113 protein-coding genes and 1 pseudogene (1 of these 114 only partly in view) are annotated in these 111,840 nt (G+C 65.2%); 58 read left to right on the top strand and 56 right to left on the bottom strand.

Annotation, left to right across the window (positions count from 1 at the left end):
• Together AC13EK_RS09515 and queF are read right to left on the bottom strand one after the other, a co-directional pair.
• Window positions 1–1,935 carry the 5' portion of a M1 family metallopeptidase gene (locus tag AC13EK_RS09515; protein WP_069335677.1) on the bottom strand. It extends 714 nt beyond the left edge of the window, so 1,935 of the gene's 2,649 nt are visible here — the first part of the coding sequence; the start codon lies at window positions 1,933–1,935; the stop codon falls past the left edge of the window.
• Between the two features lie 251 nt (window positions 1,936–2,186).
• Complete coding sequence (gene queF / locus AC13EK_RS09510) at window positions 2,187–2,639, bottom strand: preQ(1) synthase (protein WP_004210067.1); 453 nt, start codon at window positions 2,637–2,639, stop codon at window positions 2,187–2,189.
• Between the two features lie 109 nt (window positions 2,640–2,748).
• On the opposite strand from queF, the gene AC13EK_RS09505 reads away from it, so the two are divergent.
• From AC13EK_RS09505 to AC13EK_RS09480, 6 genes are all read left to right on the top strand, one after another.
• The gene (locus AC13EK_RS09505; RefSeq protein ID WP_483022180.1) at window positions 2,749–4,032 is read left to right on the top strand and encodes a hypothetical protein; all 1,284 of its coding nucleotides are present in this window, start codon (window positions 2,749–2,751) and stop codon (window positions 4,030–4,032) included.
• 66 nt (window positions 4,033–4,098) lie between these two features.
• Entirely contained in the window at window positions 4,099–4,947 is an 849-nt protein-coding gene (gene sseA / locus AC13EK_RS09500; protein ID WP_069335591.1) for a 3-mercaptopyruvate sulfurtransferase, read from the top strand.
• Window positions 4,944–6,152: a cystathionine beta-lyase gene (metC, locus tag AC13EK_RS09495; RefSeq protein ID WP_069335592.1), complete on the top strand. Its 1,209-nt coding sequence runs from the start codon at window positions 4,944–4,946 to the stop codon at window positions 6,150–6,152. The genes sseA and metC overlap by 4 nt, the downstream gene beginning before the upstream one ends.
• The gene (locus tag AC13EK_RS09490) at window positions 6,149–7,444 is read left to right on the top strand and encodes a mechanosensitive ion channel family protein (protein ID WP_069335593.1); all 1,296 of its coding nucleotides are present in this window, start codon (window positions 6,149–6,151) and stop codon (window positions 7,442–7,444) included. Before metC ends, AC13EK_RS09490 begins: the two co-directional genes overlap by 4 nt.
• A gap of 271 nt (window positions 7,445–7,715) precedes the next feature.
• Window positions 7,716–8,456, top strand: coding sequence for a TorF family putative porin (locus AC13EK_RS09485; RefSeq protein ID WP_069335594.1), 741 nt, complete (start codon window positions 7,716–7,718; stop codon window positions 8,454–8,456).
• Window positions 8,457–8,571: 115 nt separating this feature from the next.
• Window positions 8,572–9,090 (top strand): sterol desaturase family protein, encoded by a 519-nt coding sequence (locus tag AC13EK_RS09480; RefSeq protein WP_037491955.1) that lies wholly within the window; start codon window positions 8,572–8,574, stop codon window positions 9,088–9,090.
• A gap of 531 nt (window positions 9,091–9,621) precedes the next feature.
• On the opposite strand, the gene AC13EK_RS09475 is transcribed toward AC13EK_RS09480, so the two are convergent.
• Window positions 9,622–10,347, bottom strand: a complete 726-nt coding sequence (locus AC13EK_RS09475; RefSeq protein WP_122129943.1) for a class I SAM-dependent methyltransferase — start codon at window positions 10,345–10,347, stop codon at window positions 9,622–9,624.
• The gene (gene prfB, locus AC13EK_RS09470) at window positions 10,347–11,474 is read right to left on the bottom strand and encodes a peptide chain release factor 2 (protein ID WP_004210053.1); all 1,128 of its coding nucleotides are present in this window, start codon (window positions 11,472–11,474) and stop codon (window positions 10,347–10,349) included. The genes AC13EK_RS09475 and prfB overlap by 1 nt, the downstream gene beginning before the upstream one ends.
• Window positions 11,475–11,702: 228 nt before the next feature.
• Between prfB and AC13EK_RS09465 the strand changes: the two genes are divergently transcribed.
• A complete protein-coding gene (locus AC13EK_RS09465; RefSeq protein ID WP_069335599.1) occupies window positions 11,703–12,137 on the top strand; it encodes a hypothetical protein in 435 nt (144 codons plus the stop codon).
• 34 nt (window positions 12,138–12,171) lie between these two features.
• Here the strand turns inward: AC13EK_RS09465 and AC13EK_RS09460 are convergent, their stop codons facing one another.
• Both AC13EK_RS09460 and AC13EK_RS09455 read right to left on the bottom strand, forming a co-directional pair.
• Window positions 12,172–14,706, bottom strand: a complete 2,535-nt coding sequence (locus AC13EK_RS09460) for a penicillin-binding protein 1A (RefSeq protein ID WP_069335595.1) — start codon at window positions 14,704–14,706, stop codon at window positions 12,172–12,174.
• Between the two features lie 136 nt (window positions 14,707–14,842).
• Window positions 14,843–16,123 carry an N-acetylmuramoyl-L-alanine amidase gene (locus AC13EK_RS09455; protein ID WP_069335596.1) on the bottom strand — a complete coding sequence of 427 codons (1,281 nt, stop codon included), beginning with the start codon at window positions 16,121–16,123 and terminating at the stop codon, window positions 14,843–14,845.
• A gap of 519 nt (window positions 16,124–16,642) precedes the next feature.
• On the opposite strand from AC13EK_RS09455, the gene AC13EK_RS09450 reads away from it, so the two are divergent.
• The 9 genes from AC13EK_RS09450 (at window position 16,643) to AC13EK_RS09410 (ending at window position 25,192) form a co-directional block, all read left to right on the top strand.
• Window positions 16,643–19,246, top strand: coding sequence for an Rne/Rng family ribonuclease (locus tag AC13EK_RS09450; RefSeq protein ID WP_234791895.1), 2,604 nt, complete (start codon window positions 16,643–16,645; stop codon window positions 19,244–19,246).
• 149 nt (window positions 19,247–19,395) lie between these two features.
• Window positions 19,396–20,742 carry a M48 family metalloprotease gene (locus AC13EK_RS09445; RefSeq protein ID WP_069335601.1) on the top strand — a complete coding sequence of 449 codons (1,347 nt, stop codon included), beginning with the start codon at window positions 19,396–19,398 and terminating at the stop codon, window positions 20,740–20,742.
• On the top strand, window positions 20,739–21,506 hold the full coding sequence (locus AC13EK_RS09440; RefSeq protein ID WP_170828614.1) for a DsbA family protein: 768 nt from the start codon (window positions 20,739–20,741) through the stop codon (window positions 21,504–21,506). The genes AC13EK_RS09445 and AC13EK_RS09440 overlap by 4 nt, the downstream gene beginning before the upstream one ends.
• Window positions 21,507–21,676: 170 nt before the next feature.
• A complete protein-coding gene (gene rpmH, locus AC13EK_RS09435; RefSeq protein ID WP_004210039.1) occupies window positions 21,677–21,811 on the top strand; it encodes a 50S ribosomal protein L34 in 135 nt (44 codons plus the stop codon).
• A gap of 32 nt (window positions 21,812–21,843) precedes the next feature.
• Window positions 21,844–22,245: a ribonuclease P protein component gene (gene rnpA / locus AC13EK_RS09430; RefSeq protein ID WP_069335598.1), complete on the top strand. Its 402-nt coding sequence runs from the start codon at window positions 21,844–21,846 to the stop codon at window positions 22,243–22,245.
• Complete coding sequence (gene yidD, locus AC13EK_RS09425) at window positions 22,242–22,454, top strand: membrane protein insertion efficiency factor YidD (RefSeq protein WP_004210035.1); 213 nt, start codon at window positions 22,242–22,244, stop codon at window positions 22,452–22,454. The genes rnpA and yidD overlap by 4 nt, the downstream gene beginning before the upstream one ends.
• 35 nt (window positions 22,455–22,489) lie before the next feature.
• Window positions 22,490–24,196, top strand: coding sequence for a membrane protein insertase YidC (yidC, locus tag AC13EK_RS09420; protein ID WP_069335679.1), 1,707 nt, complete (start codon window positions 22,490–22,492; stop codon window positions 24,194–24,196).
• A 41-nt stretch (window positions 24,197–24,237) separates the two neighbouring features.
• Window positions 24,238–24,885, top strand: a complete 648-nt coding sequence (gene yihA, locus AC13EK_RS09415) for a ribosome biogenesis GTP-binding protein YihA/YsxC (protein ID WP_004210031.1) — start codon at window positions 24,238–24,240, stop codon at window positions 24,883–24,885.
• A gap of 4 nt (window positions 24,886–24,889) precedes the next feature.
• Window positions 24,890–25,192 (top strand): alkylphosphonate utilization protein, encoded by a 303-nt coding sequence (locus tag AC13EK_RS09410; RefSeq protein WP_069335680.1) that lies wholly within the window; start codon window positions 24,890–24,892, stop codon window positions 25,190–25,192.
• Window positions 25,193–25,198: 6 nt separating this feature from the next.
• Here the strand turns inward: AC13EK_RS09410 and AC13EK_RS09405 are convergent, their stop codons facing one another.
• On the bottom strand, window positions 25,199–25,750 hold the full coding sequence (locus AC13EK_RS09405; protein WP_069335698.1) for a 2'-5' RNA ligase family protein: 552 nt from the start codon (window positions 25,748–25,750) through the stop codon (window positions 25,199–25,201).
• Between the two features lie 172 nt (window positions 25,751–25,922).
• Between AC13EK_RS09405 and AC13EK_RS09400 the strand changes: the two genes are divergently transcribed.
• A complete protein-coding gene (locus tag AC13EK_RS09400) occupies window positions 25,923–26,300 on the top strand; it encodes a pyridoxamine 5'-phosphate oxidase family protein (RefSeq protein WP_234791913.1) in 378 nt (125 codons plus the stop codon).
• 17 nt (window positions 26,301–26,317) lie between these two features.
• Window positions 26,318–26,695 carry a DoxX family protein gene (locus AC13EK_RS09395; RefSeq protein ID WP_081331584.1) on the top strand — a complete coding sequence of 126 codons (378 nt, stop codon included), beginning with the start codon at window positions 26,318–26,320 and terminating at the stop codon, window positions 26,693–26,695.
• A 3-nt stretch (window positions 26,696–26,698) separates the two neighbouring features.
• Here the strand turns inward: AC13EK_RS09395 and AC13EK_RS09390 are convergent, their stop codons facing one another.
• Window positions 26,699–27,937 (bottom strand): aminotransferase class V-fold PLP-dependent enzyme, encoded by a 1,239-nt coding sequence (locus AC13EK_RS09390; protein WP_069335682.1) that lies wholly within the window; start codon window positions 27,935–27,937, stop codon window positions 26,699–26,701.
• Between the two features lie 151 nt (window positions 27,938–28,088).
• Here AC13EK_RS09390 and AC13EK_RS09385 point away from each other — a divergent pair, with 151 nt between their 5' ends.
• Window positions 28,089–30,137, top strand: coding sequence for a carbon starvation CstA family protein (locus tag AC13EK_RS09385; protein WP_069335683.1), 2,049 nt, complete (start codon window positions 28,089–28,091; stop codon window positions 30,135–30,137).
• The gene (locus AC13EK_RS09380) at window positions 30,134–30,319 is read left to right on the top strand and encodes a YbdD/YjiX family protein (RefSeq protein ID WP_069335684.1); all 186 of its coding nucleotides are present in this window, start codon (window positions 30,134–30,136) and stop codon (window positions 30,317–30,319) included. Before AC13EK_RS09385 ends, AC13EK_RS09380 begins: the two co-directional genes overlap by 4 nt.
• Window positions 30,320–30,333: 14 nt before the next feature.
• Here AC13EK_RS09380 and AC13EK_RS09375 read toward each other — a convergent pair whose 3' ends face one another.
• Together AC13EK_RS09375 and AC13EK_RS09370 are read right to left on the bottom strand one after the other, a co-directional pair.
• A complete protein-coding gene (locus AC13EK_RS09375) occupies window positions 30,334–31,251 on the bottom strand; it encodes an XdhC family protein (RefSeq protein ID WP_069335685.1) in 918 nt (305 codons plus the stop codon).
• A gap of 69 nt (window positions 31,252–31,320) precedes the next feature.
• A complete protein-coding gene (locus AC13EK_RS09370) occupies window positions 31,321–31,989 on the bottom strand; it encodes a S24 family peptidase (protein WP_069335686.1) in 669 nt (222 codons plus the stop codon).
• 116 nt (window positions 31,990–32,105) lie between these two features.
• Here AC13EK_RS09370 and AC13EK_RS09365 point away from each other — a divergent pair, with 116 nt between their 5' ends.
• Entirely contained in the window at window positions 32,106–32,291 is a 186-nt protein-coding gene (locus AC13EK_RS09365; RefSeq protein ID WP_069335687.1) for a hypothetical protein, read from the top strand.
• Window positions 32,288–32,659 carry a hypothetical protein gene (locus tag AC13EK_RS09360; protein WP_069335688.1) on the top strand — a complete coding sequence of 124 codons (372 nt, stop codon included), beginning with the start codon at window positions 32,288–32,290 and terminating at the stop codon, window positions 32,657–32,659. Before AC13EK_RS09365 ends, AC13EK_RS09360 begins: the two co-directional genes overlap by 4 nt.
• A 9-nt stretch (window positions 32,660–32,668) precedes the next feature.
• On the opposite strand, the gene AC13EK_RS09355 is transcribed toward AC13EK_RS09360, so the two are convergent.
• Window positions 32,669–33,499, bottom strand: a complete 831-nt coding sequence (locus AC13EK_RS09355; RefSeq protein WP_375177949.1) for a hypothetical protein — start codon at window positions 33,497–33,499, stop codon at window positions 32,669–32,671.
• Between the two features lie 145 nt (window positions 33,500–33,644).
• Here AC13EK_RS09355 and AC13EK_RS09350 point away from each other — a divergent pair, with 145 nt between their 5' ends.
• Window positions 33,645–33,869, top strand: coding sequence for a hypothetical protein (locus AC13EK_RS09350; RefSeq protein ID WP_237235350.1), 225 nt, complete (start codon window positions 33,645–33,647; stop codon window positions 33,867–33,869).
• On the opposite strand, the gene AC13EK_RS09345 is transcribed toward AC13EK_RS09350, so the two are convergent.
• On the bottom strand, window positions 33,824–35,047 hold the full coding sequence (locus AC13EK_RS09345; RefSeq protein WP_069335689.1) for a TIGR04063 family PEP-CTERM/XrtA system glycosyltransferase: 1,224 nt from the start codon (window positions 35,045–35,047) through the stop codon (window positions 33,824–33,826). The two genes, AC13EK_RS09350 and AC13EK_RS09345, sit on opposite strands and share 46 nt — an antisense overlap.
• A 101-nt stretch (window positions 35,048–35,148) precedes the next feature.
• Here AC13EK_RS09345 and AC13EK_RS09340 point away from each other — a divergent pair, with 101 nt between their 5' ends.
• The 6 genes from AC13EK_RS09340 (at window position 35,149) to AC13EK_RS09315 (ending at window position 40,142) form a co-directional block, all read left to right on the top strand.
• A complete protein-coding gene (locus AC13EK_RS09340) occupies window positions 35,149–35,286 on the top strand; it encodes a hypothetical protein (protein ID WP_004210005.1) in 138 nt (45 codons plus the stop codon).
• On the top strand, window positions 35,279–36,643 hold the full coding sequence (locus tag AC13EK_RS09335) for a putative O-glycosylation ligase, exosortase A system-associated (RefSeq protein WP_037507350.1): 1,365 nt from the start codon (window positions 35,279–35,281) through the stop codon (window positions 36,641–36,643). Before AC13EK_RS09340 ends, AC13EK_RS09335 begins: the two co-directional genes overlap by 8 nt.
• Window positions 36,640–37,353, top strand: coding sequence for a hypothetical protein (locus tag AC13EK_RS09330; RefSeq protein WP_069335690.1), 714 nt, complete (start codon window positions 36,640–36,642; stop codon window positions 37,351–37,353). The genes AC13EK_RS09335 and AC13EK_RS09330 overlap by 4 nt, the downstream gene beginning before the upstream one ends.
• Before the next feature lie 78 nt (window positions 37,354–37,431).
• Complete coding sequence (locus AC13EK_RS09325) at window positions 37,432–38,439, top strand: DNA topoisomerase IB (RefSeq protein WP_010336881.1); 1,008 nt, start codon at window positions 37,432–37,434, stop codon at window positions 38,437–38,439.
• Window positions 38,440–38,471: 32 nt separating this feature from the next.
• The gene (locus AC13EK_RS09320) at window positions 38,472–39,629 is read left to right on the top strand and encodes a mechanosensitive ion channel family protein (RefSeq protein WP_069335691.1); all 1,158 of its coding nucleotides are present in this window, start codon (window positions 38,472–38,474) and stop codon (window positions 39,627–39,629) included.
• 114 nt (window positions 39,630–39,743) lie between these two features.
• Window positions 39,744–40,142, top strand: a complete 399-nt coding sequence (locus tag AC13EK_RS09315; RefSeq protein ID WP_010336879.1) for a hypothetical protein — start codon at window positions 39,744–39,746, stop codon at window positions 40,140–40,142.
• A 387-nt stretch (window positions 40,143–40,529) separates the two neighbouring features.
• Here the strand turns inward: AC13EK_RS09315 and dgcA are convergent, their stop codons facing one another.
• A complete protein-coding gene (gene dgcA / locus AC13EK_RS09310; RefSeq protein ID WP_069335700.1) occupies window positions 40,530–41,504 on the bottom strand; it encodes an N-acetyl-D-Glu racemase DgcA in 975 nt (324 codons plus the stop codon).
• A 103-nt stretch (window positions 41,505–41,607) separates the two neighbouring features.
• Between dgcA and AC13EK_RS09305 the strand changes: the two genes are divergently transcribed.
• Entirely contained in the window at window positions 41,608–42,900 is a 1,293-nt protein-coding gene (locus AC13EK_RS09305) for a class I SAM-dependent methyltransferase (RefSeq protein ID WP_069335692.1), read from the top strand.
• 57 nt (window positions 42,901–42,957) lie between these two features.
• The gene (locus AC13EK_RS09300; RefSeq protein WP_069335693.1) at window positions 42,958–44,745 is read left to right on the top strand and encodes an ABC transporter transmembrane domain-containing protein; all 1,788 of its coding nucleotides are present in this window, start codon (window positions 42,958–42,960) and stop codon (window positions 44,743–44,745) included.
• Window positions 44,746–44,769: 24 nt separating this feature from the next.
• Here the strand turns inward: AC13EK_RS09300 and AC13EK_RS09295 are convergent, their stop codons facing one another.
• The 5 genes from AC13EK_RS09295 to AC13EK_RS09275 form a co-directional block, all read right to left on the bottom strand.
• Window positions 44,770–45,093, bottom strand: coding sequence for a PilZ domain-containing protein (locus AC13EK_RS09295; protein ID WP_026108744.1), 324 nt, complete (start codon window positions 45,091–45,093; stop codon window positions 44,770–44,772).
• A 179-nt stretch (window positions 45,094–45,272) separates the two neighbouring features.
• Window positions 45,273–45,695, bottom strand: a complete 423-nt coding sequence (locus AC13EK_RS09290) for an ExbD/TolR family protein (RefSeq protein ID WP_004209993.1) — start codon at window positions 45,693–45,695, stop codon at window positions 45,273–45,275.
• 24 nt (window positions 45,696–45,719) lie between these two features.
• Complete coding sequence (locus AC13EK_RS09285) at window positions 45,720–46,208, bottom strand: ExbD/TolR family protein (RefSeq protein WP_004209992.1); 489 nt, start codon at window positions 46,206–46,208, stop codon at window positions 45,720–45,722.
• 113 nt (window positions 46,209–46,321) lie between these two features.
• Window positions 46,322–47,077, bottom strand: coding sequence for a MotA/TolQ/ExbB proton channel family protein (locus tag AC13EK_RS09280; RefSeq protein ID WP_004209990.1), 756 nt, complete (start codon window positions 47,075–47,077; stop codon window positions 46,322–46,324).
• 71 nt (window positions 47,078–47,148) lie between these two features.
• Window positions 47,149–47,811 (bottom strand): energy transducer TonB, encoded by a 663-nt coding sequence (locus AC13EK_RS09275; RefSeq protein ID WP_004209989.1) that lies wholly within the window; start codon window positions 47,809–47,811, stop codon window positions 47,149–47,151.
• Between the two features lie 249 nt (window positions 47,812–48,060).
• On the opposite strand from AC13EK_RS09275, the gene AC13EK_RS09270 reads away from it, so the two are divergent.
• Window positions 48,061–48,939, top strand: a complete 879-nt coding sequence (locus AC13EK_RS09270; RefSeq protein WP_069335694.1) for a hypothetical protein — start codon at window positions 48,061–48,063, stop codon at window positions 48,937–48,939.
• Between the two features lie 109 nt (window positions 48,940–49,048).
• Window positions 49,049–50,353, top strand: coding sequence for a homoserine dehydrogenase (locus tag AC13EK_RS09265; protein WP_069335695.1), 1,305 nt, complete (start codon window positions 49,049–49,051; stop codon window positions 50,351–50,353).
• A gap of 20 nt (window positions 50,354–50,373) precedes the next feature.
• On the opposite strand, the gene AC13EK_RS09260 is transcribed toward AC13EK_RS09265, so the two are convergent.
• Window positions 50,374–50,811: a hypothetical protein gene (locus tag AC13EK_RS09260; RefSeq protein ID WP_081331585.1), complete on the bottom strand. Its 438-nt coding sequence runs from the start codon at window positions 50,809–50,811 to the stop codon at window positions 50,374–50,376.
• Between the two features lie 220 nt (window positions 50,812–51,031).
• Between AC13EK_RS09260 and glpX the strand changes: the two genes are divergently transcribed.
• Window positions 51,032–52,015, top strand: coding sequence for a class II fructose-bisphosphatase (gene glpX, locus AC13EK_RS09255; protein ID WP_004209983.1), 984 nt, complete (start codon window positions 51,032–51,034; stop codon window positions 52,013–52,015).
• Window positions 52,016–52,110: 95 nt separating this feature from the next.
• Here glpX and AC13EK_RS09250 read toward each other — a convergent pair whose 3' ends face one another.
• The 9 genes from AC13EK_RS09250 to AC13EK_RS09210 form a co-directional block, all read right to left on the bottom strand.
• Window positions 52,111–52,488 carry a MerC domain-containing protein gene (locus tag AC13EK_RS09250; RefSeq protein WP_004209982.1) on the bottom strand — a complete coding sequence of 126 codons (378 nt, stop codon included), beginning with the start codon at window positions 52,486–52,488 and terminating at the stop codon, window positions 52,111–52,113.
• Between the two features lie 91 nt (window positions 52,489–52,579).
• Window positions 52,580–54,361, bottom strand: a complete 1,782-nt coding sequence (locus tag AC13EK_RS09245; protein WP_069335696.1) for a sensor domain-containing diguanylate cyclase — start codon at window positions 54,359–54,361, stop codon at window positions 52,580–52,582.
• A gap of 129 nt (window positions 54,362–54,490) precedes the next feature.
• Window positions 54,491–55,990 carry a catalase gene (locus AC13EK_RS09240; RefSeq protein ID WP_004209979.1) on the bottom strand — a complete coding sequence of 500 codons (1,500 nt, stop codon included), beginning with the start codon at window positions 55,988–55,990 and terminating at the stop codon, window positions 54,491–54,493.
• Window positions 55,991–56,104: 114 nt separating this feature from the next.
• Window positions 56,105–57,577 (bottom strand): FGGY family carbohydrate kinase, encoded by a 1,473-nt coding sequence (locus tag AC13EK_RS09235; RefSeq protein ID WP_483022169.1) that lies wholly within the window; start codon window positions 57,575–57,577, stop codon window positions 56,105–56,107.
• Window positions 57,574–59,082, bottom strand: coding sequence for a glycerol-3-phosphate dehydrogenase (locus tag AC13EK_RS09230; protein ID WP_277788059.1), 1,509 nt, complete (start codon window positions 59,080–59,082; stop codon window positions 57,574–57,576). The genes AC13EK_RS09235 and AC13EK_RS09230 overlap by 4 nt, the downstream gene beginning before the upstream one ends.
• Before the next feature lie 143 nt (window positions 59,083–59,225).
• Window positions 59,226–59,834: a hypothetical protein gene (locus AC13EK_RS09225; RefSeq protein ID WP_069335703.1), complete on the bottom strand. Its 609-nt coding sequence runs from the start codon at window positions 59,832–59,834 to the stop codon at window positions 59,226–59,228.
• Between the two features lie 143 nt (window positions 59,835–59,977).
• Window positions 59,978–60,349 carry an ATP-dependent Clp protease adapter ClpS gene (gene clpS, locus AC13EK_RS09220; protein ID WP_004209974.1) on the bottom strand — a complete coding sequence of 124 codons (372 nt, stop codon included), beginning with the start codon at window positions 60,347–60,349 and terminating at the stop codon, window positions 59,978–59,980.
• Window positions 60,350–60,526: 177 nt separating this feature from the next.
• Window positions 60,527–61,390: a phasin family protein gene (locus AC13EK_RS09215; protein WP_069335704.1), complete on the bottom strand. Its 864-nt coding sequence runs from the start codon at window positions 61,388–61,390 to the stop codon at window positions 60,527–60,529.
• A 141-nt stretch (window positions 61,391–61,531) separates the two neighbouring features.
• Window positions 61,532–63,271, bottom strand: a complete 1,740-nt coding sequence (locus AC13EK_RS09210) for a PHA/PHB synthase family protein (RefSeq protein WP_069335705.1) — start codon at window positions 63,269–63,271, stop codon at window positions 61,532–61,534.
• Window positions 63,272–63,414: 143 nt separating this feature from the next.
• On the opposite strand from AC13EK_RS09210, the gene AC13EK_RS09205 reads away from it, so the two are divergent.
• From AC13EK_RS09205 to AC13EK_RS09195, 3 genes are all read left to right on the top strand, one after another.
• Window positions 63,415–64,626 carry an LL-diaminopimelate aminotransferase gene (locus AC13EK_RS09205; RefSeq protein WP_004209971.1) on the top strand — a complete coding sequence of 404 codons (1,212 nt, stop codon included), beginning with the start codon at window positions 63,415–63,417 and terminating at the stop codon, window positions 64,624–64,626.
• Between the two features lie 138 nt (window positions 64,627–64,764).
• Window positions 64,765–65,241 (top strand): DUF2721 domain-containing protein, encoded by a 477-nt coding sequence (locus AC13EK_RS09200; RefSeq protein ID WP_037507334.1) that lies wholly within the window; start codon window positions 64,765–64,767, stop codon window positions 65,239–65,241.
• Window positions 65,238–65,789: a (2Fe-2S)-binding protein gene (locus AC13EK_RS09195; protein ID WP_037518613.1), complete on the top strand. Its 552-nt coding sequence runs from the start codon at window positions 65,238–65,240 to the stop codon at window positions 65,787–65,789. Before AC13EK_RS09200 ends, AC13EK_RS09195 begins: the two co-directional genes overlap by 4 nt.
• Before the next feature lie 9 nt (window positions 65,790–65,798).
• Here the strand turns inward: AC13EK_RS09195 and AC13EK_RS09190 are convergent, their stop codons facing one another.
• The 3 genes from AC13EK_RS09190 to AC13EK_RS09180 form a co-directional block, all read right to left on the bottom strand.
• On the bottom strand, window positions 65,799–66,608 hold the full coding sequence (locus tag AC13EK_RS09190) for a DODA-type extradiol aromatic ring-opening family dioxygenase (protein WP_069335706.1): 810 nt from the start codon (window positions 66,606–66,608) through the stop codon (window positions 65,799–65,801).
• A 65-nt stretch (window positions 66,609–66,673) separates the two neighbouring features.
• Window positions 66,674–69,238 (bottom strand): HWE histidine kinase domain-containing protein, encoded by a 2,565-nt coding sequence (locus AC13EK_RS09185; protein ID WP_483022168.1) that lies wholly within the window; start codon window positions 69,236–69,238, stop codon window positions 66,674–66,676.
• Complete coding sequence (locus tag AC13EK_RS09180; protein WP_069335708.1) at window positions 69,231–69,716, bottom strand: biliverdin-producing heme oxygenase; 486 nt, start codon at window positions 69,714–69,716, stop codon at window positions 69,231–69,233. Before AC13EK_RS09180 ends, AC13EK_RS09185 begins: the two co-directional genes overlap by 8 nt.
• 298 nt (window positions 69,717–70,014) lie before the next feature.
• Between AC13EK_RS09180 and AC13EK_RS09175 the strand changes: the two genes are divergently transcribed.
• The 3 genes from AC13EK_RS09175 (at window position 70,015) to AC13EK_RS09165 (ending at window position 72,378) form a co-directional block, all read left to right on the top strand.
• Window positions 70,015–70,956 (top strand): RcnB family protein, encoded by a 942-nt coding sequence (locus AC13EK_RS09175; RefSeq protein ID WP_069335709.1) that lies wholly within the window; start codon window positions 70,015–70,017, stop codon window positions 70,954–70,956.
• 100 nt (window positions 70,957–71,056) lie between these two features.
• Entirely contained in the window at window positions 71,057–71,734 is a 678-nt protein-coding gene (locus AC13EK_RS09170) for a 2OG-Fe(II) oxygenase (protein WP_004209961.1), read from the top strand.
• Window positions 71,735–71,907: 173 nt separating this feature from the next.
• Window positions 71,908–72,378 (top strand): RcnB family protein, encoded by a 471-nt coding sequence (locus tag AC13EK_RS09165; RefSeq protein ID WP_069335710.1) that lies wholly within the window; start codon window positions 71,908–71,910, stop codon window positions 72,376–72,378.
• A 184-nt stretch (window positions 72,379–72,562) separates the two neighbouring features.
• Here the strand turns inward: AC13EK_RS09165 and AC13EK_RS09160 are convergent, their stop codons facing one another.
• Complete coding sequence (locus AC13EK_RS09160; protein ID WP_069335711.1) at window positions 72,563–74,155, bottom strand: lysine--tRNA ligase; 1,593 nt, start codon at window positions 74,153–74,155, stop codon at window positions 72,563–72,565.
• Between the two features lie 131 nt (window positions 74,156–74,286).
• On the opposite strand from AC13EK_RS09160, the gene AC13EK_RS09155 reads away from it, so the two are divergent.
• The 4 genes from AC13EK_RS09155 to AC13EK_RS09140 all read left to right on the top strand — a co-directional run bounded on the left by AC13EK_RS09155 (window position 74,287) and on the right by AC13EK_RS09140 (window position 78,622).
• Entirely contained in the window at window positions 74,287–74,658 is a 372-nt protein-coding gene (locus AC13EK_RS09155; protein WP_069335712.1) for a PilZ domain-containing protein, read from the top strand.
• Window positions 74,659–74,707: 49 nt separating this feature from the next.
• Window positions 74,708–77,461, top strand: coding sequence for an ATP-dependent DNA helicase (locus AC13EK_RS09150; RefSeq protein WP_277788060.1), 2,754 nt, complete (start codon window positions 74,708–74,710; stop codon window positions 77,459–77,461).
• A 91-nt stretch (window positions 77,462–77,552) separates the two neighbouring features.
• The gene (locus AC13EK_RS09145; RefSeq protein ID WP_017499105.1) at window positions 77,553–78,095 is read left to right on the top strand and encodes a SixA phosphatase family protein; all 543 of its coding nucleotides are present in this window, start codon (window positions 77,553–77,555) and stop codon (window positions 78,093–78,095) included.
• A 2-nt stretch (window positions 78,096–78,097) separates the two neighbouring features.
• Window positions 78,098–78,622, top strand: a complete 525-nt coding sequence (locus AC13EK_RS09140; protein ID WP_069335714.1) for a GNAT family N-acetyltransferase — start codon at window positions 78,098–78,100, stop codon at window positions 78,620–78,622.
• 6 nt (window positions 78,623–78,628) lie between these two features.
• Here the strand turns inward: AC13EK_RS09140 and AC13EK_RS09135 are convergent, their stop codons facing one another.
• From AC13EK_RS09135 to rpmF, 5 genes are all read right to left on the bottom strand, one after another.
• On the bottom strand, window positions 78,629–78,973 hold the full coding sequence (locus tag AC13EK_RS09135; RefSeq protein ID WP_010336848.1) for a MerR family transcriptional regulator: 345 nt from the start codon (window positions 78,971–78,973) through the stop codon (window positions 78,629–78,631).
• Window positions 78,974–79,055: 82 nt separating this feature from the next.
• Window positions 79,056–79,352, bottom strand: a complete 297-nt coding sequence (ihfA, locus tag AC13EK_RS09130; RefSeq protein ID WP_004209953.1) for an integration host factor subunit alpha — start codon at window positions 79,350–79,352, stop codon at window positions 79,056–79,058.
• 125 nt (window positions 79,353–79,477) lie between these two features.
• On the bottom strand, window positions 79,478–80,446 hold the full coding sequence (locus AC13EK_RS09125) for a beta-ketoacyl-ACP synthase III (protein ID WP_069335715.1): 969 nt from the start codon (window positions 80,444–80,446) through the stop codon (window positions 79,478–79,480).
• Window positions 80,443–81,468, bottom strand: a complete 1,026-nt coding sequence (gene plsX / locus AC13EK_RS09120) for a phosphate acyltransferase PlsX (protein ID WP_010336845.1) — start codon at window positions 81,466–81,468, stop codon at window positions 80,443–80,445. The genes AC13EK_RS09125 and plsX overlap by 4 nt, the downstream gene beginning before the upstream one ends.
• A gap of 66 nt (window positions 81,469–81,534) precedes the next feature.
• On the bottom strand, window positions 81,535–81,714 hold the full coding sequence (rpmF, locus tag AC13EK_RS09115) for a 50S ribosomal protein L32 (protein ID WP_004209950.1): 180 nt from the start codon (window positions 81,712–81,714) through the stop codon (window positions 81,535–81,537).
• A 206-nt stretch (window positions 81,715–81,920) separates the two neighbouring features.
• Between rpmF and AC13EK_RS09110 the strand changes: the two genes are divergently transcribed.
• A complete protein-coding gene (locus AC13EK_RS09110; protein WP_026108754.1) occupies window positions 81,921–82,349 on the top strand; it encodes an MAPEG family protein in 429 nt (142 codons plus the stop codon).
• Here the strand turns inward: AC13EK_RS09110 and AC13EK_RS09105 are convergent.
• From AC13EK_RS09105 to AC13EK_RS09085, 5 genes are all read right to left on the bottom strand, one after another.
• Window positions 82,346–83,002, bottom strand: a complete 657-nt coding sequence (locus AC13EK_RS09105; protein ID WP_069335719.1) for an MBL fold metallo-hydrolase — start codon at window positions 83,000–83,002, stop codon at window positions 82,346–82,348. The genes AC13EK_RS09110 and AC13EK_RS09105 overlap by 4 nt on opposite strands.
• Before the next feature lie 335 nt (window positions 83,003–83,337).
• Entirely contained in the window at window positions 83,338–83,763 is a 426-nt protein-coding gene (locus AC13EK_RS09100; protein ID WP_004209947.1) for an RrF2 family transcriptional regulator, read from the bottom strand.
• Window positions 83,764–83,857: 94 nt separating this feature from the next.
• On the bottom strand, window positions 83,858–84,904 hold the full coding sequence (locus tag AC13EK_RS09095) for a glycerophosphodiester phosphodiesterase (protein ID WP_069335716.1): 1,047 nt from the start codon (window positions 84,902–84,904) through the stop codon (window positions 83,858–83,860).
• Window positions 84,901–85,257, bottom strand: coding sequence for an ArsC family reductase (locus tag AC13EK_RS09090; RefSeq protein ID WP_004209945.1), 357 nt, complete (start codon window positions 85,255–85,257; stop codon window positions 84,901–84,903). Before AC13EK_RS09090 ends, AC13EK_RS09095 begins: the two co-directional genes overlap by 4 nt.
• Window positions 85,258–85,272: 15 nt before the next feature.
• Window positions 85,273–85,653, bottom strand: a complete 381-nt coding sequence (locus AC13EK_RS09085; protein ID WP_004209940.1) for a RidA family protein — start codon at window positions 85,651–85,653, stop codon at window positions 85,273–85,275.
• 165 nt (window positions 85,654–85,818) lie between these two features.
• On the opposite strand from AC13EK_RS09085, the gene AC13EK_RS09080 reads away from it, so the two are divergent.
• On the top strand, window positions 85,819–86,133 hold the full coding sequence (locus tag AC13EK_RS09080) for a hypothetical protein (protein ID WP_017499116.1): 315 nt from the start codon (window positions 85,819–85,821) through the stop codon (window positions 86,131–86,133).
• Window positions 86,134–86,136: 3 nt separating this feature from the next.
• Here the strand turns inward: AC13EK_RS09080 and AC13EK_RS09075 are convergent, their stop codons facing one another.
• Window positions 86,137–86,553, bottom strand: a complete 417-nt coding sequence (locus AC13EK_RS09075) for a globin domain-containing protein (RefSeq protein WP_069335717.1) — start codon at window positions 86,551–86,553, stop codon at window positions 86,137–86,139.
• Between the two features lie 151 nt (window positions 86,554–86,704).
• Between AC13EK_RS09075 and AC13EK_RS09070 the strand changes: the two genes are divergently transcribed.
• The gene (locus AC13EK_RS09070; protein ID WP_069335718.1) at window positions 86,705–87,313 is read left to right on the top strand and encodes a thermonuclease family protein; all 609 of its coding nucleotides are present in this window, start codon (window positions 86,705–86,707) and stop codon (window positions 87,311–87,313) included.
• Between the two features lie 35 nt (window positions 87,314–87,348).
• On the opposite strand, the gene AC13EK_RS09065 is transcribed toward AC13EK_RS09070, so the two are convergent.
• The 6 genes from AC13EK_RS09065 to AC13EK_RS09040 form a co-directional block, all read right to left on the bottom strand.
• Window positions 87,349–87,990 carry a glycine zipper 2TM domain-containing protein gene (locus tag AC13EK_RS09065; RefSeq protein WP_125988071.1) on the bottom strand — a complete coding sequence of 214 codons (642 nt, stop codon included), beginning with the start codon at window positions 87,988–87,990 and terminating at the stop codon, window positions 87,349–87,351.
• A 275-nt stretch (window positions 87,991–88,265) separates the two neighbouring features.
• Window positions 88,266–88,460: a hypothetical protein gene (locus tag AC13EK_RS09060; protein WP_069337417.1), complete on the bottom strand. Its 195-nt coding sequence runs from the start codon at window positions 88,458–88,460 to the stop codon at window positions 88,266–88,268.
• A gap of 54 nt (window positions 88,461–88,514) precedes the next feature.
• Window positions 88,515–88,769 (bottom strand): hypothetical protein, encoded by a 255-nt coding sequence (locus AC13EK_RS09055; RefSeq protein ID WP_004209932.1) that lies wholly within the window; start codon window positions 88,767–88,769, stop codon window positions 88,515–88,517.
• Between the two features lie 241 nt (window positions 88,770–89,010).
• Window positions 89,011–90,063: a ribonucleotide-diphosphate reductase subunit beta gene (locus AC13EK_RS09050; RefSeq protein ID WP_004209931.1), complete on the bottom strand. Its 1,053-nt coding sequence runs from the start codon at window positions 90,061–90,063 to the stop codon at window positions 89,011–89,013.
• 63 nt (window positions 90,064–90,126) lie between these two features.
• Window positions 90,127–90,495 carry an endonuclease domain-containing protein gene (locus AC13EK_RS09045; RefSeq protein ID WP_069337418.1) on the bottom strand — a complete coding sequence of 123 codons (369 nt, stop codon included), beginning with the start codon at window positions 90,493–90,495 and terminating at the stop codon, window positions 90,127–90,129.
• Between the two features lie 61 nt (window positions 90,496–90,556).
• Window positions 90,557–92,443 carry a ribonucleoside-diphosphate reductase subunit alpha gene (locus AC13EK_RS09040; protein ID WP_010336832.1) on the bottom strand — a complete coding sequence of 629 codons (1,887 nt, stop codon included), beginning with the start codon at window positions 92,441–92,443 and terminating at the stop codon, window positions 90,557–90,559.
• A 618-nt stretch (window positions 92,444–93,061) separates the two neighbouring features.
• On the opposite strand from AC13EK_RS09040, the gene AC13EK_RS09035 reads away from it, so the two are divergent.
• From AC13EK_RS09035 to AC13EK_RS09025, 3 genes are all read left to right on the top strand, one after another.
• A complete protein-coding gene (locus tag AC13EK_RS09035; RefSeq protein ID WP_069337422.1) occupies window positions 93,062–93,718 on the top strand; it encodes a glutathione S-transferase family protein in 657 nt (218 codons plus the stop codon).
• Window positions 93,719–93,819: 101 nt separating this feature from the next.
• Window positions 93,820–95,340 (top strand): fumarate hydratase, encoded by a 1,521-nt coding sequence (locus AC13EK_RS09030; protein ID WP_069337419.1) that lies wholly within the window; start codon window positions 93,820–93,822, stop codon window positions 95,338–95,340.
• 109 nt (window positions 95,341–95,449) lie between these two features.
• Window positions 95,450–95,701 carry a hypothetical protein gene (locus AC13EK_RS09025; protein WP_017499126.1) on the top strand — a complete coding sequence of 84 codons (252 nt, stop codon included), beginning with the start codon at window positions 95,450–95,452 and terminating at the stop codon, window positions 95,699–95,701.
• Window positions 95,702–95,787: 86 nt separating this feature from the next.
• Here the strand turns inward: AC13EK_RS09025 and AC13EK_RS09020 are convergent, their stop codons facing one another.
• On the bottom strand, window positions 95,788–98,079 hold the full coding sequence (locus AC13EK_RS09020) for a TonB-dependent receptor (RefSeq protein WP_069337420.1): 2,292 nt from the start codon (window positions 98,077–98,079) through the stop codon (window positions 95,788–95,790).
• 230 nt (window positions 98,080–98,309) lie between these two features.
• On the opposite strand from AC13EK_RS09020, the gene AC13EK_RS09015 reads away from it, so the two are divergent.
• The 4 genes from AC13EK_RS09015 to AC13EK_RS09000 all read left to right on the top strand — a co-directional run bounded on the left by AC13EK_RS09015 (window position 98,310) and on the right by AC13EK_RS09000 (window position 103,156).
• On the top strand, window positions 98,310–99,404 hold the full coding sequence (locus tag AC13EK_RS09015) for a DUF3667 domain-containing protein (RefSeq protein ID WP_069337421.1): 1,095 nt from the start codon (window positions 98,310–98,312) through the stop codon (window positions 99,402–99,404).
• Window positions 99,405–99,434: 30 nt separating this feature from the next.
• Complete coding sequence (locus AC13EK_RS09010; RefSeq protein ID WP_069337423.1) at window positions 99,435–100,352, top strand: DMT family transporter; 918 nt, start codon at window positions 99,435–99,437, stop codon at window positions 100,350–100,352.
• A 239-nt stretch (window positions 100,353–100,591) separates the two neighbouring features.
• Window positions 100,592–101,953, top strand: coding sequence for a methyl-accepting chemotaxis protein (locus tag AC13EK_RS09005; protein WP_069337424.1), 1,362 nt, complete (start codon window positions 100,592–100,594; stop codon window positions 101,951–101,953).
• 114 nt (window positions 101,954–102,067) lie between these two features.
• On the top strand, window positions 102,068–103,156 hold the full coding sequence (locus AC13EK_RS09000; protein WP_048936261.1) for a DUF2235 domain-containing protein: 1,089 nt from the start codon (window positions 102,068–102,070) through the stop codon (window positions 103,154–103,156).
• A gap of 56 nt (window positions 103,157–103,212) precedes the next feature.
• On the opposite strand, the gene AC13EK_RS08995 is transcribed toward AC13EK_RS09000, so the two are convergent.
• On the bottom strand, window positions 103,213–103,845 hold the full coding sequence (locus tag AC13EK_RS08995) for a MarC family protein (protein ID WP_004209916.1): 633 nt from the start codon (window positions 103,843–103,845) through the stop codon (window positions 103,213–103,215).
• A 78-nt stretch (window positions 103,846–103,923) separates the two neighbouring features.
• Window positions 103,924–105,384: an arylsulfatase gene (locus AC13EK_RS08990; protein WP_037507297.1), complete on the bottom strand. Its 1,461-nt coding sequence runs from the start codon at window positions 105,382–105,384 to the stop codon at window positions 103,924–103,926.
• 198 nt (window positions 105,385–105,582) lie between these two features.
• Between AC13EK_RS08990 and AC13EK_RS08985 the strand changes: the two genes are divergently transcribed.
• The 3 genes from AC13EK_RS08985 to AC13EK_RS08975 all read left to right on the top strand — a co-directional run bounded on the left by AC13EK_RS08985 (window position 105,583) and on the right by AC13EK_RS08975 (window position 108,874).
• Window positions 105,583–106,800, top strand: a complete 1,218-nt coding sequence (locus tag AC13EK_RS08985) for an MBL fold metallo-hydrolase (RefSeq protein WP_069337425.1) — start codon at window positions 105,583–105,585, stop codon at window positions 106,798–106,800.
• Between the two features lie 54 nt (window positions 106,801–106,854).
• A complete protein-coding gene (locus AC13EK_RS08980) occupies window positions 106,855–108,108 on the top strand; it encodes a glycosyltransferase family 39 protein (protein ID WP_069337426.1) in 1,254 nt (417 codons plus the stop codon).
• A gap of 85 nt (window positions 108,109–108,193) precedes the next feature.
• The gene (locus AC13EK_RS08975) at window positions 108,194–108,874 is read left to right on the top strand and encodes an HPP family protein (protein ID WP_069337427.1); all 681 of its coding nucleotides are present in this window, start codon (window positions 108,194–108,196) and stop codon (window positions 108,872–108,874) included.
• 25 nt (window positions 108,875–108,899) lie between these two features.
• Here the strand turns inward: AC13EK_RS08975 and AC13EK_RS08970 are convergent, their stop codons facing one another.
• From AC13EK_RS08970 to AC13EK_RS08955, 4 genes are all read right to left on the bottom strand, one after another.
• Window positions 108,900–109,406 (bottom strand): DUF3617 domain-containing protein, encoded by a 507-nt coding sequence (locus AC13EK_RS08970; protein WP_004209910.1) that lies wholly within the window; start codon window positions 109,404–109,406, stop codon window positions 108,900–108,902.
• Between the two features lie 80 nt (window positions 109,407–109,486).
• Window positions 109,487–109,777 (bottom strand): HNH endonuclease, encoded by a 291-nt coding sequence (locus AC13EK_RS08965; protein WP_419183517.1) that lies wholly within the window; start codon window positions 109,775–109,777, stop codon window positions 109,487–109,489.
• The gene (locus AC13EK_RS08960; RefSeq protein WP_234792393.1) at window positions 109,777–110,706 is read right to left on the bottom strand and encodes a hypothetical protein; all 930 of its coding nucleotides are present in this window, start codon (window positions 110,704–110,706) and stop codon (window positions 109,777–109,779) included. The genes AC13EK_RS08965 and AC13EK_RS08960 overlap by 1 nt, the downstream gene beginning before the upstream one ends.
• 11 nt (window positions 110,707–110,717) lie before the next feature.
• The gene (locus tag AC13EK_RS08955) at window positions 110,718–111,284 is read right to left on the bottom strand and encodes a DUF3617 domain-containing protein (RefSeq protein ID WP_069337430.1); all 567 of its coding nucleotides are present in this window, start codon (window positions 111,282–111,284) and stop codon (window positions 110,718–110,720) included.
• A gap of 189 nt (window positions 111,285–111,473) precedes the next feature.
• Between AC13EK_RS08955 and AC13EK_RS08950 the strand changes: the two are divergent.
• Window positions 111,474–111,704: pseudogene (locus AC13EK_RS08950) on the top strand (hypothetical protein); the annotation flags it as partial.
• Between the last annotated feature and the right edge of the window lie 136 nt (window positions 111,705–111,840).

Here is a 111,840-nt window from a genome sequence, read left to right as displayed (position 1 = left end):
CTGGGCGGCGGCGTCGCCCTCCAGCATGTCATAGCTGCTCTTCAAATAGCCGGGCACTTCGGCCAGCACGGCCGGGCTGCCATTGACCGGCACCGCGTCGACCAGGTCGAGCGCCAGGCCGATCGGCTGGTATCCGCCCAGCGCCAGCTGGAAATTGTCCGCCATCAGGCCGGTCTGGTCCATGCTGGACAGCTGGCTGAAGCCCTTGGCCAGTGCCTGGATATTGGCGGCCGGATAGAGCGAGCGATAATAGCCGGTCTGGCCCGCATTGATGACATAGGCGCCGCAGCCCGGCAGCGTGATCTGGCCATTGCCCTGCAGGATCAGGCGCTGCGCCTCGCCGCCCTGCACCTGCGCCTTCACCGGCACATTCCACTTGAGCGGCGCCTTGTCCTTGGCGTCGCGGCTAAACTCGCCCTGGCTCAGCGTCAGGATGGTGTTGCCACCCTGGCACTGGGCGCTCTCCACCTTGACCAGCGGGATGCCCGGCTGGCTGGTGAAATCATGCGCAATGCTGACCAGGCCCTTGGCACCCGCGCCCTCGACCGCCTTCCAAAGATCGTCGGTGACGGTGTTCCCATAGGCGTGGCTCTTCATATAGGACTGGATGCCCGCCTTCCACGCATCCTCGCCGGCATAGCCTTCGAGCATGGTGATGACCGCTTCGCCCTTCTGATAGGTGATGGCGTCAAACGCCTGGTTCACCTGATCGACGGTGGTGATCTTCTGCACGACCGGGTGGGTGGTCTTGAGCGCGTCGAGGCTCATCGCCCGCTCGCGGCCATCGACGCGCGACAGCAGCGCTTCCCATTCCGGGTTCAGCTTGTCAGTGACCTTGGTCGCCATCCAGCTCGCAAAACCTTCGTTCAGCCAGAGATCGTCCCACCAGGCCATGGTGACGAGATCGCCGAACCACTGGTGCGCCATTTCATGCGCGGCCACTTCATAGATGGCGCGCTTGGTCTCTTCCGAGGTGAAGCGCGGATCGACCAGCAGGGTACGTTCGAAGGTGAAGATCGCGCCCCAATTCTCCATCGCGCTGAAGAACTGGCTCTGGCCCGGACCCGCGACATTGTCGAGCTTGGGCAGCGGGAAGGGCACGCCGAAATAATCGTTATAATAAGGCAGGATCGCCGCCGATGCGTCGAGCGCCAGCTGCGCCTTGCCGGTATTGCCCCGGCCGGTGATGACGCCGACTTCGGTATTGCCCGCCATCTTGGTCGCGCGGTCCAGTTCGCCCAGGCCGAAGAAAAGCAGGTAGGAGGACATTTTGGGGCTGGTGCCGAAGGTCACCAGCTTCTTGCCGCCGCCAATGTCCTTGCTCGTCTTGACCGGCATGTTGCCGACCGCCAGCTGGTCCGCCGGGACCACGGCGCTGAGGTCAAAGGTCGCCTTGTAGCTCGGCTCGTCGAAGCTCGGCACGAAACGGCGGGCGTCGGGTGCCTCGAACTGGGTGAAGAGCGCGCGCTTCGCGGCGCCTTCATTGTCGGTATAGTCGAGCGCGAACAGGCCGTTCGCCTGTTGGTTGATGATGCCGGCATAGACCATCGTCAGCTTGTAGCTGCCCGGCTGGACCGGCTTGCCGAAGTCGAGGCTGACGGTCTGGGCATCGGCATCGACCTTCGCCGTACCGGTGATCGCCTTGCCCTTGGCCGGGGTCAGCGTGACGCTGGAGACGGTCAGGTCGGCCGCGTTGAGCACCAGAGCCGGCATGGCCGTGGCGACAGTGACGTCGATCGTCACCTTGCCGGTGAATTTGAGGTTCGCCGCATCGGGCGTCACTTCGATCGCATAATGGCTAGGCGCGGCGCCACGGGGCAGCTGGGTGGTGACACCGGCGGCGGGGCCGGCAGGCGCGGTCTGGGCCAGCGCGGGCGCGGCGATCGCCAGCGGCGCGGCCGCCATCAGGAACGGCAGGATTTTCGACAAGGGCATGGGGGAAGGAACTCCGATACGGCTTGGATGGCGCAATGAGACATAGTCACGCGCAACATGCAAACCGGATCGGCCCTTTCCCGCGGAGGGTCAAGTGAACTATCCGCAAGAGAATGTCGTTGGTCGAAGCCTGTTGCGCGTTCGTCCAACAAGAAGGCCAGCCAGCGCCCTTTTCCGTTCGCTTCGAGCCCAGTCGAGAAGCGACAAGCGCCTCTGTTTCTCGACAAGCTCGAAACGAACGGCCGTATGGTTCAGCCGCGGCCGCGATAGCCCGGCACGTCCTGCGGCGGCAGCCACAGGCCGGCGGGCGGTTCGCCCGACTGCCAGAAGACGTCGATCGGGATGCCGCCGCGCGGATACCAGTAACCGCCGATGCGCAGCCAGATCGGCTGCATTTCGGTGAACAGCCGCTCGCCGATGCCGACGGTGCAATCCTCGTGGAAGCCGGCATGGTTGCGGAAGCTGCCCAGGAACAGCTTGAGCGCCTTGGATTCGACGATCGTCGCGCCGGGCGCATAGTCGATCACCAGATGGGCGAAGTCGGGCTGCCCGGTCACCGGGCAGAGCGAGGTGAATTCCGGCGCCGTGAAGCGCACCAGATAGGGCTTGCCCGGACGGGGATTGGGGACATAGTCGAGGACGGCGTCCTCGGGCCGCTGCGGCAGGGTGCTGGCGCGGCCGAGATGGAGCGGGGTATCGGTCATGAGGGCGCATGTAGTCGATTACACGCAATTTGTCATCGGTCCGGCGCGCAAGGCCATCCGTTCATCTGGCGTTCAGCAAAATTTCTGCCTTGGCAGGGCCATGGGGTCTATGCGTCTGTTCCTTTCCGCCCTGCCGCTGCTGGCAGTCACGCCCGCGCTGGCACAGCAAGCCACCGGCAGCGATCCGGTCGTCAATCTGCAGCGCGCCGCGCCGCCGCCGCCGGCCGATGATCCGCGCCGTCAGGGTCCGGAACTGGACGTGTTCCGGGGCACGGTAACGCCGACCCCGACGCCCACTCCGTCGCTGCCGCCGATCGTCGCGCCCACGGTGACGCCGGCGCCGACCCAGCGCACGCCCACGCCTGCCCCCGCACCGCAGCGCCCGGCCCCCACGCCAGCGCCGACGCCAACCGAAACGCCGCGCAACGCGCCCTCGTCAGCCCCCACCGAACGCCCGGCCGCGCGCGACGCCACGCCAGCGCAGCCCAGCCCGGCGCCCGCTGTGGCGGAACCGGACAATGCCGCCAACGCGGTGGAAACGCCGCCGCCAGCCGCGCTGCCCGCGCCCGAGCCGGTCACGGCCGACAACAGCGTCACCACTGCCGAACCCGCACCGGACGCCGAAGCGCAGGGTCTGAGCTGGCCCTGGATCGCCGCCGCCATCGCCGCGCTGGCGGTGATCGCCGGCTTCCTGCTGATGCGGCGCCGTCGTGCGGCAGCGGACGTCGACGCCGCGCCGGCGAGCGCGCCAGCCCCGGCAGCGCCCCGGCCAGCCCCGGCCCCCGTTGCGCCGCCCCCGCCCGCCCCTGCAGCGCCAATGCCAACACCAGCCCCCGAGCCTGTGGCGCCGGCGCCGGCCAGCGATGCCGAAGAGCGCCCCTGGATCGAGATGGGCCTCGACATCAGCCTCGCCCGCTCCTCGCTGATCGGCGTGACCATCGGCTATACGCTGCTGCTCCACAATCGCGGCGATCGCCCGGCTCGCGACATCATGGTGCGCGGCATATTGGGCAATGCGGGCGCGCAACAGGATGCGTTGCTGCGCCATTTCTTCGGTGGCGAAACCGGCATGCCGCTGCATTCGATCGTCTCGATCGCGCCGGGCGAAACCGTGCGCATGACCAACGAGCTGCGCCTGGCCCAGGACGAGATCGTGCCGGTGACGATGGGCGAACGGTCGCTGCTGGTGCCGATCGCCGCCTTCGACGCCCATTATCGCTGGGGCGAGGATGAGGAAGCGCCCGAAGGCACCGGCCGCACCGGTCGCGCCTTCATCGTCGGCCAGGAACAGGAGCCGCCCGCCGAGCGCCTGTCGCCCTTCCGCCTCGACCAGGGGCCGCGCCAATTTCGCCGGCCGGCCGCCCGCGCCGCCGCCGAAGTGCCGCCGGCCTGAGCATTTCCCTTTCCTGTCCGGCCAGGCGCTCCTAAAGTGCCTGCCGGACAAGGCAAAAGGGGCCGCATGGACATTCTCGTTTCCACCGACTGGCTGGCCGGCGAAATCGGCAAGCCCGATCTCGTCATTCTCGACGCCAGCCTGTTCCTGCCCGGCACGCCGCGCGACCCGCGCGCCGAGTTCGACGCGGCCCATATCCCCGGCGCCGCCTATATGGACCTGCCGAGCCTCAGCGATCCCGCCGATCCGGTGCCGGGCCAGTTGCCGCCCGACGCGTTGATGACGCAGCGCATGCAGGCACTGGGCGTCAACGCCGACAGCCGCATCGTCGTCTATGACAACAGCCCGACCCACAGCGCGGCGCGCGGCTGGTGGATGATGCGCGTCTATGGTCTGGGCGCATCGGCTGCGATCTTGGACGGCGGGCTGCCCAAATGGCTCGCCGAGGGACGGCCGGTCGAAAGCGGCACGCCAGCCATCGCGCCCGGCAATGCGGTCGCCCGGCTCGACCGGACGCAGGTGCGTAGCAAGGCGGACATCCTCGCCAATCTCGATAGCGGCACAGCGCAGTTGCTCGACGCGCGCGGCGCAGGGCGCTTCACCGGCGCCGAGGCCGAACCCCGCCCCGGCATGGCGTCGGGCCATATTCCCGGCAGCCGCAACATCCCCTCCTCCGCCTTCTTCGCCGCCGACAACAGCCTGAAACAGGGCGAGGAACTGCGCCGCCTGCTGCTCGACGCCGGAACCGATCTCGACCGACCGATCATCACCACCTGCGGCAGCGGCGTGACCGCCGCGATCATCCTTGCGGCGCTCGAAACGCTCGGGAAGCGCGACGTCAGCCTCTATGACGGCAGCTGGTCCGAATGGGGCTTCGATCCCACCACGCCCAAGGCGACCGGGCCGGCCGCATGAGCGAGGACAGCAGAAGGCCGTTGACGAAGCTGGCGCAGGCCGGCCGCCGCGCCGACTGGACCGGCATGCCGGGGCAACCCGGCGCGATCGTCAGTCCGGGCGTCTGGCGCGCCTCGACCATCCTCTATGACGATGTCGCCCATCTGCGGAAGGCAGCGGGCAGCAGCACGCATGAGCGGCTCTTCTACGGGCGCAAGGGCACACCGACCAGCTGGAGCCTGGCCGACGCGCTGACCGAAATGGAGCCGGGCGCGGAGGGCACGATGCTCTTCCCCTCGGGCGTGGCGGCGATCGCCTGCGCGCTGATGGCGGTGCTGCGGCCGGGCGACCAGTTGCTGATGGTCGACAGCGCCTATGACCCGACCCGCAATTTCTGCGAGCAGGTGCTCAAACCCTTCGGCGTCGAGACGCTCTATTATGATCCGACCATCGGCGCCGGCATCGCCGAGCTGCTGACCGATCGCACCCGCGCCATCTTCCTGGAATGCCCCGGCAGCCTGACCTTCGAGGTGCAGGACGTGCCGGCGATCACCGCCATCGCGCGCGATCGCGGCATCACCACCCTGCTCGACAATACCTGGGCGACGCCGCTCTTCTTCCCGGCGCTGGCCCATGGCGTCGACATCGCGATCCTCGCCTGCACCAAATATATTGTCGGCCATAGCGACGTGATGATGGGGTCGGTCACCGCCACCCCGGCGCTGTTCCCCAAGGTCCGCCAGTCCGCCTATCTGTTCGGCCAGATGACCAGCCCCGACGATGCTTGGCTTGCCAGCCGCGGCCTGCGGACCCTGGGCGTCCGCCTGGCCCAGCATCAGGCGAGCGCACTCACGATCGCGCAGTGGCTGGCCGAGCAGCCCGATGTCGCCCGCGTGCTGCACCCGGCGCTACCCGACTGCCCCGGCCATGAATTGTGGGCGCGCGATTTCAGCGGCTCGACCGGCCTGTTCAGCTTCGTGCTGCAGGGCGGGGACGAGGCGGCCCGCGCCGCGCTGATCGACGGGCTCGCCCATTTCGGTATCGGCTATAGCTGGGGCGGGTTCGAGAGCCTGGCCCTGCCGGTCGATCCGGCCCGCTATCGCACCGCGACCATATGGCAGGCGGAAGGCCCGGTCATCCGGCTGCAGATCGGGCTGGAGGATCCCGCCGACCTGATCGCCGACCTCGACGCCGGTCTCGCCCGCTTCCGGGCGGCACGCGGATGACGCAGCTGTCCGCATGGCTCGCCCGGCTGCCGGGCAATGCGGACATCACCCAGCCGCTGATCGCGGTCGGTATCGCGCTGCTGCTCCATGCCATGGCCTATGGCCTGGCGCGGCTGCTGGCCCCGCGCATCCGCGAACGCCTGCCTGCCCTCAGCGAACTGGCATCCACCCATGTCCGCCCGATGCTGCGCCATGCGATCAGCGCGCCGCTGTTCGCGACGGCACTGGCGCTGTGGCCGGCGGACAGCATCGCCCATCTGATCCTGGGCGCCGCGCTCGCCCTCGCCGTCGCCCTGTTCGCGCTGCATCTGCTGCAGGCGCTCAGCTTCCCGCGCTGGGCGATCACCCCGCTCGCCCTGCTGCTGTTCGTCATGGTGATATCGGGCAGCAGCGGCGGCATCGCGCCGGTCGGGTCGATGCTCGACGATGTCGCGCTGACGCTGGGCAAGCGGCGGATCAGCCTGCTCGACCTATTGTCGGTTGCGGCGACATTGGTCGCGCTGCTTGCCGGCATCCGCCTTGCCAACCGGCTGATCCGGCGCAGCATCCAGAAGGCGCCCGATCTCGACCCGACCCAGAAATTGCTGGGCCAGAAGCTGGCTGGCATCGCCGTCATCATCGCCGCCTTCTTCATCGGCATCGACATATTGGGCATCGACCTCACCGCCTTCACCGTCTTTTCCGGGGCGCTGGGCCTGGCAGTCGGCTTCGGCCTGCAGAAGACGGTCGGCAATCTGATCGCCGGCATCATCCTGCTGATGGACCGGTCGATCAAGCCGGGTGACGTGATCGCGGTCGGCGACAGTTTCGGCTGGGTCAGCAAGATCGGCGTGCGCGCCGTGTCGATCATCACCCGCGACGGCAAGAAACATCTCATCCCCAACGAAAATCTGATGACGCAGGAGGTGGAGAACTGGTCCTATTCCGACCGCAATATCCGCGTCCGCATCCCGGTGGGGATCAGCAATGACAGCGACATCGCGCTGGCCCAGCAACTGATGCTGGAAGCGGCCGAGGAAAGCCCGCGCGCGCTCAAGCATCCCGAGCCCAAGGTATGGCTGACCGCGCTCGGCCGATATCGGCTGGAGCATGAGATCCGCGTCTGGATCAACGATCCGGAAAATGGCGTGGGCGGCGTGACCTCCGACGTGCTGATGCGGGTGCTGGACAAGTTCAAGGCACAGGGCATCATCGTCCCCTATCCGCGCCAGATCATCGAATTACGGCAGCCGCAGGATAGACATGATCTAGCAATGAATGAGCCCGACATTTCGGACCATTCCCCGTCCTGAGCGACCGCAACAGCGTTCGAATATCCAATAAATCACGCCTTATCATGTAGATATGCCGGGCATCCGGCGAACGCAGCCGCGCGTCTTGTTGCGCCGTAGCAACAATAAAAGACGTAAAAGACATGAAACAGCAATAATATCTTGTGCGCCGCAGCGCGCGCAGGCATGGCCAAACTTGTTGAGGCAAGCTGGCCCACTTCCCCTAGGGGAAGCATAGAGGCAGGCGCCTGAACGCAGGCGGGACGATCGCAGAACCATCAAGGGGATTATCATGCGTAAGTCCATTCTCGGCCTCTCGGCCTTCGCTCTTGTTGCGCTGTCGGCACCCGCCATGGCCCAGGATGAGCCCGCTCCCGCGGTGACCGTCACCGGCAATGCCGCCGTCGTCAGCGATTATCGCTTCCGCGGCATTTCGCAGACCAACAAGAAGATCGCGCTGCAGGGCGGCATCACCGTCACTCATGAATCGGGCTTCTATGTTTCGACCTGGGGCAGTTCGATCGACGAATATGTCGCCAACGGCTCGGACCAGGAACTCGACCTGATCGGCGGCTATTCGACCACGGTCGGCGGCGCGACGATCGACGTCGGCGTCCTCTATTATTACTATCCGGGCAATGCCGGTGCGAACACCGACTTCGTCGAGCCCTATGCCTCGATCAAGGGCACGTTCGGCCCCGCCACCGCCAAGCTGACCGCCAACTACGCCCCCAAGGCGAAGGCGCTGACCGTCGGCAATGGCAAGGAAGATAATCTCTACCTCGCCGGCGACGTCTCGGCCTCGATCCCCAACACCCCGCTGGGCGTGTCGGCGCATCTGGGCCACAGCTTCGGTCCGAGCTACCTGACCATCGGCAAGGAATATACCGACTGGAATATCGGCGCGACCTACACCTGGGGTCACCTGACCTTCGGCGTATCCTATGTCGACACCGACAAGTCGCTCTATTCGTCGGCAGGCCACAATATCAGCAAGGCCGGCGTGCTCGGTTCGCTCACCGCCTCCTTCTGATCCGCCTTCCCTTCGGGGGTGACCAGGGCCGCGCTCTCCAGGGGGGATCGCGGCCCTTTTCTATATGCGGTCTTTACGGGTCGCCTTGGCCCGCGCCGCTGCCTATAAGGCGCCGATGCCTCCAATCGCCCTCCTGCTGCTCTTCGTCGTCACGATCGCGCTGATGGAGGGTTTTGCCTATGTGATGCACCGCTGGGTGATGCATGGGCCGGGCTGGTTCCTCCATGCCAGCCACCACCGCCCCCGCACCGGCTTCTTCGAGGCCAATGACCTCTATTTCGTGATCTTCGCCATGCCCTCCATCCTGCTGCTGCTGGGCGGGGTGCAATGGGGCTGGGGCAATTGGGCAACGGCCGTGGGCGCCGGCGTCGCCGCCTATGGCGCTATCTATCTCGGCTTCCACGACATCATCGTCCACCAGCGGGTGCGCCACCGCTATGTCGCCCGCTCGCGCTACATGAAGCGGATCGTCCAGGCGCATCGGCTGCACCATGCGGTCGAGACCAAGGACGGCACGGTCAGCTTCGGCTTCCTGATCGCGCCCCATCCCGCGGACCTGAAACGCGAACTGGCGCGACGCGGCCGGGCCGGCGTGCGCGCCGCCAGGGATTGGCAGCCCGGCACGCGGGACTAGATCCGCGCGATATGGGTGGTAAGGGGACATTCTACCCCTCTCCCTTGAGGGAGAGGGCTGCGCAGACTTGGCAGCTTGCTGCCTAGTCGTAGCTGGGTGAGGGGGATGCCGCCTCGCATGAATGGAGCAACATAGCCCCCCTCATCCAACTTCGCCTAGCCGCTATGCGGCAAGGCTTCGTATCCTTCCCCCTCCAAGGGAGAAGGAACGGGGGAAAACAGTCGTCAGCCGCCCTTTCCTATTCGGTCATTCTCTGCTCCACCCTTGTCCATGGACGAAAGTGCCCGCCAATCCATGCGCGACATCCCGCCAATGGCTGGCCGACGCCTGACTGGCGCGCCCTTGTCGCGTCACTGTCGCTTCGGGCGCGCGTCAGCGACGCGTCGCGTTCTGCCCGGCTGTCGCGTTGCAGGCGCGCCACCGGCGCGCGGCAGGCGCATATCTGCCGCAAATAGGGTGAATCACCCCGATAACGGTGTGAACTTCGGCGGATATGAAACTGTCGCGTCGCGAACCGGACTGGGCAGGCCCCTATCCACGCAGCGCGCAGGGGACGATGCTGGACGGATCGGGTCGGGCAGTGCTGCGGCGGAAGCGGGCCATATAGCCACCGGCTGTCGGCTTGGCGATCATCTCCTCCAGCCGGAAGCCCATCGCCGCCAGTTCGCAGGTGAGCAGGCGCCGGGGCGTGCCATGCTGGTCGGTCGGCCGATCCGCATCGACCACGATCAGTTCGCCATCGGCTTTCAGCGCGGGGCTGAGATGCCACAGGAAGGCATAAGGCTCGGCGATCTCATGATACATATGGACCATGAAGATGCGGTCGAAGCTGTTTTCAGGCAGCTTGGGATCTTCCGGCGCGCCCAGCTTCACGCTGACATTGGTCCAGTTTTCGCGGGTGATGCGACGGCTGAGCGCATCTATGACCTCGGGCAGGATGTCCTCGGCCAGCACCCGGCCCCTGGCGCCGACGCGCTTGGCCAGGCGCACGGTATAATAGCCCTCGCCAGCACCAATGTCGGCAATGGTCATGCCCGGCCGGATGCCGGCCCGGTCCATGATATCCTCCGCCTCATTGACCCGGTCGCGCGCTTCCTCGCTCGACCAGCGGGTCGACACGATCGGCGCCACCGGCCGATCGGCGCGAGGGAAGGACGCGGCGCCGGCCGCGCGTTCCGACTGATTGCCGCCCGACCACTGGCCACAGGCAGCCAGCAGGAGCGACGCCCCCAATGCGGCCACCTGCCGGTGGATCATTAATCCACATCCTCCACATCGACCTTCTCGCCGGTGACCTTCTGCGACAGGGCAGCGGCCATGAACGGATCGAGCGCGCCATCGAGCACATCGTCCGGCGCGGTCGAGGTGACGCCGGTGCGCAGATCCTTCACCAGCTGATAGGGCTGGAGCACATAGGAGCGGATCTGGTGGCCCCAGCCGATCTCGGTCTTTGCGGCATAGTCGGTCGACGCCGCTTCCTCGCGCTTGCGCAGTTCCGCCTCGTACAGGCGGGCTTTCAGCATGTTCATCGCGGTAGCGCGGTTCTTATGCTGCGAGCGGTCATTCTGCGACGCCACGATGATGCCCGAGGGCACGTGGGTGATGCGGACCGCGGAGTCGGTGGTGTTGACGTGCTGACCACCCGCGCCCGAGGCGCGATAGGTGTCGATCTTGAGGTCGGATTCCTTGACCTCGATATCGATATTGTCGTCGATCACCGGATAGACCCAGACCGACGAGAAGCTGGTGTGGCGGCGCGCGGCGCTGTCATAGGGGCTGATGCGGACCAGGCGGTGGACGCCGCTTTCGGTCTTGGCATAGCCATAGGCATTCTCGCCCTTGATGAGGAAGGTGGCCGACTTGATGCCAGCGGTTTCGCCCGCCTGATAATCGACCAGTTCCACCTTGTAGCCGCGCCGTTCGGCCCAGCGGCGATACATGCGGCTGAGGATTTCGGCCCAGTCCTGGCTTTCGGTGCCGCCGGCGCCGGCGTGGATTTCCAGATAGGTGTCGCTGGCATCGGCCTCGCCCGCCAGCAGCGCCTTGATCTTGTCCTCGTCGGCGCGCTCGGCCAGCGCCTTCAGCGCGGCGATGGCTTCGGAGACCATATCCTCATCGCCTTCGGCCTCGGCCATTTCGATGAGTTCGGCATTGTCGGTCTTTTCCGCCTCGATCGCGCGGGTGGCGCCGATTGCGCTGTCAAGACGGGTGCGCTCGCGCATCACCTCCTGCGCCAGCTTGGCATTGTCCCACAGGGTCGGATCCTCGACGCGGGCATTCAGCTCGTCCAGCCGGCGCAGCGCACGGTCCCAGTCGAGGAAGCGGCGCAGCAGGTCCAGCGCGGCGTCGATACGGTCGATATATTGCTGCGCTTCGGCGCGCATGGGAGGTCTCCAGAATCTCGTGGCGTCCAGCGTCAGCTACCCGAACGCATCAAACGCCTGCCCCTATCCCAGGCCGGGCTTTTTGGGAAGATCAATCCGCCGGAGGGCCGGCGTGGTAACGGTCCGAAATCTGCCGGACATAATGGCATCTTAGCCCGATGGCGCAGACCGCCCCGATCGAGGACGGCGCATCAAGGGGGAAAACCTTTTTCCATGAAAGGCGATCCCATGAACCCGACCACCCCCATGCCGGCGACGCACAGCCCGGCCACCCTCTATATCCTGCTCGACGCCGTGCGTTGCTGGGCAGCGGCGCGACGCCGACATCGGCCGGCGATGGCCCAGTTGCACCTGCGGCTGCGGCGCTATGGCTGCGAACAGCTTTCCCCTGCGCTCGACAGCCTGTTGCGGCTGGGCGAGCAGGTGACCGGCCATGGGCTGCGCACCGGCCGGGGGCCGCGCCTGAGCGAGGACGAGAATCTGCTGATCGACCTGTTGCAGGCACGCTGGACCGGCCCCGTTCCCTATGCCTGCAGCGACGCGATCGCCTGCGCCTTCTGCTATGCGGTGCGATCGACCCAGATATTGCTGGCGCAGGCGCTGGAGGGCCGGCGCGGCGCCACCAGCCTGTCGATCCGCGACGCCAATTCACGCCACTGCTGAGGATAAGAGGGCGGGCGCCGACGCGCCCGCCCCTTCAATAAATGCCGCCCTGATCCTGCAGGAAGTCGGCGTCGTTGCGCTGGCGGGTGCGCACCGCATCCGCCTTGGCCGCGACCTTGGCCTGGGCCTCCGCCTCTTCCTTGCGGATGGTACGGCGCGGTTCGGATTCGGGCTTGAACGCTTCCCAGATGACGGCCGGCTTGGGCTCGTCGGTCGGCCAGGCGCCATAGACGCGCTTGCCCGAACGGCGGTCGATCGCGACCATGCGGATACCGGCCGGGGCGATGAACGGCGTCTTGGGCATGGTCTCCAGGATCGGGGCCATCGCCTCCTTCCAGATCGGCGCTGCGATGCGGCCGCCCTGTGCCCAGCCGCCCAGGCTGCGGGGCTGGTCATAGCCGATATAGACGCCGGCAACGAGGTCGGGCGAGCCGCCGACGAACCAGACATTGGTCGGGCCATTGGTGGTGCCGGTCTTGCCGAACAGCGGGCGCTTGAGGTCCGCCAGCACCGTCGCGGTGCCGCGCTGGATCACGCCTTCGGTGATGTGAACGACCTGATAGGCAGTCATCGGGTTCATCACCTGACGCCCCTCGAACCCGAAGCGCGGCATCGGCTTGCCGTCCCAATTGGCCATGTTGCAATTGTCGCAGGGATGCCAGCGTTCGGGCCAGATCACCTTGCCGCGCCGATCCTGGACGTAGTCCATCAGCTTGGGCGCGAACTGCCGCCCCTGATTGGCGAGCGTGGCATAGGCGTTGACCATGCGCTCCACCGTCGTCTCGCCCGCGCCGAGCGCGAAGGACAGATAGGGCTGATAGTCGCCGATGCCCATATTCTTGATGGTCCGCACGACCCGGTCCATGCCGGTCTGGCTGGCCGCCCGCACGGTCATCAGGTTGCGCGACTGCTCGACGCCCCAGCGCATCGTCTGCGGCCCGGCGCTGCCGCCCGAGAAGTTGCGGAAGCATTTCTGACCAAGGCCGGCGCCCTGATAGACGCACAGGGGGCCGTCGACGATGATCGAGGCCGGCGTCATGCCATTGTCGAGCGCGGCGGCATAGACGAAGGGCTTGATCGTCGAGCCGGGCTGACGCTGGGCCTGGGTCGCACGGTTGTAGGAGGAAAGGCGATAGTCGAAGCCGCCCTGCATCGCGCGGATGCGGCCCGAATGCACTTCCTCCACCACCATGCCGCCCGACACTTCGGGAATGTTGCGCAGCGCCCAGCTGGCGCCGTCGCGGGCGACGATGATCAGGTCGCCCGGCTTCATCGCCGAGATGGCAGGGCCGCCGGTGCGGCGATAGGGCAGCTGCGCCAGGCTGGCGGGCAGCGTGCCGGTGGTGCCGTCGGCAAAGCCGATCTGCGCGCCACTGCGGTCGCGGCTGATGACGGCGGCGACGCGCCAGCCGGCATAATCGACGCTGATGAAGCTGGCGGCCAGTTCGCGTTCCCAGCCCTTGTCGGGGTCGATATGACCGACCGGGCCGGACCAGCCGCGCCCGGCGCCGAAACGCAGCAGGCCGTTGCGCAGCGCGGTCTGGGTATGGTCCTGCGCGACCGGATCATAGGGGCTGCGCACCCAGAGGCCGCCGGCATAGACGCTGTTGGGGCCATCCTCCGCCTTTTCGCCGAACTGCTGGATCAGGCGACGGCGCACTTCCTCCATATAATAGCCGCCGGCATTGGCGTCGAAGCTGGAGCCATGGGCGGCAACGGTGCCGAGCGGCAGGGCGATGGCGGCGTCGCGCTGGGCCGCGCTGATCCAGCCATTTTTCTCCATCTCGCCCAGCGCCCAGTTGCGACGGTCGATCGCGCGGGCATGGCCGGTGGTGCTTTCCGGGCGATAATTGGCCGGCCCCTTGGGCAGGATCGCCAGATAGGCCATTTCATGCAGCTGGAGATCGGCGACGTCCTTGTCGAAATAGGCGCGCGCCGCCGCCTGCACGCCATAGGCGTTCCGGCCGAGGAAAATCTGGTTGAGATAGAGTTCGAGGATCTGCTGCTTGGTCAGGACATTTTCCATGCGCCAAGCGAGGATCATCTCCTTCACCTTGCGGGTGGGCGAATATTCATCGCCTATCAGAAGATTCTTCGCCACCTGCTGGGTGATGGTGGAACCGCCACGCGCGCGCTGGCCCGAGCCGAGCTTGCTGGCATAGTCGAACACCGCGCCGGCAAAACCGGGAATATCGACGCCATGATGTTCGAAGAAAGTCTTGTCCTCCGCCGCCAGATAGGCGTGGATCAGCTGCTGGGGATAATCGCTATATTGCAGCTGGACCCGGCGCTCGCGCGCATAGCTGTGGACCGGCTGGCCATTGATGTCGCGCACCATGGTCGGCAGCGGCGGCTCATATTCCAGCAGCGTCGCCGCGTCGGGCAGACCGCGCGCGAAGATCAGCCAGAACAGGAAGATGGCGAGCAGGAAGCCGCCGAGCAGGATCGCGGCCCAGCGGAACAAGCGGCGCTGCCACAAGGGCTTCAACCGGTCGGCAATGCCCCCGGCGCCACGGCGCAGGCGATAGGCGAAGGACGATGCGGGCGGATTGGAACGGGCCTCTTCCATGGTGGAAGAGGCTCTAGAGCCTGATCGCCTGAGATGGAAGCGCTTTGCGTTTCCGTCGATGGCGTGAATCAGGCTCTACATCCTGACTCCCGGTCAAAAGTCCTTCAATACCAGCACCGATGCGCGGATAGGCGCGTCAGCCGCCCGACCGGCCGCTGCCCATGGCGAGCTTGCGGGCGAAATGGACGTCGATGGCGCGGGCGACACCGCGCGCGATCGCCTGCTGCCCCTCGTGCGAGGAGAGGAAAAGGGCATCATCCGCATTGCTGATATAGCCGGTCTCGAACAGGACCGAGGGGGTGTCCGGGGCCTTCAGCACCATCAGCGAGGCGAAGCGGTGATAGGCGCTGCGGAACGGCACATAGGGTGCCGCCTCGCGCTGCAGCAGCCGCGCGAAATTGGCCGAAATGTTCATCGATTCCCGCTGCGTCAGATCGATGAGGATCGAGGAGACATCGCCCGACTGGTTGCCGAGATTGACGCCGTTCAGCACATCGGCCTTGTTCTCGCGCGCGGCGAGCCGGGCCGCCTCCCGGTCCGATGCGGTTTCGGAGAGGGTGTAGACGGTGGCGCCATGGGCATCGGCATTGTCCGCCGAATCGGCATGGACCGAGATGAAGAGGTCGGCGCCCAGTTTGCGGGCGATGCCATAGCGTTCCTGGAGCACCAGGAAGCGGTCATCGTCGCGGGTCAGCGCCACACGCACCCGGCCGGACTTGACCAGCTGATCACGGATCGCCTGCGCGATCGCCAGCGTCACATCCTTTTCGCGCTTGCCATTATCCTTGTTGATGGCGCCCGGATCATGACCGCCATGACCCGCATCAATCACCACCAGCGGGCGCGATCCGTCGCGCACGCCCTCGATCGCGGGCAGATCGACGCCGCGTGCGACCGGCGGGATCGGCACGGTGATCGAATGAATGCGCTTTTGCGGCCGGGCGCTCATATTGGCGGGCGCGTCGAAGCGCAGCCGCCCCTGCCCCACCGCAGTACGAAACCGGCCATCGGTCACATTCTGGAGCGAGAAGCTGAGCGACTTGCCGTCGGCCGCGATCTGCGGATCGCCGAGCGTTGCCGGCGTCGTCAGGTCGAGCACGATGCGCGCCATCGTGTCGCTGAGCTGGCCCTGGCGAATGCCGCTGACCACGGCATTGGAACCGGCATAGCGACTGGCACCGGCCTGCGCGCCGGCGACATCGAGCGCGATGCGGCGCGGCCCGTCGAGCAGGAAGGCGGACGCGCCCTCGACCCGATCGTCGAACCGAACGGTGACGCGGTCGCCCTGCACGTCCACAGCCGCGATGCCGCCGGCATCGCCGGGGGTCGCGGCCAGCATCGTCGTTGCCAGCGCAATTATGTTGAGCATGCGCTGCTTGTGCAACGCGCGCCCATCGGCCGTCCAGCCCATTTTCATGACGTCTATCCGTCCAGCGTCCCCACGCTGAATTTCGGATTAAGCATCGCCCGTTGTGACGGGGTAAAATGAGACGGTTAATATCGGTTTCAGCATGAATCGCCGACCGGCCGATCAAGGTCATCATAAAGACATAATCTTTTCAGGGACCGTTGCTCCCCGCGCCCATGACTGCTACCCCTTCACATTCCGGGAGGACCGACCATATCAATAAGGTCCTTTGCGGATCTTGATTATTTGCATCGGCGCGCGCCTGTCGCTCGAGCCGATGCGCAACAGGTTGACGCTGCATGAGGCATGACTTTCCTTCCACGCTGGCCCCGATACCGGGTGCTGTGGCGTGGATGGTCCGGCCCGGCGCACTGTCCGGCCCTGCCGACGCAGCAGACACGCAATTTTTCCTTCAAACCTGGACGATGCCGCCTCGCGCGCCGAACCCGGCGCGCGCACGGCCGTCCCTTCACTATCGCGCGGCGGCCCGGCCCAGTGCCTGCGGCCGCCGTCGCCGGAGACACATAAATGACAATGCGTATGCTGATCGATGCGCGCCACCGGGAAGAAACCCGGGTCGCGGTCGTCAAGGGAAACCGGATCGAGGAATTTGACTTCGAATCCGCTGAGCACAAGCAGCTCAAGGGCAATATCTATCTCGCCAAGGTCACCCGCGTAGAGCCTTCGCTCCAGGCGGCCTTCGTCGATTATGGTGGCAATCGCCACGGCTTCCTCGCTTTCAGCGAAATCCATCCCGACTATTACCAGATTCCGCGCGAAGACCGCGAGGCGTTGCTGCGCGAGGAACGCGCGCATGCCGAGGAAGAGGCCGCGCTGCGTGCCGATTATGACGAGGATGAGGACGCCGCCGGCGACGATGGCGTCGAGGTCGTGGAAGCGACCCATCATGACGATGAGGAAGGCGCCCACGAAGCCGAAGCCAGCGAAGGCGAAAGCAACCAAGGCGGCCGCCCGAACCGACGCAAGCGCGAAAAGGGCGACGACGCGGCCGACGAGCTGCGCCGCAAGCGCATGGCGCTGCGCCGTCGCTACAAGATCCAGGACGTCATCAAGCGCCGCCAGGTGCTGCTGGTGCAGGTCGTCAAGGAAGAGCGCGGCAACAAGGGTGCGGCGCTGACCACCTATTTGTCGCTGGCCGGTCGCTATTGCGTGCTGATGCCCAACACCAGCCATGGTGGCGGCATTTCGCGCAAGATCAGCAATGCGGCCGACCGCAAGCGGCTGAAGTCGATCATCGCCGAAATGGCGCTGCCTTCGTCGATGGGCTGCATCGTGCGCACCGCCGGCCTGCAGCGCACCAAGCCCGAGATCAAGCGCGACTTCGACTATCTCGCCCGACTGTGGGACGAGATTCGCGAGAAGACGCTGCGCGCCGCCGCGCCCGAGCTGATCCATAACGACAGCGACCTCATCAAGCGGGCGATCCGCGATATCTATAACAAGGATATCGAGGAAGTGATCGTCGAGGGCGAGCATGGCTACAAGGCCGCCAAGGACTTCATGAAGCTGCTGATGCCGAGCCATGCCCGGCGCGTGAAGCAATATGCCGACGCGGTGTCGCTGTTCCAGCGCGCCAGCGTCGAGGATCAGCTGGCGGCGATGTACAACCCCGTCGTGCAGCTCAAGTCCGGCGGCTATCTGGTCATCAACCCGACCGAGGCGCTGGTGTCGATCGACATCAACTCGGGCCGGTCGACCCGCGAGCATGGCATCGAGCAGACCGCCGTCGCCACCAACCTGGAGGCCGCGCGCGAAATCGCCCGCCAGCTGCGCCTGCGCGACATGGCAGGCCTGGTCGTCATCGACTTCATCGACATGGAGATGAACTCCAACATCCGTAAGGTCGAGAAGGCGATGAAGGAGGCGCTGAAGGACGATCGCGCCCGCATCCAGGTCGGCCGCATTTCGGGCTTCGGCCTGATGGAAATGAGCCGCCAGCGCCTGCGCACCGGCGTGCTGGAAGCATCGACCCGCCAGTGCCCGCATTGCGAAGGCACGGGCCTGGTCCGCACCGCATCGTCGGCGGGCCTGGGCGCGCTGCGCATGCTGGAGGAAGAGGCCGCCCGTGGCCGTGGCAGCGTCATCACCCTGCGCGCCAGCCAGGAAGCCGCCTTCTACGTCCTCAACAACAAGCGCCGCGAACTGGACGAGATCGAACAGCGCTATGGCGTGCGCATCGTCGTCCTGCCCGATGGCGAGATCGAGGGCGCCCGTATGTCGGTCGAACCCAGCGGTCCGCGCCCCGAACGCGTCGTCACCTATGCCCCGCTCGCGGAGGAAGAGGATGACCTCGACGTGATCGAGGAAGAGGAAGAAGAGGAAGAGATCGAGGAAGAAGCCGCGCCCGAACGCCAGGAGCGTGGCGAGCGTGGTGACCGGGGCGAGGAACGCGAAGGCGGTCGCCGCCGTCGCCGCCGTCGCCGTCGTCGTGGTGGCCAGCGCGATGATGCGCCGGGCGAAACCGGCGAAGACAATGGCGCCGAAGACGGTGAGGAAGGTGAGGAAACGGCCGAGGTCGAGACCGATGCCGAGGCTGTTGCCGCGGAACCGGCCGCCGAAGGCGAGGACGAAGGCGGCAGCCGCCGTCGTGGTCGCCGCGGTCGCCGCGGTGGTCGCCGCCGTCGCGAAGGTGGCGAAGCCGGTGAGACCGCTGGCGAGGACGGCGCTGAAATGGTGATCGAAGCCGAAGCGGCCGCGCCCGCCGAAGAGGCTCCGGTTGCCGAAGCGGCGCCGGACGAAGCCCCGGCCGAGGAAGCGCCCAAGACGCGCCGTCGTCCCCGTGCCCGCAAGGCGAAGGACGCGGCGGCCGAACCGGCTGTTGTCGAAGCGACCGAGGCCCCGGCCGAGGTTGTTGCCGAAGCGCCCGCCGCCGAGCCGGTTGCCGAGGAAGCGGCCGAAAAGCCCAAGCCCAAGCGCACCCGCAAGAAGAAGGTCGAACCGGTCGCCGAGGAAGCCGCCGTCGAGGCCGCGCCGGCCGTGACCGAAGTCGCAGCCGCACCCGCCGAGGCACCGGCCAGCGAAGCCGTCACCGCCGACCCTGCCGCCGAGGCGGAGAGCGACGAGAATGGCGAGCCGCGCCGTGGCTGGTGGCAGCGCACCTTCGGCCAGTAAGGCCAGGGCACAGGCCTGAATGAAAAACGCCGCCATCCAGCCCCAGGGGTCGGATGGCGGCGTTTTTCGTGGCTTCACTTGATGTTCAGGGCGAGAAGGGCATAAATCGGGCCAATGCCTGTTCCCCTTCCCCATCAAGGCTTTGCATGATGACGCGGTGGCTGCGCCTTGCCGCGCTCCTGTTGGGGTCGCTGATGCTGATGGCGCGGCCAGCACTGGCCCAGAGCATCCTGCGCGATGCCGAGACCGAAGCCTTCATGGCGGACATGTCGGGCGATCTGGTCAAGGCGGCGGGCATGCAGCCGCGCAATGTCCAGGTGATGGTGATCAATGATCCGGAGATCAATGCCTTCGTCGCGGGTGGCCAATATGTCTGGGTGCATAGCGGGCTGATCGCGCAGGCCGATAATGTGAACCAGTTGCAGGGCGTGGTCGCGCATGAACTGGGCCATATCGAGGGCGGCCATGTGATCCGCACCGACGGCATCAAGGAAGCGACCAGCATCACCTTGTTGAGCCTGGTGCTGGGCGCGGCGGCGATCGCAGCGGGCGGCGCGGAGGCCGGCATGGGCATCATGGGCCTGGGCCAGCAGGTCGGCATGTCCAAATATCTCGCCTTTTCCCGTGCGCAGGAAAGCTCCGCCGACCTTGCCGGCGCGCGCTATCTGAGTGCCGCGCATCTGAGCGGCAAGGGCAGCCTGGAATTCTTCAAGAAGCTGCAGAATCAGGAATATCGCCTCGCGATCCCGCAGGACAACAGCTATGGCCGCACCCACCCGCTGTCGGGCGAGCGCATCAATGTGCTGCGCGAGGTCTATACGGTCGATCCGGCCTGGGACACGCCCCCCAATCCCCAGCTGGAAGCACGGTTCGAGCGGATCAAGGCGAAGCTGATCGGCTTCGTATCGGAGCCGCAGCAGACACTGCTCAAATATCCCGAGAGCGACCGGTCGATCCCGGCCCATTATGCGCGCGCCTATGCCTGGCATAAAAGTGCCTATCCCGAGAAGGCGCTGAGCGAGGCGGACGCGCTGCTGACGGCGGCGCCGCATGATCCCTATTTCCTGGAGCTGAAGGGCCAGATCCTGCTGGAGAGCGGGCGGCCTGGCGAGGCGATCCCGCCGCTGCGCGAAGCCGTCGCCAAGACGCAGCAACCGCTGATCGCGGTATTGCTGGGCCATGCGCTGATCGCGACCGAGGATGAGAAAAATTACGCCGAGGCCGAGACCGTGCTGCGCAATGCGATCGCGCGGGACCGCGAAAATCCCTTCGCCTGGTATCAACTGGGCGTCGTCTACGAGCATCGCGGGGACACGCCCCGCGCCGCGCTGGCCAGCGCCGAGCGCTTTTCGATGATCGGGCAGGACAGTATGGCACTGCGAAGTGCGGACGCGGCAATGCAGGGATTGAAGCCCGGAACGGTTGACTATCTGCGGGCGCAGGATATCGCGATGGTCTCGCGGGCTGCCGTCGAGCAGAAGCGGAAGAGAAGATGACAGATCAGACCCGGCCCAGCTTTCGTGCGGCCCTATCCAACAGGAAAATGCAGATGACCCTGGGCGCCCTCGCCTTGATCGCTGGCGCCGCCGGCACCGCCCTTGCCGTGCAGGCGCCCGGCAGCGTCTCCACCGGCGACAAGGCCGCGATCGAAAAGATCGTTCACGACTATATATTGGAGCATCCCGAGATCATCCCGCAGGCGATCGAGAAGCTGCAGGCCAAGCGGATGGAAGGCACGATCGACGCGAATCGCCAGACGATCGAAACGCCCTATGCCGGCGCATGGGAAGGCGCGGCCAATGCCGATGTCACCGTGGTCGAGTTTTTCGACTATGCCTGCGGCTATTGCCGCGCCTCGCTGCCTGACCTTGCCAAGCTGGTCGGCGCCGACGCCAAGGTGAAGATCGTCTATCGCGAACTGCCGATCCTGTCGGAGGAAAGTTCCGACGCGGCCAAGGTGTCGCTGCTGGCGGCCGAACGCAATCGCTACATGGCCTATCACAAAGCGCTTTATGCCGCCGGCAAGGTGACCCGCGAATCGATCATCGGCGCCGCCACCCAGGCCGGCATCACCAAGGCCGATGCCGAAGCGGCGATGGCGTCGAGCAAATATGATGCCGAGTTGCAGTCGAACATCGCCCTCGCCCAGAAGCTGCAGGCGAGCGGCACGCCGACCTTCGTCATCGGCAACCAGGTGCTGAACGGCGCAGTCGGCTATGATTCGCTCAAGGACGCGGTGACGAGCGCCCGCGGGAAATAAGCCTGACGGCGGTTCGGGCGCGATAAGCAGGGGTTTGCGGGGAAGCGCGGCGCAGCGCCATTGACTTCCCCGCCCCATTTCCCTATCGGACGGCCCCTGACTTGCGGTCGCCCCGTGTGGCGGCCCTTTTTTGTCATACCTGATTCTCTAGTTTGTTTGAGGAATGAACGATGAAGCGCACTTTTCAGCCGAGCAATCTGGTTCGGAAGCGCCGTCACGGTTTTCGCGCTCGCATGGCGACCCCCGGTGGCCGCAACATCATGCGCGCCCGTCGTGCCCGCGGCCGCAAGAGCCTGAGCGCCTGAGCGACCTGACGCCGCCGGCCGCGCCTGCCATCATGGGCAAGCGCGCGGATTTCCTGGCGGCGAATCGGGGCCGACGCGCGCCCATGCCGGGATTCGTCCTGCTGGTGCGTGAGCGCGGCGATGGCGATCCGGCGATGCGTATCGGCATCACGGTGACCAAGAAGATAGGCGGCGCTGTCATCCGCAATCGGATGAAGCGCCGTTTTCGCGTCCTGGCACGCGAACTGCTGCCTGTGCATGGTGTGGCTGGTGCCGACCATGTGCTGATCGGCCGTGCCGAGGGCGTGGAGCGCGACTTCGCGCTGCTGCGCGGCGAACTGGAAAAGGCGCTGGGCAAGATATTGACCCGGCCCGAAGGCCAGGGCCGCCCGCCCCGCCGCAAGGGCGATTCCCGTCCCGCGTCCCCAGCCGCGAAGACCGGCCAGCCGGCATGATTGCCCGGCTGCTGATCCTGATCGCGCGAGCCTGGCAGCTGGGCCCGTCCCGCATCCTCCCCCCCACCTGTCGCTATGCCCCCTCCTGTTCGGAATATGCGATTCAGGCGGTCGGCAAATATGGTGCGATCAAGGGTAGCTGGCTGGGGTTCAAGCGGCTAATGCGTTGCCACCCATGGGGTGGTTCGGGCTATGACCCGGTCCCCTGAGACATTGACGAGTATAGACGGCGGAGCCGAATAGCGTGGACGACAAGAAGAATATCATTCTGGCGGTACTGCTGACCGCCGCGATCCTGTTCGGCTGGCCCTATATCTCCGAACATTTCTTCCCGGCGGCCAATCCGCCCGCGACGAAGATCGAGGGCGGCAAGACCACCCCGCTGACCCCGGCGGGCGAGGCCCCGGCGCAGGATGCATCGACCGCGATCCGCGATCGCGCGCTGGTGCTGAAGGAAACGCCACGCGTCGCCATCCGCACGCCCAAGATCATAGGCTCCATCAACCTCAAGGGCGCGCGCATCGATGATATCGTGCTGCCGACCTACAAGGAAACGATCGCCAAGGATTCGCCGGCAATCCGCCTCTATAGCCCGAGCGGCACCAAGGACGCCTATTTCGCCGGCTTCGGCTGGCAGGGCGAGGGCATCAAGACCCCCGACGCCAACACCGTCTGGACCGCCAGCGGCACCGAACTGACCCCCAGCAGCCCGATCACGCTGAGCTGGAACAATGGCGCGGGCCAGAGCTTCGAGATTCGCTATTCCATCGACGAAAATTACATGATCTCGGCCGCGCAGAAGGTGTCGAACAGCGGCACCGGCGCGATCGCGGTCAAATCCTATGGCTATGTCAGCCGTGCCGCCCCCTCGGCCGATCCCGACACCTGGACCATCCATGTCGGCCCGATGGGCGTGTTCAACGGCGCCGCCAATTATGACGTGAACTACAAGGATCTGGAAAAGGGTCCGGCCAGCCAGAGCTTCCAGTCGACCGGCGGCTGGATCGGCTTCACCGACAAATATTGGCTGTCGGCGCTGATCCCCGACCAGAAGGACGCCTTCACCGGCCAGATGCGCAAGGGTGCAGGCACCCAGTTCCAGACCGACATCGCGCTGGCGCCGGTCATGCTGGCGCCGGGCAAGGCGATGACCCAGACCAATCGGCTGTTTGTCGGCGCGAAGGAAGTGAAGACGCTGCAGGCCTATGAGCGTGCCGGCGTACCGCTGTTCGACCGCGCGATCGACTGGGGCTGGTTCTACTGGTTCGAGCAGCCGATCTTCGCGCTGCTGCACTGGCTGTTCGAGACGCTCGGCAATTTCGGCGTCGCCATCATCTGCCTGACCTTCTGCGTCCGCGCCCTGATGTTCCCGGTCGCCCAGCGCCAGTTCGCCAGCATGGCGGCGATGCGCGCGGTGCAGCCCAAGATGAAGGCGCTGCAGGAAAAATATAAGGACGACAAGCAGCAGCTACAGCAGAAGATGATGGAGCTGTACAAGCAGGAGAAGGTCAATCCGCTGGCCGGCTGCCTGCCCATCTTCATCCAGATCCCGATCTTCTTCGCGCTGTACAAGGTGCTGCAGCTGACGATCGAAATGCGTCACCAGCCCTTCGTGCTGTGGATCAAGGATCTGTCCGCGCCCGACCCGCTGCATATCCTGAACCTGTTCGGCCTGCTGCCATTCACCCCGCCCTCCTTCCTGGCGATCGGTGTGCTGGCGCTGCTGCTGGGCATTTCGATGTGGCTGCAGTTCAAGCTGAACCCGGCCCAGATGGACCCGATGCAGCAGCAGGTATTCGCGATCATGCCGTGGATGATGATGTTCATCATGGCGCCGTTCGCCGCCGGCCTGCTGGTCTACTGGATCACCAACAACTGCCTGTCGATGGCGCAGCAATGGTGGCTGTACAAGCGCCACCCCGTACTGAACACCGCAACGGCCACCAAGTAAGGAAAAGGAAATCCTCCCCGAAAGGGGGGGATTTTTTCGATATGACAGAAGACGACAACACCGCCCTGATCGAGGAAGCCCGCAAGCTGTTTTCCGGGCCGATCAGCTTCCTCAAATCCGCGCCGACGCTCGACTATCTGCCCGACATGGCGGTGAACGAGGTCGCCTTTGCCGGCCGATCCAATGTCGGCAAATCGTCGCTGCTGAACGCGCTGACCAACCGCAATGGCCTGGCTCGCACGTCGAACACGCCGGGCCGGACGCAGGAACTCAACTTCTTCGACGTCGGCGATCCGCTGCGCTTCCGCCTGGTCGACATGCCGGGCTATGGCTATGCCAAGGCGCCCAAGGATCTGGTCAAGAAGTGGCGGTTCCTGGTGAACGACTATCTGCGCGGTCGCGCGGCGCTCAAGCGCGCGCTGGTGCTGATCGACAGCCGCCATGGCATCAAGGATGTCGACACCGACATGCTGGACATGCTGGACGGCGCGGCGGTCAGCTATCGCATCGTCCTGACCAAGAGCGACAAGATCAAGGCGAGCGAACTGGTCGCCGTGACGCAGCGCACCGCCGATGCGATCCGCAAGCGGCCGGCCGCCCATCCCGAGATCATCGCCACGTCGAGCGAAAAGGGCATGGGCATCCCCGAACTGCGCGCCGCCGTGCTCGAAGCCGTGAGCCAGGGATAAGCCGATGGCCGACGATGACTATGTCTATGACGAAGCCAACGGCGAATGGATCAGCGCGGCCGACGCCGCGGCCAGGGCCGACGCCGGCGATGCCGTGGAAGTCCGCGATTCGGTCGGCAATCTGTTGGCCGATGGCGACCAGGTGACGCTGATCAAGGATCTGGTGGTCAAGGGCGCCGGCCAGACGCTGAAGCGCGGCACGCTGATCAAGTCGATCCGCCTGACCGGCGACGCGCAGGAAATCGACTGCCGCTATGACGGCATCAAGGGGCTCGTGCTGCGCGCGGAATTCGTGCGCAAGCGCTGAGCGCCTTCAGAACAGGCTATATTGGCCGCTGCCGCGCAGTGGCCATCGCCCCAGCAGCTCATGATGGGTGCGGCCGACATGGCTGCATAGCAGCACGAAATCCTCCACCCGCCAATGAAAGCCGCTGATCCGCTGGGTCGCCGGGGCGCCGTCGCGATAATAGAGCGTCTGGTGCGGGTTGAAGCTCCAGCCCGGACGGGCGCCCACCCCTGCCCGCTTCATCGCCAACGCCACCTTGCGCTGCAATTCCCGGAGCGGCGGCAGTGCATGCGTCGGTCGCAGCGCGGCCGATCGGCCGCCCTCGCTCAACTGATCCAGCGACAGATCGAATGGATCGGCCAGGATGCCGGTGAAGCTGCGGTGCATCGCCTTCACCAGCGCATAGGGATAGTCCGGCCAGTCGTCGGTAATCCCCAGCGTGATATGCTGGTGCGCCGGCAGGATACGATGAGCATCGGGCGCCAGCGTCTCGGCGAAATGGTCGATCTGCCGCGTGATGCGGGTCGGCGGCTTCAGCGCCACGATCAGGCGATAGAGCGACGGCGTGCGGGCAAGCATGGCGAACATCCTCCGAATCGGATTTATGTTCACTATATGTTCTTTTCATCATCCTGACGAATCCGACGCATCCGAATCCGCTCTGTCAGCGTTGAACCGGGCAGAAGAGGAGAGCGACCATGGCCCAGCAGACCATCGCCACCCTGGCAGACAAGATGCAATCGATTTCGCGATGCTGTCCACCCATACCGAGGATGGCCAGATCGGCGCCCGGCCGATGAGCAACAATCAGGACGTCGCCTATGGCGGCGACAGCTATTATTTCACGACCGAAGACACGCTGATGGTGAAGGATATCGAGCGCGATCCACGGGTCGGCCTGTCCTTCCATGGCAAGGGCGGCCTGCTCGGGCAGCGCCCCCTGTTCATCGCGGTCGAGGGCCGCGCCGATCTGATCCGCGACCGCAGCGCCTTTGAAGCGCATTGGAATCCGGACCTGGAGCGCTGGTTCGCGCAGGGCGCCGATACGCCCGGCCTGGTGATGATCAAGGTTCATGCCGAGCGCGCCCATTATTGGGACGGCGAGGATGAAGGCGAGTTGGAGCTGTAGCCGTTACCGCGCGCGCTATCGCCCGTGCCGTCCTGGCGCTTGCCTATGCGGTCACGGGCGCGGCGCATCTGATGCGGCCGGACGGTTTCGTGGCGATCACGCCGCGTTGGGTGCCGGAGCCGCAAACCGTCGTCGCCCTGACCGGCATCGCCGAATTGGCCGGTGCCGTCGGGCTGATGTTGCCTGCCACGCGCCGCGCCGCCGCGATAGGGCTCGCTCTCTATGCGCTGTGCGTCTGGCCGGCCAATTTCAACCATGCCCTGCACGACATAGCGCTGGGCGGCGTGCATCTGAGCTGGTGGTATCATGGCCCCCGGCTGGCGTTGCAGCCGGTCATCATCTGGTGGGCGCTATGGGCCGGCGCGGTAATCGACTGCCCATTCCGGCGGCGATAGCGGTCAGGCCTTCGCCAGCAGGTCGGCGATCAGGGCGATCTCGTCGGCGCTGTTGTAGATATGGGGGGAGAAGCGGATGGTCGGCTTGCCGTCGGCCTTGGACGGGGCGACCACCACCTTGCCCTGGGTCCACAGATGGTCGCGGATCGCCAGCACATCCTTGCCGGCGAAGGTCGGGGTGATGACCGGGCCGGTCAGCCCCTTGGTGGTCGTGCCGACCAGCTTCGCGCCGGGCAGGCGCAGCACCATGTCGCGCATCTGGTCGCCGATCGCGAAGGCGCGGCGCTCCACCTCCGCCTCGCCGATCGCATCCAGCGCATCGAGCGTCGCGTCGATCGCGATCAGCTTGGGATCGTCGCGCTGGCCGAGAATCTCATATTTTTGCGCGGTATCCAGATTCTTCTCATCGGTCAGCCAATAGCCATGGCTGAGCATGATCGGCTGGAGCTGCGCCTGGCCTTCGCGCCGGACATAGAGGATGCCGCCCTCCAGCGGCCCCATCATCCATTTATGGGTGCTGCCCGAATAGGAATCGACGCCGAGCGCCGGCAGGTCGAGTCGCAGCCAACCGAAGGTCTGGGCGCCATCGCCGTGCAGCCAGATGCCCTTTGGTCGGGTCAGCGCAGCAATCTGCGCCAGCGGGAAGATCATGCCGGTAACGTTCGACATGTGCGACAGGAAGATGGCGCGGGTGCGCGGCGTGATCGCGGCGGCGAACAGGTCGACCACCGCCTGGGCCGAGGTCGCATAGACCGGCACCGGCAATATCTTGAGCACCAGCCCCTCGCGCGCGGCGCGCAGTTTCCATGTCTCCAGGGTCGAGGGATGGTTGTGATCGGTCAGGATCACCTCGTCCCCGGCCTTGAGCGCCAGACCGCGCACGGCGACCGTGTTCGCCTCGCTGCTGTTGCGGACGAGCGCGATTTCCTGCGCACTGACGTTCATCCGCTTGCCCAGGCGCGCGCGCAGGGCGTCGGCGGCAACCGGATATCTGGTGCGATACTGGGGTGAGGGATTGGCCTGGAACGCCTGGGTCTCGCGCGCATGCGCGGCGATCGCGCTGCGGAAGGCCGGGCCGATATTGGCGGCGTTGAAATAATGGATGTCGGGCGCCAGCAGCAACTGGTGGCGCGTCGCATTGCCCGTTGTCGCGCCCCGCGCCGCCAGCGGCAGTGCCGCCCCCACGACCGCCGCCGCCTGCAACAAGCCCCTGCGCGAAACGTCCTTGCTCCGGTCGGTCATGCGATGCCTCCTGCCCTGTTCACCCGATGGACGAACGAGCGCGACCGAATCCCCTAATCCCGACAAGCGCCTAACCCAGACTGGCGGTTGTCTTTCGGGGGGAGCGGCCTAGTGTGGCGCCCAATCCCTATCCCGAACCGTTGAGAGAGCGATGACCCGGCATATTCCATGGATACTGACTGCGCTGGTGGGTGCGGCGTCGCTGGCGGTCGTCGCGGTCTCGCGCGGCGAAACGGTCAATGCGCTGTGGATCGTTGTCGCCGCCGTCAGCTGTTTCCTGGTCGCCTATCGTTACTATGCGCTATTCATCGCGCGCGAGGTGATGCGGCTTGATCCGGGCCGGCCCACCCCCGCAATCCGCCGCGCCGACGGGCTGGATTATGTCGCGACCGACCGCACCGTGCTGTTCGGCCATCATTTCGCGGCGATCGCCGGAGCGGGGCCGCTGGTCGGGCCGGTGCTGGCGGCGCAGATGGGCTATCTGCCCGGCACGCTGTGGATCATTGCCGGCGTCGTGCTGGCCGGCGCGGTGCAGGACTTCATGGTCCTGTTCATCTCCATGCGCCGCGACGGCAAGTCACTGGGCGAACTCATCCGCATGGAAATGGGCCAGGTGGCGGGCACGATCGCGCTGTTCGGCGCCTTCATGATCATGGTCATCATCCTCGCCGTGCTGGCGCTGATCGTGGTCAAGGCGCTGGCGGAAAGCCCCTGGGGCATGTTCACCGTCGCCGCCACCGTGCCGCTGGCCATGGCGATGGGCGCCTATACCCGCTGGATCCGTCCCGGTCGCATCGGCGAAGTGTCGATCCTGGGCCTGATCGGCCTGCTCACCGCGATCGTCTATGGCCAGGCGATTGCGCAATCGCCGGTCTGGGGGCCGATCTTCACCTTCACGCCCGTGCAGCTCTGCTGGATATTGATCGGCTATGGCGCGGTGGCGTCGGTGCTGCCGGTCTGGCTGCTGCTGGCGCCGCGCGATTATCTGTCGACCTTCCTCAAGATCGGGGCGATCGCCGCGCTGGCGATCGGCATCGTCATCATGGCGCCGCCGCTGAAGATGCACGCCGTCACCCAGTTCGCCGCGGGCGGCGGGCCGGTCTGGTCGGGCGGTCTCTTCCCCTTCCTGTTCATCACCATCGCCTGCGGCGCGGTGTCCGGCTTCCACGCGCTGATCGCCAGCGGCACCACGCCCAAGCTGATCGCGACCGAAAGCGACGCGCCGCTGATCGGCTATGGCGCGATGCTGATGGAGGCGTTCGTGGCGATCATGGCGCTGGTCGGCGCGTCGATCCTGGACCCCGGCATCTATTTCACGATGAACAGTCCGGCTGCTATGATCGGCACCGATCCTGCCAGCGTGTCCGCCGCCGTCACCGCCATGGGCTTCCCGATCAGTCCCGACGTCATCGTCCAGACGGCGAAAGATGTCGGCGAGCATACGATCATCAGCCGGGCCGGCGGCGCGCCGACGCTGGCCGTGGCGATGGCGGAAATCTTCAGCCATGTGTTCGGCGGCCCGGCGATGAAGGCCTTCTGGTATCATTTCGCCATATTGTTCGAGGCGCTGTTCATCCTGACCGCCGTCGATGCCGGCACCCGTGCCGGCCGCTTCATGCTGCAGGATCTGATCGCGCTGGCCGTGCCGAGCTTCAAGGACAGCAAGAGCCAGTTGCCCGGCTTCATCGCCACGGGCCTGTGCGTCGCGGCCTGGGGCTTCTTCCTCTATCAGGGCGTGACCGATCCGCTGGGCGGGGTGAACACGCTATGGCCGGTGTTCGGCATCTCCAACCAGATGCTCGCCGCGATCGCGCTGATGCTGGGGACCGCCGTGCTGTTCCGGATGAAGCGCGACCGCTTCGCCTGGGTGACGATGGTGCCGGCCGCCTGGCTGCTGATCTGCACGCTGTCGGCCGGTTTCCTGAAGCTGTTCTCCGCCGATGCGAAGGTCGGCTTCCTGGCCCATGCCGCCAAATATAGCGCGGCGCTGGACAAGGTCGAGGTGCTGGCGCCGGCCAAGTCGGTGGCGGAAATGCGCCAGATATTGTTCAACGATTATGTCGATGCCGGGCTAGTCGCGATCTTCCTGGCCGTCGTCCTGTCATTGCTGGTCTTCACCGTCCGCACCTGTCTCGCTGCCCGGCGCTTTGCCGCGCCGACCGCGCGCGAGATTCCGGCGCAACTGGTCACGACGCCATGAGCCAATTTCTCCAGACGCTGCGGCGCATGGCGCATCTGATGGTCGGCCAGCCCGACTATGACGCCTATCTGCGCCATATGCGCGACCATCATCCCGGCCATGCGCCGATGGACCGCACCGCCTTTTTCCGGAACCGGCAGGAGGCGCGCTATAGCGGCAAGAATGGCGGAAAATGCTGCTGATCAGCAGCGTTTGATCAGCGTTTGGCGTTGAATCCTGCGACCATCCCGGCGGTGATCGACAGGGCGATTTCCGCGGCGCCGATCGCGCCGATGTCCAGCCCCGCCGGCCCGTCGATCCGGGCGAGGTCGTCCGCGCCGAAGCCCTGCGCCGCCAACCGCTCAAGCCGCGCGGCATGGCTGCGCCGGGAGCCCAGCGCCGCGACATAGCCGGTCGGGGCGGCGAGCGCCGCGATCAGCGCGGGATCATCGATCTTGATGTCATGGCTCAAGGTCACGACAGCGGTGGATTCGCCGGGATGGCGCGCGGCGATCGCCGCGTCGGGCCAGCGATCGTCCAGCTCGATGCCGGGAAAACGCTCCGCCGTCAGGAAGCGGCCGCGCGGATCGATCACCACCGGGGTGACGGCGATCGCCTGCGCCAACGCGGCAAGCGACTGGGCGATCTGCACCGCGCCGACGATCAGCAGGCGGCGGGGCGGATCATAGCGGTTGAGGAACTGGCCTTCGATCACACCTTCGCGGGTGATAGCGCTGTCCAGATCGGTCGAGAGCGTGAGCGCCCGGCCGCGCGCGCTTTCCGACGCGATCCGGTCGAACAGGTCGGGGGCAAAGCCACCCTCCCCCACCGGCTGCACCAGCACGCTGATCTCACCACCGCACGGCAGGCCAACCTCCCACGCATCGCCATCGGCCACGCCATAATGGGCGACATGGCCTGGCTGGCCGGCAATCACCTCGGCGGCGCGCTGCAACACATCGGTCTCGACGCAGCCGCCCGATATGCTGCCCTCCAGCCGCCCATCCTGATGGACGATCATGTGGCTGCCACGCGGGCGCGGCGCCGATCCCCAGGTCGACACGACTGTCGCCAGCGCCATCGGCGCACCGCGCCACTCGATCGCCTTGCGGATCACCGCGCCATTATCGTTCATGATCCAGCCTTCCCCTGTTTTCCTGTACATAGGAAAGGCACGGCGCCTTTCAAAGACGGATCAGGCTTCTCAGACCAGCCGCCTGCCTGTCCAGACGACCCGGCCGACGATCGCCACCATCGCCGGATCGATATCGGTCCAGTCGGGATAATGGGGATTGTCGCTCAATACGCTGAACCGGCCGCGCAACGGCCCCATCGCCACCCGCTTGACCATCAGCACGCCGTCGAGCCGCAGCACATAGACGCCGTCACGCAGGCGATCGGCGTCATCCTCATGATCGACCATGATGTCGTCGCCATCGTTGAGCGTGGGCGCCATCGATTCGCCATCGACCCGGATGATCGACACGCGCTGCGGCCGCACGCCCAGATGCCGTAGCCATTGCGCGTCGAACGCCATCACACCCGCGGTACGCTCATCCTCATCCAGCGAGCCCGCGCCGGCCGAAGCGCCAAGCGACAGGCGCGGCACTGCCACCACCGCCGGCAGGCCGCGCACACGCGGGATCGGTGCGCCGACCGGCACCGGGCTGCCCAGCATCGTTTCCGCCACGCCGAAATAGCGCGCCAGAATACGGCGATCCGCCTCGTCCAGCTTGCGCGGCGTGCCGCGCTTGATGAACTGCTGAATATAGGCGGGATTGCGCCCGATCAGCCGTGACAGATCGGCATAATTTTCCCCGCGTTCGACGATCAGCCGATCGAGGGCAGTCCGGGCGTCCTGCGCTTCATCCATGTTGCATCCATAATGATAGGAATTTTCCTAGACAAGTAGGAAAATGAATATGAAATAGGAAATTGCCTATTGATTCGCAGGGGGGCGAATCGGCTCGACAAAGGAGAGGTCCGTCCATGCTGTTGCGCACGATCGAGAAATTCCTGCGAGACTATCAGATCGCGCCGACCCGTTTCGGTCGCGACGCCGTGCGCGATCCGCGCCTGGTCTTCGACCTGCGCATGGGGCGCGATCCGGGTGATCGAGTAAAGAGACGCGTAGAACATTTCATGAACGAATATCGCAGGAGCCTAGGCCAATGACAAGCGCCGACATGCTGCGGAGGAACGCCAATCTGATCCGCAATCGAGAAAAGGAGCGGCGCGAGGCCGATCCACTGGCCCAGTTGCTGGTCCAGCTGATCGCCCGGATCGGCGAGCCGGCGACGGTCGAGCGTGCTGTCAGCCGCCCCTGGGCCAGCGCCCTGTTCGAAGGACGCCGCCATGTCATCCTGTTGCGGGTGGCGGGCGGGGGCCTGCGCGCGCGCCAGGAGGCGCTGGCCAGCGAATTGCAGGATGCCGAATGGACATTGCCAGGCCATTTCGTCGCCGACATGGTGATCGACGACCTGCGCAGCGACGCGGAAGGCGAATGGATCGAACTGTCCGCCCTCACCATCCGCGACTGGTAGCCTGATCGTTTAGCGGGGACGCCCGGTCATGGTGCGCAGCGTGCCGAGTGCGGCACGCAGCGCATCCTCGACATCCTCCGACACCGCCTCGCGCACCGGCACCGCCGAGGCGATCGGCATGTCAGCGATGACGCGCGGCGCGGTCGCCGGTCGGCCACGCTGGACCAGCGCCCGCTCCAGCCGCTCGGTCAGTTCGGTGATCGACAGACTGTCGATGCTGCGCGCGCTCGGAGCGGGCGACGCCTCCGCCCTCGGAACGAAAGGTGCAGGCTCGGGCGCAGGATCGAACGCCTGGATCGGTTCTTCGATCACCGGTTCCGGGACGAAGGCAGGGGCCTGCTCGACAATCGGCTCCGGTGCGATATCGGTCAGCTCTTCGTCGAAAGCGGCAAATTCCGCCACTGCCTCTTCTTCCCAGGGCTCGAATATAGCGTCTTCCGGCGGCGCGAACGGCGCGCGGCCGAGCGGGATCGGATTGGCCGACAGCGCCGGCATGGCGTCGAACGGACGCGAGAAGGCGGGCGCGGGCGCGATCGCCATATCCTCGGTCAGCGTTTCTTCGTGCGCGGGCGGCATGGCAAAGGCGGCCGGCACCTCCATGCGCACCACCGATGCCGTCACCGGCTCCACCGGATCGCTATCGACCACCAGACGGCGACGCCCCGATTCCGGGCGCGCGAAGATATCGGCGCCGCCAAAATCGCGGCTGGCAAAGATCGGGGGCCGGGGCGGCGCGTCAGGATGCGCGTCGGCACGGCGCTGCGCAGGTGCAGCCTCTTCGGCAGCGGGCACATTGCGTCCGCGGGCAAGCGCGGTCAGCTTTGCAAATGCGAAACCCATTTTTCTTGCTCCTTGGGCGTCTGGATGACGCCTTCCGCTTATTCTCAAGCGCCTGTGCGGCGCATCCGATCCATTTCGCCGCACCGCGGCCACAATTCCTACACTCATAAACGCGGCAAAACCGGCCAGCAGCAATCTTGCCTTCATGCCCAGCGGCGGACCGGCCGCCGGGATCGTCTCGCTCAGGCCGCTCGATGCGACCAGCATTTCCATCCAGCCGACCGGCAGGGTCAGCACCACCAGGGCACCGCAGCCTGCCGCGGCCAATGCCATGATGGCCAGTCCCCGCATGGACGGTGTGAACTTCGGCATCGCCGCCGTTCCTCAGGCCGCCTTTGCGGTCGAGTCGCGTCCCAGAAGTCGCTGGTAAACAGGCTCATAACGCAAAATGTTTGACGACCAGTTACGCTCCCTTTCGACGAAATCGCGCGCCACGATGCGGCGTTCATCCCAGAAGCCGCGATCCGCGAACATGCCTGCCAGCGCCTGCGCAATCGCAGCCGGGTCGTCCGGCGCGAACAGGGTGCCGGTCACACCATCCTCGATCAGTTCGCGATGGCCGCCGACGCTCGACGCAGCGACGAGTCGGCCCTGCGCCATCGCTTCCAGCGGCTTCAATGGCGTCACCAGATCGGTAAGGCGCATCGCCTTGCGCGGATAGGCGAGGACATCGACCTGGGCATAATAATGTTCGACCTGGTCGTGTGGCACCCGGCCGACAAAGACGATATGGTCGGTGAAGGGCGAGGCCAGCGCCTGATCGCGCAGTGCCTGTTCCATCGGCCCGCCGCCGACCAGCAGCAGCTTCGCCCTGGGCCGCGCCCGCACGAGTCGCGGCATGGCGGCGATCAGATCGTCCAGCCCTTCATAATCATAGAAGCTGCCGATGAAGCCGACAACATCCGCCCCTTCGAGCCCCAGCTTCGCGGTCAGGGTCGGATCACGCGGCACCGGTGCGCCGAACTGATCGAGATCGACGCCATTGGGCGAGACGGTGATCTTGGCCGAATCGATTCCGCGCGCGACCAGATCGGATCGCAGCCCTTCGCAGATGACGGCAACCGCGTCGGCGGCGCGGACCGCATGGGTTTCGAGCTGGCGGGTCAGCCAGTAGCGCGGGCTGCCTTCGGTCCCGGTGCCGTTGCCGACCGCCGCATCCTCCCAGAAGGCGCGAATCTCGTAGATCAGCGGAATGCTATGGCGGCGCGCGACTCGCTGCGCGGCCATGGCGTTGAGCACCGGCGAATGGGCATGGATGATATCGGGCCGCCACTGGCGCACCAGCGACTCGATCGCATCGGCATGGGCGGAAATGTCGCGCCACTCGCGCAGCAGCGCGTTACCACTGGCCGCTTCGCCCGGCGTGCGGTGGAAATGCAGGCCATCGACCAGTTCCTCCTGCGGTCCCGCCGCGACATGGCGCCGGCCGGTCAACCCGCGCACGTCCCAGCCCTTGGCCAGCTGCGCGCGCAGGATCGCTCGCGTACGGAACGTGTAGCCGCTGTGCATCGGCAGGCTGTGATCGAGAACGTGAAGGATACGAGTCATAGCGGTAACTTTTTGCCGAAAAAGGTTTAACGCCCCGTCAACTCTGTCACGCTAGGGATTTTCCGGGGCAAGAGTCCAGAACCGGCAGATCAAAACACGCAATGATTGATACCCTATCCCTGCTGATCAGCCATGGCGTCATCCTGCTGGCCGCCTGGCGGCTGCTGTCGCGCCCGGACCTGGATCGCGACATCGACACCCCGCCGGCATCGCCGGACGGAGACGCCGCCGATGCGTGACCTGTTCTTCATCGCCTTCCTGGGCGCCTTCTTCCTGATGGGATTCAAGCGACCGTTCCTGCTGGTCATCATCTACGCCTATATCGACATCGTTTCGCCCCAGCGGCTCTGCTATTATCTGCTCAATTCGATCCCGATCTCGCTGATCGCCTTCGTCTGTGCAGTCGGGGCGTGGATAGTGGTGGACGACAAGAAGGATTGCCGTTTTTCCGCGCGGCAGGTGCTGCTGCTGATCCTGCTGGCCTGGTGTGGTTATACGACCGCGACCGCCGACTTCCCGATCAACGCCGCGACGAAATGGGCCTGGGTATGGAAGGCGATCGTCTTTGCCGTGTTCCTGCCGCTGGTGCTGCGCACGCGGCTGCGGATCGAGGCGCTGGCGCTGTTCATGGTGCTGTGCGCGAGCACGATCATCATCAATGGCGGCATGAAGACCGCGCTGTCGGGCGGCGGCTATGGCGTGCTCAATCTGATGGTCGACAATAATAGCGGCCTGTATGAGGGCAGCATCATTTCCTGCGTGGCGATCGCGCTGATCCCGATCATCCTGTGGCTGACCCAGCATGGCACCATCTTTCCGCCCGACTGGAAGGTGAAGGCCTTTGCCTATGCCTTGTGCCTGGCCTGCATGCTGATGCCGGTCGGCACGGAGGCGCGCACGGGCCTGGTCTGTCTGGTCATCCTGGCCGGCATGATGCTGATGCGGTCGAAGCGCAAATTCGTCTATGGCCCGCTGCTGGCCTTTGCCGCGCTGGCGGCCATCCCCTTCCTGCCCGCCAGCTTCACCAAGCGGATGCAGACGATCGAGAATCACCAGGGCGACGAGAGCGCCTCCACCCGCGTCGCGGTGTGGATGTGGACGCTCGACTATGTGAAGACCCATCCGGGCGGCGGCGGCTTCGACAATTATCTCCAGAACAGCTTCACCTATTTCGCCCAGAGCGAGGTCGGCGATGGCGACGAGAAGCGGATCGAGCGCCGCCTGGTCACCGACAAGGGCCGTGCCTATCACAGCGCCTATTTCGAGATGCTGGGCGAACAGGGCTATTTCGGCTTCTTCCTGTGGGCGCTGCTGCACCTGAGCTGCTTCATCCGCACCGAATCGATCCGGCGCATGTATCGCAAGCGCGACGGACCGGACGAGGCCTGGATCGCGCCCTTCGCCGTGGCGCTGCAGCAGGGCCATGTCGTCTACATGATCGGGTCGCTGTTCGTGGGCATCGCCTATCAGCCGTTCATCTTCATGATGCTCTCGCTCCAGATCGGCCTCGACACTTATTTGACCCGCAAGCGCAAGGACGCCGGACGCGTGCCGTTCTTCGAACAGCCTGGCGCACAGGCGGGAGTGACGGCATGACCATGGAATTGCGGATTTTGGGCTGGCTTCAGGGACTGATGCTGGGATTGATCCTGGCTGCCCCGCTGCTGTCCCCCGCCTATATGCCATGGGGCGTGCAGATGCTGTTTGCCCTGTCCGCCTTCCAGTTGCGGCAAGCCGACCGGCGCTGGGCATTGCGGCCGGGCATGACCGGCTGGGTCAGCCATATCCGCATGGCGCCGTCGCGGATGCTGCCCTGGGCGGCGAGCGCGGTCGTCGCCTTCATCGCGGACGGCGCGGGCGCGGCGGCCCCCGGCGCGATCCTGCTGGCGGCATTGGCCTGTGAATTGCTGCTTTATCCGCTGCTCACCCGCCTGATCGGCGGCTGGCAATGGCGCCGCGCCGCGCTGGCGATGATCGGGCTGATCGCCGCCTGTGCGATCGTGCCCGCCGGCGCGATGCAGAATATCGCCATGTTCGCGCTGGGCGTCACGGGCTGCCTGTTCTGGCTGCGCGGACCCGACGGCGACCTGCGGGCGACCCTGGCGGCCTTTGGCGGCGGGTTTTCGGCGATCGTTCTCGCCTTTGCCATGCCCGCCACCATGATGCTGGCCTTCCCGCTGGCGGTCATCAGCCTGATCGTCGGCTGCGCCCAGGCGACGACGGTGCGCCGCCAATTGCTGCCCTGGACCGGCCATTATGGCGCGGGCACCGGCTGGTTGCAGCGGCTGCGGTCGCGCCCGTCCTGACAGCGCCGGGCAGGCTGCACGCGGAACGAAGCCGATCATCACGGGTTGGACCGGGAGAAAGAAGGTCGCCCGGTTCCCATGTCGTCCCCCGCCATCATCCACAGCCATGACGGCATGCCCGGCATCAGCCGGCGCGCACTGAAGCAGGGATGGGCCTATCGCGCGGCGGACGGCAGCCGCATCACCGACCGGGACGAGATCGACCGGCTGAACGCGATCGCCATGCCACCAGCCTATCGCGACTGCTGGTTCTGCCCTTCGCCCCACGGCCATATCCAGGCGACCGGCTATGACGAGCGGGGGCGCAAGCAATATCGCTACCACCCCGATTTCCGGGCTGCGCGCGAGGCGGAAAAATACGCCGGCTGCCCCGCCTTCGGCCGCGCCCTGCCACAACTGCGGGCGCAGATGGAGGAGGATCTGTCGCGGCGCGGCCTGCGCAAGGCGCGGACGATCGCGGCGGTGGTACGGCTGCTGGACCTCGCCAAGCTGCGGGTCGGCAACGAACATTATGCCACCACCAACAAGAGCTTCGGCGCGACCACGCTGCGGCGGCGACATGTCGACCTGAATGGCCGCAGCCTGACCCTGCGCTACCGCGCCAAGTCCGGCAAGGAACAGCAATTGAGCATCACCGACAGCCGCCTGCTGCGATTCGTGCGGGCGGTGCAGGATCTGCCGGGCCAGCATCTGTTCCAATATCTGGACGAGGATGGCGAGGCGCATCCGATCAGTTCGAGCGACGTCAACGCCTATATTGCGCAGGCCATGGGCGGCGACTTCACCGCCAAGCATTTCCGCACCTGGGGCGCATCGACCATCGCCTTCGAGACGCTGGCGGCGGGCCATGTTTCGCTCAAGGAGATGATAGAGCCGGTCGCGGCGGCGCTGGGCAACACGCCGGCGATCAGCCGCAAATCCTATATCCACCCCGCCCTGATCGACCTGTGCAAGGACGGACAGGATGAATGGCGGCAGGGGCTTCGCCTGCCGCGCCGGACGCGCTATCTGTCGCGTCACGAACGCGGGCTGATCGCGTTCCTCGACGATCTGGCCAACGCGCCCCCGCTGGCAGCGGCGGCCTGATCGAGCCCACGGACCATCAATCAAGGATCAGCATGGCCAACAAGAACGACCCCGGCATCGACATCAATGTGCGTGCGCCCAACCTCACGGAAATGTGGCATTCGACCATCGCCTGGTTCCAGCTTCATTATATCCAGATCCTGATCGCCATCGGCGCGGCCACGATCATCTATCTGGCGCTCGCCACGTTGCGCCGGATCGGCACCAAGCATCGCGGCCGGCGTGGCGATCCGCTGGGCCTGGGCAATGTGCTGAGCCGCGCGGCGGCGCGCACCACGCAATATTTCATGATCATGGTCGCGGCCCGGCTGGTGGTGGTGTTCGCCGACGCGCCCGCGTCGCTGGACAAGACCGTCACCTTCTTCTTCACCATCGCCGTGGTCGTGCAGGCCGCGATCTGGGCACGGGAGATCATCCTGGGCCTGATCGAGCGCAAGACGCTGGCCGACGATGGCCAGGGCGAGACGCTGGCCAATGCGATGGGCCTGATCCGCATCCTGGTGACCTTTGCCCTGTTCGCGATCGCCGCAATCGTGGTGCTCGACAATCTGGGCGTCAACGTGACCGGCCTGGTCGCGGGTCTGGGGATCGGCGGCATCGCGATCGGCCTTGCCGCGCAGGGCATCTTCTCCGATCTGTTCGCGGCACTGTCGATCATCTTCGACAAGCCGTTCCGCCAGGGCGAGATCATCACCTATGACCAGACCACGGCGCGGGTCGAGAAGATCGGCCTGAAATCGACGCGGCTGCGGGCGATGAGCGGCGAGAAGAAGGTGATTTCCAACGCGAACCTGCTGCAGAAGGAAATCACCAGCCTGCAGACGCTGATCCAGCGCCGCGTCACCTATGCCATCGGCATCATCTACCAGACGTCGGAGGAACAGGCCGAAGCGATCCCCACCATATTGAAGGAGATCGTCGAGGCGGAAGGCATGATCTTCGTCAATGCCGGGATCATAGCCTTTGGTGCCAGCAGCCTGGACTATCAGCTCAATTTCGATGTGCCCGATCCGGACCATCATGACTATTTCCAGATGCGCCATCGCATCGGCCTGGCCATCTGGAAGCGGTTCAATGCCGAGGGTATCGAGTTCGCCTATCCAACCCAGACCAGCTTCACCGCGGCCCCCGACGGCAAGGCGATCATGCCCTATGCCGAGGTGCAGCCGGTCCGCCGCGTCGACGGATAGAGCGAAACGCCTCGCTTCACCGCAGGACCGATTCGGCTGGTCCCCTTTCCGCTTGCCGGCGGGGACCAGCCGCGCCCTTACCGACCCATCACCAATGACTGATATGGATTTGCCATGAAAATGAACCGGATGGCGGCCCTTGGCCTGCTGATCGCTGCCCCCCTTATGGCGCCTGCCGCCCATGCCGAGGGACTGGGCGCCGAAGTCAATTATGGCCGCGCCGACGGCCATTGGGGCACCGAGATCGGCGCCGGCTATGCGCTCGACATGGCGGGCTTCAGCCTGACGCCGGGCGGCGGCGTCTATCTGCGCGATGGCGACACCAAGCTCTATGGCCGGGTCGAGGCGGCCTATACGATTCCGATGTCGGTCTCGATCGGTGCGGGCGTGCGCTTCAGCGGCGACAATACCCGTCCCTATGCGACGCTGGCGATGCCGTTGATCCCCAAGCTGCGCGCCAAGGCCAATGTCGGCCCGAAATATTATAGCGTCGGCCTGACGCTGGGTTACTGATCCAAGACAATCTGCCGTGATCGGCGGGCCTGGCAGGGTCACGCCGACGCGACAGCCCCGAAGTTCACAGTGTCGTCGAGCAAATCGGGCCGTTTGCGCCGGATATGCACCACCCACGCCCCTGTCACGCGACAGCGGCGCGACACTGGGGTCACAGGCACGCGACAGTCGGGCCACGACCAGGCGACTATGACGCGCCATCGAGGCGACATTCAGGTCACGCCTCCCATGGGCGACGGGCGATGACGCGGATTGCATCGCCGAGGATAGACCAGAGAATGGCCGAGTAGGAAAGCGGTGGCCGGTTGGCGCCACTTGCTTCAGGCGGCCTGCCCCCTCCACCATCCTGCGGATGGTCCCCCTCCCCGCATGCGGGGAGGAATGGTTTCAGCCCCGGCCCCAGAGGGTGCCGGGGTGGAGCAGGCCGTCGCGCAGCGGCAGGGCGCCGTCGCGATCCTTCGCCAGCAGCAGTGCGCCGTCGAGATCGATCCAGTCGGCGCCCTGCGCCACCAAGGCGGCAGGCGCGATGCCGAGCGAGGTGCCGAGCATGCAGCCTACCATGATGCGAAAGCCGCGCGCTCGTGCTGCCTGCGCCAATGCCAGCGCTTCGGTCAGGCCACCCGCCTTGTCCAGCTTGATATTCACCGCGTCGAAATCGCCCAGCCGGTCGAGATCGGCGCGGGTGTGGCAGCTTTCGTCGGCGCAGAGGGGCAATGGCGCGCGCAGGCCGGACAGCCTGTCCTCCCGTCCGTGCAGGATCGGCTGTTCTACCATTTCCACGCCCAGTTCGGCGAGCGCGGCTGCCTCCGCCACGATGTCGCGATCATGCCAGCTTTCATTGGCGTCGACGATCAGCCGGACGCCGGGTGCGCCGGCGCGCACGGCGGCGATGCGGGCATGATCGCCCTCCCCCGTCAGCTTGCATTTGAGCAGGCCGAAGCCGCGCGCGGCGGCGGCGCGGGCATCGGCCTCCATCCGCTCCGGTTCGCCCAGGCTGATGGTGAAGGCGGTGGGCAGCGGCGTCGGTGCGGCAAGGCCGGCCAGTTGCCAGACCGGGACGCCGGCCCGTTTCGCCTCCAGATCCCACAGCGCGCAGTCGAGCGCGTTGCGCGCGGCGCCGCGCGGCATCGCCTGCAACAGCGCTTCGCGATCGAGCGGCCCGGCATAGGCGTTGATCGCCGCCGCGCAGCCCTGTGCGGTCTCGCCCTCATAATAGATGGCCGTGCCCTCGCCCCGCCCGACATGATCGCCGTCACCCACGGTGCAGACGACGACGTCCACCTCCGTCTTGGCGCCGCGGCTGATGATGAAGGCGCCCGCAACCGGCCAGCGTTCGACCGTCGCGGAAATTATACGGGTCATCGGCGTTTCCTGCGTGATGATTTGACCAATTCGACCGGCGTCATATGCGTGAAACAGGACGGCCGGCATAGTCCCCGCCTTTGCGACAGGAGCGTATTTCCCCGTGACTTCCCGTGAATTGACCGGCTTCCTCTCGCTGAATGAATCCGAACCCGTGACCGATGACCTGGCCCGCCGCACCTCCGACATGGCATGGCGCCTGACCTTTGGCGCGATCGGCTGGCCCTGGCTGCTCGCCAGCCTGTCGGGCGGGCGCAAGGCGGACAAGCGTGCGCTGCTGGACGAACTCAAACTGCCCCATGATGCGCTGCCCCATCTGGGAAGCTGGAAGGCCGATGTCGGCTTCCTGCGCCATATCGTGCGCGAGATTGCGCGGCTGCGGCCGGCGCATGTCGTCGAACTGGGCGCGGGCGCATCCTCGCTGGTCGCGGCGCGGGCGCTGCAATTGCATGGCGGCGGACAGCTGCACAGTTTCGACCAGCATGGCGGCTTTGTCGACGCGACCCGGCAATGGCTGGCAGACCATGCGCTGGACGTGGATATCCGCCATGCGCCGCTGACCCACGAGAGCGCCGACTGGCCGGGCCGCTGGTATGCGATCGACCGGCTGCCCGAGCAGATCGACCTGATCATCATCGATGGCCCGCCCTGGAGCGTGCATCCGCTGGTGCGGGGCGCCGCCGACAGCCTGTTCGCGCGCCTATCCCCCCATGGCGTGGTGCTGCTGGACGATGCCGCGCGGCCGGGCGAACGGCTGGTCGCGCGCCGCTGGCGCAAGCGCTGGCCGCATATCGATTTCCGCCTGATGCATGACGGCACCAAGGGGACATTGGTCGGCCGGCGCCGCGACATGTCCCGACCGGTGGCCAACGACAATGAGGCCGGGCGCGGCTGGCGCCATGTCGGCCGGGCGGCGGCGATCGCCGCGCTGCTGGCGACGGGGTGGATCGGTCGGGGCGCGCTGGGCGAATTTCCTCAGGCGGCGCAGGCCAGCACCTTCCTGGACGAGGCGGCAGCTTCGCGCCGCGCCGGCCTGCTGCGCCAGCAGATGGCGTCGCAGGTCGAGAGCGCCAAGCTGGACGATGCCGAAATCCGGCGGTCGACCGGCATCGTGCTGCCGCGCCTGCCGGCCAATTGGCAGGTGCGGGACGTACAACTGTTCCCGACCGCCGACAGCCCGGCGATCGCGATCGCGCTGACCACCGAAAAGGGCGAGCAATTGTCGCTGTTCGCCGACCGGGCGGAAACGCCGGCGGAAGGGCAGCCGCTGATCGCGGAGCGGCGCGACGGCACGGTCGCCTATTGGGAGGCCGGCGACATGGCCTATGCACTGACCGGCAAGGCGGATACGCCGCGCCTGATGGCGCTGGCCGAACGGATCGCACCGGCGGCCTGAGGAGCGGGATCGCGCGCGCCCATTGAGGCGCGCGCGCCGCGCTGCTAACGCCCCGACATGGAGGATGCCACCGCACCCGCGCCGCGCCGCGCCGATCGCCCTGCCCTGTCGAGTCTGGCCATGCTGTGGCGCTTTGCGACGCGCTATCCGGCGCGGATCGCCGGGGCGCTGACCGCGCTGATCGTCTCTTCGGCGGCGACGCTAGCGATCCCGAGCGGCTTTCGCCTGGTGATCGACAAGGGCTTTACCGGCGGTGGCGATATCAGCCGCTGGTTCGAATATCTGTTCCTGCTGGTGGTGATCCTGGCGCTGGCAAGCGCGCTGCGCTTCTATTTCGTGTCCTGGCTGGGCGAACGGGTGGTCGCCGACATTCGCAGCGCAACCCAGGCCAATCTGCTGCGCCAGGCGCCGGCCTTCTTCGAGGAGAACAGGCCGTCGGAGATCGCGTCGCGCATGACGGCGGACACCGCGATCATCGATCAGGTGGTCGGATCGACCGTGTCGGTCGCGCTGCGCAACCTGGTCACCGGCATTGGCGGCCTTATCTATCTGTTCATATTGGCGCCCAAGCTGGCCGGGCTGCTAATCCTGGGCATACCGGTGATCGTCCTGACATTGGTGACGCTGGGCCGGCGGGTGCGCAAATTGTCGCGCGCCAGCCAGGATCGGCTGGCGGAAGTCGGCAGCGTCACCACCGAAGTGCTGGGCGCGATGAAGATCGTCCAGGGTTTTGGCCAGGAAGGGCGCGAGGCGGCCCGGTTCGACGCGACCGTCGCGAGCGGCTTTGCCACCGCCCGGCAGCGGATATTGCTGCGCGCGGTGATGACCGCCATCGCCTTTGCCCTGGTGTTCGGATCGATCACCGGCGTGTTGTGGCTGGGCGCGATCGATGTCGCGGCCGGGCGCCTGTCGGGCGGCAGCATCGCTGCCTTCGTGCTGACCGGCGGGCTGGTGGCCGGCGCGTTCGGATCCTTGTCGGAAAGCTGGGGCGACCTGTTGCGTGGCGCAGGGGCGGCGAGCCGGCTGGACGAGTTGATGGCGGCCGAGCCGGCAATCGCCGCGCCGACGGCGCCGGTCGCGATCCCGACGCTGGCGCAGGGCGCGCGGCTGCGCTTCGACAATGTCCATTTCCATTATCCCACCCGGCCCGACCAGGCGGCGCTGAACGGCGTCACGATCGACATTGCGCCGGGCGAGACGGTGGCCGTCGTCGGGCCTTCGGGTGCCGGCAAGTCGACGCTGATCCAGCTCGCGCTGCGCTTCTATGATCCCGATCAGGGCGAAGTGCGGCTGAACGATGTGCCGCTGCCGGCCGCCGATCCGGCCGCGCTGCGCGCCGCGATGGCGATGGTGCCGCAGGACAGCGTGATCTTCGCCGCCTCCGCCCGCGACAATCTGCGCTATGGCAAATGGGATGCGAGCGACGAGGAGATCTGGGCGGCGGCGCGGGCGGCCAATGCCGAAGCCTTTCTGCGCGCCCTGCCCCAGGGGCTGGACAGCCATCTGGGCGAAGGCGGCGCACGGCTGTCGGGCGGACAGCGCCAGCGCGTGTCGATCGCCCGCGCGCTGCTGCGCGATGCGCCGATCCTGCTGCTGGACGAGGCGACGTCGGCGCTCGACGCGGAATCCGAGCAGCTGGTCAAGGATGCGCTCGACCGGCTGATGCAGGGGCGCACGACGATCGTCATCGCCCATCGGCTGGCGACCGTGCGGGCCGCCGACCGGATCATCGTGCTGGATCGGGGACGGATCGTGGAACAGGGCGATCATGCGACGCTGGTGGCGCTGGGCGGTCTTTATGCGCGACTGGCCAGCCTGCAGTTCCAGGACCAGCTGGACGGCTGAACCGCCGCCCCGCCGGACGCACGGTCAGCGACCGGCGAGGCAGCGCTGGACGATATAATCGAAGATGGCGGGATGGAGCGGGCGCTCGAAGGTGCAGCCCGATTCATGCGCGCGCACCCACTGGACGCGGGCGCGGCGCCCCTCGAAACCCGGCAGCATGATCCACAGCTCGCTGCCGACGGTGAGCTTCATGAAACTGTGCAGGCGAAAGCCGGTGAGCGACATGTCGGCGATATTGCTGGTGAACCAGGTTTCGCCCGGACGCCGCACCTTGACGCTGATCACAACGTCGCGCCGTTCGGCAAGCCGGCCCCTGCGTTCCAATTCGGTCAGTCGTTCAGCGCCCATGGTCCACATCCACCCATTCCCGTTCAGCATCGCGCAGGAAGGTAAGGGAAATGTTAAGCGGGAGACGGACGGGCACAAAAAAGGGGCTGCCGAAGCAGCCCCTGGTCTGTGGTCCGATTGATCGTCCGACGGGTCGGAGACGGGAAGTCTGAGACCGACGGGCCCCGGACGATCAGGGATCAGAACGAGCTATACTGCTCGTTGCCGACGAAACCCAGCTTGGTCACGCCCGCGCGCTTGATCTCCGCCAGCACCTCGTCAACGACGACGTAGCGGGTCTGCGCGTTCGGCTGGAACTGCAGTTCCGGCTCGACGGGCAGACGCAGCGACTGCTGCAGATACTGACGCAGGGTCAGCAGGTCGATCGGCGCACCGTTCCAGCTGATCACGCCGCCGGCATCGATCGCGACCTTGTTCTTGACAGGGTCGACCACATTGTCGCTCGGAGGCGCGCTCTGCGGCAGATCGATCTTAACCGCGTGGGTCTGGATCGGAATGGTGATGATGAACATGATGAGGAGAACGAGCATGACGTCGATCAACGGCGTCGTGTTCATTTCCACCATCGGCTCACCATCATCGGAGCCCATGCTCATGGCCATAACGAATTCTCCTTATGCGGCCGATCAGAGGCGGGTCGTCGTCGAACCGGGTTCCGGTTCGGAGATGAAGCCCACCTTCGGGAAACCGGCGCGCTGCATCGTGTAGATGGTGCCGCCGATGCAACGATAGGGGGTATTGATGTCGCCGCGGATATGCACTTCGGGCAGATCCTCGGGCGTCAGATTTTCAACACCACCAGCCTTCTTGATGTCCGCTTCCAGCTTGGCGACGGCGCGATCGAGCAGTTCGTCGGAGCTGACCTTGGTCAGGTTCCAGTAAACCGCACAGCTGCCGTCGGGCGCCGAGGTGACCGACAAGGAAACATTTTCGGGTTTCGTCGTGGTCGGCTCGAACGCCACCTTGGGAAGTTGCAGATCGACCGTCTGGACGACGACCGGGACCGCGATGAGAAAGATGATGAGCAACACCAGCATGACGTCGACGAGCGGCGTCGTGTTGATGTCGGACATCGGCTTGTCGTCACCGCCGTCGGAGCCAACACTCATTGCCATTGATACAATCCTAACCTTGGTGTCGTAGGTGCCCCGTTAACCGGGGCCCCTGTCCGGCAGGGGCCGGGTGGTCGCAGCCGCCACCCGGCGCCCGAACCGGCGTCTTAAGGCGATTAGGCCTTGGTCGGCGCAGCAGCCGGCTTGGCAGCAGCAGCGGCCGGAGCGGCAGCAACGGTCGGCTTCACGGCGCCGTCCGAAACCAGGTAGGCCAGCAGGTCGACGGTGAAGCCGTTCAGCTGTTCCGAGATCGCCTTGTTGCGGCGCTGCAGGAAGTTGTAGGCCAGAACGGCGGGAACGGCCACGGCCAGACCCAGCGCGGTCATGATCAGAGCTTCACCGACCGGGCCGGCAACGGCGTCGATCGAGGCCTGACCGGCAGCACCGATCTTGATCAGAGCGCGGTAGATGCCGATAACGGTACCGAACAGACCGATGAACGGCGAGGTCGAACCGACGGTGGCGAGGAACGCCAGGCCGCCACCGAGCGACGAGTTGATCGCGGCTTCCGAGCGAGCCAGCGAGCCGTGCAGCCAGTCATGTGCTTCGACCGGATCCTTCAGCTTGCCATGCTCTTCCTGAGCCTTGATGCCGTCATCGACGATCTGCTTGTAGGCCGAGTTCTTTTCGAGCTTGGCCGAAGCTTCCTTCAGCGAAGCGGCGCGCCAGAAGGTCGCACGGATCTTCTTGCCCTGGCTGATCACCTTCTGCTGTTCGATCAGCTTGGTGAACAGGATGTAGAAAGTGCCGACCGACATGGCGCAGAGGATGATGAAGACGGTCCAGGCAATGGTGCCGCCCTGCTCCAGGGCTTCCATCAGGCCGTACGGGTTTTCCGGCTTGGGCGCCGCGGCTGCGAGATACATCAACATGTTCAAGACTTCCCTCTCAAAAGGATCGTGAAAGGGGAGAGCGGCGCCGGGCGCCTGCCCTCCCGTTTAAATTACTGCGGGATCCGCCACTGAATGCGGTTCGCGTAGGTCGACGGGATCTTGTTACCCTGGTCATCTTCCGCGGGGCTAAAGCGCGCGCGGCGGGAAACCAGCTTACAAGTTGCGTCGTCCAGTTCAGGCGAGCCACTCGACTGCGTAACGGTGCAGCTCGTGACACGGCCATCGGCGCCCACTTCAAGACGGAAACCAGTGGTCCCCTGCTTTTCTTCACGCAGAGCGCGCGAAGGATAGTCTTCCGTGGTTGCCCAGGAACCCGGATTGCCACGCGGCGACACGCCCTTTGCAGCCTGCTTTGCAGCGGGCGGCGGCGGCGGGGCCGGCGGCGGTGCGGGCACCGGAACCTCATTGAACACCGGCGGCGGCGTCCGAACCGTCTGGATCGGCGGCGCTGGGGCCGGGGTCTGGACGATCGGCGGCGGCGCGACGACCGGCGGAGGCTCAATCGGCTTGTCCGGCGGCGGCGGCGGCGGCTCCTCGTCCGGTGGCGGGGGCTCCTCCTTCACGTCGATCACGTTCAGCTGTTCCGCCGCCTTTTTGACATATTTCATGCCAAGACCGGTGACGAAGGCATAGCCGAGAACAGCGTGAATCAGGGCGACGATGACGATCGATATCGTGCGACTCGATCCTTGCGAGTGGTCAGCATAGGCCATTCGGCAACGACACTCCTTAACTCATCTTACCAGTGGGTTGTACAAATCAGCCAAAAACGGCCCGAGCTGCCCGGGGGTATCCCCGACCACCTTTGGCCCTTATCCGTCCATTTGCTACCGTGCGAACTCCTATCGCGGCGCATCGTGGCACGCAAACGCTTTATCGAACTACCGGCTTGCGTTTACCATCACACACCGGAATGACTTGCCTGTGACATCCCTGCCACGGGCTGACAGCATAGGACGAAGATGCAGAAGAAATCCACCATCGCCATGAAGACACTCGCCTCGCTGTGCCTCATTTCGGCCTCATATACCGCCGTTTTTCCGGCATTTTCTCAGACAAATTCGATGACAGCGCAATCATCGACGGTCGCCGCCGGATTGACCTATGCCGACATCGCCGACCTTTCCGATGCGGCACCACTGGTTGCCAACGTGCGCATAAGCAACATCGTCCAGTTGAAGCCCGAACAGGCTCCGGACGTCCCCGCGGGCTATCGCAGGGTCTATGTCGAGGCCGAAGTGACCGCACTGATTCGCGGCGAAGGGGGCATAAACCCGACCGTCGGCTACCTGTATGACGCCCGCCTCGATTCGAAGGGCAAGATGCCCAAGCTGAAAAAGGCACAGGTGCTGCTATTCGCCCGTCCGGGCGGGCGGCCGGGCCAGATTCAGCTGATCGCGCGCGATGCGCAGATCGCCGCCACCCCCGCCGACATCGAACGGGTGAAGACCGTTCTGTCGGCGCTGGTCGCGCCGGACGCACCGCCGCGAATCATCGGCCTGGGCGACGCCTTCCATGTGGCAGGCACGATCGCCGGCGAAGGCGAGACCCAGATTTTCCTGCGCACCGAAAATGGCGATCCGGTGTCGCTGTCGATCATCCGCCGCCCCGGACAACAGCCCAGCTGGGCCGTGGCGCTGGGCGAAATCGTCGACGAAGCCGCCCGCGCCCCTGCCCCCGGCAGCCTGCTCTGGTATCGGTTGAGCTGCAGCCTGCCGGCCACTTTGCCGGCCCGGTCGGTCCGCACCCTGGCAGTGCAGGACGCCGAAGCCGCCAGCGCCGATTACCAGTTCGTCCTGAACGCACTCGGTCGCTGCGCACGCAATCGAAAGCCGAGCTGACCCCCTACGCACTTATCTTTCAATCGGGCGCCGCTGTGCTTTTCCTTGGACAGCGGCGCTCGGGCCGCTATCAGCGCGGCTCTTACAGTGCGAAGGACCAGGAAACGCCATGACCAATCTCCACCGCCATGCCCCGCTGCGCGTCGCGCTCGTTGGCCTCGGAACGGTGGGTGGCGGCGTCATTCGCCTGCTCAACACCAATGGCGACCTGATTGCCCGCCGTGCCGGTTGTCCGGTGCAGGTCGTCGCCATCTCCGCGCGTGACCGCAACAAGGATCGCGGCGTCGACCTGTCGCCCTATGAATGGGTCGACGACATGACGACGCTGGCGACCCGCGACGATATCGACGTGGTGGTCGAACTGATCGGCGGCGCCGATGGCCCGGCTCTCACCCTCGCCCGCCAGTGCCTGGCCGCCGGCAAGCCGTTCGTCACCGCGAACAAGGCGATGCTGGCCCATCATGGCCTGGACCTTGCCAGCCGCGCCGAGAAGGCCGGCGTGGCGCTCAAATATGAAGCGGCGGTCGCCGGCGGCATCCCGGTGATCAAGGGCATGCGCGAAGGCGCGGCCGCCAACGAGATCAGCCGCGTCTATGGCATCCTCAACGGCACCTGCAATTACATCCTGACCACCATGGAGAAGGAAGGCCGGGGCTTTGACGAGGTGCTGAAAGAAGCCCAGGAACTGGGCTATGCCGAGGCCGATCCGAGCTTCGACATTGACGGCGTCGATGCCGCGCACAAGCTGACCATCCTTGCCAGCCTGGCCTTTGGCACCGAACTGGACTTCCACCATGTCGCGACCACCGGCATCCGCCATGTGATCGCCGCCGACATCGCCGAGGCAGCGGCGCTGGGCTTCCGCATCCGCCTGGTCGGCATGGCGGAGAACGGCCCGGAAGGCCTGTTCCAGCGTGTCCATCCGATGCTGGTGCCGCTCGATCATCCGCTGGCCCATGTCGACGGCTCGCTCAATGCCGTCGTGGCCGAAGGCAATTTCGTCGGTCGCCTCTTCTTCCAGGGACGTGGCGCCGGTGACGGCCCGACCGCATCGGCCGTGGTCGCCGACCTGATCGACGTGGCGCGCGACGAATATGGCGATGCGCTGGCAATGCCGGTCGCCGCCCTGACCCCGCAACAGCCGGCCGACGCCGGCCAGCGGATCGGCCGCGCCTATCTGCGCTTCAAGGTGCAGGATCGCCCCGGCGTGCTGGCCGAGATTGCGGCCGCGACCCGCGATGCCGGCGTCTCGATCGAGAGCATGATCCAGCGCGGCGCCAACCAGGCCGATGGCGTGCTGGTGGCGATCGTCACCCATGCCGGTGAGGAACGCTGCGTGCGCGAGACGCTGGAGCGGCTGGCCGGCTCCGACAGCCTGCTCGACACGCCGATGGTCATGCATATTCTGGATTGATCGCGCCGGGACCGGTGGGGTCAGTGCTGGCCGGCGCCCTTGACCGAATCCGGCAGGGGCGGCGGTGGCGCCATGTCGGCGTCGGGGTCGAGCAAATGGGCGATGGCCTTGCCGGCCAGCATGGCGGCGCCCAGGATCGGCACGCCGCCACCGACGCAGCCCGTCCCCTGCCCGCCTACGACTCCGCAGGCGCCTTGCCTGGGTGCGGCAGCGGAAGCGCGCGGCGTATCGCCCGCAAGCGGGCGCCCTTCGACCGGCTCGCGCGGCAGCGGCAGCCTTTCTTTGGCGTTCCGTTCCGCTCGACTGCCGCACACGACGATGCCGCCGCCGCTGCGATCGCAGGGGCGGACAACAGCGGTGCGCGCCTGATATTGCTCCATCGCGGTGCGCTGGGCGAGCGGCGCTTCATCCACCGGCACCATCTCCTGTGCGGCTGCCAGCGGCAGGCCGATCAGCAAAAGAGGGAAAGACAAGACCCGGCGCATGACGACATCTGAACAGTCGAACATGGCGGGATGATGGCAGCGGCTGGACGCTGCGGAATGGCATATAAGGCAAAGGCGCGTCCATCCGTGCCATCACGACTATGAAAAGCTTTGCGAGCCGGGCAAGTTGGGTCGACAAGCAGAGGCGGACATCCTATCGCCCTGCTCTATCAGTTACAGCAGAGGAGTGGCTATGGTGCAGGCTAGTTCGATTCTCGATCGCGTCTTGGTACTCGAAATGGTGCGCGTCACCGAAGCGGCTGCAATCGCCGCATCCAAGCTGGTCGGTCGGGGCGACGAGAAGGCCGCCGACGCCGCTGCGGTCGAGGCGATGCGCCTGGCCTTCAACGACCTCTATATGGACGGCACCGTCGTGATCGGCGAGGGCGAGCGCGACGAGGCGCCGATGCTCTATATCGGCGAGAAGGTCGGCAATGCGATCGGCAAGGGCCCCAAGATCGACATCGCGCTCGATCCGCTGGAAGGCACCACCATCACCGCCAAGGCCGGCCCGAACGCGCTGGCCGTGCTCGCCATTTCGGAAGAAGGCGGCCTGCTCAACGCGCCCGACGTCTATATGGACAAGATCGCCGTCGGTCCGGGCTATCCCGACAACATCATCGACCTCAACAAGTCGGTGAAGGAGAATGTCGAGGCGGTGGCGAAGGCCAAGGGCGTCGATCCGCATGAGATCATCGTCTGCGTGCTGGATCGCCCGCGCCACGAGAAGCTGATCGCCGAACTGCGCGCGATCGGCTGCGGCATCATGCTGATCCCGGACGGCGACGTTGCCGGCGTGATCGCGACCACCAATCCCGAAACCACGATCGACATCTATATGGGTTCGGGCGGCGCGCCCGAGGGCGTGCTGGCCTGTGCCGCGCTGCGCTGCGTAGGGGGCCAATTCAAGGGCCGCCTGCTGTTCCGCAACGATGACGAGAAGCAGCGCGCCTACAAGTGGGGCATCACCGACCTGGACAAGGTCTATGACCTCAAGGAACTGGCCAAGGGCGACTGCATCTTTGCCGCGACCGGCGTGACCGACGGGTCGCTGCTGGCGGGCGTGAAGCATCTGCCGGGCGACAAGCTGACCACCGAGAGCGTGGTGATGCGCGCCAGCACCGGCACCGTGCGCTGGGTCAAGGGCGAGCATCGCGTCGAGCGCAAGGACGCCTGATCGGGCGGACCGGACGGAAAGACGAAGGGGGCCGCAAGGCCCCCTTTTTCGTGGTCATCGATGCGGGAAGATCGCTCCCCGATAATCGCCGGCGGTCAGTGGCTGGCGCGGTGGTTGAGATCGTGGCCGAGGGCGAGAATGGCGACGCCAAGCAGCGTGTAGGCGCTTTCCTGCCAGCCATGGTCCATGGTCAGCGCGCCGGCCATGATGCCAAGGCCCAGCGAACCGATCGCGGCGGGCATCATGAAACGATGGACGAGCGCGCCATGGCCGAGCGCGATCGCGCCCATCAGGATGGCGAGCGCCAGCCCCGCTTCATGGAAGATCGGGCTGTCGAAAATGCCGCCGGCCGATGCCAGCAGACCCAGCACCACTGCGGTCAGGAAACAATGCGCGACGCACAGGCCCGAAAGCGCCATCGCAAGGCGATCAAGGCGTCCGGATTCCAGGGCGTGACGGAAGCTGAGCAGCATGGTGCGTGCTACATAGTCGAGACCGGCATAAGTTACAACATAACATCACCGATTTTTCGGGCGGGAAAGACGTTCCCGTTCCGCCGGACCGTCAGGCGGCGAAGCGCAGACAGTTGCGGCCGCTGCCCTTGGCGGCATAGAGCGCCTTGTCCGCCGCCTCCATCAGGGTCGCGGCGCTGGCGCAGCCGTCCAGTTCGACAAGGCCGGCGCTGAAGGTGATGGCGATATCCTCGCCATTGCCGAGCGGCAAAGGCCGCACGCCGACGCGGGTGCGCAGATGCTCGCAGATGCGTTCGGCCCGCTCCAGATCGACATCGGGCAGCAGCACGGCAAATTCCTCGCCCCCCAGGCGCCCGATGCTGCCGGTGCCACGCAGCGCCTGGCGCAGCCGCTCGACAAAGCCCACCAGCACCCGGTCGCCGGCGGCATGGCCATGGCGGTCATTGACCGACTTGAAATGGTCGATGTCGATCAGCAGCAGGCAGGCCCGCCCACCGGCCGCGACGCGGGCGATCTGGTCGTCCAGCTTTTCCTGCAATGCGCGACGGCTGTCGGCACCGGTCAGGGCATCCTGCGCCGCCGCCTGGTGCAGCGCCCGCTGGCGCGCCTTGTGGCGGGAAATGTCGCGCACCGTGCTGATGACGCCGATCGCCCGCCCCTGCTCGTCCAGCACGGCGCGGACCAGCATCTCATACCAGTCGAAATCATTGTCGGGCCGGTTGGGGCGAAATTCGACCGCATGCGCCTCCCCCGGATGGGCGAGCGCGCGGCGATGGGTGACGATCGCGAAGGGGCGATATTCCGGGTCGATCAAATCGACGGCGGCCTGGCCCAGCAGTCGGTCTGCATCGATGCCGATCTGGTCGACGGCCGAGGGGGAGACATATTGGATGATGCCGTCGATGCTGAGATTGACCACGCCGTCGCCGCTATGTTCGGCAAAGGCGCGATAGCGCGCCTCGCTGTCGCGCAGCATGCGGATCAGGCGGCGACGGCTGTTGAGTTCGGCCGCCACGGGGACGGACAGCAGGAAGCTGAGCGCGAGATAGAATTGGAAGAACTGGATGCGTTCGGGAATGCTGGCCGCGACCAGACGGAGCGGTCCATGGCCGGTCATGGTCGCCGTGCCGCCGATCAGGGCGAGGATGACGATCGCCGCCGCCGACCCTGCATAGCCGGTGCGGAAGGCGATCAGCACCAGCGGCAGGAGCGAGGCGAACAGCATGGGATAATCGACGCGATAGAAGATCCACCAGGCGCACAGGGCAAAGGCGGACAGCAGGCCGAACGCCTCCAGCCGCTCGATCGGCCGGGCCTGGCGCGCCCAGCGGCTCACCTCGCCCTGCAGCAGGATCAACAGCAGCGGCGTGCAGATGAGGCCGCCCAGCACATGGCCGCTATACCATTGCAGCCAGATATGGGGAAAATCACCACCCAGCAAAATGGAGACCACCAGCCCGGCACCGATAGCGGCAAGCACATTGGCAATGCCCGCCAGCGCGAAGATGAAGATGCACAATTCGCGCATCGATGCGGCGATCTGTCGCCCGACGCCCAGCCGGCGGCAGATATAGGCGACCACCAGCGCCTCCCCGACATTGAGGATCGCCATCGGCACCGCCGCCAATGCGCCGATGCCGAACAGCGCGGTCGCGATCGTGCTGGCGACCATGCAGGAGAGGATGAGACGCGGCCAGGCGCGCATGCGCGCGGTCATCAGTTCCGCCATCAGCAGGGCATTGGCGCCCCAGATGAACGCCAAGCCGCCTTCGAATCGCGAGGTCAGCAGAGCAAGCGACGCGACCGCAAAGTAAAGCAGGCCGGTAAATACCGACATTTTCAGGGAAATATGGCGAAGGGCGGGCCGCGTCATGTTCCCATCCGGGTTAAGCGGACAATGTTAATATATATTCCTATGCCGCCGACTATTTCACAGCGAATAGATAAAAACAGGCCCCGGTGATCATCATCGGGGCCTGTTTTTACAATATTACAAGTCTATTCAACTGGATGCGTCAGCCAACAGCGCATCGGTCGGGGCCGAAATCGACGGATTGCGATCCTTGATCGTCGCTCGCGCCTGACGCACGCCTGCGCCATAGTCGGGATGGACCTGATCGAAGAGCTTGCACTGGCGCTCCTCGATCTCGTCCGGGATATCGCCCATGGCGGCGGCGATATTGGCGAAGAGCCGCGCCTTCTGCGCATCGTCGAACAGGTTGAACAGCGCGCGCGGCTGGCCGAAATCATCATTGCCTTCGCGATGATTATAGCGGTCGGCATCGCCCGAAATCTTCAGCGGCGGCTCCAGAAAGCGCTGATCCTCGACCGGGCCGCCAAAGCTGTTGGGCTCATAATAGGCGGCCGGGTTGGGGTTGTTCGGGAAGAAGCGCATCGCCCCGTCCTTGTGATAATGATGCACCGGGCATTTGGGGGCATTGACCGGCAGCGCCTCATAATGGGTGCCGATCCGGTGCCGGTGCGCGTCGGCATAGGAGAAGATGCGCGCCTGCAGCATCTTGTCGGGCGAGAAGCCGATGCCCGGCACGATGTTGGACGGCGAGAAGGCGGCCTGCTCGATCTCCGCGAAATAATTGTCGGCGTTGCGGTTCAACTCCAGCACGCCGACGTCGATCGGCGGATAATCGGCATGCGGCCAGACCTTTGTGAGGTCGAACGGATTATAGGGCGTCTTGTCCGCATCCAGTTCCGGCATGATCTGGACCTGCATCTTCCATTTGGGGAAGTCGCCCTTCTCGATCGCCTCGAACAGATCTTCCTGCGTGGATTCGCGGGTGCGGCCGACGACATCCGCCGCTTCCTCGTTGGTCCAGTGGCGATGGCCCTGCATCGTCTTGAAGTGGAACTTCACCCAGAAACGCTCGCCGGCGTCGTTGATGAAGCTGAAAGTGTGGCTGCCATAGCCGTTGATGTGGCGCACATCGGTCGGCAGGCCGCGATCCGACATCAGGATCGTCACCTGGTGCAGCGATTCGGGGCTCAAGGACCAGAAGTCCCACATCGCCGTTGGCGAGCGCAGATTGGTGCGCGGATGGCGCTTCTGCGTGTGGATGAAGTCAGGGAATTTCAGCGGATCGCGCACGAAGAAGACCGGCGTGTTGTTGCCGACCAGATCCCAATTGCCTTCGGGCGTATAGAATTTCATCGCAAAGCCGCGCACGTCGCGCTCGGCATCGGCGGCGCCCAGTTCGCCGGCCACGGTCGAAAAGCGCAGGATCATCGGCGTCTGCGCGCCCGGCTGCAGCGCCTTCGCCTTGGTATATTGGGAAATATCGCCGGTGATGGTCAGCGTGCCATAGGCACCCCAGCCCTTGGCATGGACGACACGTTCGGGGATGCGTTCGCGATTCTGGTGCGCCAGCTTTTCGAGCAGCTGATAATCCTGGAGCAGCAGCGGCCCGCGCGGACCTGCGCTCAGGCTGTTCTGGTTATCGGCAATCGGCGCACCTGCGCTCGTCGTCATCACTGGCTTATCGACCATATCGTCCTCCTCAGCTTTGGATGAGAACAGGCTAAGGCCCCGCGAAGTTTCGGAAAAACTGATTAAATCGGATTGGGTGATCGATTTTTACGGTTAATCTGAAGGTCGCCCAAGTCAGGAGGTCAGCGCCCGATCGCGCAGGCGGTGCCATGCCGACAGTCGCGCATTACGCGGCTGCGGCGGCATTGCCGGATCAAATCGAGTCGTCTTCCCTGCCATCGTCGCGGCCTCGTCCAGGGAGCGGAACAATCCAGCCCCCAACCCTGCCAGCATGGCCGCACCCAGCGCCGTGGTTTCCACATCCGCTGGACGATCCACACTGACATCGAGCATATCAGCGATGTCCTGGGCGATCCAGTCATTGGCGCTCATGCCGCCATCGATCCGCAACTGGCGCCAGGGCGCGCCGTCGGCGGCGAAGGCGGTGGCGAGGTCGGACAATTGGTGCGACAGGGATTCGAGCGCGGCGCGGACGATATGCGCGCGGGTCGATCCCTGGGTGAGGCCAGCGATGACGCCGTTCACATCTGGCCGCCAGTGCGGCGCACCCAGCCCCGCCAGCGCCGGCAACATCAGCACGCCGCCGCTGTCGGTCACGGAGCGGGCCAGCGCCTCCGTCTCCGCCGCCGATCCGATCAGGCCGAGCTGATCGCGCAGCCATTTGATGAGATTGCCGGCAATGAAGATCGATCCTTCGAGCGCATAGATGCGCTGGTCGCCGATCCGGTAGAGCAGGGTGCCGAGCAGGCGATGGCGCGAGGCCGGCAGCTGCGCGCCCATATTGGCGAGGATGAAGGCGCCGGTGCCCAGGGTCGCCTTAGCATCGCCGGGCGTCAGGCAGGCCTGACCGATGCTGGCCGCCTGCTGATCGCCCGCCAGTCCGCGGATCGGGATGGCACCGCCGAACAGCTCTGCCAGCGTTTCGCCAAAGGCGCCGGCATTGTCGACGATTTCGGGGAGCGCAGCGCGGGGCACGCCGAACAGGTCGCACAAGGCCGGATCCCAATCGGTGCCATCGAGCGCCACCAGCTGGGTTCGGCTGGCATTGCTGGCGTCGCTGACATGCAGGCCACCGGTCAGTTTCCATACCAGCCAGCTTTCGATCGTGCCGAGCGCCAGCGCGTCCCCCGCCTGTGCCACGGCCGGGATATTATCGATCAGCCAGCGCATCTTGCTGGCGGAAAAATAGGGATCGACGACAAGGCCGGTACGCTGTTGCAGCATCGCTTCATGGCCGGCTTCGCGCAGCGCCGTGCATTGCGCCGCCGTGCGCCGGTCCTGCCAGACGATGGCGGGTGCCAGTGGTTCGCCGGTGCGCCGGTCCCAGGCAACCACCGTCTCGCGCTGGTTGGTGATGCCGATGGCAGCGATCCGGTCGGCGCCGCCCGCCCGGTCCACCATCTGGCGGGCGCAATCGCGCGTGCGGGTCCAGATTTCGGCGGCTTCATGCTCGACCCAGCCGGGCTGTGGATAATATTGGGTCAGTTCCGCCTGCGCCATCGCGATGCGGCGGCCGTCGGGGGCATAGAGCATCGCGCGGGTCGAGGTCGTCCCCTCGTCCAGCACCAGCAGATAGCGGTCGGTCATGCCCTCTCCTCAAGCCAGGCATCGAGCGCGGCCAGTTGCGCAGTATCGAAGCGCAGGCCCAATTTGGTCCGGCGCCAGAGAATATCCTCGCTGCTCTGTGCCCATTCGCGCGCAAGCAGGTAGCAGAGTTCCGCTTCGGTCAGGCCATGGCCGAAATCCCGGCCCAGGTCTGCCCAGTCGCGCGCCGCGCCCAGCCAGTCGCGGGCGCAGGTGCCATAAGCGCAGCCGATCCGTTCGGCCGTGTCGAGATCGAGAAAGGGATAGTCGCCCGCCAGCGCGGCGACGAGATCAGCCAGGCCGGTCATCGGGAAATCGCCGCCGGGCAGCGGCGCATCCGCCGTCCAGTCATCACCCGCGAGCGAGGGCAATAGCGGCTTCAGCAGGGCGATCGCATCGGCCGCGAGATGGCGATAGGTGGTGATCTTGCCGCCATAGATGCTGAGCAGCGGCGGCGCGCCATCCTCCCGGTCGAGGTCGAGATGATAGCCGCGCGTCGCCGATTCCGGCCGGGCCGATCCATCGTCGACCAGCGGCCGGACGCCGGCAAAGGCCCAGACGACATCGGCGGGGCTGATCGAGCGGGCGAAATAGCGGTTCGCCCCCTCGCACAGATAGGCGATTTCCTCGGCACTGGCCTCGATCGGATCGACGCCGTCCTGATGGTCGCGGTCGGTCGTGCCGATCAGCGTATAGAGATGCTGATAGGGGATGGCGAAGAAGATGCGGCCGTCGGGCAGCTGGAAGAAATAGGCCATGCCATGGTCGAACAGACGCGGCACGACGATATGCGATCCGCGCACCAGCCGGATGAGCCGGTCGGCGCGGCGGTCGGCGCGGTCCAGCAGGTCGAGCACGGCAGGGCCAGTGGCATTGACCACGACCCGCGCATGGAAGGTCTGCGCCTGCCCCGCCGCATCGCGCGCATGGATGCGCCAATGATCGCCGGCCTGCTCCAGCCGCAGCACCTGCATGCGGGGACGGATGTCGGCGCCATGATCGGCGGCGTCGCGGGCATTGAGGATGACCAGACGGGCGTCATCGACCCAGCCGTCCGAATAGACATAGGCGGGGCCGAATCCCGCTCGCAGCGGCGCGCCGGCAACATGATGGTGCAGGTCAATCGCCTCCGTCGCCGGCAGCGCGCGGCGGCCACCGATATGATCGTAGAGGAAGAGGCCGATGCGCAGCAGCCAGCGCGGGCGCAGTCCCTGGACCCAGGGCAGGACGAAGCGCATCGGCTGGATGATGTGCGGCGCGATACGCCACAGCCTTTCCCGTTCGGCGAGGGATTCGCGGACCAGGCCGAAGGCGCGATGCTCCAGATAGCGCAGCCCGCCATGGATGAGCTTGGTCGAGGCCGAGGAGGTGCCCTGCGCCAGATCGCCGCGTTCGAGCAGCAACACGCTTGCCCCCCGCCCCGCCGCATCGCGCGCGATGCCGCACCCGTTCACCCCGCCGCCGATCACGGCAAGGTCGTGGATGAAAGGGGCCGTCTCCTGCGTCACGCCGCCGTTCTAGCGGCAAAATGCTGCGCCCGATATTAACGAAGGCAAGATCGTGAAAATTCATCCGGCCAGCCCCACGCGCGATAGCCCATGACGCCGGCCGGATGTCTGCGAGCCCCCACGCTCGTCAGAAGGGCGCGCCGTCAGGCGAGGCTGTCGACCACCAGGCCGCTGTTGCTGCTGCTCGTGGCGCTGCTGGTCGATCCGTAGAGCGACTGGCTGAGGCTGGAGCGGAGATTTTCGAGGAAGGCGATGATCGAATCCAGTTGATCGGTGGCGCTTGTCGCACTCGTTTCGCTGGTCGTGCTGCTGTCGTCATCGCTGCTGTCCTCGGCCGGACGCGGCGGCGGTGGGCCGCGCATGCCCTGCGGCCCCTGCATCCCGTCCATGGCGGCCAGGCCGTCTATGCTCATGCCGTCACCGCCATCGGCCGACGCCCCCGCGCCGCCGGGTCCCTGGGCAAAGAGGCTCTGCAATTGCGCCGCCTGATCCTCGGTCAGGGTGCCGGCCGATACCTGATCATCGATCAGGGAATCGATCCGATCCTTCATCGAAGACGGATCGAGCCGTGAACTGCCCGAACTGGCGGAAGTGCTGAGCGCGGAATCGATGGAATCGAGCGCGGTTTCGAGCGCGTCGCCATCCGTTTCCGAGATGGAGCCGGCCTCCACCGCGGCGTCGATGCGATTGGTCATCGACATGCGCGGCGATGGCGGCATGGTCATGCTGTTGTAACTGCTGATAGTCGTCATGCTGGAAGTCCCCACTTCGTTTAGCGGGACCATTCATGCCGAATAAGTCTGAAAAAACATTGTATTTCAATCATGTAATTGATTGAAATAGAGGCGCTACACTGACCAAGAAAAGGTTAAGCGCGCGCCCTTACCCGATGATATCAGGCCTTTTCCAGCGTGCATTGCAGCGGATGCTGGTTCTGCCGGGCGAAGTCCATCACCTGGTTCACCTTGGTCTCGGCCACTTCATAGCTGAAGATGCCGCACACGCCGACGCCGCGCTGATGGACGTGCAGCATCACCCGCGTCGCTTCCTCCATGTCCATGCGGAAGAAATGCTGAAGGACATGCACGACGAACTCCATCGGCGTGTAATCGTCGTTCAGCATCAGCACCTTGTAGAGCGACGGCTTCTTGGTGCGGGTGCGGGTACGCGTGGCGACGCCGATGTTCGGGTCATTGTCGCCCGTATCGTCCTGATCCGGACCGGCCCTGAAGGGCGCGCCTGCCGATGCGTTGAAGAGATGGTTCATGATGCAGAAGAATATGGCGATTTGTCCTGCCAAGGCAAGGGGGCCGACCGCATGCCATCGCTGCGTAACCACGTTTCCCCGGCGAGAAAAAAGGCGATGCTCCGACCGGAGCACCGCCCTTGTTCATCATCCCGGCCGGATATCGGCCCGGAAATTCGGCTGTAAAATCAGTCCGCCTCAGGCGGCGAGCGACTTCACCTTGTCGGTGACCAGGGTCACGCGCGCGGTCAGCGGCTGGCTGATGTCGCCGGCCAGCTTCATGAAGGCTTCGCTGCTCTTGGCGGCTTCCTTGGTGAACTCGTCAAAGCTGCTCGACAGGAACTGGCTCTGCAGCTGGAAGAATTCGGTCGGGGTCTTGGCGGTCGAGAAGCTCTTGATCGAGGCGGTCGCCTTCTCGAAGCTCTTGCGGCTGTAGTCGACGGCTTCCTGGCCCAGCGTCTCGAAGCCCTTGGCCGCGATCTTGCCCGACTCCACCAGCGCTTCGACATTGCCCTTGGCGATGTCGCTCAGTTCTTCCATCGCCTTGGTCGACTTTTCGACACCGGCCTTCGCCTTCTCGTTCAGGTCGGCATAGGCCGTTTCCATCTTGGCCTTGGTATCTTCGGCGAACTTCTTACCGGTTTCGAGGATATCGTTCATGATCAATGTTCCTTCCGTGGCAGGCAGCGTCTTCGCTTTGGTCTTCGGGGCGGACACAGGCTCCGGAGCCACTACCGCCTCAACATCTTCAACAATCGGTTCGGGTGCGGCATCCACCGCCGTCGTCGCCGCGACCACCGCCACCGGATCGGCAACGGGTGCCGGTTCCGCAGCAGGAGCTTCAGCAGCCGCGACCGGCGCCGGCTTCTTCGCTACCGGCTTGGGCGCGGGCGCCTTTGCCGGAGCAGCCTTGGCGACGGGTTTGCGCGGGGCAGGCTTTTTGGGCGCGGGCTTCTCACCCAGGGCGGACTCAGCCGCCTTGAGTGCCTCACTGGCAGACAAGGTTGCGGAACCGCTTTTCGCGACCGGCTTGGCACGCGCAGACTTAGGGGTAACGGCCATCGACCATCCTCCGTTTGTTGCACTGCACAATAAGCCTTATCCCAAAGGATTACAAGGCCTATTGTGCAGTGCAACAAATCAGACATATTGATGTTTCGGCACTGATCGGCAGCCAATGGGAAATGGCTGAAATCCGCGCCTCTACCGGGCTTTTACGTAACGTCCGGGCGCGTCTTCTATTGCCCGAAGCTTGCCGCCGCCCGGCTTGCGCGCGCCGCGGACAGCCACCTCGCGCGAATCGATGCCGCGCAGCCATTCGGCCCAGTCCGGCCACCAGCTGCCCTTGGTCTCGCGCGCAGCCGCAACAAAATCATCCAGCGTCGGCTGCGGCGCATCGGCGGTCCAATATTGATATTTCTGCGCGACCGGCGGGTTGATGACGCCGGCGATATGGCCCGAGCCTGCCAGCAGGAAGCGTACCGGCCCGGCGAGATGCTCGGTCAGTTTCCACACGCTTTCGAGCGGGGCGATATGATCCTCCTTGCCGGCCTGGACATAGGCGGGCGTGTGGATCTGCGTCAGGTCGATCGGCGTGCCGGCGACGCTGATCGCGCCCGGCACCACCAGCATATTGTCGCGATAGAGCTGGGTCAGATAGTCGCGATGCCAGCGCGCCGGCAGATTGGTGGTGTCGCCATTCCAGTAGAGCAGGTCGAAGGGCGGATAGTCCATGCCGAGCAGATAGTTGTTGACCACATAGTTCCAGATGAGGTCGCGCCCGCGCAGCAGGTTGAAGGTCGCCGCCATGTAGCGCCCGTCGAGGAAGCCGCTGGAGGAGAGACGGTCGACCAGCTTCATCTGCTCGTCATCGACGAACAGGGTGAGGTCGCCGGCCGCGCTGAAATCGACCTGCGCCGTGAAGAAGGTCGCGCTCGCCACCTTGTCCGCTTCACCCCGCGCGGCCAGCAGCGCCAGCGTGGCGGCCAGCGTCGTGCCGGCCACGCAATAGCCGATGGTATGGACGCTGGGCACGTTCAGCAGGTCGCGTACCGTATCGATCGCGTCGATCTGGCCGCTGAGGATATAATCGTCCCAGACCATATCCTTCATCGAGGCGTCGGCCGACTTCCACGAGACGAGGAAGACGCTGATCCCCTGGTCCACCGCCCATTTGACGAAGCTTTTCTCGGGCGAGAGATCGAGAATGTAGAAGCGGTTGATCCAGGGCGGGAAGATGATCAGCGGCGTCGCCAGCACCCTGGGCGTCGAGGGCGCATAATGGATCAGCTGGTAGAGCGGGGTTTCGTGAACCACCTTGCCCGGCGTCGCGGCGATGTTGCGCCCCAGTTCGAACTGGGTGCCGTCAGTATGGGTGAGCTGGCCCTTCTCCATATCGGCCAGCATATGCTGAAGGCCCTTCACCAGATTCTCGCCGCCGCTCTGGATCGTCTTTTCCACGACCGTCGGATTCATCAGCGGGAAGTTGGACGGCGCCATCGCATCGAGCATGCCGGTGGTGGCAAAGCGCAGCTTGGCCTTCGCCTTGGGATCGACGCCGTCGACCGCATCGGCCAGGTTCATCAGATAGTCGGAGATCAGCAAATAGCTTTGCCGGATCAGGTCGTAGAAGGGATGGGTCGTCCAGGCGGGATCGGCAAAGCGCCGGTCCTTGCGCGCGGCCGGGCTGTCGGCCGGCGGCGGGTCGGGCTGGTCGCGCAGCAGGCCGCCGGAATCGAGAAAGCGCTGCCACAGCGCCAGCCCTTCATCGGCAAAGCTGGTCTGGATGCGGGCGACGGTTTCGGGATCGAAGGGCAGCACCCGGCCGGTCGCGCCCGCCGCCTGCTCCAGCATCAATTGCTGCGCGCGGCCCAGCACCTGGGTCCATTTCTGCATCTCCGCCAGGGTCGGGAGATGGGGCTCCAGGACATCCTGCGTTTCCATGGCCACCTTCCTCCTCCTGGCATTGCCGATATCAGCCGCTTTCACTGGCGCGCCGCAGCCTGGCGGGTTATAGCCAGATTGTGACACGCCGAATGCGTGCCACGCACTATTCCTTACCGAGAGCTTTCAGGAAAGCCCCTATAATGTCCGAAGAATTCTACCGCATGAAGCGCCTGCCGCCGTATGTCATCGCCGAAGTGAACGCGATGCGAGCCGCAGCCCGCGCCGCGGGAGAGGACATTATCGACCTTGGCATGGGCAATCCCGACCTGCCGCCGCCCGATCATGTCATCGCCAAGCTGGTCGAAGTCGCCAGCAAGCCGGACGCCCATGGCTATTCCCAGTCCAAGGGGATTCCGGGCCTCCGCAAGGCGCAGGCCAATTATTATGGCCGCCGTTTCGGCGTCGATGTCGACCCGGAAACCGAAGTCGTCGTGACCATGGGGTCGAAGGAAGGCCTCGCCAGCCTCGCCACCGCGATCACCGCGCCGGGCGACGTGGTGCTGGCGCCCAACCCCAGCTACCCGATCCACATGTTCGGCTTCATCATCGCTGGCGCGACCATCCGGTCGGTGCCGACGACGCCGGACGAGAATTATTTCCGCGCGCTCGACCGCGCCATGGCCTTCACCGTGCCGCGCCCGTCGATCCTAGTGGTCAATTATCCGTCCAACCCGACGGCGGAGACGGTGGACCTGGCCTTCTACGAGCGGCTCGTCGCCTGGGCGAAGGAGAACAAGGTCTGGGTGCTGAGCGACCTTGCCTATTCCGAGCTTTATTATGACGGCAATCCGACGCCCTCCATCCTGCAGGTGCCGGGCGCCAAGGATGTCGCGATCGAGTTCACATCCCTGTCCAAGACCTATTCGATGGCCGGCTGGCGCATCGGCTTTGCGGTCGGCAACAAGCAGCTGATCGCGGCGATGAGCCGGGTGAAATCCTATCTGGACTATGGCGCCTTCACGCCGATCCAGGCGGCCGCCTGCGCCGCGCTCAACGGCCCGCAGGACATCGTCGCCAAGAATCGCGAACTCTATCACAAGCGCCGCGACGTGATGGTCGAGAGCTTCTCGCGCGCTGGCTGGGACATTCCCGCGCCACGCGCGTCGATGTTCGCCTGGGCGCCGCTGCCGCCAGCGCTCAAGGACATGGGGAGCCTGGAATTTTCCAAGCAGCTGCTAACCCATGCCAAGGTCGCGGTCGCGCCGGGCGTGGGCTATGGCGAGGATGGCGAAGGCTATGTCCGCATCGCCATGGTCGAGAATGAGCAACGGCTTCGCCAGGCGGCCCGCAACATCAAGCAATATCTCAAGTCGATGGGCGTCAACACGCCTTCGTCGAAGGGCGCTGCCTGACCTTCACGCGCCTCGCGCGCCCGAACCATGACCATGATCGCCGTCGGACATTGGTTTGTCCGGCGGCGTTTGCTTTAGTGCCCCTTGCCCCTTGGCCCGCGATCAAGGATAGAAGCGAGGGATGAGAGGACCAAGTCGATGATCCCCCTTCCGCAGGTCAGCCAGGTCGCCCAGACGATCCAGCTGGCGCTTGCCCCCGTCTTCCTGCTCGCCGGTATCGGCGCGTTCCTGAATGTCTGCGTCAGCCGGCTGGCCCGCATCATCGATCGCGCCCGCGCGGTCGAGGAATGGGTGCTGAGCACGCGAGGCAAGGAGCATGACCGGATGGTGAGCGAGATCCGCGTGCTCGACCGGCGCATGAGCGTGGTCAATGGCGCGATCTTCCTGTCGGTGGCGTCGGCCTGCGCGGTCTGTCTGGTCGTCATCCTGCTGTTCGCGGGCAATCTGTTCAACGCCCATCTGGGCACGCCGGTCGCGATCCTGTTCAGCCTGGCGATGGTGCTTCAGGCCGCCGCGTTCGGCACCTTCATCCAGGAAATCCGCCTGGCGTCGCGCACCATCCATATCCGCAACGAAGTACTCTATCACAAGGTGGAGGAGGAAGAGGCGGCATGACGCGCTTCACCGTCAACGACCGGCCGGTGCAATATCGAATGGACCCGGAGACGCCCCTGCTGTGGGCGCTGCGCGACGCGTCGAACCTGACGGGGACCAAATATGGCTGCGGCACGGGCGATTGCGGCGCCTGCACCGTGGATATCGATGGCGAGGCGGTGCGGTCCTGCCAGGTGACGATCGGCAAGACCGAAGGCCGGTTCGTGACGACGATCGAGGCGCTGTCGCCCGATCGTGGCCATCCGCTGCAACAGGCGTTTGCGGCCGAGAATGTCTCCCAATGCGGTTACTGCATGTCCGGCATCATCATGGCGGCGTCGGTATTGCTGCGGCGGACCAACGACCCGACCGATGCGGAGATCGATGCGGCGATCACCAATATCTGTCGCTGCGGCGTCTATCCCCGGCTGCGTGGCGCGATCAAGCGCGCCGGCCGGATCATGCGCGGCGAGGACCAGGCCGGCGACAATCCGATCCAGGCCGCACCGCCGCCCGGCATCACGCCGGACGAGGCGGTGCGCACCGTACCGGCGCTGCGCAAGCCGTAAATATCGGCCTTAACCGAAACGATAGCCCGAAACCGTCCAGCCCAGCACCGTGCTGCGATGGGCACAGATCGCGGCATCCTCGCCGCCAGCGCCCAGCGCCACCATCAGCGGCAGCAGATGCTCCTCGCGCGGATGGGCGAAGCGGGCATGGGGCAGATGATCCCAGGCGGCGACGCGCGCCGCCCGGCGAGCCGGATCGGGATCGGTCACGGCATCGCGCAGCGCATCGTCCCATTCGCGCGAAGGCGCCGTCGCCATCGCGCCGCGCACGCGCAGATTGTGGAAGCTCATGCCCGATCCGACGATCAGCACGCCTTCGTCGCGCAGCGGCGCCAGCGCGCGACCGGCAGCGATATGGGCGGCGGGATCGAGATCGCGGCGCAAGGACAATTGGGCGACCGGAATGTCGGCATCGGGCAGCGCGACCTTCATCGGGATGAAGACGCCATGGTCCCAGCCCCGTTCGGATTCGCGCGCTGTGGGAAAGCCCGCCTGCTCCAGCAATTCGGCCGCGCGATCGGCAAGCGCGGGCGCGCCCGGCGCGTCCCAGCGCAACTGATAGGTATGCGGAGGGAAGCCGAAATAGTCGAACAGCAAGGGCGGCCGGGTGCCGTCATGGACCGTAAAGCCGGGCGTTTCCCAATGGCCCGACACCAGCAGGATCGCGCGCGGCCGTTCCGGCAGGGCGGCGATCAGGCCGGCAAGATAATCCTGCATCGGCTGCCACATGGCGTCACTGTGCGGGTGCTGGGGATCGGCGGGGTCCATGAAGAAGCAGGGACCACCGCCATGGGGGATGAACAAGGCTGGCTGTTTCATGCCCGCCTAGATCGGACGTCGGCGCCGCCCGCGCAACGCGCCAGGCGGAAACCGACTGTTTCCTGTCAGCCCCTGGCCAGCATCGGCGCGATCGCCTGGGCCAGGGTCGCGCCCGAATAGGGCTTCTTGAGCAGGATGACGTCGCTGAAGCGATCCGGCAGGTCGAGCCCGTCGCCATAGCCGGTGGCGAAGAGGAAGGGCACACCGCGTTCCGCCAGCATGTCCGCGATCGGCAGGCTGGTTTCATTGCCCAGATTGAAGTCGAGCACGGCGAGGTCGACCGGATGGAGCGTGATCGCCTCATGCGCGCGGCCGATGCTGGCGGCGGTGACCACCTGCGCGCCGAGGTCGCGCAGCGCATCCTCGCCATCCATGGCGATGATCATATTATCCTCGACCAGCAAAATCTGCCGCCCCTTGAGCAGATGCGGCGAGGGAGCGGGCGCCGGCTTGGCGCGATCGGTGCCGGCCACGTCGGGCAGGATCGAGGCGACATGGGCGGACGGAATGCAGAAGCGCGCTTCCAGCCCCGCCAGCCGATAATTGACCTCCGCCCGGCCATCCAGATCATAGGGGATGGAACGCTCGATCACGGTCGAGCCGAAACCCCGGCGCGAGGGCGCGACGACGGCCGGGCCGCCGCTTTCCAGCCAGTGGAGCAGCAGGCTGCCCTCGGCATCGACATGCCATTCGATCGCGACCGATCCATTGTCGGACAGCGCGCCATATTTGGCGGCATTGGTCAGCAGTTCGTGGATGACGAGCGCCAGCACGGTGAAGGCGGCGGGGGTCAGTAGCACATTGGGACCGGTCAGCTTCACCCGGTCACGCCGGTCGCCGAGATAGGCGCCGGCCTCCACCTCGATCAGGTCATAGAGGCGCGCGGGCGCCCAGCGATCGGCGGTGATCTGGTCATGGGCGCGGGCCAGCGCATGGACGCGGCTTTCCAGCGTGCCGATGAACTGGTCGACCGACATGGCGCTGTCGCGGGTCTGGGAAATCAGGCCGCGGATCAGCGCGAGAATATTGCGGACGCGGTGGTTGAGTTCCGCGATCAGCAATTCCTGCTTTTCATGCGCGCGCTGCCGTTCCTCGTCAGCGGAATCGGACAGGCGCAGGATCACTTCCAGCAGCGCCGTGCGCAGCGCTTCGGCGACGCGCAGTTCGGCTGGCATGAAAGCGACGGCCGTGCCCTTCACCAGTTCCGACCATTCCTCGAAACTCTTGCGCGGGGTCAGGCGCGGGCCGTTGGGGCCATATTCGATATGCTTGTCCTGCTTGCCGGCCCAACGGACCGAGCGCAGCTGTTCGGCACGGAACAGCACGACATAGTCGCGCGGCCGGCGCGAGATCGGAATGGCGAGCAGTCCGGCGGCGCGATCGGCATGGGCCAGGGCTTCCGGCATGATGCGGGCGATGCTGTCGGTGGTATAGACCTGGCTGGCGGCGGTGCGGTTGAGCATCGAGACGATCGCGGCGAAGGACGGCTCGTCCGGGGTCAGGCCTGACAGCGTCATCTGCCCGTCAATATAGATGCCCACGCCATCGGCGGGAATCGTATCGAAGATGATGTCGCCCAGCCAGCGGGCGTTGGTCATCAGGTTATGATCCTGCGCGACGGCGGAGAGCAGCCGGTCGGCGACCTGACGCGCCTTGCCCTCATAGCTGGCAGTCTCTGCCCGCTCGCGGCCTTCCAGCATCATCGAGAAGATCTGGCCGAACAGTTCGGCGGCACTGCGCTGCGCGAAGCTGGGCAGGCGCGGCGCATAATGATGGCAGGCGAACAGGCCCCACAGCTTGCCATCGACGATGATCGAGATGGAGAGCGAGGCCCCCACCCCCATGTTGCGCAGATATTCGATATGGATCGGCGACACAGCGCGGGTGACGCACAGCGACATGTCGAGCGCGGCGCCGGCGGGATCGAGCGCCGGGATGACCGGCACCGGCGGCGCATTGATGTCGGCGATCACCCGGAAGATGTTGCGCATGTAGAGCGCGCGCGCCTGCGCCGGGATGTCGGAGTCCGGATAATGCAGGCCGAAGAAACTGTCGATGCCGGGCCGCAGCGCCTCCGCTACCACCTCGCCATCGCCATTGTCGGCAAAGCGATAGACCATCACCCGATCGAAGCCGGTGAGTGCCCGCACCTGGCGCGCGCCATCGCGCAGGAAGGCGGTCATGCTGTCTGCCTGCGCCAGCCGCGCGACCATCGAGCGGACCATGGAACTGGCCTCCATCTCGTCGGGCACGGCCGGCTCCGCCTCGATCACCACCAGTTGGCCGGAAAAATGGACGGCCACGTCGAAAGGTGCGCCGCCCTCCACCAGCGGCAGCGAGAAGACCCGCTCCACCGAATCAGGGCCGCGCAGCAGGGTGATGCGATTGCGCAGCGTGTGGATCGCATCGGCGGTGAAGAGCGCGCTGATCGGCTGGCCCAGCATCTGGTCCGGCGCCAGGCCGATATGGTCGGCGCTGTTGGTCGAGACGCGCGATACCAGCCAGTCGGCCGTCAGGGCGACAAGAAAGCCGAACGGCTGGACCGTGCCGAGCACATGAATCGGCTCGCGATCGCAATTGTTGATGTCGACGGCGAAGCCCTGGGCTTCCGGGCTGGTCACATCAGTCACAGGCGACCTCCCGCTCGGCGCGCGCGCCCGCCTCGAACAGGGTGAAGGCGGCCTGCGCCCCGGCGATCGCATCGTCCAGCCAGTCCGCGTCGCCCTGAGCCGCTGCGGCATCCAGCTGCTGCTGGAAGGCGACCCAGCCGCCCATGCCATGCACGGCGGACAGATAGGCGCGGGGCAGGTCCTGGGCGACCTTGCGCGCAAGCATCGCGCCGCCCAGACGCGATCCTTCGAGCGCATAGAGCAGGCCCCAGCGGAAGCCGTCGCCGCCCGTGGACGGCATCGACAGCGGCGCAGGCATGGCCTCTCCCAAGGCCGCCAGATCCTGCGCCATCAGCGCCAGGCGCGGCGAATCGGGCTGGGCGACCGGCTCCAGCGCGGCGATCGCGCGGGCATGGGCACGCAGGAACGCCCGGTAATCGGGCGCGGAAGCGAGCGAAAAATGGGAAAACAGGTCATCGACCCGTTGATGGCTCTCCATCGTCGCGGCGCGCAGGGCCTGTCTTATGCGGCCGGCATCGGCGGTTCTTATCACCCGTTGGTCCTAAAGGTTGTTTGTCGGCACTGCACTGATCTGGATCAGCTTTGCGCCGAACAGCCCATTTACCGGGCTTTTCCGATGCAAGATGGTGGGATGGATGGAATGATCGAGATTGTCCATTGTTCCGGGACAGAATCTTTCAAATCGCTGACAGAAGAGTTCAGCATCGCGACATCGCCATCCGCGTAGAGATGCGGCATGAAGGGAACAGATGGTTCCCGCACGAGGAATCGGAACGATGCTGAGGAAATGGATGCTGGCCGGCCTGATGGGTGCGACGCTGCTGGGCGGCGTGGCACCGGCCTATGCCCAGCGTGGTGACAATGGCGGCGGTCCGCGCGGCGAGCGTGGCGCCGGCAATCCCGGAAACCGGGGCGGCGACATGCGCGGCTCCCAGGGCAGCACCCGCTGGCAGGGTGGCGGTGATCGCGTCAATGGCAATGCTGGCGGACGTCCGCAAATGGCGGCGCCTGCACAGCGCTGGCAGGGTGGCCCCGAGCGGGTAAGCCGGCCGGACCAGCGGCCCGACCAGCGCGCCGATCGCCCCAATGGCAATTGGCAGCGTCCCGGCAATCCGACCCCCGGCATGCAGCCGGTCGCCCGCCCCGACCGCCCGGACGGACGCGGTGATGGGCGCCGGCCCGACGCCCGCCCGGATGCCCGGCCAGACGCGCGCGCCGATTGGAACCGGCAGGTCTGGGACCGGGATCGCAACGGCCGTGACTGGAATGACCGCAATCGCGACGGCCGCCCCGACGATCGACGCTGGAGCGACAATGACCGGCGCGGCGATCGCCCCGGCTATCCCGGCAACTGGAACAATGGTGGCCGTCGCTATGACGATCGCACCCGTTGGGCCGACCAGCGCCGCTGGGACAATGGCTGGCGCCAGGACCGGCGCTATGACTGGTATGGCTATCGCAGCCGCTATGGCGACCGCTATCGCATGGGCCGCTATTATGCGCCGTCGGGCTGGAATTATGGCTATCGCAGCTTCTCGATCGGTGTGTTCCTGTCGGGGCCGCTCTATGGCAGCAATTACTGGCTGAACGATCCCTATTATTACCGCCTGCCGCCGGCCTACGGGACGATGCGCTGGATCCGCTATTATGACGATGCGCTGCTGGTCGATATCCGCGATGGCTATGTCGTCGACGTGATCCGCAACTTCTTCTGGTGACAGCCTCCTGAACTGGCCTTCAGGACACTGGGGCCGGTGCGACACCGCACCGGGCCCTTTTTCATTGCGCAGCGCCGACGGGAAATGGCAGGGAGGCGGCATGAACGAGATAGTGGATGATGGCGGCACCGCGTCGCCGGCCCGCGCCGCGATCGGCGATCGGGTGCGCGAGAAGCTGAACCGCAACCCGCTGGTCAGCCGCATCGACAGCCCCCATCTGGAAATCTATGGGCGGCAGGATTTCCTGGGCGCCGAAGAATGCGCGGTGATGCGCGCGATCATCGATGCCGGTGCCCAGCCCTCTACCCTGTTCACCGGGCGGGAAAATGCCGATTATCGCACCAGCCACAGCTGCAATCTCGACCGGGAAGACCCGCTGGTCCATGCAATCAGCGCCCGCATCTGCGCGATGACCGGGCTGGAGCCGGACCATGGCGAGACATTGCAGGGGCAGCGTTACACCCAGGGCCAGGAATATAAGGTCCATTGCGACTATTTCCCGGTCAATGCCAGCTATTGGCCCGACATGCGCAAGACCGGCGGCCAGCGTAACTGGACGGCGATGATCTATTTGTCGCCGGTCGAGGGCGGGGGCGAGACCCATTTTCCGCGCTGCGAATTCATGGTGCCGCCGATCGAGGGGATGATCCTGATCTGGAACAACCTGAAGCCCGACGGTGCGCCCAACCCCTATAGCCTGCACGCCGCCCGGCCGGTGGCTCAGGGCACCAAATATGTCGTGACCAAATGGTTTCGCGAACGTCCCTGGGTTCGCTGACCCAGAAGGTCGCGCGCCATTACACTTTGCGACATAAATGACTGGTTCCTGACAGCGCCGTTCCCGGACGGTTCAGCGAATCCACTCCATATTCAACATGTTGGTAAGCGAACCTGCCCCGCTTGAAGCGGTTGGAAGCGTCCCCGAGCCTCCAGATTGATGGGAGTAGAAATATGCGCAAGATCATCATCCTTGGCCTTCTTGCGGCCACCGTCGTCCCCAGCGTCGCTTCCGCCCAGTCCTATGGCGAAGCCCGCCGCAGCGAGCAGCGGCTGCGCGAAGACCAGCGCGACCTCCGCGCGGCCCAGCGCTATGGCGATCGCCGCGATGTCCGCGAAGCCCGTCGCGATGTGCGCGACTCCCGCCAGGAAGCGCGCGAAGACTGGCAGGATTATCGCCGCAGCCACCGCGACGTCTATCGCGCCGGCAACTGGAATGCGCCCTTCCACTATTCGCGCTGGAATGCCGGCGCCCAGCTTCGCCCGGCCTATTATAGCTCGCGCTATTATATCGCCGATCCCTATCGCTATCGCCTGCCCCGTCCGGCCACCAATCAGCGTTGGGTCCGCCACTATAATGACGTGATGCTGGTGAATGTGCGTACCGGCCGGGTCATGACCGTCCATCGCGACTTCTTCTGGTAAGCCGATCGAAACAGGAAAGGCCCCGGACAGCAATGTCCGGGGCCTTTCTTTACCCCCTTGGCCGCGCCCCCCGTTTCCGGGCGGGCGCGGCCGATGCCGTGCCAGGCACGCCATCAGTCCGAAAGGGGGGTGGACCGTTCGCGAAACGCCCTGCGCGCGCGATGGTTCCCCCGCTTCGTTCCGATCAGGCGGCGAGCGCCTGCGCAATCAGCTTGCGGCTGTTGTCGATGCCATAGAGCGCGATGAAGCTGCCCATGCGCGGCCCCTGATCGGCGCCCAGCAGCGTCTGGTAGAGAGCCTTGAACCAGTCGCGCAGTTCAGCGAAGCCAAAGGCTTCATCCTTGCCGATGGCATAGACGATATTCTGGATATCCTCCGCGCTGGCATCGGCCGGCAATGCGGCCAGTTCTTCATCCAGCTTGGCAAGCGCCGCCGCTTCATTGGCGTGCGGCGCGCGGCGCTGGAGCGTCGGCGCGACGAAATCGCGATGATAGGCAAGCGCATGGCCGATCAGCGCGTCGAGTTCGGGATAGGTTTCCGCGCTGGCGCCGGGCACATAATTCTGGAGATAGCTCCACACCTGTTCGCGGCTGGCATCACCCATCACGCCGACCAGATTGAGCAGCAGACCGAAGGTCACCGGCAGTTCGCCCTGCGGCAGCTTGCCATCATGGATATGATGGACCGGGTTGCCGAGCTGCTGCTCGATCGCCTGCTTGGGATAATTGCCGCGGAACTGCCAATATTCGTCAACCGCGCGCGGGATCACGCCCATATGCAGCTGCTTGGCCTTCTTCGGCTCGCGATAGGCGTAGAAGGCCAGGCTTTCCTGCGGGCCATAAGTCAGCCATTGTTCGAGGCTGAGGCCATTGCCCTTGGACTTGGAGATCTTCTCGCCCTTTTCGTCGAGGAACATCTCGTAGTTGAAGCCTTCGGGTGGGCGGCCGCCGAGCGCGCGACAGATCTTCGACGACTGGGTGACCGAGTCGATCAGATCCTTGCCCGCCATTTCATAGTCGACGCCCAGCGCGTACCAGCGCATCGCCCAGTCGACCTTCCATTGCAGCTTGGCGCCGCCGCCCAGGATCGACTGCTCGATCGTCTCGCCGCCAGGAACGGAAGTGTCCACGAAGCGGACGATGCCGGCTTCGGCATCGACCACCTCGACCGGCACCTGCAGCACGATGCCGCTCTTGGGGCTGATCGGCAGCACCGGCGAATAGGTCGCCTGCCGTTCCTTGCGCAGGGTCGGCAGCATGATGTCCATGATCGCCTGATAACGGCGCAGCACCTGGCGCAGCGCTTCGTCGAAGGCGCCGGCCTGATAGCGTTCGGTGGCCGAGACAAATTCATACTCAAAGCCGAAGCTGTCGAGAAACTCGCGCAGCATCGCATTATTGTGATGCGCGAAGCTTTCATATTTCTCGAACGGATCGGGCACCTGCGTCAGCGGCTTGCCCAGATAGTCCGCCAGCATCGCCTGGTTCGGCACATTGTCGGGCACCTTGCGGAAACCGTCCAGATCGTCGCTGAACGCCACCAGCCGGGTCGGGATGTCCGACAGCGCGTGGAAGGCGTTGCGGACCATGGTGGTGCGCAGCACTTCGTTGAAGGTGCCGATATGCGGCAGGCCCGACGGGCCATAACCGGTCTCGAACAGGATATGCCCTTTCTCCGGCGCGCCATTGGGGTAACGCTTGAGAAGCTTGCGCGCCTCCTCATAGGGCCAGGCCTTGGACGCGTTCGCGGCGGTGCGGAGAATGTCGGATATGGTCATGATGCCAAAGCCCCTACCGCCGCGGGGGCCGAAAGGGAACGGCTTTTGGAGGCAAAAACGCGTTAAACCGGGCTTCATATTTAGATTTTGTTCACCCTGTTCCTCCATGGTCTGGTCATATGGAGGCTCCCATGCAGACACCCCGCAGCCGCGAACGGATTCCCGTCGACATCGCGATCACCATCACGACCGTGCTCGACAGCCTGGAAGGGACGATCGTCGATCTGAGCGCGGGCGGCGCGCAGGTCGTCGGCTGTTCGCTGCCGACCGGAAGCCAGTGTCAGCTGGATATTGATGGCTATAGCGTGTTCGGCACGGTGCGCTGGTCGGAAGAGGACCGGATGGGCATCCGTTTCCCCTATATCCTGACCGAAGGGCCGCTGTTCGAACAGCTGGAAATGGCGCGCCTGGCCCGCCGCGCGCCGGTGGCGTTCCAGCCCCGACCGGCAGCGCCCGCCTTCGTCTATTCCGGCCCCATGGGTTTTGGCCGCCGGACCAATTGATCGGCGCATTTCGGTTTCCCTTTTGTTCGCCTTGCCCTAAGCCGGACGGGTGATCGATCCTGCTGCCCTGCCCGCCCTCCATGCCAGCCATGGCGGCATCTGGCTGCGCGAAGGCAGCCGCACCATGGGCGTCGCCAAGGGGCAGGCCATTGCCCGCACCGCCGAGACGCCGACGCTGCTGCTCAATGCACCGTTGACCGGCCAGCGGCTGGGCTATCCCGATCTCAATGGCCTCGACCTGCTGGAACTCTGGGCCTTCGTCCATCCCGCGCGCTTCCTGGTGCCCACGCCCAAGGGGCTGGCCGAGGCGCTGGACCTGCCGCAGCCGGCACAGGAAGGCGATATCCCGACCCTGCTACAGATGGCGGCGCGCGCCCTGCTCGACCGGCTCGATTCCCCGGAATGGAAAGAAAGAGAAGGCGGCTGGACCGCGGCGCAGGCGCTGCACCGGCTGCGCTGGCCCTGGTCGCCGCTGGTCGCGCCGCGCATCAGCCGCCCGGCGGAGGCGGAACGCTGGCTCTTTTCCAAGCTGCCCGAATGGGAGGAGGCTGCGCCCCGCCCTGCCCCGCGCACCGTGGCGATGGAGGAGGATGACGTGCTGGCGCGGCTCGACAGCCTGACCGGACCGGGCGCCGAACCCCGCCCCGGCCAGCGCGCCTATGCCGCCGCCGCGATGGAGGCCTTTCGCCCGCGCACGCATCGCGACCAGCCCAACATGCTGCTGGCGGAAGCCGGCACCGGCATCGGCAAGACGCTGGGCTATCTCGCCCCCGCCTCGCTCTGGGCCGCGCAGGCGCAGGGCACGGTGTGGATATCCACCTATACCAAGGCGCTGCAACGCCAGCTCGACCGGGAATCGCTGCGCCTCTTCCCCGATCCGGCGACCGCCGCGCGACGCGTGGTGGTGCGCAAGGGGCGGGAAAATTATCTCTGCCTGCTCAATCTGGAAGATGCGTTGCAGGGCGGCTTTGCCGGCCGCGCCGCCATATTGGCGCAACTGGTCGCGCGCTGGGCCGCCTTCTCCAAGGATGGCGACATGGTGGGCGGCGACCTGCCCGGCTGGCTGCCCATCCTGTTCCGGCGCAACGGCTCCACCGCGCTGACCGACCGGCGCGGCGAGTGCATCTATGCCGGCTGCCCCCATTATCGGAAATGCTTCATCGAACGGTCGGCGCGGGCATCGGCCGAGGCGGACATCGTCATCGCCAATCATGCGCTGGTGATGATCAACGCCGCGCGCGGCCGGGAGACCGGGCAGCGCCCGCAACGCATCGTCTTCGACGAGGGCCATCACCTGTTCGACGCCGCCGATTCGACCTTTTCGGTCGCGCTGTCGGGGCAGGAGGCGATCGAACTGCGGCGCTGGGTGATGGGACCGGAAGGCGGATCGCGCGGCCGCCGCCGGGGCCTGGCGGCGCGCCTGTCCGACCTTGCCAGCTATGACGAGGAAGGCGGCGAGGCGATCCGCACGGCGGTCGAAGCTGCGCGCGCTTTGCCGGCCGACGACTGGCTGAAGCGAATCGTGGCAGGTGAGCCTTTCGGCCCGCTGGAGGAATTGCTCGCCACGGTGCGCGGCACCGTCTTCGCGCGCGCCGCCGACAGCGGCGAGGCGGATGCCGGCTATGGGCTGGAGACCGAACTGGCCGAGCCCGATGGCCCGCTGGTCGAGGCGGCACAGGAAGCGGCGATCGCGCTCGATGCGCTGCTGAAGCCGCTGGTTCGGCTGTCCAAGCGGCTGGAAGCCGTATTGGAGGATGCGCCCGACTGGCTCGACGGCGCGGCGCGGGCGCGGATCGAAGGGGCAATCGGATCGCTGGGCTGGCGCCGCGACCTGATCAGCGCCTGGCTGGCGCTGCTGGCGCGGATCGGCGGCTCGGCCGACCCCGATTTCGTCGACTGGATGACCGTCGACCGGGTCGAGGGGCGCGAATATGATATCGGCCTGCACCGTCACTGGCTCGACCCGACCCGCCCGCTGGCCGAGGCGGTGCTGCAACCCGCGCAGGGGGTGATCGTCACCTCCGCCACGCTGAAGGGCGGCGGCGACTGGTCCAATGCCGAGGCGCGCAGCGGCGTCACCCACCTGCCCCACAGCGCCGAACGGTTCGAGGCGGCCAGCCCGTTCGACTATCCCGATCGCGCCGAAGTGCTAATCGTCACCGACATCAAGCGCGGCGACATCGCCGCCATGTCGGGCGCCTATGCCCGGCTGATCGAGGCATCGGGCGGCGGCACGCTGGGCCTGTTCACCGCGATCCGGCGGCTGCGGGCCGTGCATGCGCGCATCGCCGACCGGCTCGCCCGCGCCGGCCTGCCGCTCTATGCCCAGCATGTCGATCCGATGGATACCGGCACATTGGTCGATATCTTCCGCGACGATCCGCGTGCATCGCTGCTGGGCACCGATGCGCTGCGCGATGGCGTCGATGTGCCCGGTCATTCGCTGCGGCTGGTGGTGATGGAGGGCGTGCCCTGGTCCAAGCCGACCGTGCTGCATGCCGCCCGGCGCCTGGCGGGGGGTGGCAGCGCCTATGACGACCGGCTGATCCGGGCGCGTCTGGCGCAGGCGTTCGGCCGGCTGATCCGACGCGCCGAGGACAAGGGCAGCTTCGTGATCCTGTCCGCCGCCATGCCGAGCCGGCTGCTGAGCGCCTTCCCGCCCGGCACGCCGATCCGCCGGCTGACGCTGGACGAGGCGATCATCGCCGTCAGCGCAAAGATGCAGGCGCGGGACATGCAGGACGCTGGCCTTGGCGACCGAACAACGTTAGGGCATCAGGGAAGCGAACCCGGCATGCGGTGACCCGACTGGGCACGGCGCCTTTGTTTTCTGCGTTTTTGCGAGTCGGCAGGAAAAATTCCGCCGCAACAAGGCGCGAGGAGCTGGAGCGAGAATGAAGCGGTTGACCCTGTTGCGCCATGCCAAGTCCGATTGGGACGATCCGGTCGCGCGGGATTTCGACCGGCCGCTCAACCGCCGGGGGGAAAAGGCCGCGCTGCTGATGGGCCAATTCGCCGCGCGCAAGGATATGCGGTTCGACCTGCTGGTCGCATCCCCCGCTGCCCGCGTCGTCCAGACGCTCGACACCTTCTTCACCGGCTATGGCGAAACGCTGGACGCCCGCTGGGACCGGCGCATCTATCTGGCCTCCGCCCCGACCCTGATCGACGTGCTGCGCGATTTGCCGGACGAGGCGGACAGCGTGCTGATGGCGGGACATAATCCCGGTTTCGAGGAACTGATCCTGAGCCTGGTTCCCGATGATGGCGCCAATCCGCTGCGCGAGGATGTGGAAATCAAATTTCCGACCGCCAGCATCGCGGTGATGGATCTCGCCATCGACCAGTGGGACGCGACGACGGACAAGTGCGGCACATTGCTGAGCTTCACCCGTCCTCGCGACCTGGACCCGGCGCTGGGTCCGGGATCGCGCTGAGCTTGACCACGCCGATTCACTGGCGGCCGGCTGTCGCCTCCGATGCCGCCGCATTGGCGATATTGGGCGGCGCCACTTTCCTCGCAAGCTTTGCCCATGACCATCCCGGCGAGGCGTTGGTCGCCCATATCCGCAAGGCGCATGGCGAGAACTATTATCGTGCAGCCCTCGCCGATCCGGCCCAGACGATCCTGATCGGCGAGACGCCGCTGGGCGCGCCGGTCGGCTATGCGCTGATCACCCCGCCTGACCTGCCGGTACCGACCGACGACCGGGCGGATGTCGAACTCAAGCGCATCTATCTGCTGAGCGGGTGGCAGGGTGGCGGCAATGGCGACGCGCTGATGGCGCTGGTGCTGGCGGAGGCCCGGCGACGCGGCGCACGCCGACTGCTGCTGGCCGTCTATCCACAGAATGATCGGGCGCGGCGTTTCTATGCCCGGCATGATTTTGTCGAGATCGGCGAACTGACCTTCATGGTCGGGGACGTGCCGTTCCGCGACCTTGTCTATGCCCGGACGCTCTGATCGCGATCAGCGACCCAAGGCGCGCGCCAGATCGGCCCGGATGGCTTCGAGCCGCGCGATCAGGTCCGGCTCCGGCGTCGCGGCGGGCAGCGGATCGACCGCTATGTCGTCCGTGCCATCAGCCAGCGCCTTCTGCGCGCCCTTGACCGTGAAGCCCTCGACATTGAGCAACTGGTTGATGCGCCGTGCCAGCGCCACATCGGCAGGACGATAGTAGCGCCGGTTGCCCGATCGCTGGAGCGGACGCAATTGCGGAAAGCGGGTTTCCCAATAGCGCAAAATATGTTGGGCAAGACCCAGCTCTGTCGCCAGTTCGCTGATGGTCAGAAATGCGCCCTCGGCCTTTTCCATGGGCGCAATGTTGCACCCATAGTCCCGTAAAGGTCAACTACGGTAAATATACGCCAATATTACAAAAGCTGACCGAATTGCCTCAGGTCGAGGCAACGCGGTCCCGCATCGTCTGGCTCGCGCGGAATGTGAGCACCCGGCGCGGCTCGATCGGCACCTCGATCCCGGTCTTCGGGTTGCGCCCCATGCGCTCATTCTTGTCGCGCAGGACGAAGGTACCGAAACTCGAAATTTTCACATTTTCGCCGCGCTCCAGCGCAGTCGACATATGTTCCAGGATCGATTCGACCAGTGCCGCCGCTTCCGCGCGGGACAAGCCAATGTGACGATTGACGCTCTCCGCCAGATCAGCGCGGGTCAGTGTGCCAGTGCCGGTCATCGCAAATCCCCAATGTGCCCCCCTGCATCATCTGCCAGGGCAAATGAATGCGACACAAATGTGATGCATGTTGGGTGATTCGGCAAGCAGGTCAGATACGTAGGGGCGATCGTTTCGCCGCCGTATCAGACCCGCAGGACGCAGGCGCCCCAGGTGAAGCCGCCGCCCATCGCTTCCAGCACGATCAGGTCGCCGGCCTTGATCCGGCCATCGCGGGTCGCCGCGTCCAGCGCCAGCGGCACCGAGGCGGCCGAGGTGTTGGCATGCTGGTCGACGGTGACGACGACCTTGTCCGGGGACAGTTTGAGCTTGCGCGCGGTCGCGTCGAGAATCCGGGCATTGGCCTGGTGCGGCACCAGCCAGTCGATGTCGGCGGGCGTCATCTCCGCCATCGCCATCACTTCCTTGAGCACGGTGGCGAGATTCACCACCGCATGGCGGAAGACTTCCTGCCCCTTCATGCGGACCTTGCCCACGGTCTGGGTGGTCGAAGGACCGCCATCGACATAGAGAAGCTGGTTGTGGCGGCCATCGGCATGCAGCTTGGCAGCGAGGATGCCACGCTGGCCGTCCGCGCTTTCCTCCGCGCCGAGCACGACGGCGCCCGCGCCGTCGCCAAACAGCACGCAGGTCGCGCGGTCTTCCCAATCGAGAATGCGGCTGAAGGTTTCCGCGCCGATCACCAGCGCGCGCTGGGCCGCGCCCGAGCGGATCATCGAATCGGCGACGGTCATCGCATAGAGGAAGCCCGAGCAGACGGCCGCGACGTCGAAGGCGACGCAGTCATCGATGCCGAGCGCGGCCTGCACCAGCGTGGCGCTGGCGGGGAAGGTCTGGTCCGGGGTGGCGGTCGCCAGGATGATGAGGTCGATATCCTGCGCGGCGAGGCCGGCCGCGTCCAGCGCGCGCTTGGCGGCATCGGTCGCCAGGGTGGTCGTGGTCTCCCCCTCGCCGGCAATGTAGCGGGTGCGGATGCCGGTCCGCTCGACGATCCATTCGTCGCTGGTGTCGACGGTCTGCGCCAGTTCCGCATTGGTGACGACGCGTGCGGGCAGGGCCGAGCCCGTGCCCAGGAGAACGGATCGACGCATCACTTGACGGGCAGCTCCAATTTGGACGCGACGGCGGACAGATCCTGCACCCCGGCCATATCGGCCGCGATGCGTCGCGTGATATCCTCTTCCAGCAGGCGGGCGGCGACATGCACCGCATTGGCCACGCCCTTGGCATCGGCGCTGCCATGGCTCTTCACCACGACCCCGTTGAGGCCGAGGAAGACGGCGCCATTATGATTGTTGGGATCAAGATGATGCTTGAGCAGGTGCATCGCCGGCTTCGAGATCAGGAAGCCGATCTTCGACCGCAGCGAACTGGAGAAGGCGCGGCGCAGCAGGTCGGCGACGAAGCGGGCGGTGCCCTCGGCCGTCTTGAGCGCGACATTGCCCGAAAAGCCGTCGCACACGATCACGTCGGTTTCGCCGCGGCCGATCTTGTCGCCTTCGGTAAAGCCGTCGAACGAGAATGGCAGGGTATCGGCCGCGCGCAGCACGGCGGCGGCGTCACGAATCTCGTCCGTGCCCTTGAGCTCTTCGGTGCCGATGTTGAGCAGGCGTACGCGCGGCCGCTCCAGATCGAGGGCGATACGGGCATAGGCCGCACCCATCACCGCGAACTGGACGAGGTTGCGCGCATCGCACTCGGTATTGGCACCAAGGTCGAGCATGACGACGTCATTGTCGCCAAGGGTGGGCAGCATCGCTGCCAGCGCAGGCCGATCGACGCCGGGCATGGTACGCAGCGCCAGCTTCGCCATCGCCATGAGCGCACCGGTATTGCCGGCGGAAACCGCCGCACCGGCATCACCCGATTTCACGGCGTTGATCGCCATGCTCATCGAGCTGCTCTTCTTGCGAATCGCGACGCTGGGCTTGTCCGTGCCCTCGACGATCGTATCGGAATGCACGACTTCCGACGCCGCCCGCAAATTGGGGTGGTTGTCGAGAGCCGCCTTGATCCGGGTCTCGTCGCCGAAAAGGGTGAAGCGGAGTCCTTCGTGCCGGCGACGGGCAAGCGCAACGCCTGCCATCATCACCCGCACGCCTTCATCCCCGCCCATCGCGTCAATTGCGATTCGCGGTTGGCTGGACACTGAGATCACCCCTTTGCGGAGATCGAAAAAGTCTTACGCCCCGACGGCGATGACTTCGCGGCCGTTATAATGGCCGCATGCGTCGCACAGATTGTGGGGACGCTTCAGTTCACCGCAGTTCGAGCATTCCTGGAATGCTTCGACGCGCAGCGAATCGTGGCTGCGACGCATGCCACGCTTGGACGGGGAAGTTTTCCTTTTGGGGACAGCCATGTCGGCACCTGTTTCCGTAATTAAATCTGGTTATGCGACTGGCCGGTTTCCAAATGAGACGCCGACGGCACGGGTGCCGCAGACCATGCGGCCCGGGTGATCGCGAAGCCCTGCGCCTATAGCCGTTTTTGAAGATGGTGCAAGTCCTTCCTTGCCCGCCGGCCCGCCGCGCCTATGGTGGCGGCCCGTCGAATAGGGGGATGCCCATGTTGTTGCCGATCACGCTTACACTGGCTGCGGCCTGTGCGCTCATCAATTTCTGGCTGGCGGTGCGCTGCGCGCGAATCCGCGTGGGCGCGAAGCTTTTGCACGGCGACTCGGGGAATATGCTGCTGGCACGGCGGATGCGCGCGCACGCCAATTTCATCGAATATACGCCGATCGTACTGATTCTCTTTGGCCTGATCGAAATGGCGATCGGCGCGCCGCTGTGGCTGTGGATCGGGGCGATGATCTATGCGCTGGCGCGAATCGCCCATGGCTTTGGCATGGACGCCGACAAGCCGACGGTCTGGCGCGCGGGCGGCGCGCTGCTCACCTGGATCGTGATGCTCGGCCTGGCGGTCGCGGCGCTCTATGTCGCCTATGGCGCGACTCGCGCCGTGCCTGCCCCGCCAGCGATGGCGCGCGTTTAACCGAGAACGGAATCGGCCACATAGGGATTGGTGCGCCGTTCATAGGCGAAATTGCTCATCTCGCCATGGCCGGGGACGAAGGCGGTCTGGCCGCCGAGCGGCCAGAGCTTGCCGGTGATCGCGTCGATCAGATCCTGATGATTGCCGCGCGGGAAGTCGGTGCGGCCGATCGAGCCCTTGAACAGCACGTCGCCCACGATCGCGAGCCGGCTCGGCGCATGGTGGAAGACGACATGGCCCGGCGTGTGGCCTGGGCAATGATAGACGTCGAAGGTCAGATTGCCGACCGTCACCTGGTCGCCATCGACCAGCCAGCGGTCCGGCTCGAAGCTCTCGCCCGGAATGCCCCAGCGTTCGCCATCCTGCGGCAGCCGGTCGATCCAGAAGCGATCCTCCTCATGCGGCCCCTCGATCGGAACATCGAGGTCGCGGGCCAGCACGCCGGCCTGGCCGCAATGGTCGATATGGCCATGGGTGACGAGAATCTTCTCGATCGTGACGCCATGCTGCGCCGCCGCCTTCTTCAGCACCGGCAGGTCGCCGCCCGGATCGACAAAGGCGCCGCGCATCGTTTCCGTACACCAGAAGAGGGTGCAGTTCTGCTGCAGCGGGGTAACGGGGATCAGGGCGGCTTTGAGCGGCGGCGTGGTCATGCTGCCGATGTGGCGAAGCGACGGGGCGAGCGCAAGGGCGTCCGCACCGGAGCGATAGCCATCGCTTGCGAGAAAAAGGGCGAGCTGCAAAACAGGGGATATGGCGATAGCAGCGATCGTACTGGCAATATTAGTAGCAGCGCTGGGCAGCGCTATCGTCCTTAGCCGTCGCTGGAACGCAGCCATCGGCATATTGGGCGGGCTGGCTATAGGGATCATATGCTGGGCCAGCATTTCGGCGGCTATGTTCTATTGGTTCGTCGTTGGCTGACGCCAGGTCCACAGCGCTGAATGGATCCCGAAACGAGTTCGGGATGACGCCGTTTAGGATTCCCCTACCCTAGCCCCTCGGCCGCGAAGGGTTCGGCGAGGCTGATGCTGTCGAGCACCTTGGCGGTTTCGTCGCGGACGCGCAGCATCACCCGGTGCAGGCGGCATTCGCTTTCGGGCAGGCAGTTGGTGCAGCTTTCATGGGCGAAACGGCTGGCGCAGGGGGTGAGCGCGAGCGATCCGCGGGTCAGGCGCACGATGTCGCCATAGCTGATGTCGACCGGCGCCAAGGCCAGCCAATAGCCGCCGTCGCGACCCCGCTGGGTCGCCACCAGCCCTTCGCGCGACAATTCGGACAGGATCACCGTCAGGAATTTCGCCGGGATATTCTGGCGCGTCGCAATCTCGTTGAGGGGCACGGGCCCCTGGCGATAGCGGTCGGCAAGATGCTGGAGCGCGCGGATGGCGTAACGGGTCTTCTGGGACAGCATGGTCTGTTCGTTATTCGCCTGCGGCCCGGCTTTGGCAAGTCGAGCCGCAGGGTAGAGAAGGGAAAATCCGCTTTAATTTATGCGATGTTGCCGATCAGGGCTGCGTGCTGCTCAGAGCGTCGCGCGCCTGCCTGGGGAAATCGCTGAAAATGCCGTCGACGCCGGTCGCGGCGATCGCCTGGACATAGCCGGCAAAGTCGCCCCGCCCCTGCGGATCGTCCGGCCGCTTATACTGGTCGGGCAGGAAGCTGTTTTCCATCCGCAGCGTCCAGATATGGACCTGAAGCCCGGCATCATGGGCGCGGCCGACCAGCGCGGTCGCCCCTTCGGGTGCCAACACCATGGCGGCGGACGGGCCGAGGCCGGTGGCATAGCCGGCAATCGCCTCCAGCCCGGAAACGCTCATCATGTCGGCATAGCTGGTGCCGGGTTCATCGGCGGGGCCGCCTTCGGCATCGACGAGCTGGATGAGGCGCAGCCGGGTCGCTTCATGCAGGGCCTTGAGATTGCCGACCTCGAACGACTGGATGAAGACCGGATCGTCGGCATTGGTGTAGCCATATTTGCCGAGCAGATCGAGCAGCGCCTGCTGGTGCGGCAGGCCGATGCCGGCAAAATAGCTGGGATGCTTGGTTTCGGGATAGAGGCCGATGCGACGATGCTGCTCCGCTTCCTTGGCGCGGACCAGCTTCAATATCTCCTCGAAGGTCGGGATGAGATAGAGATCGTTGAAGCGGACATTGGCCGGGCGCAGATCGGGCAGACGTTCCCGAGCCCGCAGCGTGCGCAGTTCGGCGAGGGTGAAATCCTCGGTGAACCAGCCGGTCATTGCGATGCCGTCGATCGTCTTCGTCGTCTTGCGATCGGCAAATTCGGGATGGTCGGCAACGTCGGTGGTGCCGCCAATCTCATTCTCATGCCGGGCGACCAGCACGCCGTCCCTGGTCAGGACCAGATCAGGCTCGATATAGTCGGCGCCCTGATCGATCGCCCGCTCATAGCTGGCGAGCGTATGTTCGGGCCGCTCGCCGCTGGCACCGCGATGCGCGATGATCAGCGGGTCGGCGGCCCGGACGGCGGAAAGGGGGAGCAGGCCCATCATCAGCAATGCCCCGATGCCCAGCAGCCCCCGTCCGATCACGCCATCACGCCTTTCAGCGCGTTTTCATAGGTCGTCGCCTTGAAGCCGACGACCGTGCCCTTGCCGGTGTCGAGGATCGGGCGCTTGATCATCGAGGGGTTGGTGATCATCAGCAGGATCGCCTTGTCCGCGTCGATATGCGCCTTGTCCCCCGCGTCGAGCGCCTTGAAGGTGGTGCCTGAACGGTTGAGGATGGTTTCCCAACCATGCTCCATCACCCATTCCTCCAGCTTTTCCTTGTCGACGCCGGCGACCTTATAGTCGTGGAAATTATAGGCGACGCGCTCATTATCCAGCCAGTTGCGGGCCTTCTTGATCGTATCGCAATTCTTGATGCCGTACATGGTAATCATGATGCTGTGTCCCTGTTACCCTTTGAAGGCGGTGACTTCGATTTCGATCTTCATCTCCGGCTTGATGAGGCCAGCGACGACGCAACTGGCGGCCGGGCGGATCTCGCCAAAGATGGGCGCGGTGGCCTTGCCCAGATCGTCCCAATAGGCAGGGTCGGTGATATAATAAGTGACGCGCACGACATCGGCAAAGGAGAAGCCGGCGTCTTCGAGCGCCTTGCCGATCACCTTGAGCGCGTTGACGCCCTGATCGACCACGCTTTCGGGCATGATCTTGGTTTCGGGATCGGTGCCGGTGGTGCCGGCGACGAAGCACCAGTCGCCCTGGACGACGGCGCGCGAATAGCCGACCTGCGCCTCGAAGGGCGAGCCGGAGGAAATGAGCTGGCGGGACATGGAGAGATTCCTGTTGCGATGCGAAAAGGATCGGGGCGAAAAGGATCGCGACGGCCTTTGCCCCCTTGGTTCCGCGCTGTCCAGTGCGTTTCCGGACGCGCTTGCGCGGAACGGGAAAATGGGGTGATCGTTGGAGGGGGACATGCCCCTGCAAGGAGACGCGCCATGACGATGTCCGACAATCGCCCCTTCCCCGACGAGAGTGAGGAGAATAGCGAACAGGCCGACGCCGGCACCCAGGCGAACGACGTCGCCGACGATGCGCTGGGCCGGACCAGCGACCTGAGCGAAGAGAGCGAGCATGGCGGGCGGAGCAACCCGGCGCAGATCATCCCCGACGATGTCCCCGACCTGGTCGACAAGATGAACGAGATGGACCGATCCGGCTGGATCGATGAAGGCGCGTTCGACGGCGAGCCGCGCATGGACGACGAGGATGATGGCGAGGAGGACGAAATCCTCAACGAGGATGACGACTAGCCGCTAGGCCGGGTGCGCCTGTGCTGGCGCGAGGCCGAAATTGATCATGCCGCGCGCCATATGGCCGAGCGCTTCCGCCATGGCGTCGGCGATGTCGGTGTCGACATCCTCCTGCAGGGCGATCGCGCAGGCGGCTGCGGTCGCCCATTGATCGGCCAGTTGCGGCGTGATCGGAAAGGCGCGGTGCAGCGACATGATGCAGGTGCCGCGCTGAAACCAGTCGCGTGGGCCGCCCAGCCAGCCGCACAGGAAGCGGGTGAGGCCGTGGCGCACCACGGAGAGGTCGGCGGCATGAATGGCGCGCAGCTCGACATAGGCCGGGTCGCTTTCCAGCAGGTCATAGAAGCGGTTTGCGATAGCGCGGACGACCGGTTCGCCGCCGATGCGGACATAGGGGCTGGGCGGCGCGGCGGCGTTCATGCGGCAATCTCCATGGGCTGAGGCGGGCGCACCCTGCGCATCCCCTGCACTTCCCACATTGATCCCGATCAAACGCCGGTTCGCCCCGAAATGGCGACAAGCCGGATCAGATTTAACCCTCTGTTTTTCCTGAACCTGCTAGGGGCGCGCCATGTCCAGACGCCCCGACCGATTCACCCCCGACCGCATCGACACACTCTGGCGCCGGGAGGCGGCGCGTGCCGGACAGGCGCGCTTTCGTCGCCCCGCGCCCCAGCGCAGCGGCTTCAGTGGCAAGACGCTTGGATTGGTGCTGGCGCTGGGGATGATGATCGGCTGGCAGGCGCCCGACTGGTGGGCGCGGCTGGCGCCCGAGATCGCGATGCCGACGGCGTCGACCGGCACCGCGCCGTCGAGCGCCAGCGCCGACCAGCTATCGGCCGATTTCGGCTATTGCCATAGCGGCGGCGGGACCAATTGCGTCGTCGATGGCGACACTTTCTGGTTCCGGGGCGAGAAATATCGGATCGCCGGCATCGACACGCCCGAAACCCATGGGCCGCGCTGCCCGGAGGAAGGCGCGCTGGGCGCGCGGGCGACCAGCCGGTTGCAGCAACTGATGAATGCCGGCCCCTTCTCGCTGGAGATCGACGGGCGGGCGACCGACAAATATGGCCGGGCGCTGCGGATCGTGACGCGTGATGGCCAGTCGATCGGCCAGCAACTGGTGGCCGAAGGGCTGGCCCGGACCTGGGACGGGCGTCGCCACCCCTGGTGCTGAAAAAAGGGGGCGTCTTCGCCCCCCCCTCTTCCCGATCAGCGGCAGCTGAGGCTGCCGCGGTCGATCTCGCGGCCGAGCAGCGCGCCGGCGCCGCCGCCGATCAATATGCCCGCCGTGTTGGAATAGCCGCGATCGAGCTGGCCGCCGATCAGCGCGCCGATCGCGCCGCCGATGATCAGGCCGGTGGTCCCGTCCGAACGGCGGCAATAATAGCGGTCGTCATAGCCGCGATAGATGCGCATGCTGCGGTCGACCCGGATCGGCGCATAGCCGCCGCGATAATAGCGGTCGGGGCGATAGCGGCCGCCATAGCGCGGATCCGGCCGGTTCCAGTCATAGGCATAGACCGGCGGTCCGGGCCGGCGATAGTTGCCACGGGGCGGCGGCGGGCGATGGTTGCCGGGACGGCCATATTGGGGCGGACGACCATTGCCGGGCCGGCCCGGCTGGGGCGGGCGGCCTGCCCCCGGCCGGCCGGGCTGGGGCGGACGCTGGGCATGATTGCCGCCATGGCTGGGGGGCCGTTGTGCGCCCGGACCGCCGGGGCCGCCATGGCCCGATGACGGCCCGCCGGGTCGGCCATGACCCTGGCCGTGCTGGGCGGCGGCGGGCATGGCGGTCAACGCCATGGCGCCCAGTGAAAGCGCGGCAATCATGCTTCTGGCAAAGCGATGCATGGTCCAGTCCCTTTTCGATTCCTGTTGACCGAGGCAAGCTAGAACGTAGCAGCTGAACAAATGTTGCACGAACGGAACAAAGACGAAGATGGTGGTCGATATTGTAGGAAATGCTACGCTTAACTTCGCATATTTCCCGCACATTCTGACATTTAATTTCCAACATTTGTCATTTTGGAACAAGTGAGCGTCAGAGACAGGCCCGACGCCGGACGGCAATATAGTCCGGCGGGAAGGAATAGGACAGCGCGCCCGCGACGCCCGCCCCGTGCCTTTCAGAGCGCGTTGGCGATGGCGGCGCGCTGGCTGTTGTCGAGGCCGTCCAGCGCCGCGGTCGCGGCCTGATCCGCGCCGGCCTGATCACCGCCATCGCTGCCCACGAACTGGATCGCGCTCAGCAGCACCAATATCGCCCAGAGCAGGGCCATCCAGCGGCTGGTGAAGAGGGAGCGGAGTCGGACGCCGAACATGGCGGCCGGTCTGGCATGGCGGCGGTTAAGGAAGCGTCACGCCCGCCACGTCGATCAGCCCGGCGCGGGCGGGAAGGCCGGGGCGCGGGACGGCAAGCCGGATGGCGGGCTGGTCAGCAGCAGCCGGTCGAGCTGCGCATAGCCCAGGCAGCGATGGCAATAGGCAAAGTCGAAGGCCGTGTTGAGAATCCAGGCCTGGGTCGCGACATCCCAGGCCGCCCAGGCTTCGCGCGTGACCTGATCGCTGCCGCAGACATTGCAGACGAAGACGTAGAATGGCGGAGATGGGGGATCGACGGGGCTGGTCATGACCGGACCATAGCCCAGGGCATCGCCATTCCGGCGCGAGACTGGTCCGTTATGGACGCGATGCGGGGCGCTCCAGCAGCGCACAAAAAAGGGGAGGCGCTCCCCGCGCCTCCCCTCCCCTCGAACAGGTCGAAAGCCCTTTGCAAGCTGCCGTGATGCTGGCTGATCAGCAGCCTTAAACGCGTCAGCGCCGCGCGGGCTTGATCACAGCGCGACGCGCATGGCGCGTCGCGCTGTGATCTTATTCCGCCGCGATGCCGGCGGCCTTGAACATGTCCGGATCACTTTCGTCGACATTGGCCGCTTCGGCGCCCTTGAGCTTCTTGCGGCGGTCGAACGCGTCCCAGACGTCGTTCCACTGGCCACGGGTCGCGCCCTTCGAATATTCGGTCGCGCGGGTTTCGAAGAAATTGGCATGCTCCACGCCGTTGAGCAGCGGGGTCAGCCAGGGCAGCGGATGCTCGTCGATCATGTAGATGGGCTTGAGGCCCAGCTGCCCCAGGCGCCAGTCGGCGATGTAGCGGACATATTTCTTGATGTCCTTGGGCGTCATACCGGGGACCGGCCCCATTTCGAAGACGAGATCGACGAACGCGTCCTCGATCCGGACGGTCTTCTGGCACATGTCCATGATGTCGTCCTTGACCGACGCGGTCAGGCAGTCGCGTTCCTTCACGAAGCTGTGGAACAGCTTGATGATGCCTTCGCAATGCAGGGTCTCGTCGCGGACCGACCAGGTGACGATCTGGCCCATGCCCTTCATCTTGTTGAAGCGCGGGAAGTTCATCAGCATCGCGAAGGAGGCGAAGAGCTGGAGGCCTTCGGTGAAGCCGCCGAACATCGCCAGCGTCTTGGCGATATCCTCGTCCGTGTCGACGCCGAACTGGGCGAGATAGTCATGCTTGTCCTTCATCTCCTTATATTGGAGGAAGGCCGAATATTCGCTTTCGGGCATGCCGATCGTGTCGAGCAGATGCGAGTAGGCGGCGATATGGACCGTTTCCATGTTGCTGAACGCGGTCAGCATCATCTTGATTTCGGTCGGCTTGAACACGCGGCCGTACTTCTCGTGGTAGCAATCCTGCACTTCCACGTCGGCCTGGGTGAAGAAGCGGAAAATCTGGGTCAGCAGGTTGCGCTCATGGTCGCTGAGCTTCTGCGCCCAGTCACGGCAATCCTCGCCCAGAGGCACTTCCTCGGGCAGCCAGTGGAGCTGCTGCTGGCGCTTCCAAAATTCATAGGCCCAGGGATATTCGAAGGGCTTGTAGACCTTGGAGGCTTGAAGAAGGGGCATATGGGTTACTCCGCGAAATCTTTTCTTCCCCTCTCCCATCGGGAGAGGGAGGGGCCCGCGCCGTCAGGCGTGGGAGGGTGAGGGCGAGAGGCGCGCCGCGATGACCGCTACGACGCCTTCGGTATTTTCCATGACTTCATGGTTCCAGAAACGCAGGATCTGATAGCCCTGGGTCTCGAAATAACGGGTTCGGACAGCATCTTGCTCAGCGCTCTCCGCATGACTTGCGCCATCGACCTCGACGACCAGCTTGCCAGAAAAACAGAGGAAATCCGCGACATAGGCACCATGGGGCACCTGGCGGCGGAATTTCACGGTCGGAAGCTGTTCACGCAAAGCACGCCAGAGACGTTTTTCAGCCTCCGTGGCGTTACGGCGGAGAATGCGGGCCCGATCCACGGCCCCTGAAGGCAGATCGCGGTAATTGCGCATCGCCCTCACCCTTCCGCCGCTGCGCGGCTCCCTCCCTCTCCCACAGGGAGAGGGAATCTGATCACTGACAGGCGAGGCACTCGTCATAGTCGGTGGTCTCGCCGATCTCGAACTTGGGGGCGTCGATCGTGTTGTCCGCTTCCACGCCACCGGCGAAGCCGGCGCGCTGCACCGACTTGGAGCGCAGATAATAGAGCGACTTGATGCCCAGCTCCCAGGCGCGGAAGTGGAGCATCAGCAGATCCCACTTCTCGACGTCGGCCGGGATGAACAGGTTCAGCGACTGCGCCTGGTCGATATAGGGCGTGCGATCGGCGGCCAGTTCGAGCAGCCAGCGCTGGTCGATCTCGAAGCTGGTCTTGTACACATCCTTTTCTTCCTGAGTCAGGAAGTCGAGATGCTGGACGCTGCCGCCACGTTCCAGGATCGAGTTCCATACGGCGCTCGAATCCTTGGCCTTTTCGACCAGCAGCTTTTCCAGATAGGGATTCTTCACCGCAAAGCTGCCCGAGAGCGTCTTGTGGGTGTAGATGTTCGCCGGGATCGGCTCGATACAGGCCGAGGTGCCGCCACAGATGATCGAGATCGACGCGGTCGGCGCGATCGCCATCTTGCAGGAGAAGCGCTCCATCACGCCCTGGTCGGCGGCGTCGGGGCACGGCCCGCGTTCCTGCGCCAGCATCATCGACGCCTCGTTCACCTTGGCATTGATATGCTTGAAGATGCGCAGGTTCCACGACTTGGCCATGGCGCCTTCGAACGGGATGCCGCGTGCCTGCAGGAAGCTGTGGAAGCCCATGACGCCCAGGCCGACCGAGCGTTCGCGGCTGGCGCTATATTTGGCGCGGGCCATTTCCGGCGGGGCGCGGTCGATATAGTCCTGCAGCACATTGTCGAGGAAGCGCATAATGTCTTCCGCGAAGGTCGGATGATCCTTCCACTGATCCCAGGTTTCCAGGTTCATCGAGGAGAGGCAGCAGACCGCCGTGCGATCCTGGCCGAGATGGTCGCGACCCGTCGGCAGAGTGATTTCCGAACAGAGGTTCGACGTCGAGACCTTGAGTCCCAGGTCGCGGTGATGCTTGGGCATCATCCGGTTCACCGTGTCGGAGAAGACGATATAGGGTTCGCCGGTGGCGAGGCGGACCTCGACCAGCTTCTGGAACAGCGCACGGGCATTGACGGTGCCGCGCACCGACTGGTCCTTGGGGCTGCGCAGGTTGAAATCACTGCCGTCGCGCACCGCTTCCATGAACTCGTCGGTCAGCAGCACGCCATGATGCAGGTTGAGCGCCTTGCGGTTGAAGTCACCGCTCGTCTTGCGGATTTCCAGGAACTCCTCGATCTCCGGGTGGGAGACGTCGAGATAGCAGGCGGCCGAGCCGCGACGCAGCGAGCCCTGGCTGATCGCCAAGGTCAGCGAATCCATCACGCGGACGAAGGGGATGATGCCGCTGGTCTTGCCATTGAGGCCAACCGGCTCACCGATGCCGCGCACGCTGCCCCAATAGGTGCCGATGCCGCCGCCGCGCGAGGCCAGCCAGACATTCTCGTTCCAGGTGTTGACGATGCCTTCCAGGCTGTCGTCGACGCTGTTCAGATAGCAGCTGATCGGAAGACCCCGACCGGTGCCGCCGTTCGACAGAACGGGGGTGGCGGGCATGAACCAGAGCTTGGAGATATAGTCATAGACGCGCTGGGCATGGTCGGCATCGTCCGAATAGGCGGCCGCGACGCGCGCGAACAGATCCTGATAGCTTTCGCCGGGCAGCAGATAGCGATCGTTCAGCGTATCCTTGCCGAATTCGGTCAGCAGCGCATCGCGCGACGAATCCGTCACGACATGAAAGCGACGCTCATGAATCTTGGACGACGCGGACTCGGTCGCCTTGCCCTTGGCAGCCTTGGGCTCGGCCTTGTCCACCAGATCCTCGATACGCTCGTCCATTACCGTCGCCACGTCGCCGTTTCCACCTTGTTCACTATCTCGAAAGTCCATGCGAGCCCCCGATTGTTCCTGTTCCGTTCGATTCGGTCCAGCGATGCCGGGGCGCACCCAGGCATCATAGCATGAACCCGATCGGGCCGGGACAGAAATGGGGTCAACCGATCCGATCGCAAGGACAAAAGCCCCATATCGCCGGAAGCAGGTCCGACAATGCAATCACAATCTATTGGGTGACCCCCTTGGTCCCGATACCACAGATAGTGCCACAGCCCCGCCGACACGCAAGAGGGTAAATGACAGTTCGGGGACTCGGTTCATCGACGCCTGGATTCGTTTCGTCGCTGACACGCCACCCCATAGCGCAGCGACGCGCGGACTTCCAAGGGCCTTGGAAAAGACAAGGGGGGCCTATGAAATTAAAAAATAAATTTGCCTTGCCACGCAAATGCGCGCGTCGCGCGATTGGCGACAAAATCATGACATGGGGGCAGAGGCACGAACACGACCACAATCTGTTGAATCGCTGCCTCTATCGTCCCCCTGCATATCACCGCGCGATACGCTATGATGATGGGAAGGCTGGCGAATCCGGACGGCTCCGATGATCGGGAGGCAGGCATGATCCTCTATTACCATCCCCTCTCCTCCTATTGCTGGAAGGTGCTGATCGCCTTTCATGAAAATGGCACGCCCTTCACCCCGCGCATCCTGGAGGACGCGGCGGCACTGGCCGAATGGCAGGCACTCTGGCCGCTCGGCAAATTCCCCGTGCTGCACGACCCGGTGCGCGGCGCGACGATCGCGGAGGCGAGCATCATCGTCGAATATCTGGGCCGGCACGAACCCGGCACCTTCCGCCCCATCCCGGTCGATGGCGACGCGGCGATCGAGGTGCGGCTGATGGACCGGTTGTTCGACAATTATGTGATGGGGCCGATGCAGGCGCTGGTCGCCGACCGGTTGCGCCCCGAGGAGGCGCGCGATCCCCATGGCGTGGCGGCCAATGTGGCGGCGCTGCGCAGCATCTATGCATTGCTGGAGGATCGGCTGGCCGGGCGGAGCTGGGCGGCGGGCGATCATCTGTCGCTGGCCGACTGCGCGGCGGCGCCCTCGCTTTATTATGCCGACAGGATCGTGCCGCTGCGCGCCGGCCATCCGGTGCTGGGCGCCTATCTGAACCGGCTGGAGGCGCGGCCCAGCTTTGCCCGCGTGCTGCGCGAGATGCAGCCCTGGTGGCAGAATTTTCCCTTTGCCGACGGGCCGCTTGCGTCCTGAACCGCAACCCTCTTCTGGACTCATCGTCTCAAAGGCCTATAGCCCCGCCTTGCAGGGACCTGCCGTGCAGAGGCGGGCCGCAAGAATAGGGACCAGGGTAGATGACCGTCATCAAGACCGCCGACCTCATCGAGAGCGTCGCCGACGCACTCCAGTTCATTTCCTACTATCACCCGATGGATTATATCCGGGCACTGGGTAAGGCCTATGAAGCCGAAGCCAATCCGGCGGCGAAGGACGCCATCGCCCAGATCCTGACCAACAGCCGCATGTGCGCCGAAGGCCACCGCCCGATCTGCCAGGACACCGGCATCGTCAACGTGTTCGTGAAGTGGGGCATGGAGTGTCGGCTGGACGATAACAGCCGGTCGATGCAGGAGGTGATCGACGAGGGCGTGCGCCGCGCATATCTGAACCCCGAGAACCGCCTGCGCGCGTCGATCCTGAAGGATCCCGCTTTCAGCCGCCAGAACACCAAGGACAACACGCCCTGCGTGCTCAACGTGGAAATGGTGCCGGGTAACAAGGTCATCATCGACGTCGCGGCCAAGGGCGGCGGCAGCGAGAACAAGACCAAGTTCAAGATGATGAACCCCAGCGATTCGATCGTCGACTGGGTGCTGGAAATGGTGCCGCAGATGGGCGCGGGCTGGTGCCCGCCGGGCATGCTGGGCATCGGCATCGGCGGCACCGCGGAAAAGGCCGTGGCGCTGGCCAAGGAAAGCCTGATGGACCCGATCGACATGGGCGAACTCAAGGCCCGTGGCCCGCAGAACAAGATCGAGGAACTGCGCATCGAACTGTTCGACAAGGTCAATGCGCTGGGCATCGGCGCGCAGGGCCTGGGTGGCCTGGCCACCGTGCTCGACATCAAGATCCACGACTATCCCTGCCATGCGGCGGGCAAGCCGGTGGCGATGATCCCCAACTGCGCCGCGACCCGCCATGCGCATTTCACGCTGGACGGGTCCGGCCCGGCCTATCTGGAAGCGCCCAAGCTCAGTGAATGGCCGCAGGTCGACTGGAAGCCGAGCAAGGAAGCGATCCGCGTCGATCTCGACACGCTGACGCCGGAACAGGTGCAGGGCTGGAAGCATGGCGACCGCCTGCTGCTGAACGGCAAGATGCTGACCGGCCGCGACGCCGCGCACAAGCGGATCGCCGACATGCTGGAGAAGGGCGAGACCCTGCCGGTCGATTTCAAGGGCCGCGTGATTTACTATGTCGGCCCGGTCGATCCGGTGCGCGACGAAGTGGTCGGCCCGGCAGGCCCGACCACTGCGACGCGCATGGACAAGTTCATGGACATGATGCTGGAACAGGGGCTGGCCGCCTGCGTCGGCAAGGCCGAGCGCGGCCCGGCCGCCACCGACAGCATCGCCAAGCACAAGAGCGCCTATTTGATGGCGGTCGGCGGCGCAGCCTATCTGGTCGCGCGCGCGATCAAGGAAGCCAAGGTCGTGGGCTTCGAGGATCTGGGCATGGAAGCCATCTACGAGTTCACGGTGGAGGACATGCCCGTCACCGTCGCCGTCGATAGCGAAGGCCAGAATGTCCACCGCCTCGCCCCGCTGGTGTGGCAGGAAAAGATCAGACAAGAAAAGCTGCTCGAAGGGGCGTAAGACCGCCCGTCAGCAACTATCCTATTGATACGGATCAAGGCGGCGCGCGAGACGGGAACCCCGTTTCGCGCGCCGCATTATGTCCGGCACCCAAAGCCGGAGTTCATCCATGTCCTTCACGCAGCTCGAACCGCCCTTGCCCGTCATGATCGAAGGCAAGGGCAAAGGCTATGCCTTCGCCGTCATCGACTATGGGCAGGAGCATAATCTGATCTGGGTGACGGGTCTGAGCGACAGCGGAGAAATCTGGTGTGCGCCCAACCCGCTGGTGCGACTGCAGAGCAACTGGACAATGGGGCGCGAGCCGCATCATGAGCCCGACTGGAAGAATGTCACGCTCGCGCCGATCAAGCCGAGCTGACGAAAAAGGCGCGCCATTCCATCGGATGACGCGCCTTTTTCTTTGGCCCCTCCCCATGCACAGCATGGGGAGGAATAACCTTAGTCTTACAGCTTGCCGCTCAAGGACAGGCCGATGATGCGGGGTTCGTTGAACACCGGCGCCATGTAATTTTCGATCACGCCCTTCATATTCTTCTCGCCCGTGATGTTGCGGGCGAAGGCGGCGATCTCGTACTTGCCGTCCGGCGCGGTGTAGCCGATCTTCAGGCCGCCTTCGAAGTCACCCTTCGAGTAGAACTCCTTCGTCTTGTAGAGGACGAAGTTGGTGTAGCCCTGGATGTTCCAGTCGGTCGCCGCGAAGATCTTGCCACCATTGCCCAGCGGCACGTCGTAACGGGCCGCGATGTTGGCAGTGTATTTCGGCGCGTTGGGCAGCGGGTTGCCGTCGATCTGGGCGAAGACGCCGCGGGCGTTGGTGACGGTCGGGTCTTCCACGGTGCAGACGACCACGCCGTTCAGCGTGCAGACCTGCGCATAGACATTCTTGTCGTTGATCTCGCTGTGCAGCAGGCTGAGGCCGGCCGACAAAGTGAGATTGTCGAACGGACGCGCTTCCAGATCGGCTTCCAGGCCATAGGCCTTGGCCGCGTCGGCGTTGAACAACACGCCATTGCCGTTCACGTCATTGCCGTTGAGTTGGATGTCCTTCACCTTCCAGGCGAAGCCCGACAGGTTGAAGCGCAGGCGGTTGCCCAGCAGGTTGGTCTTGATGCCGCCTTCGTACGACATGATCGTTTCCGAATCCGCCGTGGTGAAGTCGCTGTTGAACACCGCCGAGCGGCCCTGGATGGTCGGGCCACGGAAGCCGCGCGCGACGCGGGCGTAGAGGCTGACTTCGGGGGTCACTTCATAGAGGGCGCTGACGTCCCAGCTCGGTTCCTTGCCGGTCAGCTTCACATAGCGACGGCCGGCATAGGTCGAGACGCCCGCCGCATTGGCGGTGGCGCGGACCAGACGGGTTTCCTTCGTGTCCTTGGTATAACGGCCGCCGGCGGTGATGGTGAGGCCCGGCACGACTTCGTAGCTCGCCTGTCCGAACAGGCCCCAGCTTTCATTCTTGTTGCGCAGACGCACCCAGTTGTTGGGATTGTTGGCGGTGCCGGTCAGGAAATAGGCGCGCTGGTAGAAATCGGTGGTGTCGCGGCTGTCGAAATACATGCCGCCGACCTGCCACTTGAAGGCGCTGTCGCCGTTGCTGGCGAGGCGGACTTCCTGGGTCAGCTGGTCGAGATCACGGACATTGCCCTGGCTCTGGCCGAAGCCGTTGGCCACGCCGTTCACCGGATAGTCCGCGCCCGCGCCGCCATCGGTGTCGCCACGGCTGTAGCCCGAGGTGGTTTCATAGGCGGTGATCGAGGTCAGGGTAACGGGGCCCATGTCGATCGCGATATTTTCCGACGCGCCATAGGTCTTGTAGGCCTGCGGGTTGTTCATCGCTTCGTCGAGCGCGATCTTCGAACGGGGTTCGCCCGACACGCTGTTGCTGCCCTTGGTGAGGCCGGCGCGGTGGAAGATGGTCGAGGTGCCGTCATAGTCGCGCGCATGGACGCTGGTCAGCATCGAGACATTTTCGGTCGGCGTCATCAGCAGCTGAAGGCGCACGTCCTTCTCATTATAGCCGCCCATCGCCTCCTTCTTGGGGCTGACGGTGCCGTCGGCGCTGGGGCCTTCATAGATGTTGTCGACCCAGTCGTCGCGATGCTGGTAGAGGGCCGAGACGCGGAAGGCGAGCTTGTCCGCGACGATCGGGCCGCCGATGCCGCCGTCGAAGGTGACAGTGTTATAGCTGCCATAGCTGGCCTGGGCGCGACCTTCCCAATCCATCGACGGACGGATGGTGTCGAACTTGATGATGCCCGCCGTGGTGTTGCGGCCGAACAGCGAACCCTGCGGGCCGCGCAGCACTTCCACCTGATTGACGTCGAACACCGGGTTCGACTTCAGCACGACATGTTCCAGCACGACATCGTCCTGGATGATCGACACCGGCTGCGATGCGCCGAGATAGAAGTCGATATTGCCCAGGCCCCGGATGTAGAAGCGCGGGAAGATGCGGCCGGTGGTGGTTTCGGCATAGAGGCCGGGCACGCGGGCGGCGAGTTCAAGAATGTCGCCGCCGCCGGCGGTGAGGTTGCGCAGCGCATCGCCCTGCACGACGCCGACCGAGACGGGCACCTTCTGCAGATTTTCCGAGCGGCGCTCGGCGGTCACGACGATCTCGTCGAGCTGGCCGGCGTCAGCGCCCGCTTCCTGCGCATGGGCGGCGCCACCAAGGGCGAGCGCACCGAAGGCCGAGGTCAGCAGCAGCGCCGACCGTGCGAAAGTGAATTTCGACAAGGTTATTCCCCGATAATATTGCTTTTGCGTCCGGGACAGCGGCGCCCCTGCGCCTGCCGTCCGGGATGCCATCGCCGCTAGGCGCGATTTGTGGCGGGACGGTGACGCTCGCCCTGCCCATCATGGGAACATGTCGGAATGTTGCCGAGCGTTGTAACAATGCAACACAATGCGATCCACGCGCCAAGGTGACTGGCAAGCGTCATACACGCTTGTTATCGTCCCCGCCCATGACAGGGGAAATCGAAGCAGCGGGTGACGCGATCACCGGGGGCATGCTGGCACGGGCGGTCGAGCCGGGCCATGGTGAGGCACATGAAGCGCGCCATGGCGCCTGCCTGAATTGCGGCACGGCGGTGACGGGCAATTATTGCCCCGAATGCGGCCAGGCCGCGCATCTGCACCGCAGCTTTGCCGCGATCGGCCATGACCTGGCCCATGGCGTGCTGCATTTCGAAGGCAAGATCTTCACCACCCTGCCCGAGCTGGCGCTGCGCCCCGGACAGCTGACGCGCCGCTATATCCATGGCGAGCGGGCCAAGTTCGTATCGCCCTTTGCCCTGTTCCTGTTCAGCGCCTTCCTGATGTACGCGATCTTCTCGCTGACCAGCCATCATGGGCCGGAAGGCACCCGCAACCAGGTGAAGATGAACAGCGAGGCGATCGCCGAGCTGAAGAAGGAAGAGGAAAAAGCCGATGCCCGCATCGCCAAGGTGCAGGCGCAACTGGCCGAGCCGGGAATCAGCGCGAGCCGGCGCGAGACATTGCAGGAAAAGCTGAAGGACGCACAGGACGAACGGAAGGGCCTGCCGCTGGCGAGCGGCCTGACCGATGCGCTGGCCGGCGATAACGTCGACAAGGCGGTCGACAAGACCGTCGACAAGGGTCTCAACAAGGGCATCGCCAAAACGGTCGGCAAGGCGATGAGCGCGGCGGCCAAGGATCCCGAATTCGCCTATTACAAGCTCAAGGCCAATGCCTATAAATTCTCCTGGCTGCTGATCGTCATATCGCTGCCCTTCCTGTGGCTGCTGTTCCCGTTCAGCCGCCGGTTCAAGATGTATGACCATGCGATCTATGTGACCTATTCGATCGCCTTCATGTCGCTGCTCTTCTCGCTGTCGATGATCCTGACGGCGGTCGGCATCACCCATGGGCTGGTGACGGTCGTGCTGCTGCTGTTCGCGGCCTGGCACATGTATCGCCAGTTCAAGGATGCCTATCAGCTTTCGCGCAGCGGCACCTTGCTGCGGCTGCCGCTGCTGTACGGCTTTGCCTGTGCGTCGCTGTCGCTGTTCTTCGCCTTCCTGATGATGATGGGGTGACGGGTCGCGTCCCTATTGTATAGGGCGCGCATGATTACGTCCCCGATCTGGTTGCCCGCCACCCTGATGGCCGGGGCCACGCAGGCCTGGCGCACCGCGGTGCAGCGGCGCGTGGGCAAGACGCTGTCGATCAATGCGGCGGGCCTGGTCCGCTATCTTTACGGCATTCCCTTCGCGCTGATCCTGCTTGACGGCTATCAGCTACTCTTCCCCGCGCCCTTCCCTGCGCTGGGCCGGCTGTTCCTGCCCTTCTGCCTGGCCGGCGGGCTGGCCCAGATCATCGCCACCAATTTGCTGATCATGGCCTTTGGCCATCGCAATTTCGTCGTCGGCACCGCTTATTCCAAGACCGAAGCGGTGCAGGGGGCGATCCTGTCCTTCCTGCTGATGGGCGAGCGGCTGAGCGCGCTGACCTGCGCCGGGATCGGCTGCGGCGTCGCCGGCGTGATGCTGCTGTCGACCGGGGGCAAGCGGATGGGGCCGATGGATTTCCTGCGCGCTCTGGGGCAGCCGGCGGCGATTACCGGCATCGCATCGGGATTCTTCTTCGCACTGACCGCCATCGGCATCCGCCGCGCGACGCAGCAAGTAGGCGGCGGCGATCCGATCCATGCCGCGCTGATCGTGCTGAGCGTCACGGTGCTGCTGCAGACGCTGCTCCAGGGCGGCTATCTGGCGCTGCGCGAGCCGGGCGAGATGCGCAAGGTGTTCACCAGCTGGCGCGTGTCGGGCCAGGTCGGCTTCCTGTCGGCCATGGGTTCGGCCTGCTGGTTCACCGGCTTTGCTACGGCGCCGGTCGCGCTGGTGCGGATCGTCGGCCAGATCGAGGTCGCCTTCACCATGGCGTTCGGCCATTTCTATCTGGGCGAGCGCATGGCGCGCAGCGAGGCGATGGGGCTGATGCTGGTCGCCTGTGGCGTGGTCCTCGCGCTGCTGGGTGCGCTGTAGGCGTTTTTGGGAAATGCGCGAAAGAGCGCATTTCAAGAGCCGCACCGGCCCACACCCCCACCCGGCCTCCCAGACATGATATCCTGATGGGCGGCCGGGTGGGGGTGTGGGCCGGTGCGGAGGCATCATTCTGACGAAGCTGACATCCATGTCAGTATGATAACCGATATTTTACCATCCATGGCTAGCCAGTTGCCGTGGGCACAGAAACGCAATCGGGAACCGTCGCACGAGCGGTAATGAAGGTCGCCAAATTATCCGGCGACCTGGGTATCCGTACGCTCGACCTTCAGGCAGACATCAGCGAACTCGCGGACCGGGTGACGCAGCAGGCGCGCACGATCGAGGCGATCAGCGGCGCCGCGTCGCAATTGTCGCGCGATGGCGAAAGCGTGTCGCTGGTCGGCCAGGACGCGCGCGAGAAGGCGGTCGCCGCCCGCGCCATCATCGATGATTCGGGACGGCAGCTGTCGACCGCGAACGGCAATTTCGTCGACCTGATCGAACAGGTGAGCCGCATCCATGCGCGCCTCGACGGCTTTGGCGAAGCGCTCAAGACCGTCGCCCATGTCACCAGCGTGATCAGCGGCATCGCCAGCCAGACCAATCTGCTCGCGCTCAACGCGACGATCGAGGCGGCACGGGCCGGTGACGCGGGGCGCGGCTTTGCCGTGGTCGCGGCCGAAGTGAAGAAGCTGGCGCAGGAAACGGCGAGCGCGACGCAGACGATCGAGCGGTCGATCGGCGCGCTGACCAGCGAGGCCGGCGGCATGCTGGACAGCATCACCCATGGCGCACAGACCGCGCGCACGGCGCTGTCCGACACCAAGAATATCGAGGCGCTGGTCGACCGGCTGGGATCGCTGATGCAGGGCCTGTCGACCAACAGCGAGGCGGTGGCCGAGCGGATCGCGTCGATGGTCGGTTCCGCCAGCGAGATCCGCACCGGCCTGTCGGCGCTGTCGAGCACGTCGGGCGACAATGCCGACGGCCTGCAACGGCTGTCGGGCCGGGTGTCGATCGCCAGCGACGACACCAACATGCTGCTGCAATATCTGGCGGAAAGCGGCGTCGACATTCCCGATTCGCCCTATATCCGGTTCAGCCTGACCGCCGCGCGGGCGGTGGGCCATGCGATCGAGCAGGCGCTGGATGATGGCCGCATCAGCGAGGCCGATGTGTTCAGCGAATATTATGCGCCGATCCGCGGCACCAATCCGCCGCAATTCACCCATCCGATCCAGCCGATCATGCAGGCCGAGGCGCGCGCGCAGCAGGAAGTGGCGCGCGGCTACAAGGGCTTGTTCGGCATGACCTTCACCGATCGCAACAGCTTCGGCGCGATCGCCATGCCGGAACGCGCGCTGCCCCAGCGGCCGGGCGACGAGAAATGGAATGCGGAATTTTCGCGCCAGGGCGTGGTGTTCGATTTCCCCGACACGCGCGAGCAGTGCAAGATCACCGAACCCTTCTGCATCAAGGCCTATCGCCGCCTGACCGCCGAGGGCGAGGTCATCCTGCTGAAGCAGGTGATCGCCTCCATCCATGTGCGCGGGCGCCACTGGGGCATCTTGCAGATGGCCTATAAGGATCAGGGCTGATCCGCGCCGCCCGGCGCGTCCGTTTCCTCCTATAAAACAGGCTGCGCCGCAGCGACCATGGCCGCCCGCCCAATAGAGGAGGGTGGCCATTTTCCTGCCGATGGGGAGACACGGATGAAGCGCATCGTGGTCTGTTGCGACGGCACCTGGAACGAGCCCGACCATAATGAGCAGGGCAAGCCGTGCCCGACCAATGTGGTGAAACTGGCAAGCCTGATCCCCGCAATGGCGGAGGACGGCACGGCGCAGCGTGTCTTCTATCATAATGGCATCGGGTCGATGGCGTCGCGGACCAAGCGGCTGATCGACGGGGCCACCGGCTATGGCATCAGCCGCATCCTCCTGTCCTGCTATGCCTGGCTGGTGCGCACCTATCAGCCGGGCGACCAGCTCTATTTCTTCGGTTTCAGCCGGGGCGCCTATACCGCCCGGTCGCTGGCCGGTTTCGTGCGCAATTCCGGCATATTGCGGCCCGAGCATGAAAGCCTGATCCCCGACGCCTTCGCGCTCTATCGTTCGCGCGACGGCACCCGCGCGCCGCGATCGGAGGCGTCGCGCCTGTTCCGGCAAAGCTATGCCTGGTCCGACGGTACGCCGATCCGGTGCGTCGGCGTGTGGGACACGGTCGGGTCGCTGGGCGTGCCCAACACCTTGTTCCAGGGGATATTGAAGCATCTGTTCCGGGTGAACCGGGAATTTCACGATACCGACCTGTCATCGAGCGTCGCCTTCGCCTTTCATGCGGTGGCGATCGACGAGCATCGCAAGCCGTTCCTGCCGACATTGTGGACGATCCCCGAGGGGCAGGGCGCAGGCCAGCATGTCGAGCAATGCTGGTTCCCCGGCTGCCATGCCGATGTCGGCGGCGGCAATCCCGATTCCGCCCTGTCCGATATCGCGCTGGAATGGATGGTGGCGCGCGCGCGGCTCGCGGGACTGGCGGTGGATGATCCGTTCGGGCTGGTGCCGCCCGGTTTCCCGCCGCACCATCCCGATCCGCTAGGCCCGGTCAGCGAATCCCAGACCTTCTTCTATCGCCTGTTCGGATCGGGCGAACGTGCGATCGACGTGCCGCATGACGCCGGACGAACCAATGAAGCCCTGTCCGATGCGGCGATCGAACGCTGGCACAAGCTGCCCGAATGGCGGCCGGCGGCGCTGGTCGACCTGGCGAAGCGCAAGCCCGACATGCTGCAGCCATAACACGCAAAAAGGGGCGGATCAGGGCCGGCCGGCGCCTGATCCGCCACCCCGTCGCATCAAGGGACGACGGGAAGCGGTCCGGGCACGACGCCATATTGCTGCAGGCCCGACATGATCGCGTGGATCGCCAGCGCCGCCTGCAGCACCGCGATCATCCAGCCGAACGCCATCAGCGTACCGGCATGGATGAAGCCCAGCAACTGGCGGGCAAAGATCATCGCCAGAAAATCGGCCACCATCATGCCCAGGAAAATGCCGAACACGCCGGTCAGGAAGGTCCGGGTATCGCCGGCCACGGCCGCGAACAGCAGCAGCGCCACGATACCATAGGGCGTGATGATGATCGGGAAAGTCACCGGCGACATGGCCAGCCCCTTGGCCGAGGTCGGCGGCGCATCGGGCGCGGGGGCGTGCTGCGCATTCTTGACCGCCTCCAGCGCGCCGATCAGCAGCAGCACGCCGCCGGTCAGCAACAGGTCAGGCGATGCGATCTGCCAATTCTGGCGCAGATTGTCGCCGATGAACAGGATGAGGAAGCCGACGGCCGTGGCGATCAGGGTCGACCGGAGCGCCAGCGCGCGCCGCTCCCCATCGGGCAACTGGCTGGTCAACTGGGCAAAGGCGGCGATCACCTTGATCGGTCCCAATGTGACGAAGAAGATGACCAGGACGAAACTCAGATCATTCATGGCACGCACCCCTGCCCTGCCGAACCATCGGATGCCGCAGGTCGGGCCCCTGCGGCATCCGCTTCATGCCTGTCGCGATCAGCGCGCTTGCGAGGCCGATGCGTCCGCCACCATCGCATCCAGATCGAAATCCAGGCTCTTGATGCGCGGCGGATATTCCTGAAGCGACTTCATGAACTTTGCGATCTGCGCGGTCGCCGGCGCCAGCGTCCAGGATCGGTTTTCCTGCCACTCGTCGAAGCCGCGCGCTTCATGGAAACGCTCGAACGGATCGAGCTTTAAATTGGTGATGAGCGGCGTGTTCAGATTTTCCTGAATGCCGTTGAACCATTTGTCCTGCGTCTTGAACAGGAACTTCCAGTCGCCATAGCGCAGGCCGTGCAGCGTGGTTTCCGTGAAATAGTAGAAATCCTTGCGCTTCGACTTGCCCTTGCCGCTGAGCAGTTCGGTCTGGTCATAGCCGTCGAGATGGACCTTGTAGGTCATGCTGCCGATGGTCTTGCCCTTGAGCAGTTCATCCTTGAGCTCCGGCTCGCCCAGCGCGGACAGGATGGTGGGCATCCAGTCCTCCATCGCCATGAACTCGCCAGTGGCGACATTTTCCTGCACATGGCCGGGCCAGCTGACGACGCAGGGCACGCGGAAGCCGCCTTCATAGCCGCCGACGCCCTTTTCGCCGCGGAAGGGCTGGTTGCCGCCATCGGGCCATGAATTGGAGGCCGCGCCATTGTCGGTCGAGAACATGACGAACGTGTCGTCGGCCACGCCCAGTTCTTCGAGCAGGTCGAGCAGTTCGCCGACATGATCGTCCATCTGCTTCACGCCGTCGGCATAGAGACCATAGCCGGTGACGCCGTCATATTCGGGCGGCAGGTGGGTCTGGTAATGCATCCGGGTGGTGTTGTGCCAGACGAAGAAGGGCTTGTCGGCCTTCACCGCGTCGGTGATGAAGCGCTTGGATTCGACCATGAATTCATTGTCGAGCGTCTTCTGTCGCTCGGAACCGAAAGGCCCCTTGTCCTCGATCGACTGGCCCCCCTTGCCGTCGGCCTTGCTGTGGATCACGCCGCGCCAGGCGAAGGCCTTGGCCACTTCGGGATCCTTGGGATAATCATATTCTTCCGAATATTGGCCGGCATTGAGGTGATAGAGGATGCCGAAAAATTCGTCGAAGCCATGCGCGGTCGGCAGATGCTCGTCCCGGTCGCCCAGATGATTCTTGCCGAACTGGCCGGTGGCATAGCCATGGGGCTTGAGCAGTTCGGCGATCGTGGGATCTTCCTTCTGCATGCCCTGCGGCGCGCCGGCGAGGCCGACGGTGCTGAGGCCGACGCGGATCGGATATTGGCCGGTGATGAAGGCGGCACGGCCGGCGGTGCAGGAGGCCTGGGCATAATGATCCATGAAGATCATGCCCTTCTTCGCGATGCGATCGATATTGGGGGTCGAGCCGCCCATCATGCCGCGATGATAGCAGCTGAGATTCCACATCCCGACGTCATCGCCCCAAATGATGAGAATATTCGGCTTTTTGCTCATGCGATGCTCCTGCGAGTCAGACCGGGGAAGACGAACGGCGCAAGGCTAGGTCGGCGATGGGCCGGTTGGTATCGGGGTTATCCTTGAGCCCGAGGCCGGGAATGGCGCACTCGCCAACATGGGTCAGGGTCAATAGGGAGGCCTTGCCCTGCCCCGCCGGTCCGCTATGGCGGCGCGATGACGGGCATGGGAGCAGGCATGGCGCGCGCGGTTGCAATGATGAAGGCTGTCGGTGTCGCGCTGCTGTTCCTGCTGATCGCCGCCTGTCTGGCGACGGTGATCGTGCCGCCCTTCCTCGACCGTATCTATTATGAGGGGCCGGCGAGCCGCCATTATGACGGCACCCGCTTCTTCAACCCCGATGGCGCGATCGACATGCCCGCCCCGCCCGGCACCAGCCGCCAGGGATTCATCGCCCGCTGGCTGCTGGGCAATGACGATCGCCCCGACTGGCCCGATGCGGTGGCGGTCAAGCCGGCGCGCCCCGCCCCCTTTGCCGCGCCGCGCGGCATGGTCGCCACCTGGGTCGGCCATGCGACCGTGCTGGTGCAGGCGGCCGGGATCAACATATTGACCGATCCGATCTGGTCCGATCATGCCAGCCCCTTTCCGCCGCTGGGGCCGAAACGGGTCGCGGAGCCGGGCATCAGGATGAAGGATCTGCCCAGGATCGACCTAATCGTCATCAGCCATAATCATTATGACCATCTGGATATCCCGACGCTCAAGATGCTGTGGCAACGCGACCGGCCCAGGATCGTCACGGCGCTGGGCAATGACACGATATTGAAGGCGAACGGCATCCCATCGGTGGCGCTCGACTGGGGCCAGTCGGTGACCGGCGCGCAGTTGAACGGACTGGTGCCCGAAGCGGTGATCCAGTGCGAAAATTACGAGCATTGCCCGGACTATCGGGTCCATGCGACGCGCAACCATCATTGGAGCAGCCGCTGGTTCACCGACCGCAATCGGACACTCTGGTCGAGCTTCCTGATCGAGACGCGGGCGGGCAATATCTATTTTGCCGGCGATACCGGCGCGGGCGACATGGGCTGGACCGGCGATGCAACGCGGTTCGGGCCGATCCGGCTGGCGCTGATCCCGATCGGCGCCTTCCGCTTCTGGCCGGGGCAGATGGAATCGGACGCGCATATCGGCCCGCGCCGCGCGGTCGAGCTGTTCGAGCGACTGGGCGCATCGACCGCGATCCCGATCCACTGGGGCACCTTCCGCCTCTCCTATGAGAAGCGCGACACGCCGCCGCGGATGCTGGAGCAATATCTGCGCTGCGAGGGGATAGAGCGAAAGCGCTTCGCGCCGGTGCGGATCGGCCAGGCGCTGCTGGTGCCCAATGTCAGCCCGGTGCCGCGTGGCCCCAGGCATTGCGACCAGCGGGCAATCGACGCGCTGCAATAGCATTAACCATTAGCGTCTAGGATGGGATCTCTACAGCCGGAATGAAGGAGTCCCATGGCGACGTCCCTTGCCAAGAATAGGGCTTCCACCGGATTTTCCCTGCTTCCGATCGCGATCGCGATCATGGCAGCGCTGCTGATCATGGCGATCGCGCCGATCGGCTATGTCGGGCATGGGTGGGACGACCAGCATTATCTGGATGCCGCCCGCTGCGCGAGCCAGCACGGCTACTGCCTGCCGGGGGATCATTGGGCGCGCCGCTTCACCCTGGTCATTCCGGCAAGCGCGATGCTGGCGATGCTCGGCGAGAGCCGCATCATATTGGCGATCGTGCCGCTGGCCTATAGCCTGTGCGCCATCGCCCTGTTCACCGCCACGGTCGAACGACGTTTCGGACGCAGAGCCAGCCTGATCGGCGGGCTATGCTTTGCGATGATGCCGGTCTTTTCCGAGCGCATGCTCCATTTCGGCGTCGACATCATCGAACTCACCTTTCTGCTCGCGGCAGTCCATGGGCTGCAACGGGCGAGCGAACGCAATGGCGCAATCTGGTTCATCCTGTCGGGCACCGCCCTGTCCTTTGCGGTGATGACCCGGCCGACATCGCTGGCGATGGTGCCGGTCTTTGTCGCGGCGGCGTTGGCTATCGGGCGATGGCAGGGACTGGGACGTCTGCTGAGCGGATTGGCTGGTCCGCTGCTGGTCGAGACGCTGATCTACTGGAGCGCGACCGGCGATCCCCTGCGGTCATGGCGGTTGTCGCTGGCGCATGGCGGCGTGCCGACCGGCGAACTGGCGCCCGGCGTCGACATTCATCGCAGTCCTCTGTTCAATGTCGATTTCATCGATCATTGGCGGCCAGCATCGGGGATCGAACTGCACTGGACGGTTGATGCGCTGCTGAACCTGATGGCCAATGGCGCCACCTTCATCCTGCCGGTAACACTGGTATTGCTGCTGCTACAGCGCCGGCGTCTGGGCAGTGCGGCCGCCGGCGGGCGGCTGATCGGCTGGCTGATGCTGGCGGGCGCCTTTCATTTCGCAGCGCTGGTCTATGCGCTGGCGATCGATCCCAAGCCTCGCATGTTCCTGCCGCTGGCGGCGATCGCCTGCGCCCTGTGCGGGGTAATGGGGTCACTGGCCTGGGCACAGGGGCGACGCATGCTGGTCATTGGCCTGATCGGCCTGATTGCCATCCAGTCGGCCATGAGCGCGCGAAGCCGGGCGCGGGAATTCGCCGCCTTGAGCTGTGCCACCCTGTCCTGCGACATGGGATCTGCATCAACCGGCCTTGGCCCGCCACGATAAGGCGATCTTGTCCGCGCGGCAGAAAAACTGGGGTGGTCTTTTGCTTCCTGGTGGCGCATGGGGTTGCGCTAAAGGAATATCCGTAATGAATCTTTTCAAGCCGCTGCTGGCCGGTGCCCGTCCGATCGACCGGATGATCGCGGGCCTGGGCGCGGCAATCGGCATCAGCCTGACCATATTGGTGTGCAGCCAGTTGCCGTTGCATGCCGGCGACCTGCCGATCATCGTCGCGCCGCTGGGCGCGTCGGCGGTACTGATCTTTGCCGTGCCGGCGAGTCCGCTGGCCCAGCCCTGGTCGGTGGTGGGCGGCAATATCCTGTCCAGCCTGATCGGCGTCGCCGCCTATCAGCTGATCCCCGACATGATGGTCGCGGCCGGCGTGGCGGTGGGCCTGGCGATAATATTGATGAGCCTGCTGCGCTGCTTGCATCCGCCCGGCGGCGCGGCGGCGCTGACCGCGGTGATCGGCAGCCAGGGCATTCATGATGCGGGCTATGCCTTCGCCTTTGCGCCGGTCGGGATCAATTCGATCGCTTTGGTGTCCCTGGGCCTGTTCTTTCATCGCCTGTCGGGACACAGCTATCCGCACCAGCCGGTCGCGCCGCCGGTAATCGCCGACAAGATGCGCGCGGAGGCGGGCTTTCATCTGGAGGATATCGACAAGGCGCTGGCCGAACTGCCCGACAATTTCGACATCAGCCGCGCTGACCTCGACCTGTTGCTGTCGCGAGCGGAAATCCACGCCCAGGCCCGCCGGGCGGGCTGATGCCCACCCGGATCGGTGCCGCCGATCAGGCCGGGCAGTCGCCGTCGCGCTTGCCGGACAGGTCGTGAGTGGTGCGCAGCACCGGCTTGCCGCCCTGCGTCTTGGTCATGGTGGTGCCGAAGGTCAGCGTATCCTCGGTAAAATTGCCCTCGACCACGATTTCGGAGGTGCCGGCGCCGGCCTTGCAGGCGAGGGTCGCGATCAGCCGGCCCTTGCGCACCATCTTGTCCTTGTAGCTGCAGTCGCTGCCTTCCGCCCCGGCCAGCGCATCGGCGTCTGGCACGCCGGCGGCATCGACCTTGATACAGATCTTATCCTCGCTCACCTGCTTGAGCGCGGCCTGATATTCCTCCGCCGTGACGGTGGGGGTGTTGTAGCCGGTGGTCTTGCGGCTGAGCGTCCATTGCCCGCTCTTCATCATCGCCGGCGCGGCCTCCTCCTCCTGCGCGGGCGGAGCGGCCGGTTCGCTGCCGCAGGCGGCAAGGGTCAGGCTGGTGGCCAGCAAGCCGCCCAGCGTCAGAATGTCACGCATATCCTCTCCCCGTTCGTTCCACCGCGGCACGCTCTACCGATGCGCGCGCGGGCGCAAGGGAAATTATCATGCCCGTCCCTTCATCGCCGTCGGTGCCCGGCGGACAGGGTGGGCGCATGGAAATCGGCCGGCTTGTCGGCGATCCAGCCGAGGAAACGGGCGATGGCGGGATGGCTGCGCAAGGCCATGGCATCGGCATAGGTGCGGGCCAGCTCCACGTTGGACAGGGTGGCGTGGATGGTGCGGTGGCAGATCGGATGGACCGGCACCAGCTGTCGCCCGCCCCGGCTCTTGGGCACGGGATGATGCCATTCGATCCGCGCGCCGAGCGGCCGGGCGCAGAGCCAGCAGGGTGTCCAGTCAGCCAGGATCAGGGCTCGACCGGCCCGGTTGCGCCTTCCTCGACATCCTCGCCCTCAGCCTCACCGATCGCCCGGACCAGATAGCCCCGATGCACTCGCCCCCACCGGTTGAGCGGCAGGTCATAAAGCTGGTCGAGAAACTGGTTGTCCCAGAAGGTCAGGTCGCCAGCCTGCGCCCCGTCGCCAAAGATATTTAGGATCGACGACACCGGCGGTGCCGCCCGTCCCTTCACCTCGGCAAGGCCGACAAAGGCTGCATAGGCAGCGGCGGCCGTCAGCGAAATGCCTTCGGCGCGATTGACGTCGATCAGGATCGTCGCGGTATCGATCGAGCGAATTCCTATCGGCCGGATCAGGCTGGAGGAAAAGCCGTTGACGGTAGGAACACCGTCAGGGAGGGCGGAACCACCCCCCTCACTATTGCCGACACTGGCAGAGGGCGCCACGGAATCCGCCTTGCCTCCGGTGCTGCTGCCCGTAGCGATCGTATACCACCAGCGGATCGGGGCATCGCCATTTTCGACGTCACGCCGTTCGGCCCCATGTAATTGGGACATGCTGTTGGATTTGCGCGCAGCGACCTGTCTGGCCATTTCCCGTCCGTCATCGACGAAGACGATCAGAAAATTGGTTTCACATTCTCCCTTGGCCAAGGGCGCGCCGATACTGGTCGCGATCTTGCGGACCTTGGTTTCGACCAGGCCGGCGATATCCGACGCGACCCCCCGGACCTGGGGGCAGACCGGCTCCATCCAGCGGGCGATGCCCCGATCACCCTGAACCACGCCCAGGGTGCGAACGAAGCCGGATGCCCTTTCGCGCACCTCCTGGCGGGTCAGGCGCTGACCATCGACCACGATCGTGTCGCCGCCGTCGGCTGGCTGCTGTGCCTGAAGTGGGAGCGGAAGCAGCGCCAGCAATGCCGACAAGACTTGCATTGTTCGCATCGTCATTGACCCTCCGAACAGTTCGGGCCGATCCAGCGGCCCTCCGACCTTGCCTTCATCGCCATCTCGACGCCATTGGGCAAGCCCGTCTGCCGCATGTCCATCTGTACCGCATAGCTGTCGGGCGCATAGATGCCGGCCATCGTCATGCTGCTGGTGCCGCTATCGCGGCGGCAGGTGACATTGCCCTTCACCGTGCCGCCGCGCACGGCGAAGTCGCTGTAGCGGCAATCCTTGCCCGGATCGCCGGAAAAGGCGCGGCCATCGGGATGGGCGGCCTGCTCGGGCGTGACGCAATAACGCAGGGTGCGGTTCATCGCGTGCTGCATCTGCTGACGCGCCGCCGCGGGCATCGCCTCCCCGCCGCTCATGTCGATCCGCTCCATCACGAAGCGGCCTTCCCACTGGCCAGGCTTGAGCTGCACCTTCTCGATCTGCGTGACGGCGGCGTCATGGCTCATCGCGTCGGTCGCGGCGATCTGTGTGTCCTGGCTGGCGGGCGGCTTGTTGCATCCGGTCAGCGCCGCGAGCGCGCAGGCCAGCAGGCCGTTGGTCAAGGCTTTGGTCATCACCGGCTTCCCCTGGCATGTCTTGGCAGAAGCGACCCTTTATCTGGCCCAGACTTAGCAAGCGGCGACGGGTCTGGATATCGGGATTATTGCGATCCGGGGTGGCGGGCCGTTGATGAAAGCCCATTCGTTCTTTTTTTGTTCTCAAATTGATGCTAGATGTTACGTTCATGACTGCGGGACGTGCCGATGACCGAAGAAAGGGCCGGCCTCATGAGCAATAAACTCGATACCCTAGAACCGCTCATGAACGAGATCGGTCAAGAATTGGCCAGCTTGGTCGGAGGCGATCCAGATGGCGTGTTTCTGTATGTGGAAATCGGAGACGGTTGGGTAAGCCCCAGCGTTTTCAAGGATGAAGGCGACGTCGTTCGTTATTATAATCCGCGCGACACAAATCTCAGCGATATGCTTTGGGAGGTCACGTCCGTCAATGTGGTGTAATTTCGGTGCTGGCCATCGGGCTGCATTTTCAGGCGGCCTTGGGTGTAATCTGTAGCGGCTGAACCTCCTCGGTTATGGGTGTGGCAAGGGCGGCCATGCCCTCGATCTGCAT

Source organism: Sphingobium sp. L-44, assembly GCF_056859495.1.
This window is presented reverse-complemented; position numbering and strand designations above follow the sequence as displayed.

Coding starts and splice junctions, on each gene's coding strand:
- queF (WP_004210067.1), bottom strand. CDS start 2,639: ATGACCGATACCCCGCTCCATCTCGGCCGCGCCAGCACCCTGCCGCAG.
- AC13EK_RS09505 (WP_483022180.1), top strand. CDS start 2,749: ATGCGTCTGTTCCTTTCCGCCCTGCCGCTGCTGGCAGTCACGCCCGCG.
- sseA (WP_069335591.1), top strand. CDS start 4,099: ATGGACATTCTCGTTTCCACCGACTGGCTGGCCGGCGAAATCGGCAAG.
- metC (WP_069335592.1), top strand. CDS start 4,944: ATGAGCGAGGACAGCAGAAGGCCGTTGACGAAGCTGGCGCAGGCCGGC.
- AC13EK_RS09490 (WP_069335593.1), top strand. CDS start 6,149: ATGACGCAGCTGTCCGCATGGCTCGCCCGGCTGCCGGGCAATGCGGAC.
- AC13EK_RS09485 (WP_069335594.1), top strand. CDS start 7,716: ATGCGTAAGTCCATTCTCGGCCTCTCGGCCTTCGCTCTTGTTGCGCTG.
- AC13EK_RS09480 (WP_037491955.1), top strand. CDS start 8,572: ATGCCTCCAATCGCCCTCCTGCTGCTCTTCGTCGTCACGATCGCGCTG.
- AC13EK_RS09475 (WP_122129943.1), bottom strand. CDS start 10,347: ATGATCCACCGGCAGGTGGCCGCATTGGGGGCGTCGCTCCTGCTGGCT.
- prfB (WP_004210053.1), bottom strand. CDS start 11,474: ATGCGCGCCGAAGCGCAGCAATATATCGACCGTATCGACGCCGCGCTG.
- AC13EK_RS09465 (WP_069335599.1), top strand. CDS start 11,703: ATGAACCCGACCACCCCCATGCCGGCGACGCACAGCCCGGCCACCCTC.
- AC13EK_RS09460 (WP_069335595.1), bottom strand. CDS start 14,706: ATGGAAGAGGCCCGTTCCAATCCGCCCGCATCGTCCTTCGCCTATCGC.
- AC13EK_RS09455 (WP_069335596.1), bottom strand. CDS start 16,123: ATGAAAATGGGCTGGACGGCCGATGGGCGCGCGTTGCACAAGCAGCGC.
- AC13EK_RS09450 (WP_234791895.1), top strand. CDS start 16,643: ATGACAATGCGTATGCTGATCGATGCGCGCCACCGGGAAGAAACCCGG.
- AC13EK_RS09445 (WP_069335601.1), top strand. CDS start 19,396: ATGACGCGGTGGCTGCGCCTTGCCGCGCTCCTGTTGGGGTCGCTGATG.
- AC13EK_RS09440 (WP_170828614.1), top strand. CDS start 20,739: ATGACAGATCAGACCCGGCCCAGCTTTCGTGCGGCCCTATCCAACAGG.
- rpmH (WP_004210039.1), top strand. CDS start 21,677: ATGAAGCGCACTTTTCAGCCGAGCAATCTGGTTCGGAAGCGCCGTCAC.
- rnpA (WP_069335598.1), top strand. CDS start 21,844: ATGGGCAAGCGCGCGGATTTCCTGGCGGCGAATCGGGGCCGACGCGCG.
- yidD (WP_004210035.1), top strand. CDS start 22,242: ATGATTGCCCGGCTGCTGATCCTGATCGCGCGAGCCTGGCAGCTGGGC.
- yihA (WP_004210031.1), top strand. CDS start 24,238: ATGACAGAAGACGACAACACCGCCCTGATCGAGGAAGCCCGCAAGCTG.
- AC13EK_RS09410 (WP_069335680.1), top strand. CDS start 24,890: ATGGCCGACGATGACTATGTCTATGACGAAGCCAACGGCGAATGGATC.
- AC13EK_RS09405 (WP_069335698.1), bottom strand. CDS start 25,750: ATGCTTGCCCGCACGCCGTCGCTCTATCGCCTGATCGTGGCGCTGAAG.
- AC13EK_RS09400 (WP_234791913.1), top strand. CDS start 25,923: ATGCTGTCCACCCATACCGAGGATGGCCAGATCGGCGCCCGGCCGATG.
- AC13EK_RS09390 (WP_069335682.1), bottom strand. CDS start 27,937: ATGACCGACCGGAGCAAGGACGTTTCGCGCAGGGGCTTGTTGCAGGCG.
- AC13EK_RS09385 (WP_069335683.1), top strand. CDS start 28,089: ATGACCCGGCATATTCCATGGATACTGACTGCGCTGGTGGGTGCGGCG.
- AC13EK_RS09380 (WP_069335684.1), top strand. CDS start 30,134: ATGAGCCAATTTCTCCAGACGCTGCGGCGCATGGCGCATCTGATGGTC.
- AC13EK_RS09375 (WP_069335685.1), bottom strand. CDS start 31,251: ATGAACGATAATGGCGCGGTGATCCGCAAGGCGATCGAGTGGCGCGGT.
- AC13EK_RS09370 (WP_069335686.1), bottom strand. CDS start 31,989: ATGGATGAAGCGCAGGACGCCCGGACTGCCCTCGATCGGCTGATCGTC.
- AC13EK_RS09365 (WP_069335687.1), top strand. CDS start 32,106: ATGCTGTTGCGCACGATCGAGAAATTCCTGCGAGACTATCAGATCGCG.
- AC13EK_RS09360 (WP_069335688.1), top strand. CDS start 32,288: ATGACAAGCGCCGACATGCTGCGGAGGAACGCCAATCTGATCCGCAAT.
- AC13EK_RS09355 (WP_375177949.1), bottom strand. CDS start 33,499: ATGGGTTTCGCATTTGCAAAGCTGACCGCGCTTGCCCGCGGACGCAAT.
- AC13EK_RS09350 (WP_237235350.1), top strand. CDS start 33,645: ATGCCCAGCGGCGGACCGGCCGCCGGGATCGTCTCGCTCAGGCCGCTC.
- AC13EK_RS09345 (WP_069335689.1), bottom strand. CDS start 35,047: ATGACTCGTATCCTTCACGTTCTCGATCACAGCCTGCCGATGCACAGC.
- AC13EK_RS09340 (WP_004210005.1), top strand. CDS start 35,149: ATGATTGATACCCTATCCCTGCTGATCAGCCATGGCGTCATCCTGCTG.
- AC13EK_RS09335 (WP_037507350.1), top strand. CDS start 35,279: ATGCGTGACCTGTTCTTCATCGCCTTCCTGGGCGCCTTCTTCCTGATG.
- AC13EK_RS09330 (WP_069335690.1), top strand. CDS start 36,640: ATGACCATGGAATTGCGGATTTTGGGCTGGCTTCAGGGACTGATGCTG.
- AC13EK_RS09325 (WP_010336881.1), top strand. CDS start 37,432: ATGTCGTCCCCCGCCATCATCCACAGCCATGACGGCATGCCCGGCATC.
- AC13EK_RS09320 (WP_069335691.1), top strand. CDS start 38,472: ATGGCCAACAAGAACGACCCCGGCATCGACATCAATGTGCGTGCGCCC.
- AC13EK_RS09315 (WP_010336879.1), top strand. CDS start 39,744: ATGAAAATGAACCGGATGGCGGCCCTTGGCCTGCTGATCGCTGCCCCC.
- dgcA (WP_069335700.1), bottom strand. CDS start 41,504: ATGACCCGTATAATTTCCGCGACGGTCGAACGCTGGCCGGTTGCGGGC.
- AC13EK_RS09300 (WP_069335693.1), top strand. CDS start 42,958: ATGGAGGATGCCACCGCACCCGCGCCGCGCCGCGCCGATCGCCCTGCC.
- AC13EK_RS09295 (WP_026108744.1), bottom strand. CDS start 45,093: ATGGGCGCTGAACGACTGACCGAATTGGAACGCAGGGGCCGGCTTGCC.
- AC13EK_RS09290 (WP_004209993.1), bottom strand. CDS start 45,695: ATGGCCATGAGCATGGGCTCCGATGATGGTGAGCCGATGGTGGAAATG.
- AC13EK_RS09285 (WP_004209992.1), bottom strand. CDS start 46,208: ATGGCAATGAGTGTTGGCTCCGACGGCGGTGACGACAAGCCGATGTCC.
- AC13EK_RS09280 (WP_004209990.1), bottom strand. CDS start 47,077: ATGTTGATGTATCTCGCAGCCGCGGCGCCCAAGCCGGAAAACCCGTAC.
- AC13EK_RS09275 (WP_004209989.1), bottom strand. CDS start 47,811: ATGGCCTATGCTGACCACTCGCAAGGATCGAGTCGCACGATATCGATC.
- AC13EK_RS09270 (WP_069335694.1), top strand. CDS start 48,061: ATGCAGAAGAAATCCACCATCGCCATGAAGACACTCGCCTCGCTGTGC.
- AC13EK_RS09265 (WP_069335695.1), top strand. CDS start 49,049: ATGACCAATCTCCACCGCCATGCCCCGCTGCGCGTCGCGCTCGTTGGC.
- glpX (WP_004209983.1), top strand. CDS start 51,032: ATGGTGCAGGCTAGTTCGATTCTCGATCGCGTCTTGGTACTCGAAATG.
- AC13EK_RS09250 (WP_004209982.1), bottom strand. CDS start 52,488: ATGCTGCTCAGCTTCCGTCACGCCCTGGAATCCGGACGCCTTGATCGC.
- AC13EK_RS09245 (WP_069335696.1), bottom strand. CDS start 54,361: ATGACGCGGCCCGCCCTTCGCCATATTTCCCTGAAAATGTCGGTATTT.
- AC13EK_RS09240 (WP_004209979.1), bottom strand. CDS start 55,990: ATGGTCGATAAGCCAGTGATGACGACGAGCGCAGGTGCGCCGATTGCC.
- AC13EK_RS09235 (WP_483022169.1), bottom strand. CDS start 57,577: ATGACCGACCGCTATCTGCTGGTGCTGGACGAGGGGACGACCTCGACC.
- AC13EK_RS09225 (WP_069335703.1), bottom strand. CDS start 59,834: ATGACGACTATCAGCAGTTACAACAGCATGACCATGCCGCCATCGCCG.
- clpS (WP_004209974.1), bottom strand. CDS start 60,349: ATGAACCATCTCTTCAACGCATCGGCAGGCGCGCCCTTCAGGGCCGGT.
- AC13EK_RS09215 (WP_069335704.1), bottom strand. CDS start 61,390: ATGGCCGTTACCCCTAAGTCTGCGCGTGCCAAGCCGGTCGCGAAAAGC.
- AC13EK_RS09210 (WP_069335705.1), bottom strand. CDS start 63,271: ATGGAAACGCAGGATGTCCTGGAGCCCCATCTCCCGACCCTGGCGGAG.
- AC13EK_RS09205 (WP_004209971.1), top strand. CDS start 63,415: ATGTCCGAAGAATTCTACCGCATGAAGCGCCTGCCGCCGTATGTCATC.
- AC13EK_RS09200 (WP_037507334.1), top strand. CDS start 64,765: ATGATCCCCCTTCCGCAGGTCAGCCAGGTCGCCCAGACGATCCAGCTG.
- AC13EK_RS09195 (WP_037518613.1), top strand. CDS start 65,238: ATGACGCGCTTCACCGTCAACGACCGGCCGGTGCAATATCGAATGGAC.
- AC13EK_RS09190 (WP_069335706.1), bottom strand. CDS start 66,608: ATGAAACAGCCAGCCTTGTTCATCCCCCATGGCGGTGGTCCCTGCTTC.
- AC13EK_RS09180 (WP_069335708.1), bottom strand. CDS start 69,716: ATGGAGAGCCATCAACGGGTCGATGACCTGTTTTCCCATTTTTCGCTC.
- AC13EK_RS09175 (WP_069335709.1), top strand. CDS start 70,015: ATGCTGAGGAAATGGATGCTGGCCGGCCTGATGGGTGCGACGCTGCTG.
- AC13EK_RS09170 (WP_004209961.1), top strand. CDS start 71,057: ATGAACGAGATAGTGGATGATGGCGGCACCGCGTCGCCGGCCCGCGCC.
- AC13EK_RS09165 (WP_069335710.1), top strand. CDS start 71,908: ATGCGCAAGATCATCATCCTTGGCCTTCTTGCGGCCACCGTCGTCCCC.
- AC13EK_RS09160 (WP_069335711.1), bottom strand. CDS start 74,155: ATGACCATATCCGACATTCTCCGCACCGCCGCGAACGCGTCCAAGGCC.
- AC13EK_RS09155 (WP_069335712.1), top strand. CDS start 74,287: ATGCAGACACCCCGCAGCCGCGAACGGATTCCCGTCGACATCGCGATC.
- AC13EK_RS09145 (WP_017499105.1), top strand. CDS start 77,553: ATGAAGCGGTTGACCCTGTTGCGCCATGCCAAGTCCGATTGGGACGAT.
- AC13EK_RS09135 (WP_010336848.1), bottom strand. CDS start 78,973: ATGGAAAAGGCCGAGGGCGCATTTCTGACCATCAGCGAACTGGCGACA.
- ihfA (WP_004209953.1), bottom strand. CDS start 79,352: ATGACCGGCACTGGCACACTGACCCGCGCTGATCTGGCGGAGAGCGTC.
- plsX (WP_010336845.1), bottom strand. CDS start 81,468: ATGGGCGGGGATGAAGGCGTGCGGGTGATGATGGCAGGCGTTGCGCTT.
- rpmF (WP_004209950.1), bottom strand. CDS start 81,714: ATGGCTGTCCCCAAAAGGAAAACTTCCCCGTCCAAGCGTGGCATGCGT.
- AC13EK_RS09110 (WP_026108754.1), top strand. CDS start 81,921: ATGTTGTTGCCGATCACGCTTACACTGGCTGCGGCCTGTGCGCTCATC.
- AC13EK_RS09105 (WP_069335719.1), bottom strand. CDS start 83,002: ATGACCACGCCGCCGCTCAAAGCCGCCCTGATCCCCGTTACCCCGCTG.
- AC13EK_RS09100 (WP_004209947.1), bottom strand. CDS start 83,763: ATGCTGTCCCAGAAGACCCGTTACGCCATCCGCGCGCTCCAGCATCTT.
- AC13EK_RS09090 (WP_004209945.1), bottom strand. CDS start 85,257: ATGATTACCATGTACGGCATCAAGAATTGCGATACGATCAAGAAGGCC.
- AC13EK_RS09085 (WP_004209940.1), bottom strand. CDS start 85,653: ATGTCCCGCCAGCTCATTTCCTCCGGCTCGCCCTTCGAGGCGCAGGTC.
- AC13EK_RS09080 (WP_017499116.1), top strand. CDS start 85,819: ATGACGATGTCCGACAATCGCCCCTTCCCCGACGAGAGTGAGGAGAAT.
- AC13EK_RS09075 (WP_069335717.1), bottom strand. CDS start 86,553: ATGAACGCCGCCGCGCCGCCCAGCCCCTATGTCCGCATCGGCGGCGAA.
- AC13EK_RS09070 (WP_069335718.1), top strand. CDS start 86,705: ATGTCCAGACGCCCCGACCGATTCACCCCCGACCGCATCGACACACTC.
- AC13EK_RS09065 (WP_125988071.1), bottom strand. CDS start 87,990: ATGCATCGCTTTGCCAGAAGCATGATTGCCGCGCTTTCACTGGGCGCC.
- AC13EK_RS09060 (WP_069337417.1), bottom strand. CDS start 88,460: ATGTTCGGCGTCCGACTCCGCTCCCTCTTCACCAGCCGCTGGATGGCC.
- AC13EK_RS09055 (WP_004209932.1), bottom strand. CDS start 88,769: ATGACCAGCCCCGTCGATCCCCCATCTCCGCCATTCTACGTCTTCGTC.
- AC13EK_RS09050 (WP_004209931.1), bottom strand. CDS start 90,063: ATGCCCCTTCTTCAAGCCTCCAAGGTCTACAAGCCCTTCGAATATCCC.
- AC13EK_RS09045 (WP_069337418.1), bottom strand. CDS start 90,495: ATGCGCAATTACCGCGATCTGCCTTCAGGGGCCGTGGATCGGGCCCGC.
- AC13EK_RS09040 (WP_010336832.1), bottom strand. CDS start 92,443: ATGGACGAGCGTATCGAGGATCTGGTGGACAAGGCCGAGCCCAAGGCT.
- AC13EK_RS09035 (WP_069337422.1), top strand. CDS start 93,062: ATGATCCTCTATTACCATCCCCTCTCCTCCTATTGCTGGAAGGTGCTG.
- AC13EK_RS09030 (WP_069337419.1), top strand. CDS start 93,820: ATGACCGTCATCAAGACCGCCGACCTCATCGAGAGCGTCGCCGACGCA.
- AC13EK_RS09025 (WP_017499126.1), top strand. CDS start 95,450: ATGTCCTTCACGCAGCTCGAACCGCCCTTGCCCGTCATGATCGAAGGC.
- AC13EK_RS09015 (WP_069337421.1), top strand. CDS start 98,310: ATGACAGGGGAAATCGAAGCAGCGGGTGACGCGATCACCGGGGGCATG.
- AC13EK_RS09010 (WP_069337423.1), top strand. CDS start 99,435: ATGATTACGTCCCCGATCTGGTTGCCCGCCACCCTGATGGCCGGGGCC.
- AC13EK_RS09005 (WP_069337424.1), top strand. CDS start 100,592: ATGAAGGTCGCCAAATTATCCGGCGACCTGGGTATCCGTACGCTCGAC.
- AC13EK_RS09000 (WP_048936261.1), top strand. CDS start 102,068: ATGAAGCGCATCGTGGTCTGTTGCGACGGCACCTGGAACGAGCCCGAC.
- AC13EK_RS08995 (WP_004209916.1), bottom strand. CDS start 103,845: ATGAATGATCTGAGTTTCGTCCTGGTCATCTTCTTCGTCACATTGGGA.
- AC13EK_RS08990 (WP_037507297.1), bottom strand. CDS start 105,384: ATGAGCAAAAAGCCGAATATTCTCATCATTTGGGGCGATGACGTCGGG.
- AC13EK_RS08985 (WP_069337425.1), top strand. CDS start 105,583: ATGGCGCGCGCGGTTGCAATGATGAAGGCTGTCGGTGTCGCGCTGCTG.
- AC13EK_RS08980 (WP_069337426.1), top strand. CDS start 106,855: ATGGCGACGTCCCTTGCCAAGAATAGGGCTTCCACCGGATTTTCCCTG.
- AC13EK_RS08975 (WP_069337427.1), top strand. CDS start 108,194: ATGAATCTTTTCAAGCCGCTGCTGGCCGGTGCCCGTCCGATCGACCGG.
- AC13EK_RS08970 (WP_004209910.1), bottom strand. CDS start 109,406: ATGCGTGACATTCTGACGCTGGGCGGCTTGCTGGCCACCAGCCTGACC.
- AC13EK_RS08960 (WP_234792393.1), bottom strand. CDS start 110,706: ATGCAAGTCTTGTCGGCATTGCTGGCGCTGCTTCCGCTCCCACTTCAG.
- AC13EK_RS08955 (WP_069337430.1), bottom strand. CDS start 111,284: ATGACCAAAGCCTTGACCAACGGCCTGCTGGCCTGCGCGCTCGCGGCG.